Below are 99,083 nucleotides of genomic sequence, written 5' to 3' on the forward strand. Positions count from 1 at the left end.
TTGAATTTATCCAAAGGTGCCAGGGTTCGCATCACCGGCGGTGACTTCGAAGGTCAGGAGGGTATCTTCCTGAAAGTGAAAGGAGCGCGCGACCGCCGTGTTGTCATCGAGATTCAGGGTGTCATTGCCGTTGCCATGGCTACCATCCACCCTGAACTGATAGAAGTCATCAAATAGTTGATAGTAGATAATTTTACAGTTGTCAATTCATAACTCATAATTTATAATTCATTATGTCTCTTTCTGAAGAAACTCTTGCCCTTCAGCGTGCCGCGCACGACCTGATGTATTTGGGTATGGACGGAAGTCCCGTCTACAGCGATGACCTTTCCCGTCGTAACAGTGAGGTTTATCGCCTGACTACAGCTTTGTATAATTCCGGTGTCAAAGGTTCTACCGTCGAAGAACAGGCTAATGTCTGCCTTGCCCTTCTGATGGGTTATAATGCTTCATTTATCGACCACGGTGAAAAGCAGGAACATATTCAGGAGATCTTGAACCGCTGTTGGGATATTCTTGAAGCTCTTCCCGCTTCATTGTTGAAACTCCGTTTGCTTACGGCTTGCTATGGTGAGGTTTACGATGAACCTTTGGCTGAGGAGGCCCGTACTATTATTGCGTCTTGGGATGAAAAAACGCTTACACCTGAAGAACAGGGAGCTATTGATGAGCTCCAGAATGTGGTGGATAATCCCTATCCATGGGAAGTGGTGGAAGAATAGGATCTGGAATTCTATACATATTAGTCGTTAAAGATCTTATATTTTATAGACATGATTATTGGCTACACAACTGGTGTTTATGATATGTTTCATATAGGGCATCTCAATTTGTTAAAGAGAGCAAAAGAAAAATGTGATTATCTTATAGTAGGGGTTAGTACTGATGAATGTTGTGAATCCTATAAGCATAAAAGACCAGTAATACCTTATGAACAAAGAGCCGCCATTGTGGCAGCTATAAAATTTGTTGATGAAGTAGTACCGCAGGAAAATATGAATAAGCTTGCTTTTCTAAAGCAGAGACATTTTGATGTGATGTTCCATGGGGATGAATGGAAAGGTACTGAACTGTATAATCATTATGAAGAAGAGTTCTTGAAATTTGGGGCAAGAATAGAGTATTTTAGTCATACAGATGGAATTTCTTCTTCTTTATTACGTACCATTATAAATAAATAGATTTATGGATATAAAGAGTTTTCTTCAAAAGGTATTACCATATGGCTATATAATCAATCGTTATGATAGAGTTGGAATGGTTGAAAAATATATATCTGAATCAAAAGAATGTGAATTGCCAGACCTAATGAAATCAGTAGAGTCAAAGTTTGATAAAATTGTATCTGTTCAAGGTTTTGGATATTCAGGTTCTGGAGCAGTGGTAGACTTGTTACGTGAGTTCTCAAATTGCAATGTTGTTGGATATGTTTCTGTGGAAGGTAGTAAAACAGCTAGAAATAAATCTATGGCAGAAATTGATTTTATTCGACTTTCTGGAGGACTTTTTGAAATAGAAAAATATGTGGAGTCAAATAATTTATTTCATGAAGATGCCTTGATTAAACGAACCTTTTGTCTTTTTAGTAGTTCATACCTCTTTAGATTACCTGAATTAAGACCATATTTTATAAGTTTTTTAAAGGCTATCATAAAATTTTCTTTTCCAAAGCTTAGTCAGTCTTATTATAATGGATACTTGTATTTGCCAAGAACTCCAGCATCAATATATTTCTTAGAAAAAATGTCCAGAGCGGATTATAGAAGATTGTGTAGTAATTTTTTAAATTCTGTTTTTAATTATTTTCATTCGGAAAATATCAATTATTTTGTAGCTGATCAGTTGTTCTCTGATTTTGAATTTGATACAGACCGTAACAAACAATATTTACCAAATATCAAGACTATTTTTGTTCCTCGAGATCCTAGGGATTTGTATGCTTGGACGAATTACAAGAAAGTCGAGTGGATTCCTCAGAATTTAGAGAGTTTTATCCAATGGTATAAAATTATGTATAGCCCTCTAAATGCCAGTATTGATGATTCTCTAATAGTCAATTATGAGGCAATATGCTTAGACTATGACAACGAGTATAAGAAAATTTTGGAATATCTTGATCTTAATGACAATTTTCATTTAAATAAAAAAAGATGTTTTAATCCTGATATTTCAAAAAAATTTGTTGGTATTTGGAAAGATAGTGCTATGCCTATGAGTGATTTTGAGCTGATAGAAAAGGAATTAGGCAATTTCTGTTGCTCTTTGATTGATTAATTTTCATTGATATGAAAACCCCAAAGATTATTGAACTGTCTAGATATTTTGATCCACGAGGAAATTTGTCTGTTATAGAAGAATACAAAGACATTCCTTTCAAAATCGAACGCTCTTATTGGATTTACGATGTCCCTGGTGGAGAAAGCCGAGGAGGGCATGCGTATCGAAAAAATAACGAGTTTATTGTTGCCCTTTCCGGTAGCTTTGATGTTGTTCTTGACGACGGAAAAGCCAAGAATACTTATCATTTAAACCGTTCTTATTATGGACTATATGTCCCCGAAGGTATATGGCGTGAAATGTGTAATTTTTCGACGAATTCTCTCGCTCTTGTGTTAGCTTCGACGAAGTATGATGAGAATGATTATTTATACGACTATGACACATTTAAAATAATGAGCAATGAATAAGATTTCAGTATATAATTGTTCACTTGTTGAACTTCCCAAAATAGAGGTTGAAGCTCGTAAAGGTAATCTTACGATAGCATATAATAATGAACACTTTCCTTTTGATGTAAAAAGAGTTTTTTACTCTTACGACATCCCCGGAGGAGAAGCACGGGGAGCTCATGCACATAGGGAATGTCATCAGTTTCTTATTGCAGCTAGTGGCAGTTTTGAGGTACTTCTTGATGATGGTAGGAATAAAAGAACTGTATTACTGAATAGACCTTTTTACGGTCTTCATGTACTACCTGGCATTTGGGCTTCAGAGCAAGGATTCTCTTCCGGTTCAATATGCCTTGTTTTAGCCTCCGAAAACTATTTTGAGGAAGATTATATTCGTAGTTATGACGATTATCTGAAGTATATTAAAGATACAAACAATGTTTGAGATTAGAAAATACACACAGGAGAATAAGAATGCATGGGATGTTTTTGTTAGAAATTCCATCAATGCGACTTTTCTTTTTCTTCGTGATTATATGGATTATCATTCTTATAGATTTTATGATTTCTCTTTAATGATTTATCGTAAAGGCAAATTGTTTGCCCTTCTACCCGCTAACATTGACGGTGGTGTCTTATACTCACATCAAGGATTGACTTATGGAGGGCTGCTGATTGATAGGAAGGCGACTACTGTAGAAATTGTTGATCTTTGGAGTTTGATGAATGATTATTTGAAGGATAACGGGATTTCTTGTGTGATATATAAACCGATTCCTTTTATTTTCCAAAATATTCCTGCACAGGAAGACCTTTATGCATTATTTAGAACGACAAATGCTCAACTCATAGGTCGAAATATGTCGGCAACAATTTATCAAGACAATAAGATTAAGTTCATTGAATCTCGTAAGTCTGGAATAAGAAAAGCGATAGCAAATGATATACAGGTTAGACAGTCTGATGATTGGAAAGGTTTTTGGGATATATTAGATGAGAATCTAAAAAATAAGTATGGAGCAGCTCCTGTACATAAGTTGGATGAGATTCTTATTTTAAAAGAAAAATTTCCTAAGAATATAAAACTCTATTTGGCATATAAGGGTGAGAAACCTGTCGGAGGTTCTGTATTGTATATTACTCAGCGAGTTGTTCATACACAATATATATCTGCTAATCTTGAGGGAAAAGAAATGGGTGCGTTGGATTTGCTCTTTGATTATTTGATTAATCAAGAATACTGTAACTATCCAATATTTGATTTTGGAACATCCAATGAGGAGATGGGAAGAGTTCTTAATGAACCTCTTATCTTTCAAAAAGAAGGATTTGGGGGCAGAGGAGTTGCTTGTGATATTTATCAATATACATTATAATGGCTATTGGGAATTTGTATTCAGGTTATGTCATAAATCCAACATGGGAACTTACTCCTCGTATATTTATATCACCTTTTTCGTCATCGGAGATTAGTGCCTTAGATGAGAATCTGTATATTAAAATCTCTACTGGTAAAAGTTATTTAGACGAAAGTTTTGGTAATTATTGCTTAGCCCCTAAAGGTAGGTTGGCAATTGAAAAAGTTTTGAGTAATTATCATTTAGAAAATAATGATGTAGTTACAATATTAACGACTTCGGCTAATTTCTACATCAGCAGTTGTGTCACCAGTGTCATTGAAAGATTTTGCAAATGGTCAAGAAAAATCGAGAAAAACACGAAATTAGTGTTTGTAAACCATGAATTTGGCTATCCATATAAAGGTTTGAAGGCTGTTGCTGATTTAGGGTTTCCTATTGTAGAAGATTGTGCACATACATTTTTTTCTGATGGTTCAAAAGCTGAAATTGGTAAATATAGTGATTTTGTCATTTATAGCTTTCCAAAAGCACTGCCGATGCAATTAGGTGCCGCCATAACATCGAATCGATTTCCTTTAGAGGCTGATGCTAATGAAATGTATGCTAAGTATATATTTAGTAAACTGTCAGATCTGATTCCAAAAATTGAAGATATTAAAGAAAAAAGATTATGTGTTTACAAGAGATTTGAGGAAGGATTACGACCTTTAGGAATTCGTCCATATTTCGAATTAGAAGATGGTGTTATTCCAGGTGTATTTCTTTTTAAATGGAATGATCATATCAATTATCCTAAACTAAAAGAGTTTATGCAGTCAAATGGAATAGAGTCAAGCGTTTTCTATGGACAGCATGCTTTCTATATACCATGCCATCAAAATCTTTCTTATGATCAATGCGGTTATATCATGGCACTATTAAAATATTTTAGTGAATATTATAATGATTAGAATTACCGATAAAAAGAAATGTTGTGGTTGTGGAGGTTGTGCGTTAGCATGCCCCAAACATTGCATAATCATGAAAGAGGATGAGGAAGGATTTCTCTACCCTGTGCTTGATGAGGAAAACTGTATTGATTGTGGGTTATGCGAAAAAGTATGCCCCTGCCTGAATAGCTTAAATATACAGCCTTCGTTAAAGAAAACTTACGCACTAAAAGACTATGATGACAGTCGGGGCAAAAGTTCATCAGGTGGAGCATTTGCATCCATTGCACGTTATGTATTAGAAAATGGCGGAGTTGTATATGGCGCTGCTTTTAATGAACAAAAGCAAGTAGTACATACTGTTGTTGAGAATTTGGAAGATTTAGATAGTCTTCGTGGGTCAAAATACGTGCAAAGTAATTTGAATGATACTTACGTTCAAATTAAGAATCAATTAAAAGAAGGTCGTAAAGTTCTGTTCAGTGGCGTTTCTTGTCAGGTTAAGGGATTGAATTTATTTCTCAAGAAAAGATATGATAATCTATTTTCCGTAGAGATTCTCTGCCATGGAGTTCCATCGCCAAGCATCTTTAAGATGTATCTTGAGGAAGTCTGTAAAAAACATGATATAAGTTTGGATGAGATAAAGAGTATATTCTTTCGAAATCCAAGGAGTTGGAAAGAGTTTATTCTTTCCATTCAAACGAATGATGGGAAACGCATTGAAGGTCCGTTAGATAATTCTTTCATAAGTGGATTTGGAAGTAATCTTATTGTTAGGCCTTCTTGTTTTGACTGCTCCGCAAAGAGTCTTAGGGCAGGATCCGACATCTTGTTAGGAGATTTTTGGGGATTAGAATATTTAGATTCGGATTTTGTTGATGATAAGGGTGTTAGCCTCGTGATTTTAAATACATGTCGTGGTATAGATTTATTCAATCATTTAAGTTCTGATTTTAAAGAATTCAATTATGCCCAAGCTTTACTTGGAAATAAGAATATCGAACATTCTCAAAGAGAACCAGAGGATAGAACGGACTTTTTTAAGTCTTTTGGAATGACAAATGAATATACTAATACGATTAAAGAATTCACAAACAAAAAGTTACCTTTATTATTAGAGATTCGTCATTATGGTGCAACTATATTAAAATATATTGGCCTTCGAAAAGTTGTAGATTATGTTAAAGAGTATCTACAAAGAAGATTATTCTTTTCAGGTAAATTAGATTAAGTATTATATGATTAAATTTTTGGATTTAAAGGTAGTGACTGATAGTCATGCTAAAGAACTGCAGGAGGCTGTTAATCGTGTAGTTGATAGTGGATGGTATCTACAGGGCAATGAGAATAAAAGTTTTGAGATGAATTATGCCAATTTTATAGGAACTTCTTATTGTATAGGTGTAGGTAATGGTCTTGATGCGCTAATCTGGATATATAGAGCATATATGGAACTTGGTATAATGAAACCAGGAGATGAGGTAATTGTTCCGGCAAATACTTATATAGCTTCAATCCTTGCCATAACAGAAAATGATTTGGTACCAGTATTGGTAGAACCAAACATAGATACGCTTGAAATTGACGATGAAAAGATTGAAAAGGCTATTACCTCTAAAACAAAATCAATTCTGATAGTTCATCTTTATGGTCGTTGTGCCTATACGAGTAAAATTAGTGAACTGTGTAAGAAATACAACCTTAAACTTGTAGAGGATAATGCCCAAGCTCATGGTTGTGAGTATGATGGTATTCGAACTGGTGCCTTGGGGGATGCTGCAGGTCACTCATTCTATCCCGGTAAAAATCTTGGTGCTTTTGGTGATGCAGGTGCAGTTACTACTAATGATAAAAACGTTGCAGATTGCATTCGTGCTCTGGCAAACTATGGATCACAGAAAAAATATGTATTTAAATACAAGGGCAAAAACAGTCGTCTTGATGAGATTCAAGCTGCTGTTCTTGATGTAAAATTACGTTATTTGGTTGCTGATAACAAGCATCGTCAAGAAATAGCAAACTATTATTATGAGAATATAGATAATAAAAAGGTGAAATTGCCAGTTCATTTCAAAGATGAAAATAATGTTTATCACATATTTCCAGTTCTATGTTCACAGCGTGATGAGCTACAACATTATCTTTTAGAGAATGGTGTACAGACCCTTATTCATTATCCAATACCACCACATAAGCAAGAATGTTATAAAGAGTGGGGCGACTTTTCTTTTCCTATCTCAGAAAGGATTCACATGGAAGAATTAAGTCTTCCTATTAGTCCCGTTATGAGTATGAAAGATGCAGAAATTGTTGTGTCATTAATTAACTCGTTCAAGTAGAAAAAACAAATAAATGTTATCGTTAGGACAACGACTTAAGCAACTATTGAAGCATGGAGTAATCTTTGGATTAACTTCATCACTTCAGAGTGCTTTGGCGTTTATTTTGTTGCCGCTTTACACTAAGTACTTTAGTTTGAATGAGTTTGGAGGCTATAATATGCTTTTGGTTATAGCAGGAGCATGTAATACTGTATTTTATCTTGGAGCATCAAGTGTATTAGGTAGATTTTATTACGATTATAAGGAAAAGGGAAAAGATCAGGATATCGTTTCGGGAACTTTATGGCTTTCCATATTTGGAGGAATCTTATTAATTGGCTTATCGGTTTTATTAGCACCACTTATATGTACTTATTATTTAAAAGATTCTTCCTTTACAATACCATTTGTATTGTGTATGGCAGGCAATGCTTTGACCTATCCGATAACAACGCTTACTTTGCTCCTTAGATATAAGAAAAAATCCTTTTTTTACCTAATAGTAACTCTAACAGGATTGTGCTTAAATTTTATTATAACGATTTCAGTTTTGATGTTTTCTGAGATTAAGGTTTGTGCTCCCTTTATTGGATTGGTATGCAGTAATACAATACTTTTACTGGCATTGTTGTTTAATAGTAAAAAAGATTTAACCCTAAATGTTTCTAAGGAGACTTATAAAATAGGATTAGTTTTTGGCGCCCAAATAGTCTTAAGTAGTTTATTGGGTTACGCATATGGTAGCCTTGATAAATTTGTTATTAAAGAAACTCTATCTGTTGCTGATGTGGGTATATATTCCTTGGGATATAGAATTGGATGTTTATATCAGATATTAATCTATCTTCCTTTTGTTTTGGTATGGGCACCTTTACGAATGGAATATCGTAAGAGCCCTGATAATGCTTTCTTTATAAAAAAGATAGCTAGTTATTATACGATGGGCTCTGCTTTGTTTATCATCGTTTGCATGGTTTGGGGAAATGATATATTATTAATGCTCTTTCCTCAACAAGAATATATAATATCTTTGCAGATATACCCCCTAATCATGATAGGTTATCTTTTTTACGGGTGGACTGATATTTTCAACTTTGGAATTTATGTAAATAATAAATTTGTATATCAAAGTATAGTGCCTATTGTAGGAGTAGTTATTAATTGTGGCTTGAATGTTCTTCTTTTGCCGAAATATGGTGTAGCGGTATCTGCCTATATTTTTATGTTTACTTATTTTGTTGCAGCTTTGATGTTGTTTGTAATATCGAATAAATATTACAAGTTGCCTTTGGAATGGGGGCGATTAAGTAGTATTATGGTTCTTTGCATTACAGAATTTATCCTGTTAAACTTAGTGAATATCAGTGTCGCTCATAATTTTCTCGGAAAACTGTTTATATCTATTTTTACATTATTATTCATGTGGTTGCTTTTGGTTGATAAAGACGAAAAGAAACATATATATGCATATATTAAAAAGAGACAATGACAAGCGTTTATTTCTATTTCCCTTATATGGATGAATCGGGAGTTCCGATGTTATTTCTTCGAATGTCTCGTTGGCTTGCAGAGCATTATGCTAATGATTATGAGTGTTTCGTAATAGACTATCCTGATGGCGCTATGGCTCGTAATCTTACGGGTGAAGACAAAGTTAAAGTATTACGTTATGACGATAATGAGACCTGTTTTATAGATAATGATGCAATAGTTGTTTTTCAATCATTTAATGCAAGTTTTTGGCCTCAGAATTTGAAGCTATCTTCCGGTACTAAAATAGTATGGTGGACTTTACATGCTCGCTGTTTGTCTCCAATATTGATACCTGTGCCTTTTAACGAACTTACATTTAGATATCATTGGTTGTATAAATTATGTGCTTTACTATATTATCCATTTATGCATGGTTTTGCAAAAATGGTGGATGATATGATAGCTCATGGAGCACTCTATTTTATGGACTATGATACATTATACGAATCCATTAAACATCTTCCTATAAAATCGAGAGAAGTGGATTATTTTCTACCCGTACCGGCCTCGGATTATTATGGAGAATTAAAAGGTAAAAGAAACATTGAGATTTTAAATGTTTGTTGGTTAGGAAGATTATGCGATGAGAAAACACCGGTTTTAAAATATGCTATATCAAAACTTGCTGATTATGCAATGAGAAATAAGCGACAAATAGAAATGCATATTTTGGGATATGGAAATCATCAAGAGGAAATAGATAATTTGGGTCTTGATAATGAATATTATCACCAACGAAAAGCAAGACCTATTCGATTTGTCGAAATAAATAATTTCTTATTAGAGAACATCGATTTAATGTTTGCTCAAGGCACGTCTGCGTTGGAATCAGCAAAATTGGGAATACCTACTGTTGTAACGGATGATTTTTATAAAGACTTACATGGGGATTATGTCTTTAAGATGCTACATGAGAGGAAAAATTATGATATAGGCCATCTTATTACTGAAAAGGATTATAAACCTAATAATTCTTCTTTTGAAGATATTATGGATAAAGTAACTTTAAATTATAATGAGATGTCAATATTAAGCAGAGAGCACTTTGTTCGGTATCATTCGTTAACATCGGTAGGTCAACAATTCGTAAAAGCTCTTAAGAAGTCTGATTACACTTTTGATATGATTGATCCCAATATCATACAACCATTATGGATATGGAAATTATATTCGGGAATAAGAGAAACATTGAAAAAAGCAAAATAATATTACAGCATATGGCATTTAACAGTATTTTTAAGGGGAAGAAAGTCCTAATCACTGGTAATACCGGATTCAAGGGATCTTGGTTATCAACATGGCTTCATTTGATGGGAGCAGATGTTTACGGATATTCTCTGAGTATACCTACAAATCCTTCAATGTTCGAAACTCTTAAACTTGAAGAGAAGATTCACCAACATTATGGTGATATTTGTAACAAGGAGGAATTCAATGATTATGTTCAGGAGGTACAACCTGACTTCTTGATTCATCTTGCAGCTCAGGCTTTGGTGTTAACTTCTTATCGCGAGCCGTTTGAAACAATGACTACAAACATTATTGGAACAGCTGTTGTTTGCGAGGCCATTATGAAGATTGATTGGGAGTGCACATGTGTACTCATTACTTCAGACAAGGCTTATGACAATGTTGAATGGATTTGGGGTTATCGTGAGACAGACAGAGTAGGTGGTAAAGATATATACTCTGGTTCAAAGGGGGCTGCTGAACTTGTTATTAAGAGCTATTGGCACTCATTCATCAATAAGATGCCTAACATAAAGTTCGGTGTAACACGTGCAGGTAATGTAATCGGTGGCGGCGACTGGGCAAAAGATCGTATAATTGTGGATTGCGTAAAGGCGTTTTCTGAAGGTGAGACTGTTGAAATACGTTCTCCTAAAGCGACTCGCCCTTGGCAACACGTTCTCGAACCTCTTTCCGGATACCTTACACTTGCACAATACTTGGCTGAAGGTAAAAGCGAGAATGGTGAACCTTATAATTTTGGTCCTCGGGCAGAACAGACTAAGACTGTCTTTGAGTTGGTTCAAGATTTAGCCTCTCTTTGGGGGCTTGATAGAGATAAGGTGGCTAAACTAACAGGTGATATACCTTTTGAGGAAGCTACTTTGTTGAAATTGAATTGTGATAAGGCATTATCTTATCTCAATTGGCATTCTACTCTCCATTATGAGGAGTGTGTACGTTTTATAGCTGAATGGTATCGCGCATTCTATGTGGAGAAAGACAAAGATATGTATGCTCTCACAGAGAAGCAAATTAAGGAATATATTGACGAAGCTAAAAAACAAAATCTTGAATGGGCTTTCTAAATGTGCAAAGTTATGGTAAATCAGATTGAAGGGGTGCTTTTAACACCTCTTAAGCAAATTAATCATTTAAAAGGTGATGTCTATCATGCAATGAAGTGTGTGGACCCAGGATACATAAGTTTTGGTGAAGCTTATTTTTCAAGTATTCTTTGTGGGCTGGTAAAAGCATGGAAGTGTCATTTGAGAATGACACTGAACCTTGTTTGTATGGTTGGAAAGATACATTTTGTTCTCTATGATGGGCGAGAAAACTCATCTACATACGGAGAATTTATGGAAGTAACCCTGTCTCCTGAAAATCCTAAATTATACAGAAGAATAACTATTCCTCCGGGGATTTGGATGGCATTTGTTGGTATTGATGAAGGAAAAAGTATGTTGTTAAATGTTGCTGATATTCCTCATGACCCAGCAGAACAAGTGAATATTCCTATGGAGGAGAGTAATATAAAATTTGATTTCACAAAAATCAATATAGAGAAATGAAGGTAGTTCTTTTAGCAGGTGGATTTGGTACACGAATCTCAGAAGAGTCTGCATTTAAACCGAAACCTATGATTGAGATAGGAGGTATGCCTATTCTTTGGCATATAATGAAAGAGTATGCCTACTATGGATTTACAGAGTTTATCATATGTGCCGGTTATCGTCAGGAATATATTAAAGAATGGTTTGCTAATTATTTTCTTCATAATTCAGATGTGACTTTTGATTACACTAGAGGAAAGAATGAGATGACAATACATCAAACTCGTTTGGAACCATGGAAAGTTACTATAGTTGATACTGGTTATAATACTTTGACTGGTGGTCGGATTAAACGTATTCAAAAGTACGTTGGTAATGAGACATTTTTTATGACTTATGGTGATGGAGTTTGTGATGTTGATATCAATAGGCTGCTTGATTTTCATAAATCTCATGGTAAACTTGCAACTCTTACTGCTGTGATTCAAGCACAGGAGAAGGGTGTCCTCAATATTGATGAAGATAATTCTGTCCATTCTTTCAGAGAGAAAGAAATGTCGGATGGAGCACCAATTAATGCAGGTTATATGGTTCTTGAACCTAAAGTATTTGATTATATTGAGGGTGATATGACAATCTTTGAAAAAGGTTCATTATCAAAACTTGCGGATGAAGGAGAGTTGATGTCATACAAACATAGAGGATTTTGGCAATGTATGGATAACATTCGTGAAAAAAATCTGCTTGAAACGCTTCTTGCAGAGGATAAAGCCCCATGGAAAAAATGGGAGCGTGAAGTCCCTATTGTTAAATAACTTAAACTCATATAAAGATGAATAATATAAGATTATCAAAGTCATGTATTGGTCAGGAAGAAATAGATGCGGTTACAGATGTACTAAAGCGAGAATACCTTGGTATGGGGCAGGACGTTCATAGGTTCGAGGATGAGCTTCACGAATTTTTTGGTCGTGATGTAACTCTCGTTAATTCTGGTACAGCAGCTCTACATTTGGCCGTTCAGGGTGCAGGCATAAAGGAGGACGACGAGGTTCTTGTTCAATCGCTTACATACGTTGCTTGTTTTCAAGCTATTCGTGCCACTGGTGGTGTACCTGTCGCTTGTGAGGTTGATGATGATACTCTTACTATTGATCTTGTAGATGCTGAGCGTAAACTAACTCCTAAAACCAAAGCTATAATGCCTATCCATTATGCAGGCAATCCTGGCAATCTTGACGAAATTTATGCATTTGCAAAAAAACATAATCTTCGGGTGATTGAAGATGCATCGCATGCATTTGGTACAATTTATGAAGGTCGGAAAATTGGTTCTTTTGGCGATATTATTTGTATTAGTATGGATGGTATTAAAAATATTACTTCAGGAGAAGGTGGTATGATTATTACAGAAGATCCTGTATGTCAGAAAATTGTGAAAGATGCCCGCCTTCTTAGTGTACAGAATGATACCAATAGTCGATTCGCTGGTACCCGAACTTGGATTTTCGATGTAAACCAACCTGGATGGCGTTATCATATGAGTAACATTATGGCAGCTATTGGTTATACTCAATTAAGGAAGTTCCCTAAGTTTAAAGAAATACGCCAACGCCTTGCTAAGATTTATCAGAAAGAGTTATCTAATGTAGATGGTGTGAAAATTATACCGTGTAATTATGATGATGTTGTACCGCATATTTTTGTTGTGCGTATTACTAACGGGAAACGTGATGAAGTTAAACAATTTCTTAATGATAATGGTGTTGCCACAGGTATGCATTATCGTCCCAATCACTTATTATCACTGTTTTCTGGTAATCAAGATAATTCTACACTTAAGCATACTGATTTGGTTTACAAACAGCTAATAACTCTTCCTCTTCATGTTGATATGACAGAAGAAGATGTGATGTATATCTGTAATACTCTTAAAGAGGCGTTATAAAAAGAATTATGAAAGAATTTCAACCCTTGGTGTCAGTTATTATCAATTGCTTTAATGGAGAAACTTATCTTCGTGAAGCAATTGATAGCGTTATTACTCAAACTTATACAAACTGGGAAATTATATTTTGGGATAATCAGTCTACAGATAGTACTAAGGAGATAGTCCATAGATACAATGATACTCGTATTAAGTATTATTATGCGGAATGTCACACGGCTTTGGGAGAAGCTCGTAATTTGGGGGTGGAGAAAGCTACAGGAGAATATATAAATTTTCTTGATGCAGATGACGTTTGGGATAAGAACAAATTAGAAGAACAGGTGAAATTACTGATACCAGGAGAAGTTGAGGTTGTCTATACTCCATTTGACATTATTTGCACTAATCCGACAAGGCGAATGTTGAACTCCTATAAAAGACTTAAACGTAAAGCTTTTAGCGTTAGTGAAGCGACGTATAATCAATTACTCTTAGGTAATTTTATTATATTTTCAAGTATTCTTTTAAATAAGGCTCTTTATCATAGTGTTGGTGGAATAGATACAACGCTCCAACAAAATGAAGATTATCAACTACTTTTGAAGCTTAGTCTTCAAACTAAAATCCGAAGGACGGAAGTTGTTCATACGTTTTATAGGATACATAGTTCTAATGCATCAATTGATTGCAGAGAATTATCGATAAAGGAAAACAGGTTAATATATAGCCAGTTGCCAAATTCTCCTGAACTAAATACCGCGATTGGTATAAATGAGTTGAAATATGTATACGTATATCTGAAGAATAAGCATTACGGAATAGCACTACGTCATCTGTTTAAGGTTTTTGATTTTACGATATTTGTAAAATATTGTAAAAGCAGGTTGTGACTGATAATGTATTTATTAGCATTTTATTGATTCTTTAGACTACCTTACAACGTTTCAATGATTGTCCCTCAAAAGAGTGAGATTTATGTTATTCTCTTTAGATAAAATATCAATTATAGCTTTTACCATTTTTTCGATGGTTATTTCTATCGACCCTACAGGGTCTATTTGGGGGATTAAGGAACTGTTGTTTGTATTTTTATTATTATTATCATTCATTTCGTTTGGTAAAGGAGATACAATCCCGAAAGATGTATTGTTTGCAATATGGGTTTGTTTGTCTTTGCCTATGTGGGGTATTATGATAGCTGTATTAAAGGATAATTTTACAGATTCGTCTTATGCTTTCGGGCATTTGAAATCATTCTTATTTATTCTTATTTTCTTTTTTCTAAGAAATTTGAATTTTGATAAAATAGTTAAAGTGCTGTTTATTAATGGTAGTCTCATCGCATTATTTACTACTTTGATATTTATTATAGCGCAGATTAATCAAGAATTATTTTCATTATTATTTGATCAGAGTTTGGAAAATGATAATATCATTATTTCAGAAAGAGAGTACTATGGGTTTAGTGTGCTGGGTGTTTATTTTAAAACAGGTCCTTTTATGTTTTTTTCGTATATATATTCTTTATACTTTCTTGATATAAAACATTTTAGAGGGGTACTTATTTTACTCAATTTATTTGCATTGTTAGTCGCTGGCTCTCGTACACCTACTTTGATTGCAATATTGATTACTGTTATTTATTTTTATGATCGAATGAAATCTAATAGATTGTTCAAGTATGCAATATTATATGCTTGTGGGTTTGCTCTTGCTTTTTTAACTTATAAACTGGCTACGGAAAAGGGAGAGATTTCGAATGAACTTAAATTTGCAGATTTTCATTCATATATTAGCAATATATTTATGAATACGACTCCCGTTGTTGGTGCTGGATTAGGTAGTGAATTTTATAGTGGAGGAAGAGGGCAGTTAGTTGCAGCGAGCGAGCAAACTTATATGGATATTATCAGAATTTATGGTTTCTTTTTAGGAATTGTTTTGATAATATTGATTTATTATCCTGCATTAGCTTTCTTACGAAGTAAGTATTGGCATATCTTAAAATATCGGCGTTTTATTATGGCTTATATATTGTATATGATTTTAGCTGGAACTAACCCATTGTTGATTAGCTCTACTGGTATGTTGATATGGGCTGTTGGGTTGACTTTTGTTTACAAAATTCATAAACGGCAATTGAAAATGGATTAATTTTTGTTTGAAAAAGCTTAGTTTTCATTATGATTTCAGTATGTATAGCTACCTATAATGGTGGAAAATATATTAAAGAACAACTTGACTCTATTTTACCGCAATTGGGTACGGAGGATGAGATTGTTGTATCGGATGATTCTTCTACTGACAACACATTGGATATTCTATTTTCGTATGCTGACAGCCGTATTAAGGTATATCCTAATCAGCACTTTCATTCTCCTGTTTTTAACTTTGAGTCTGCATTGATTCGCGCTAAGGGTGATTATATATTTTTATCAGATCAGGATGATATATGGGAAAGTAATAAAGTACAGGTGATGTTAGATGCTTTGAAACGTGCTACATTGGTTGTATCAGATTGCTCTGTGATAGATAAGAATATGGAACTTATAAAAGAAACATTTTTCCAGAATAAAGCAAGAAAGAAAGGGGTAATAAGTAATATTATTTGTAATAACTACTTAGGATGTTGTATGGCCTTTCGCCGGGAAGTACTTTATAAAGCATTACCTTTTCCTAAAAATATTGCTATGCATGATATTTGGCTAGGTCTTTGTGCTTCTGCATTTTATTCAGTGGAATTTATTTCTGATAAGTTGATAAAATATCGTCGACATGGAGACAATGCATCGCCTACGGGTGAAACAAGTCATTTGAAAATTTCTTATCGAATAATTTATCGAATTCAGTTTGTAGTAGCTCTTATAAGAAGAATGTTTCCGTTATCTATTTATGGCAAGAATTTGTATGTAAACAAATAATGAAAATTGATTGTAATGGTTAGCACTCATAGTATGGCTCTTAAAATATCTCTCATAACTGTTACGTATAATAGTTCTGAAACTATTCGTGATACAATTCTGTCTGTTCTTTCTCAAACCTATTTTAATATAGAATACATTATTGTTGACGGTGCTTCTACTGATAATACAGTCAATATAGTAATGGAGTATGATTCTAAATTTGATGGAAAACTAAAATGGATAAGTGAGAAAGATAAAGGACTTTATGATGCGATGAATAAGGGTATTTCGATGGCTACCGGTGATATTGTGGGGATTATAAATTCAGATGATTTTTACCATCGGACAGATGTCATAGAGAAAGTTGCAAATGCGTTCAATAGCGGAGAGGTAGAGGCTATATATGGTGATGTACGCTTTGTAAAACCTAAGGACTTAGGTAAGACTATACGCTTTTATTCTTCCCGCAATTTCTCACTGCATCGGTTTCGCTATGGTTTTATGCCAGCCCATCCAACCTTCTTTACTTACCGGAAATATTTTGAAGAGTTTGGTTATTACAAAACGGATTATAAAATAGCAGCGGATTACGAGTTATTAATCCGCTTTTTATATACACACCGATTGAAGACTCAATATATTCCGCTTGACTTTATGAAGATGAGAACAGGCGGTACGAGCACGGCTTCATTAAAAAGTAACATAATATTGAATAAAGAGATTGTCCGTGCATGTAGAGAAAATGGAATATGGACTTGTTTTCCGTTGTTGCTTCTAAAATACTTAGTAAAAGTTTTTGAGTATATATTCACAAGAGAAAAATAATATGAAAAGGATAGCATTAATTACAGGTATTACAGGGCAAGACGGCTCATTTCTTGCTGAGTTTCTTATAGAGAAAGGTTACGAAGTTCATGGTATTATACGCCGCTCTTCTTCATTCAATACGGGGCGTATTGAGCATTTGTATTTGGATGAATGGGTGCGTGATATGAAACAGAGGCGTTTGGTTAATCTTCATTATGGGGATATGACTGACAGTAGTTCTTTAATCCGCATTATTCAACAGGTACAGCCCAATGAAATTTATAATCTTGCGGCACAAAGTCATGTAAAGGTCAGCTTTGATGTTCCTGAATATACGGCTGAAGCTGATGCAGTGGGTACACTACGTCTGTTGGAAGCTGTGCGTATTTTAGGTTTGGAGAAAAAAACTAAAATTTATCAGGCTTCTACTTCTGAATTGTATGGTAAAGTGCAGGAAGTTCCTCAAAAAGAAACTACTCCTTTTTATCCTCGTAGCCCTTATGGGGTAGCCAAGCAATATGGTTTTTGGATAACAAAAAATTATCGGGAAAGTTATGATATGTTTGCTGTGAATGGTATCTTATTTAATCATGAGAGTGAACGTCGGGGAGAAACTTTTGTCACAAGAAAAATAACTCTTGCCGTTGCTCGTATTGCACAAGGTTTCCAAGATAAATTGTATTTAGGAAATTTAGATTCTCTTCGCGACTGGGGCTATGCAAAAGATTATGTGGAGTGCATGTGGTTGATATTGCAACATGATATACCTGAAGATTTTGTTATTGCGACCGGTGAGATGCATACGGTTCGTGAATTTGCAACTTTAGCTTTTAAGGAGGTTGGAATTGAGCTTTGTTGGGAAGGTGAAGGAGTAGCAGAAAAAGGTATTGATGTGAAGAGTGGTAAAGTATTGGTGGAGGTAGATCCTAAGTATTTCCGCCCTTGTGAAGTGGAACAGCTATTAGGTGATCCGACAAAAGCCAAAACTTTGCTTGGCTGGAACCCTACAAAAACCAGTTTTCCCGAATTGATAAAGATAATGATGACTCATGATATGGAGTTTGTTAAGAAGTTATATCTGAGAGCACAGATTATGGAATAAATATTCACATGAATATACTTATTACTGGAATCCACGGTTTTGTGGGCTCCAATCTTGTAACTGCTTTAAAAGAGCATCATGCTCTATATGGCTTGGATATTATTAATCCTGAGAAAGAAGGAGTGATAAAAACTTTCTCTTGGAAAGAAATTAGACCTGTATCTTTTCCGATGAAGAATCTACCAGAATTTGATGTTATTATCCATTTAGCAGGCAAAGCTCACGATGTAAAAAAAGAGTCAGATGCTCAGGTGTATTTTGATATTAATACCGGCCTGACTCAGAAGATATTTGATTTTTTCTTAGAATCATCGGCGAAGAAGTTTGTTTTTTTCAGTTCAGTAAAGGCTGTGGCTGATAGTGTAGTAGGGAATATGTTGACTGAGGAGGCGATACCTACCCCGATAGGACCATATGGAGAAAGTAAGATAGCAGCTGAGAATTATATCCTCAGCAAATTGAAAATGGAAAATGAAAAGGTGAAAGTTTTTTCGTATGATGATAAGCAGGTTTATATTTTACGTCCTTGTATGATTCATGGACCAGGTAATAAAGGAAATCTGAATTTGCTTTATAATGTAGTGAAGAAAGGGATTCCATGGCCTTTGGGTGATTTTGAGAATAGAAGATCGTTTACTTCAATTGATAATCTTTGCTATGTGGTAGATGGATTGTTAACAAAAGAGGTGTGCAGTGGCATCTATCATATAGGCGATGACGAAACTTTGTCTACGAACGAATTGATAACTCTAATGTGCAAAGTATTGGACCGTAAACCTCGTATTTGGAAAATGAATAAACATATTATGGAAGGTTTCGCAGAGATAGGGACATTGTTGCATCTTCCATTAAATACAGAGCGGCTATGTAAATTGACGGAGAACTACGTAGTATGCAATACTAAGATAAAGGCGGCTTTGGGTATTGATAAAATGCCAGTGCGAGCGGAGGAAGGGATAGTGAAAACGATACGTAGTTTTACTACAGAATAACACGCAGTTTAAGCATAGAGAAATATGATGTATTATCTGGTAATGTTGGTTCTGCTCTTCGGAGTGGAACTTTTTTATTTTAAACTTGCTGATAAGTATAATATTATTGATAAACCTAATGAGCGTAGCAGTCATACACGAATAACCCTGCGTGGTGGGGGAGTTATCTTTTATTTTGGAGCATTGGTTTATTTCTTGGCGAGTGGTTTAAATTATCCGTGGTTCATGTTGGCATTGACTTTGATTACTGCTATAAGTTTTATAGATGATATTCGTTCTACCTCGCAGAAATTAAGGTTGTTGTTTCATTTCTCAGCCATGGTGGGTATGTTTTATCAATGGGGACTATTCTCCTTATCTTGGTGGTGGATAATTATAGCTTTGATAGTGTGCACTGGTATCATCAATGCTTATAATTTTATGGATGGCATTAATGGGATAACGGGAGGATATTCGCTAACTGTTTTGTTGGCTTTGGCTTATATCAATACGGAAGTTGTTTCGTTTGTAGAACAAAGCTTGATTAATACAGAGATAATGGCGGTATTTGTTTTTTGTTTTTTCAATTTTCGAAAGAAAGCCCGATGTTTTGCGGGTGATGTGGGGGCGGTGAGCATTGCTTTTATTATATTATTCCTGATAGGAAAACTAATTATTCATACAGAAGATTTTAGTTGGATTATATTGCTATCCGTATATGGAGTAGATAGCGTATTGACAATTATTCACCGGTTGATATTACATGAGAACATTGGCTTGCCGCATCGCAAACATTTATATCAGTTAATGGCGAATGAGTTGGAAATACCGCATATGGTGGTGTCTGCGGTTTATATGATATTACAACTTTTCATAGTAGCAGGTCTATTGTGGTTACCGGTCGATCATTGGGTATATTTCTTTATAGTGATTGGTAGTTTAGTAGTGATTTATATTATCTTTGTGAAAAAGTATTATCCATTGCACGAAGCTTATTTAAAACAAAAGAAATGATAATAGATAACCAATTACTGGATAAAGTATCCAATCAGGCAAAAGAAAGTGAACGGTTGCGTATGAACTTCAACCTGCATGAGGCTCTGGATGCTAAAGCGCAACGGTTGCTTAATGCGCTGGAGGTGGGAACTGTTTTACCTATACACAGGCATCGGCATACGGCAGAGACTTATATTCTGCTGCGTGGACATATCAATGTCCTGTTTTATAATGATAAAGGTGTGGAGGTAGAGTGTTATGAACTTCAACCCAAAGTAGGAAGTTATGGAGTACATATTCCGAAAGGTCAATGGCATACATTAGAAGTATTGGAATCTTCTGTAATTTTTGAGGTAAAGGATGGTCCATATATGCCTTTAAGCGTAGATGATATTTTGAAGTGATTATTTTTATTTGTACAATAGTATTATGAATTGAAAATCAGATTATTATAAACGAAGAAAACAGCCTATCAGGGCTGTTTTCTTCGTTTATGCCCGTGTATATCTCCAGCTTTGCATCGTTGATCAACGAAATGAGAATCTAAAAATGTAATTTAATTTAAATTGTAAAGGAGAAGGATTGTGCCTCTATTTTATTATGCAGGACAGTCGCAGATTGCGACTAAGGAGGGTATAAAGACATGATATCTGAGTTTGAAGAAGGTGGGAAAAACGGTAGGCACACAAGCGTTGGCTGAGAGTATTGCGGAGAGATCTTCATTGACTCCGGGGGATGTGCAGAATGTGATTCGCAACCTGATGTTGATAATGAGAATGTATTTGTTGAATAGCCGTATGGTGCGATTGAATGGTTTGGGTACATTTACCATGAAAGAAGTATTAAATATTAATTAGCTGTGTGCGGACTGATATTGAAAATGCTTAATGTTTTCTTTTTAGGTGTGTTATAAAGAGAATTAATAATTGATGTTTAACAATTAGTATTTAAACAAAATGAGTATAAAAGTTTCTGTGTAGGATAAAATTTTGAAAATGATCATTGCAGTGGCGAGTGCTATTGCAGGTGTGATTGGCGGACAGGTAATAGGTTGATAAGAACTGACCTGAATAAGAAAAAGACTTCCGGTATGCAGTGCGATACATACTTATCGGGAGTCTTTTATTTTGTTGAATAATTGTTTTATTTATGGGACTTTACAATACAAACTTAACCGCTGCCCAACGGTTCTTTTCCTGATGATGCACAAATCGTAGTCCGTTACGTTCAGCTTCCGTTTGTATCACGGGAATGTCATCTACATAAAAGCCACTCATATATAGCTGTGAGCCGGGACGCATACAACGTACATATTGCTTCATGTCGTTCAGTAAGATATTACGGTTGATATTGGCGATGACTACATCAAAAGGTCCTTTGCCTTCCAGTGTGGAGGCATCTCCCTGAAAAACGGAAATAAGATCTACATCATTTAATTCTATATTCTCAAGTGAATTGCGTACACACCATTCGTCTATGTCTATAGCGGTGCAGGGAGCAGCGCCACGCATACGCGCCAGTATGGCAAGAATGGATGTTCCACAACCCATATCGAGTAAGGACTTGCCTTGCAGGTCGTTGTCCAACAGTTCGCCGATGATGAGGCTGGTGGTTTCGTGGTGTCCTGTGCCGAATGCCATTTGAGGGTTGATGACGATGTCATATTCAGCCTGCGGGACATCATGATGAAATGTACTGTGGATGACACAACGGTCGCCAATGATGATGGGCTGGAAGAAATTCTTTTCCCATTCCTCGTTCCAGTCTTTGTCTTCGGCTTCCTGATAAGTATATTTCACTTGCGTATCGGGCAGGGGAAAATCGGCGAGGGCTTCTTTGAGAGAATCCTCATTGTATAAATCCTTTTGGATGTATGCGGCGATACCGTCGGCCTGCTCTACAAAACTTTCGAAACCTACTTCGCCTAATACCGCTGATAAAACGTCGTTGGCCGTTTCGGTGCAGGGAGTGGTATGGAATATAAATTCTAAATATTTCATCGTATATTTGTTTTGAGTACAAAGATAAGATGCATTTAGGGAAATCCCTATAAATCTTTGGGGAAAATCTTCTGTACAGGGCAAATCCCGGCATTATCTTTGTGACGTGAGAAAGTATAGAATTGTAAACCCATAAACCAAACGAATATGAAAAAGATTGTTTTTTTATCGCTTTTTGCATTGTGTCTTCCGTGGACACTCTCCGCTCAAAGTGTAGATGACGACCTTTACTACGTGCCTTCAAAGAAGAAAGAGGAGAAGGCGGAGAAGAAAAAAACTCCGGCAACAGATGCTGTTGTAGTAAAGACGAATGCGCCGACTACGGTTTATGCGTCGCCGGGCAATACGACTATTGTAGTGAAAGACCGTAAAGGAAATATCCGTGATGTGGATGAGTACAACCGTCGATATGACTCCAAGGACTATGAGTTTTCGCAAGAGAATGATACACTCTATGTGGACGAAAAAGAATATGATGGTCTGGACGGGGAATGGGTGAATGGCTTTGACGGTTCGGAAGATGATTATGAATATGCCACGCGCATTATCCGCTTCCGCAATCCTCGCTATGCCATCAGCATCAGCAGCCCGCTTTATTGGGATGTGGTCTATGGCTTGAACTCATGGGATTGGAACGTATATACGGATGGATTGTACGCTTATGCATTCCCTACATTTTCCAACCGCTTATGGTGGGATTGGCGTTATAATTCTTATGGATGGGGCGGCTATCCTTATTATGGTTGGGGTTGGAACAGTTGGTATGGTCCGAGCTGGGGCTTTGGCTGGAGTGTAGGTTGGGGCGGCTGGTATGGCGGCTGGTGGGGACATCACCATCATTATCATCCCGGATATTATCCCGGTGGCGGACATTGGGGTGGAGGATATTGGCCTCGCAACACGTACACTTATCGCCGTTCTTCGGGAACAAGCAGTTATAGGAGTCCCTCTTCTTCGGTTCGCAGGTCAGGTTCAAGTGTTACCCGTGGCGGTTCAACTTCTTCAGTTCGTTCTTCGGGAACTTCATCTTATAGAAGAAGCGGACAAAACGGTACAACAACCAGACGTGTAGTGGGTACGCGTTCATCGGGAACTCGTAGTGGGGTAACTACCCGTACGGATGCTTCTTCTACAAGACGCAGCACGTATACCCGTCCAAGCAGTACGCGTGTAGGTTCGTCTACCTCAACAAACGGATCGCGCAGAAGCAGTAGTGTAAATGCTACAGGCGCAAGACGCTCAACTACAGGAAGCTCCTCCACATATAATCGTGGAAGTTCTACATCGCCAACTCGCAGTTATTCCACCGAAAGTGGTAGCCGCCGTTCTTATACGCCTGTACAAGGTAATTCTTCTACCCGTAGTTATTCTTCGGGTGGCAGTAGCAGTTCACGTAGCTATTCCAGCGGTGGTGGCGGTGGTTCTACCCGTTCGTCCGGCGGTGGCGGCGGTTCCTCAAGAAGAAGGTAGGTATAGTATTAAATAGAAAAAGATTAGTAGGATATGAAGAAAATAATAACTTTAGCTACATTGGGGCTGCTGGCGGCAGCAGTTCCAATGAGTGCACAGACTGTGTACGATGCTGCCAAGATAACAAATAAAGATTTAAACGGTACGGCACGCTTTGTAGGTATGGGCGGTGCTATGGGAGCGCTGGGCGGTGATATTTCTACCATCGGCACGAATCCGGCTGGTATAGGTATTTATCGCAGTAATGATGCAATGGTGTCGTTCGACCTGTCTGCATATGGTACGGAGAGTAACTATATGGGATATAAGATGAATTCTGATAAAACGAGGGCTTCATTTGATAATGTAGGTTTTGTACTCTCTTCAAAGATAGGTAATGCTACGGCTCTGCGTTATGTGAATTTCGGTTTTAATTACCATAAGGCAAAATCTTTTTATAAGAATATGTCAATGAACGGTAATTTGGGAGATTATACGCAGACGGATTATATGGCTGCGCAGGCCGGAGGTATAAGGGATTGGTCGGGTGATATCTATACCGATCCTGAAGTGGGGTGGTTGTCTGCATTGGGATATGACAGTTATCTGATAACCGATCTTATCGCACACGATGGTCAGGGCAGTGTTCCTTCCGGCTATGTTCCTTATATAGTAAATGGCACTCAAGTGAAGAATCTGGATGGTAATTTGGTGTATCGCACTCCCGAAGAATATGGAGGTATGTTTTGGGGAGGAAATGGTAATTTCAGGTCGGAAGAGCGTGGAGGCATCGATCAGTATGATTTCAACATTTCATTCAATATCAACGACCGGGTATATTTGGGAATGACTATAGGAGCCTATGCCATAGATTATAGTAAATATACTTTTTATGATGAGGATTACGGAAATGGTCAGGGGTATAACTTGCAGAGTTGGAATAAGATACATGGGTCCGGATTTGATGTGAAATTTGGAGCCATTGTACGTCCTTTTGAGTATTCTCCTTTGAGAATCGGCTTGGCTATCCATACGCCTACTTACTATAATCTGGACTATAAGACAAATGCCCGCTTGGAGTCGGATGTGCTGAATGATTTGGATATAACCAATGAATCGGGCATTGGGAGCGGTGTAATCGGTCAATACAATGTAGATACTTACGACATTATGAAAGGGGACATGGTACGTCAGTTCCGGCTTCAGACGCCATGGACTTATAATGTGAGTTTAGGATATACTATCGGTACTGCCTTGGCATTGGGTGCAGAGTATGAATATCAGGACTACTCTTCTATGAAGTTTAAAGATCAGGAAGGTTACTCTGAAACTTTTGAATATGAAAGCAGTACTACTCCTATGATGAAGGGGGTGAGCACCATTCGCTTGGGAGCGGAATATAAGGTGATACCTCAGTTTGCTTTGCGTGCAGGATATAATTATACGTCTGCTATCTTTAATAATGATGCCTATAAAGATTTGCCTTATAATTCTATCCAGACCGATACGGACTTTGCCAATACGAAAGCATTGAGCAATTATACGTTAGGTATCGGTTATCGCGGTTCCATGTTCTATGCGGATTTGGCTTATAAGTTCTCTTCTTACAAGGAGGATTTCCATCCGTTCATTAATGCTTATATGGATGGAGACCAGTTAGTGATTGGTTCTCCCGAAGCTACGAAAGTTAAGAATACCCGTAGCCAAGTGTTGCTGACACTGGGGTTACGCTTCTAATTCTCTTTCGGGGAATAAAAAAGGGCTTGCAAAAATCAGCAAGCCCTTTTTTAATGTCTATATCTTGTTTCAGGATTACTTCTTGAAGTAACGGTTGTACAAACCTTCGAAACCTTTACCATGACGAGCTTCGTCTTTAGCCATTTCGTGAACTGTATCATGGATAGCATCCAAGTTCAATGCTTTTGCACGAGTAGCGATACGCTTCTTGTCTTCGCAAGCACCTGATTCAGCGTTCATTCTCTTTTCGAGGTTAGTTTTGGTATCCCATACGCAGTCACCCAGCAATTCTGCAAACTTAGAAGCGTGTTCTGCTTCTTCCCATGCATAACGCTTGAAAGCTTCAGCTACTTCAGGATAACCTTCACGGTCTGCCTGGCGGCTCATTGCAAGATACATACCTACTTCTGTACATTCACCCATAAAGTGATTGTTCAGGTCTTTAATCATTTCGTCGTCACATCCTTTAGCTACGCCGATAACGTGTTCATCAGCAAAAACCAACGGACCACCTGCCTGTGCTTCTTCTACTTCAACGAACTTGCTTGCAGGAGCTTTACACAAAGGACATTTCTCAGGAGCTGCGTCTCCTTCATATACGTAACCGCAGACAGTACATCTAAATTTTTTCATTTTACTTCAGATTTTAATTGTTGAATTAGTTATTCGTTATTTTAGTTAAATGTTCATTTTCTAAACAGTCTTTACAAATACCCTTATAATAGTAGTGGATTTCTTGTACTTCGTGTCCGTTCATATCCATATCTTCTACTTGCTTGATGTTGGCCTTGCATTCCAAATCATATATTCTTCCGCAACGTTTGCATAAGAAATGGGCGTGAGGAGTAGTATCCGCATCATAGCAGGTGTTCCGCTCGTCTATTGTCAATATCTGTGCAGCACCCTGTTCACTGAATAACTTCAGAGTGTTGTAAACAGTTGTTTTGGACAATGTGGGAATGGAAGGAGAAAGCGCAGTATAGATTTCATCCACTGTGGGATGTGTCCTATGCTCCACCAAATAGTTCATAATGGCTATGCGCTGTACTGACGGTTTAATATTATGATTTTGCAATCGCTTTATTACATCCATATCATCTGTAATTCAAACTTGTAACAATTACATTTTTAATTCTCTTGCAAAGATAGATACTTCTTTGATTTATCCAAAAGATTTTCGGATTTTTTTTTATATCGTTTATTAAAGACGTATTTTTGTACCCTAATTTAATCAGATTCTTATGAATTACGGATATGTCAAAGTAGCGGCGGCTGTACCCCGTGTTAAGGTAGCGGATTGCAAGTTCAATGCCGGACAAATTGAAAAAGAGATAATCATTGCCGACGGAAAAGGTGTGCAGATTATAGCCTTTCCTGAGTTGTGCATCACAGGATATACATGCGGAGACCTTTTTGCCCAACAGCTTCTGCTTGAAGAGGCTGAGATGGGGCTTATACAGATTCTGAACAATACGCGCCAGATGGATATTATATCTATTCTTGGTATGCCCGTACCTCTGAACGGCGTCTTGCTGAATACTGCGGTAATCATACAGAAAGGTAAAATATTGGGTGTCGTTCCTAAAACATATCTTCCCAATTATAAGGAGTTTTACGAGAAGCGTTGGTTTACTTCCGCTTGCGAAATATCGGATACGACTGCCCGTTTATGCGGCCAGGTAGTACCTATGGGGCGGAACTTGCTTTTTGAGACTGCGGATACAACTTTCGGCATCGAAATTTGTGAAGATTTATGGGCTCCCATTCCGCCGAGTTCTTCTTTGGCACTGCAGGGGGCGGAAATTCTATTCAATCTCTCGGCAGACAATGAAGGGATAGGCAAGCACGCTTATCTGCGTTCGCTTATCAGCCAACAGTCTGCCCGTTGCATTGCGGGATATGTGTTCAGTTCTTGCGGCTTTGGTGAGTCTACTACAGATGTAGTTTTTGCCGGTAACGGATTGATTTATGAGAATGGTACGTTGTTGGCAGGCAGTGAACGTTTCTCTTTTGAAGAGCAAGTGGTAATTAGTGAGATTGATGTGGAGCATATACGTACGGAACGCCGGGTGAATACGACATTTGCGGCTTGCCGCGCTAATTGTGCACCGGAAGCGCCTGTGCGTATTTCTACGGAATATGTCAATTCCAAGGACTTGAACCTGACACGTAGTTTTGATCCCCATCCGTTTGTGCCTCAAGGAACTGTCCTTGATGAGCGTTGTGAGGAAATATTCTCCATACAGGTGTCCGGATTAGCGCAGCGCTTGGTGCATACCAACGCCAAGAGTGCAGTGGTGGGCATATCCGGCGGACTGGACTCTACGCTGGCATTATTGGTTTGTGTGAAAACCTTTGATAAGCTGGGGTGGGATCGTAAGGGCATTATCGGAGTGACTATGCCCGGATTCGGTACTACCGACCGCACACATACCAATGCTGTCGACTTGATGGCATCATTGGGGGTGACAATGCGTGAAGTTAGCATAAAGGATGCCTGTATACAGCACTTTAAGGATATAGACCATGATATAAATGTACACGATGTAGTATACGAGAATTCGCAGGCACGTGAGCGTACGCAGATATTAATGGATATTGCCAACCAGACTTGGGGAATGGTGATTGGTACGGGTGACCTTTCGGAGCTTGTTTTGGGGTGGGCTACGTATAACGGTGACCATATGTCTATGTACGGTGTAAACGGAAGTATTCCTAAAACTTTGGTGAAGCATTTGGTAAAGTGGGTTGCGGAGAATGATATGGATGAAACGTCGCGGGCTACATTGCTGGATATCGTAGATACTCCTATCAGCCCGGAACTTATACCGGCAGACGAAAATGGAAACATCATGCAGATAACAGAAGATCTTGTAGGTCCGTATGAACTGCACGACTTTTTCCTGTATTATTTTCTTCGCTGCGGTTTCCGTCCTTCCAAGATTTTCTTCCTTGCCGCACGTACTTTCAAAGATGTTTATGATGAGGAAACCATAAAGAAGTGGTTGCAGATTTTCTGCCGTCGTTTCTTTAATCAGCAGTTCAAGCGTTCTTGCCTGCCGGACGGTCCTAAAGTGGGAAGTATCTCCATCAGCCCGCGCGGAGATTGGAGAATGCCGAGTGATGCCTCTTCGGAGATGTGGCTGAGGGAAGTGGAATAGTACTTTTTATATATCCTTTTGTACTCTTTCCCATTCTTGAATTTTTCCAACCAAGTATTCAGGCTGTCCAAGAGTTCAGGAGACTGCTTGCTTACGCCCCATGAGTAGAATTGGGTAAAGCTGATAGCGGTACTTATATCTATTTGTGGCAGGCTGTCGGCAGCGGTGCGGGCAATGCTTTCATCACATACGGCATAATCAATGTCTCCATGTGCTACGAGCGCAATAAGCTGCTCGGAGCCATATTTCTCTATTTCATTAATATATATGGTATCACCGATTTCATTTCCTAAATTGCGGATGCGCAGAATGGAGGGGGAACCTTTTACTACATTCAGGGTTTTTCCCGCTAAATCGAGTTGGCTTTTGATGAACAGGGAATCATCGGGAGAATCCGTTTTGCGCTGAACCAGTACTTGCCTGTTCAAGATAATAGGAGAGGTAAGCAGCAAGGAATCTTTGAGTTCACTGGTTACTAAAATGCCGTAGGCTATTACATCATACTTGCCTTCCGCCAAGCCCTCCAAACGTTCGTTAAAGCTCATTTTGGGAGTGATGGCAACCTTCAAGCCGTGATCGCGGGCAAAAGCTTCTATCAGTTCATAATGGAAACCGGACAACGTATCTCCGTCTACGTAAAAACTAATGGAATTGTATTCTGTAGCCGCACGTAGCGTGCCGTCTGCTATAATATCAGCATAATCGCGAGGATGCCCTTTGCGGATTTCCCTCTTGGGCAATATGAATGTGGCGACGAGCGCAGCTATTGCTCCTAAGATGATATACTTCAATACTTTGGTCTTTTTCATATGGAGGACGGGATTAGTCGTAGAAGTTCCATGAAATGCCTATCTTGAACAAACGCGGGTTGATAGGATAATGCGGTACAAGGAAATAATTGCCTTGTCCCATTCCTGCATTGACGTGGTACATCATAGCAAAAATACGGGTTCGCTTCAAGTGCAGGTTAGCATATACGTTCACAATCGGATAACCGCCGATTTCCACTTGGTCATCAGATGCCTGAAGATGGAATTGCTGGATAGCGGGGGTATAAGCGGGCGCATTATATTTAGTGAAATAGCGTACATCGGCTCCAATTTGTACGGTCAGTACTTTCTTGGCTATTTTGGCAAGCAGATACAGGTTGTGGTATAGTGAGAGTTGCGGCAGGGGCAATACGGTTTCGTTGCTCGACTTCTGCCAAGTCACCTCGTTGTCCAGATGCAGGATGCCTAAACGGAAATCTTGTTTCAAGGTAGCGGAAAGCACTTGTATATTACCGCTTTCTTGTGCAGGCATTGCGCTCTGATTGAAATAAGTATAATTCTTGATATTCTCTACACCGGCACGCAGGTTTGTTTTCCATCGATTGATGTTCAGTTCGCCTTCCACGCGCGTACGGAACTCCTTATCCATATTGTCATGATCCCAGTAGTAATGATTGGAATGGTAATGACGCATATAGAAAGAGGGCAGTGTATTGCTCACGTAACCTCTTGCGTAGAAATTTACGGTGTCTTTCCAAAGACGGAAATTCAAATCCAAATCTGCATTAACACGGAACTGTCCGAGCGCTTTGTCCATGATACCGACTTCACCGTTTACGTTATAGTGCAATGTCTTTCCCTGACGTTTGGCTATTTCACCGCCAACGAAAATTTCTTGTTCGTCAAAGTTGGTGCGCGACAAGGTATCCATTAACTCATAACGGCTGAATTTGTGCGATATGTAGGCTGTCAATCCGGCTTTCGCATATTTATTGAAGCCTTCGAGCAGGGCGATTCCGAACACATTCTTTACACTGAAAGCTGTTGTAGAATCCCGGCTACCGACTTCATTGAAGTAGGTGTTGGGGTATTGTCCTTCCGTCTCTTGCGCAGATGTGAATTGGTGGCGCGTACGCTCTACTTTTATGGTATGGATGAAGCTGGTGACAGGAACAAATTCTTCTGTTATGATTGTGTCTTTGGGCATAGGCACACTGTCACTGTCTGCCGTTATCCGGGGAGATTTTGCATCTTCTATGGCGGTTGTCTCTCGTGTAAATCCCAGCCGGTAACGCTGTGTGGCATATACGTAAAAATCTTTGTTGCGGTTGGCTGTCTGTTCCAATTTTACGGGGATGGTGGTGGACTCGTATTCCTTTTTCCCTTCCGACATATCTTCCGGACGAGTAATGTAACGGTCGTCCTGAATACCGCCGTTTTCGTTCATCTTCATGATAAAATTGTTGTACACGGCCTGCATCTGATATTTGTTGCCGATATAACTGGCGAACACACCGGCGTTGAAATGCGAGGTGGACTGGTTTTGGTAATATCCCCGTCCGTACAGATAGTCTATGTTGAAACCAAATGCCAGTCGTTTGTTGGCATTGACTGAGAAGTAAGATTTAAAACGCTCCTCACCGTTGACTTTATTTCCCGCCTTATAGTATGTCAGATTAGTGAAAGGAATATTGCTGTTAGTAAACTTCACTTCATCGGGGCGGACAAAGAAACTGGAAAAGGGCTGCATGAAGATTGTCGGTTCGGCATCCCTGCGTTCGAAAAAGAGACGTGACATACGGGGGGAACCCAAATTGCCCAAATAGTTATAGTGTCCGTACATACCTTCCACGAGGTTAGTGTTCTGGAAGTTGAGGTTAGCGGTATCGGCGGGGATGATGGTGCGGTTACCCAATGTTTCACTCAGACGCCACATATAAAGTTTTGGGGGGAGACTTTGGATTTCCGTATTGGTACTGTCTTCCAGATTATCCGGAAGCGTGTTGGGGTCTACTTGGTTACCGAACTGGTCGCGGCCCGTTGTAGGATCCATACGGTTGAAAGGGGTCTGTGCCACAGCACCCAAGATACCTATAATAGACAGATATATATATGTCAGTACGATTCGTCTCATAATTAGGCGCAAAGATACAATAAAAAATTATTCGCTTACGGAATTCAGCCTTTTTTGCTTCTTTTTTACATTCTGTGTCCGTACCTGTTCTCTATTCTTTGGGTGATAAAACTGGAATTGGAAGAATGTTTTTTTGTAAATGAAGTGTCGTATGTTTCGAGTTTCTTATATTTGCGCAGAATAATATAAACTACCTTATGCGTATTAACTTATTATAATTAATTGTTAGTTTCATGATAAAATCCATTCGTAATATGAGAACACTGTTTATCCTTTTGGGAGTATTTGCTGTCAGTCCTTTTTTGTATGCCCAAGATGCAGAATTAGAAAAATATCAGGTGAAACTTATCAATGCCGGGAAGTTGAATAACAAAGACAGTATTGCTGCTGTTTACAGTGAGTTAAGCGAATACTATTCGAATCGTTCGGTGGATAGTTGCCGTTATTATGCAGAAAAAGGGTTGGAAGTTCTGCAGACCAAAAATTCCCCATTATACGTGTCACTGCTATGCAATTTAGGTGATGCTTATTTTTCTTCGGGAAATCTGGATAAAGCGTTTCATTATTTTTCGATGGCTCGCAGTGAGGAGGCTTGTCAGAACGATACAGCTCTTTGGGCAACGGTCAGTGCCAATCTTGGAGTAGTCTACCGTCAGAAAGAAAAACTGGACTCCGCGCTTATTTATTATAACGAGGCTTTGGACTTGCTTGAAGGACGTGAGTACTATTCCGAGCAGGCGCAGGTTTTGTGCGGTATTGCTCTTCTGTATGCCAATCAAAGTCGCTTGGATGAGGGAATCGCTTATGGCAAACGTGCTGTTGAAGCGGCGGCAAAAAGCCAAGATTTGGATATGATATTATATGCCAACTACTCCTGTGGCAGTATTTATTTTCTGCAAAGACGTCATGACGAAGGAATAGGTATGTTGCGTGCCGTAGTGACAGAAGGCATCCGGCAGAAGAAGCCCAGATATATGCTGAAAGCCTATACGGTGATGCTTGAAATGTTTAAGGTATTGGGCAATCGTGATTCAGTGGATGTATATATGAAAAAAGCGGAAGCCGTCATACCGCAATTACCTGCAGAGTCGACAGAAGTGTTCGGCTTTTTGGAAGAACAGTTCCTTATTTATATGGATCAGGGCAGGTATCGCGAGAGCCTGAACATCCAGAAGAAACTGCTGAAGTATCGTGGATCCGGATTGCATCTGCCTATAGATAAACTGTATTTGATGATGGCGCGTAACTATCGCGACCTGCAGGAACCCGGAAACTCCATGTATTATTATGATATGGCTTATCGGGTGTGTGACAGCCTGCATTCGGAGCATATCAGCAAGGAATTGTCCGACTTGACCGTGAAATATGACACAAGGGAAAAAGAACTTGAAATAGCCCGTTTGAATCAAGCTCAGCTGGAACAGAAAGCGCAGACCATGCGTTGGATTATGGCAACTGTTGTCGTGGTTTTCATATTGATACTCTTTTTTCTTTATTATGTTTTCCGCCGTAAACGTATTAAGAAAGAGGAAGAATTGAAACTTGCCCAAAGCTATATAGACGGCTTGGAGCGTGAACGTACGCGCCTTGCCAAAGATTTGCACGACGGTGTATGTAACGATCTGCTTGGCATTGGCATGAATATGCAATGTATGCAGCCCACAGACGAGTCGAAACAAGAAATCCTGGTTTTGCTGGAACAGGTACGTAGCGATGTACGTTGTATCTCCCACGAATTGATGCCGCCTAAATTCCGGTTTGCTACTCTTGCCGAGACGATAGAGGATTATGTAGAACGGCTTGTCCTGCCTGCATCCGTACAACTCGCATTCAGTAAAGAAAATGAAGAAACACAGTGGAGCCAAGTACCCGAAGAAGTGTCTTATGAAGTGTATCGTGTTATGCAGGAATTATTGTCCAATATTCTGAAGCATTCTGAGGCTACGGAGATAGATATGATCCTCACATTGAAACGGAAGATACTGACTCTGCAAATCTCAAATAATGGTAAAAACTATTGCGATAGTGAGGCGCGGGAAAAGGGTATCGGGCTTACTACCATCCAAGAACGCGCTAAGACCGTAGGCGGTTTGTTTACTGTAAATATTCAGGACGGGAGCCAAAAGTTCAGGCTTGAAATACCATTGTCCATTTAATAGAAAACCGCTACACCGGAGAGTAAAATCACTATTTTTGATGATGCCGCATATTAATAAATGCTATTTCTTTGCAGCATAATTTAGAACACAAAGATAGGTTGATGAAAGAAAGAGATATACGCATTTTGTTGGTAGATGACCATGATTTGGTGCTTCAAGGTTTGAAGAGGATAGTAGAATGTTCGTTACCGGAAATAAAAAACGTATGTACTGCATCGTCGGGACAAGAGGCTTTGCAGCTTATCACATCTCAACGTTTCAATCTTTTTGTGTTGGATATGGAGTTGCCCGACATGTCAGGAATGGACATCATTGTGCGGATACGGGAGAAAGACCCGCAAGCACGTATCATTGTGAATACCATGCACGAGGAAATTTGGTTTATTAAAAACTTGATACAGTGCTCGGTAGACGGTATTCTGTTTAAATCCATTGATTCTACAAAAATAGCCGAAGCCATTCGTCGTGTGCTGGATGGCGAAACGTACTATTGCCCTTATGCCGAGCATGTGCGAGCACAGATGAAGCGTTCGGACGAAGGGCGGCGTGAAGAGCTGACTTTGCGTGAACTTGATGTGCTGAAACGCATCTCCGAGGGTAAGAATACGCAGGAAATAGCCCAAGAACTCTGTGTCTCTACTAATACGGTTGACACGCATCGCCGCCATCTGATGGATAAACTGGATGCCCGAAACGTGGCGGACCTGATTATGACGGCTATCTCCAAAGGAATTATCCCTATCCGTAAATGTTGACGACATTACTCATTTAAAATAGTTTGATATTATGAAAAAGTTTACGGTTATGGTTTTGTCCGCGATGTGTTGCGGACTGGTTGTGTTGTCGGCATGTGGCGGTGGTGCCGCTTCGGGTTCGGCTGCAAGTAGCGATGCTCCTTTGGGACGAGTGCCCGCCATTTTTGTAGAGGTAGCTGCAAAGAAGAAAGCATTGGATGAGAGCTTGCGTAAAGAAGATGATTTGGACCGTTATCAAAAGAAACTGAAAGAGTTTGATGAATATGCGGCTAAGAGTTATCAGAAGGCGGCGGAAGAGGGCGAGAAGCTCGTGGGACGCGAAATTGTTTGCACCGGAGACGTATATCCCGATTTCCAGGTAACAGGCGCTAAAGTGGCGGAATATCATGCCGGAAGAGAAGCGGGCAGCGTAATTGTACGGGTAACGGTTGTTCCCAAGCGTGATATTGTGGTGCGTGAGACAAAACGTAAATGTGCCGAAGGTGAATACCCGCTGAAAGATACCCGTCTGTATTTCGCCTTGATGAAAGCCAATGACCATTTGATTGAACTCGGACAGTTGAACCCCTTCAACAGCAATTCTTATAACAGCTCTTTAAAGGCCGAATATGCTCCCGGGCAGATGATTCAAGCCGGTGTGCCTTGCCATAGTGAAGGTGCTCCCGTTTACATAAACTGCCATACTTACGACTTTACGGAGTTTGCCAAGATTGTATTCTTGGCAGAGAAAGACTATATGGCTGTACGCAAGCAAGCCTATGGTTTCTGATCTTAACGTATAATTCTCCAATTAAAAAGCAGACAAAATGAATAGGCTTTTCAGATATTACTTATTACGGATAGTAAAATGATAAAGTGAAATGGAAATTATAATTGTGATATTGGCTTTGCTCTCTCAGATATTGGGCTTGTGCGGCTTTGTTTTCTCGTGCTTCTTGTTTCTGAAATTCAGCAGTATCAAAGGTTGGTTCAATAAGAAAGCGGGTACGGAGATTGTATCTTCATTCAGCTTCCGTTCTATCCGTACATTGATTATAACAGGTGGGCTGGGTTTTATAATGATGATAGCAGGTATGCTTTCCTACGCATTACTCTTTATGGACGAGACTCCTGCGGATGCGCAAGCTTGTTGGCTTGCGGGGATATATGTGGCATTGGTTTTGGTCTATCCCGTTTGGCGTGTTGTGCGCCGTATTCGGAATTGCAGTCAGGCGGAAAACAAGAAGGCGGAAACATGGCGTCTGTTTTATGACGTAGCGGTAAATCTTGCTGCACTGTGCGGAGGATTATTGGTACTTGTTGTTTTGTCTTTTGTAGCGGTTATCTTGTCATTCACCAAATGGAGCCATTTTGTACCCGGTCGCTTATACGAAATGGCGGGAGTGGATGTTGTGCCGGAATCGAAGAAATATTATTGGGTTGGTGCTGCATTGGGTATAGTTGCAGTCTTTTCGCAATGGCTTAGTTCGAACAGTCAGGATATAATTGGCGGGGTGGTATGTGTCTCTGCCCTTGCTTTGATTGGTTATGCCTGGTATCAGATACGTAGCGCAGCGCCTGAGAATAAGAAGCGGTTGAGGTGGCAGTGGGGATATATGATATTGACCACTTATGCCGTCTTCACCATTACTTGGATATTGATATTCGTGGCAATCGCGCTCCTTATTCTTTATATCGTGCTTGCAGCTACCGGCAATACGGGTGGCAAGGACAAGTATAAAGTGACCTGCGACAATCTGACGGATGATGTGATAAACGGAAGGGGCATTTGTAAGATTACAAATGCCAGATGCCGGATGCGTGATACCGGAGTTTGCCCATATAATTAATATTAGTTAAGTGAATACACATAATTAGCTTATACTATCTGTCATTCAGAGCGTAGCGAAGAATCTACTCTCTTGATGTATACACAGAAAAGAGATTCTTCGCTTCGCTCTGAATGACAAATGCTCTTGATATAAATTAAATTTCAACACTTACTTACTTACTTAAATAATATACAATATGTTGATAAAGAAATGTTTTTTTGCTTTTTTAGCTGTGGTAGTCCTGTGGGCTTGCAGCGATGGTGAGGATACAACGACAGAAAGCGCGGTTGTTTTGGATAAGACCACCCAGACTACCCAAACCGTATATGCGGACGAAACGCAGAAAAACGAAGGTATCAAGTTTACCGCTACCGAACCCTGGACGGCAACCGTAGACGAAGTGAAAACGAAAGCTGAAGGCAGCAATGTGGATTGGCTGAAACTGAGCGCTTACAGTGGGGGCGCCGGTGAGTTTACTTTGAATCTGACACTGACGCCTAACACTACCGGCAAAAGCCGGAAGGCGGAGATCCGTATCGTTGCGGGTAAAACAGTACTGACTATCACCGTTGAGCAGAAAGCGGAAACAGAGAGCGGGGAAGAGGTGGTAAAAGCAAAGGCGGTAAAGAAGATTGCGTACAAGTTGGTGGATAATGCACTAAAAGCGGAGTATCCGGAATATTCTGATAATTATACGTCAGAGAAACTGTTTACTTTCAGTTATGATGATAAAGGGCGTGTGAAGGAACTTGTAAGAAAGGAAATTGACCGCCGTACGCAAATCAGTACGATGACCTTTGACTACGCAACAGCAGGCAGAATCAAAATGAGTGAGAAATGGGTTGAAGACGGCAATCACTTGTATGATGAAGATTACATTGCCATCCTCAATGAACAGGGAAATGTAATCAATCTGCAAGCCGACGACAAAGAAGCAGGACGGTTTGAAGATTATATCCGCTTCAGCTATACGGACGATAACCGTCTGGCGCAGTGGAAAGATGCGGATGCCGGCAGCGAAACCAGCTATGTGAAATATTCTTATGCTAACGGGCTTTTGTCTAAGTACGAATATGTCAACGGTAAGGCTTCCGACGATGATAGAACCCTTAACATCGATATGGATAAGGCATATGCCAACCGGTACCCCAATAATGCATCGGTAGATGTCATGTGGATTTTGGAGGATGATGACGATTATGATTTCCTTTATCTTATCGGACGTCTGGGCAAGACAAGCGATTATGCACCGGAAGTGCTTCCGGCTAACTCCTTGCGCTATGACGAGTGGAGCAGTGTGTCTCCTGTCTATACAACTCCGAACGTCACTGTCGATGCGTCATATATCTCTATTGAGTGGTCTGATAAGGACTTGGTGATGAGCTATACGTATGATGCGGATAAGTGTCTGACCGGAATAAAGACTGAACGTGCCTTTACCATGAAGAAGACAACGTATAAGGTTCATGTTGGCAATGAGCTGAATAATCCCAACAATCCGGAGGAAGGCTATAAGTATACTACATCGGATAAAAGAACAGTTGATGCGGGTAGCGATAAGAATGTCTATACCTGGACAATGGAGTATTAGACTTACATAAAGATATTGCTTATGAATAAGTTTCAACTATTTCTTTCTTTTCTCTGTATCTGCCTGCTGGGCGGTTGCAGTGAGGAAGACGAAGCGGGTGGCATACGTCTTACTGACGGTACGACCTCCAATCAGACAATTTTTGCAGACGAAACAGCTCCTGATGGCGGCATACATTTCACTACCGACGGGGCTTGGACAGCAGAAGTAACAATGGCTTCCACTAAGGCCGATGGAGACGATGCAAACTGGGTTAGCCTCGATAAGTACAGTGGCAATGCAGCGGGTGACTATACGATAACTGTTTTTACCCGTAAGAACTATACAGGGAAAGACCGTAAAGCCTATATCAAAATTACCTGCGGTTCTACTCTCACTATTACGATAGAGCAGAAGGGTACCACCGAGTCGGGAGATATTCCGGTCAGTTTCGATCAGACCTTCGATGGCAAAGCACCCTATGTGAAGTTGGAAGCGCAAGAACTTCCCTTACCGGCTTTTGTGCACGGTCACTTTGCCGTGAACTTCAAGACAAACCTGATAGAACCGCCTCTGCTGATAATGGAACTGCCGGGCGTGGAAGAGCAAGAAGAAGATATTGCGGTTGTTGAGGACATAATGCTGTCCGGGTCAGATGACGACAGCCGTCTGCTACTGACAGTCTTTCCCAATACGCAAGATAAGGAGCGTGTAGTAACTTTGCGTTTCCTTACGCATGATGAAGAGCAGTTGGCTGCCGTTGTATTAAGACAAGAGCGGGGAGCTGTGTGCCGCTTGCTCGATAAGCAGATGGAAGTAGGTGGACTGGTGTTCCGCTTTCAGGCGAATCCGCAAGTCAGTTCTGTGCTTTACGGGCTTTCGGACAAGCAGTTGCAATCGGATAAACTCATAGAGGAATTCCTTTCCGACCGTACAAAGTCGAAAGAACTTTCGCTTGCCGAAGGTGCGGAAGAATTCACCTTGAACTTCGACGGTTTGCTGCCTGCCACAACTTACTATCTCTATCTGCTTCCTTTTCATAAGTCGGGAGATGGAAAAGCTGATTACGTAAGGGAGGAAGCTACTACCTCAATGCTCGATAGCAAGCATGATTTGGTGTTGGAAGTGAGTGCTAACGCAGTGAACGACTTTACTGTCCGACTTCCTTTCAGTGACCACAACCTCAAAGGGACAATAGATTGGGGAGACGGTACTGTAAATAAGGTAGAAGGATTTAATCCGGAGGGTATCAGCCATAAATATAATGTGCAGAGCGCCACTACCTATGAGGTACATTTTTCAGGAGTATTGACTTCACTCGAATTAGTGCCATATATACGTGAGGCAAAAGAGAATACGTTGCTGGCTGTCAAGCAGTGGGGATATACGGGACTTACCCGGATTGACCTCGGCGGTTTTAGTAGTCTGAAATCCATAGCTGCCGATACAGAGGGCGCTTTTCGCAATGTGGAGCATTTTGGTGTAGAACCTTATGGCGGCAGTTTTACGGATACAAGCATCGAGTCCATCCCGGATGGTTTCTTTAAGTATGCGGTAAATGCCACCAGTTTTGACTATACATTTGGCAGTTGTAAAAACTTGAAAAGCATTCCGGCAGGATTGTTTAAGAATTGTGTGAAAGCAACTTCATTCCAACGGACTTTTATAGAGTGCGGATTGCTCAAGGAGATTCCTGAAGATATATTCAGCGGATGTAAGGCTGCGACAACCTTTTCTACAACATTCGCTATGTGTACTTCGTTGGAGAATATTCCTGCCAATCTCTTTGCTAACAATACAGAGGTGACATCGTTTGAGGGTACTTTCAGTCATTGTACAAGTTTGAAGAGTATTCCCGCAACGCTGTTTGCCAATTGCGGAAAAGTGCTTTATTTGGGTATGAGCAAGCTGCGCGATGATAGTTACAGAGGAGGATTGGGAGTATTTCAAGAATGCGAATCTTTGCAAGCAATTCCTGAGGCATTGTTTGCCGGTTGTCCGCTTGCTCAGGATTTTTCTTACGCGTTTGCCGGATGTAAGTTGCTGACTTCATTACCCGGAAACCTGTTCAAACAGAATACCAAGCTCCAGCAAGTAGAGGGTACTTTTATGAATTGTAAGGCACTGACATCCATTCCTACCGGACTTTTTGATAACAACCGCAAGCTTATGAATGTGGGATGGACTTTTTCACAGTCTCCGAATATAGAGGGTGAGTCTCCTTATACTCTGATAGAAGGCAAAAAGGTGCACTTGTACGAACGCGGGAATTACCCTGCGGAGTTCATAGCCTTGCAGGAATACCAAAGATGTTTTAATCAATGCACAAAACTAACGGACTATGCTGCAATACCCGAATCTTGGTAATCATGAGTCTGTCTGATTCATTGTTTTTACACAGATAACCGGGCAATAAAAAACGGATGATGTATCACTCAAAAATACATCATCCGTTTATAGTAAATACATCATCTGTTGAAGGCAAACACATCATCTGTTTGCCCTGAGCGGATGATGTGTTTTTTTACATTTCTTTAATCAGTTCCATGCCGCGCTTGATAGCCTCTTCATTCATCGGTATCAAGTGGTGGTGACGTTCGGGGAGTGTCTTTTTCAACCCCTTGATGACGTTCTCCAAAGTTACGATGGGAGCAATCTTCAACAGACCGCCCAGTACAATCATGTTGAATGCTTTGGCGTTGTTCATTTCGTTGGCGGCATCCATGGCATCGATACGGTAGACGTGGATATCCTTACGTGTGGGCGGGTTGATAATGCCGTAGCCGTCATAGATAAGCACACCGCCGGGTTTTACCTTACTCTCGAACTTCTCCAGCGAAGGTTGGTTCAGGATGATAGCCGCATCATACTTGCTCAGAATAGGTGAGGAGATTTTCTCGTCACTTACAATGACGGTAACGTTTGCCGTACCGCCGCGTTGTTCCGGTCCGTAAGCCGGCATCCAAGTCACCTCTTTGCCTTCCATCAGTCCGGAGTATGCCAAAATCTTTCCCATGGACAATACACCTTGTCCACCGAAGCCTGCTATAATGATTTCTTCTTTCATTGTTCTTCTGTTTTTAGCATCATTATTTATCTTTCAAGTCACCTAACGGATAGAAGGGGAACATATTCTCCTGCATCCATTTGTTTGATTTCTCCGGAGACATCTTCCAGCCGGAATTACAGGTAGAAACAATCTCTACGAGGTTGGAACCTTTGCCTGCCATGGAGTTCTCGAATGCCTTGCGGATGGCTTTCTTCGCTTTGCGGATGGCGGGAACGGTTTCCACACTCTGGCGGGTGACGTAGGCCGTACCTTCCAGTTGGGCGGCAATGTCGGCAATCTTCAGGGGATAACCGTGCAAGTGCACGTCGCGTCCGTAGGGGCTGGTAGAGGTCTTCATGCCCACAAGGGTAGTAGGAGCCATTTGTCCGCCGGTCATACCGTAGATGGCGTTGTTGATGAAAACAATGGTTATGTTCTCGCCGCGGTTCAGCGCATGGATTGTTTCGGCAGTACCGATACAAGCCAAGTCGCCGTCGCCCTGATAGGTAAATACCAAACGGTCAGGCCACAGGCGCTTGATAGCGGTGGCAAGTGCGGGAGCGCGTCCGTGAGCGGCTTCCTGCCAGTCGATATCTATATAATTGTAGATAAATACGGCGCATCCCACCGGGGAGATACCTACGGCCTTATCTTCCATTCCCATTTCTTCGATTACTTCGGCAATCAGTTTGTGAACCACACCGTGGCTGCATCCCGGGCAGTAGTGCATGGGATTATCGTTCATCAGAGTCGGTTTCTTGGCAACCAGATTCTCAGGTTTGATAATATCTTCTTTTGTCATAATCACTTCTCCTTATCTGTTGGTGAACCGTATGAAAAACTCCATGAGCTTTACGAATATAGCTGCGCCGCAAACGTATATAAATAGTTTGAAGTCGTCTCTTGCCGCAAAGTACACAATGATAGCCGCCAGGGCAAGTACCATGAAGAGGATATTCAGTACGTTTCTTATTTTATCAGGATTCATTTCTTAATCAGTTTTTCTTTCAATGCAATTACAATTTCATCCGGGTCGGGGACGATACCGCCGAGGCGTCCGAAGTGTTCCACATTCACTTTACCGTTTACAGCCAGGCGGACATCTTCAATCATCTGTCCGGCATTCAACTCGGTAACCAGCATACCTTTTACCTTGTCGGCATAGGCGGCAATGGCTTTGCTTGGGAACGGCCACAGGGTGATAGGACGGAGCATACCGACCTTGATACCTTCTTCACGGGCCAGTTCCATAGCTTTCTGACCGATGCGTGCCATAGAACCGAAGGCTACAATCAGGTATTCGGCATCGTCGCAATGAATCTCTTCGAAACGTACTTCGTTTTCTTCGATTTCCTTGTATTTGGCTTGGAAGCGGATGTTGTTCTTCTCCATTTCTTCCGGTTTCAGTTCCAGAGAGGTAATGACGTTGGGCTTGCGGCCGTTGGTTCTTCCGGTAGTGGCCCACGGGCATTGCTCGATAACTTCGGCATCCGTGCGGCGAGGTTTCTGTGCGGGGAGCACCACCTTTTCCATCATCTGGCCGATGACACCGTCGGCAAGGATAATAGCCGGGTTGCGGTACTTGAAAGCCAACTCAAAACCCAAACTTACGAAATCCGCCATTTCCTGTACGGAAGCGGGGGCGAGGGCGATGAGGCGATAGTCACCGTGACCGCCGCCTTTTACGGTCTGGAAGTAGTCGGCCTGGCTTGGCTGAATGGTTCCGAGTCCGGGACCGCCACGCATCACGTTTACAATCAGACACGGCAATTCTGCTCCGGCAATGTAGGAAATACCTTCCTGCTTGAGGCTGACACCGGGGCTGGATGAAGAGGTCATCACCATTTTTCCGCTTCCGGCGCCACCGTATACCATATTAATAGCTGCCACTTCACTTTCTGCCTGGAGCACTACCATGCCGGTGGTTTCCCAGGGTTTCAGTTCGGCAAGTGTTTCCAATACTTCTGATTGGGGAGTAATAGGATAACCGAAGTATCCGTCGGCGCCACAGCGAATGGCTGCATGGGCGATGGCTTCGTTTCCTTTCATTAATACAACTTCTTCTGCCATATTCTTCTTATTTATTCTACTTTTACTTTATAAACCGAGATACATCCGTCCGGACATACAGTTGCACACGAACTACATCCGTTACAGGTATCTTCCAATATCTGGTGGGCATAATTATACCCTTTTACATTCACCTCTTTGGTGAGGGCTATTACATTGAGCGGACAAGCCACGACACACAGGTTGCAGCCTTTGCAACGTTCGGTGTCTACTACGATTGCTCCTTTGATTTTTGCCATAATTACGTTCTTTTATTTATTGATTGTACATATCCTTATGAAAGAAATTCAGAATATCCATCACCATGTTGCGGGCTTGCCGGGCGGGACTGTCCGGATTGAGGTCAATGGCATATTGGTAGTTATTCAGCGCCTGCTGCCAGTTGCTCTGCTTGCGGTAAGCATTCCCCCGGAGGTAATAGGCTTCGTCCTTCTCGGGGAAATCGGTTTGAAGTATTTCGTCAAGCTGAAGGATGGCCTGCTCTATATTTCCCTGATTGATAAGCTCTTTTATGGTATTTAATTGCTCCATATCATTCTGAGTTCCGGATTATTGAAGTACAAAGATAGTTTTTATTTAAAGACAATAGTCAACTTATCTGCTAAAAATAAGAAAATAAGGGGAATAAATAGCCCGGAATCTTTATTGCTTTTTGTCACAATGTAAAGGTTCCGGGCTGAACTATATGAAAATGTGGTTGTCTTACTTTACAAGTTCTCCGTTTATATACAAATTCTTGAACGTAATGTCTTTTGCTCCTTTTATTTGATTACCTCCTTTTTCCACATTGTTAAAGCGGGAGTCTTCCACGCTTACGTTGTAAACGTGCTTGTTATCATCAAGTCCGATGATGAGAACGCCGAATTTGCTCTTTTCGCAAGTAACGTTCTTCAGATGTACGTTGCGTACGGTAGGAGTATAACCGCGGTTGCATTTCTCGCGGTTTTCGTATTGCAGGTTGATACGGAGTACGGCTTCACGACACTGACCGACAGTGACGTTGCGTACGAACACATTTTCTATCAATCCACCCCGGCAGGTACTGGTCTTGATGCGGATTACGCGGTCCAAGTCCGGACTGTCCATACGGCAGTTCTCTACGAATAAGTTTCGGTAACCACCGGATATTTCACTGCCGATAACTACACCTCCATGACCGTTTTTCATAAAACAGCCGCGTACAATGATATTTTCGCTGGGGATATTCCATTTACGACCGTCTTGGTTACGTCCGGATTTGATAGCTATACAGTCATCGCCCGTATCGAAAGTACAGTTCTCTATCAATACGTTTTTGCAGGATTCCGGGTCGCATCCGTCTCCGTTGGGACCGCGGTTGAACACGTGTACGCCGCGTACGATGAGGCTTTCACAGAATAATGGATGGATAACCCAAAACGGTGAGTTCAGCAGGGTGACATCTTCTATTAATACTGTGTTGCAAGAATAAAGGTTGATAAGCTGCGGACGCATACCGTCTTCGGGCTTCATGATACGTTTATAGATGGGAGTAGAGGTTTCACCGTACATTAGCAAACGCTCGCGTCCGCCATTGCGTTGGGCAACCATTCCTTCTTTCCAGCCATAGCGTGGTGCGCCACACATAGACCACCAAGTGTCATTGGAGCCTTGACCGTCAATCGTACCTTTACCGGTAATGGCGATATTGGTTTCGCCGTATGCATATATCAGCGGACGGGCGTTGTAGCAGTCCAAGCCTTCCCAACGGGTAATGACTGCAGGAAAATAAAGGCTTTGGTCGGTGGAGAATTTTAGTACGGCACCTTCCTCCACGTGGAAATTCACGTTGCTTTTTAGGGTGATAGGACCGGTAAAGAAAGTTCCTTTAGGCACTACCACTGTTCCGCCACCGTTCAGGCTGCATATTACAATGGCTTGGTTAATTGCTTCGTGGCAAGGATTGTCCGGAGTATCTGGTTTTGCACCAAAGTCTGTGATGAGATAAGTGCGATTTGGGAAAGAGGTTCTCTTGATTTGTTTTTCAATTTTAGCGCTTTCCTTGAAGGCTTTGTCAAAGTCTATCGGGTTGGCCATTGCCAGAGTTATCGATAGAAGGAGAGAAATGAATCCGATTGCTTTCTTCATGCGTTTTTCTTTTATGTTCTTAAAATGGTACTTAGATTACGTTGACAAAAATAGGAAAACTCTCCAAATGACAGAGATGAGTTTTTGATTGAAAGTGTGTAATAATTGATTGAGTTGAAGGGAAGCCGGCTTTGCGAGATAAAAAATATCCCGTGAGATGAATAAATGAATTCGTCTCACGGGATGAAATAGTTTGCTTTTAGCTGATAGCTATTCTTTTACAGGTATCTTTTCCACTCTCCGCTGGTGGCGTCCGCCTTCGAACGGAGTAGAAAAGAACTTGGTCATGATTTCATTCGCCTCTTGGTTGGTGATGAAACGTCCCGGCATAACAAGTACGTTAGCGTCGTTGTGCTGACGGGCAAGCCCGGCTATTTCTGCTGTCCAGCACAATGCGGCACGAATACCTTGGTGCTTGTTCAGCGTTATGTTGATTCCGTTTCCACTACCGCAGATAGCGATACCCGGATAGCACTCATCAGCTTCCACTGCCAGTGCCAACGGATGTGCAAAGTCGGGATAGTCCACACTTTCGGGAGAGTAAGTGCCGAAGTCTTTATATTCCCAGCCTTTGGCTTCGAGCCATTGCTTTACGTATTGTTTCAATGCGTATCCGGCATGGTCGGAACAGATTCCTATTGTTTTCATAATATAAATGACTCTTTTGTTAGATCATTGCTTTTACTTGCTTATATACATTTTCTGCAGTAAAGCCCAGCTTTTCGTCCAATACTTTGTAAGGAGCGGAGAAACCGAATGATTCCAGTCCCCAAACTTTACCATGAGCACCTACCAGACCTTCCAGTGTAACAGGTAAACCGGCTGTCAGGCCGAATACTTTTGCATTTGCAGGAATAATGCTTTCTTGATAACCCGGAGCTTGGCTGCGGAACAAACCTTCTGACGGAGCAGATACGATACGTAACTTGATACCGTCTTTGCGCAGCAGTTCTGCACCGGCTACCAGTGTAGATACTTCCGAACCGGAAGCTACAAGGATAATATCCGGATTTTCATCTGATCCGGCTACGATATAAGCACCTTTGGCTGTTTGGCTGTAGTCGTTTCCTGCGGGTAGATTGACGATATTCTGACGAGAGAAAATCAAAGCTGTCGGGGTAGATGTATTCTCCATTGCGAGTTTCCATGCTACGGTTGTCTCTTCTGCATCAGCCGGACGAAGTACCAACATTGAGTTGTGCCCCTTGTGGTTCTTCAGTTTTTCCATCAAGCGGATTTGAGCTTCCTGTTCTACCGGTTCGTGAGTAGGACCGTCTTCGCCTACACGGAATGCGTCGTGTGTCCAAATGAATTTAACCGGAACTTCCATTAGAGCGGCCATACGTACAGCAGGCTTCATGTAGTCGGAGAATACGAAGAATGTTCCGCAAGCGGGGATTACGCCGCCATGCAGAGCCATACCGATACAACAGCAAGCCATTGTCAGTTCGGATACGCCTGCTTGGAAGAATGCACCGCTGAAATCACCTTTCTTGAAGGCATGAGTCTTTTTCAAGAAACCGTCTGTCTTGTCAGAGTTGGACAAGTCGGCAGAAGCAACTACCATATTTTCCACTTGAGTGGCAAGAGCGCCAAGTACAGTAGCTGATGCAGCACGTGTAGCCGAATTGGCTTTTTGCTCGATAGCTGCCCAGTTTACTTCAGGAGCTTTACCGGAGAAGAAAAATTCCAGTTTGGCAGCTTTTTCCGGGTTAGCTTTAGCCCATGCGGCTTTGGCTGCATATTTTTCTGCCATGATTTTCTTCAGTTCGGTAGCACGTGTGGCATAAAGCTCGGCTACTTCCGGGAAGATAGTGAACGGGTTTTCAGGGTTGCCACCCAGATTCTTGATAGTATTTACGTAAGCATCACCGCCCAGAGGAGCACCGTGAGTAGCACAGTTGGCTTCATAACTGCTACCGTCTGCCTTGCGTGCGCCTTTACCCATAACGGTATGACCTATAATCAGTGTAGGACGTTCTGTCTCTGCTTTAGCTTCGTTGAGTGCGCCACGAATAGCATCTGCATCGTTACCGTCGATTTTGAGAACTTTCCAGCCCCATGATTCGTATTTCTTTGCAGTATCTTCAATGGTTACATCTTTTGTCTCGGTAGAGAGTTGGATGTCATTTGCATCATAGAACATGATGAGGTTGTCCAGACCCAGTGCACCGGCGATACGGCCTGCACCTTGTGAAATTTCTTCTTGAACGCCACCGTCGGAAATATATGCGTAAATTGTCTGGTTCATTACTTCTTCAAAACGAGCTTTCATGAACTTGGCTGCAATAGCTGCTCCAACGGCAAAAGTATGTCCTTGTCCCAACGGGCCGGAAGTGTTTTCAATGCCGCGTGCCAAGTCACGTTCGGGATGTCCCGGAGTAGGGCTGCCCCATTGGCGGAACTCTTTCAATTCGTCCAATGTGAATTTACCGGCCAGTGCCAATGTAGAATAAAGCATCGGTGACATATGTCCCGGATCGAGGAAGAAGCGGTCACGACCTTCCCAAGCTGGATTCTCAGGATCGTATACTAAGAACTCAGAGAAGAGTACATTCACAAAGTCTGCGCCTCCCATAGCACCGCCTGGGTGTCCGGAGTTCGCTTTTTCGACCATAGAAGCAGCAAGGATACGGATATTGTCCGCTGCGAGGTTCATAAGTTTCTTGTCGTTCATATTATTAAAATATTGTTATAATTTGAATATTCTACAAATGGATTGATTTCTTGCTTGTTAATTTTAACAGGGACAAAGATAACTCTTTATGCGTAATCCGCAACATAGAATGTGTCTCTTTTTTCTTGTCCCTGTTATTCGCTTATCGTTTTAATTACAATAAGCCTTTACCGCTGATTTACTGTAACTCAACAGTAACAATTGATTTGGCGGGAAGTTTTATTTTCATTACCCCTTTATTGATTTTTACCTCTTTGAAAGGAACTAATTTCACTTTGTCAGGGTTTTCAAAAGAATTGTAGTCAGTTATCTGTGCAGAAGTCAGCATTTCTCCCACAGCTTTTTTAGCTTGTACTCCCGGCAGATTTACAATAACTTCCTGCTCGTTATCTACATCAACGTTTGACAAAGAAATATGAATTTTTCCGTTCTTGTCTTTAGATGCTGTAGCGCTGATGAGGGGTAATGTACGGTTATCGCGTACGGTAACCTGCTTACAATTACCTTCAATGGGCAGATAAGTGGCATCCTGATGCACCTTGTACATCTTGAAAACATAATAGGTAGGGGTCAGTACCATATCTTTTCCTTTGGTCAGAATCATGGACTGAAGCACGTTGACAACCTGGGCGATGTTTGCCATTTTCAGACGATCGGTATATTTGTGGAAAATGTCAAGGGACAAGGAAGCAACAAATGCATCGCGCATTGTGTTTTGCTGGTAGAGATGTCCTCTGATAGTGCCGGGTTCTTCATCCCACCATGTTCCCCATTCATCGAGTAGAAGGGCTACATTCTTGTCTTTGTCATACTCGTCCATAATAGCGCAGTGCTTCTTCAGAACATCTTCTATTTCGCGGCATTTGCCCATAGTCCAGTAGTAATCGTCCTTGTTGAACTCTGTGGCAGAACCCTTGCTGCCACTCCAGCCGGTAACGGTGTAATAGTGGAGTGAAAGACCGTTCATACGGCTTCCTACACGGTCCATGAGGACTTTCGTCCAGTTATAATCATAATCGCTGGCGCCACTGGCTATTTTGAACAGGCGATTACTGTCATAGTTACGGCAGTAAGTAGAGTAGCGGCGATAGAGATCGGCATAGTATTCGGGACGCATACTTCCGCCGCAACCCCAGCTTTCGTTACCTACGCCGAGGTATTTCACTTTCCATGCTTTGTCACGACCATTCTTCCGACGCAGGTTTGCCATCGGAGAGTCACCGTCGGAAGTCATATATTCTACCCACTTGGCAAGTTCCTCAACAGTTCCGCTGCCTACGTTTCCGCTAATATACGGTTCACAGTTCAGCATTTCGCAGAGGTTAAGAAATTCGTGTGTCCCGAAGCTGTTGTCTTCGATAGTGCCACCCCAGTTATTGTTTACCATTTTGGGACGGTTTTCTTTGGGACCGATACCGTCCATCCAGTGATATTCATCGGCAAAACAACCGCCCGGCCAGCGAAGAACGGGAACCTGAAGTTCTTTCAAGGCGTTGAATACATCAGTACGGTAACCTTTGATATTAGGTATATCGGAATTCTCTCCTACCCAAAGTCCTCCATAGATACAAGTACCCAAGTGCTCGGCAAACTGGCCGTAGATTTCTTTAGGAATAACTTGTGTGCCTTGGTCGGCATGAAGCGTAATTGTAGCACTCTGTTGTGCAGACAAAGATACAGATGCAGCTAATAAAACACTGCTGAATAATAGTTTGTTTCTCATAACGGTTATAGTTATATGATGTGAGTAAATATATGTATGAATAAATTTAGCACTTATTTAAGTAAACGGATTTCATAGATAGCGGGAGTCCATTCTGTTTCATCCGGACTGAACCGTATCGGATAATTGCCGGCGCTTAATTTCCGAGACAAGGGGTAACAGACTGTTATGAAACCCTCTTTATCAGGTTCGCTGATTGTAGGATTAACGGTCAGTTTCTCATTGTTAAGGAGAATTGAGACTTTCATTTTATCTTCTTTTCGTGTGACAATCATCAGTCGACCGGCTTCTTCTTTTACTTTCAGATTATAACTGAACCAACTTTTGGCACGTCGGAAATGACGGTCTTTGTTTGTTCCTGCCTCCGCTTGCTCGTATTGGATGCCATGATCAGATTCCGGTTGTTGCTCACCGGGGAAAATGATGTCTACCGTTTGATTGGCAAGTTCCATGGCTTTGCGTTCTTTCAGTTCCATTTCTTTACGGATGCTTTCTGCCTCTGTTTGGGTCACCCGATGGAAATAAATCGCATAACGGGAATCGTGCAGGCGGAAGAAAGGTATCAGCTTCAGCGCTTCTTTCTGTGCCGGGTACACACTTCCGGTATAGTTGAATGATAGCTGTTTGTCATCTGTCTTTCGGACTGCTTGGGACAGTGATTCGGAAGAACCTATCAGCATCGGTATTTTCTCCAGAGATACTTGCTTGCCGTGAGCAATGTGTCCGCCACGGCTGTCATCTGCATAGAGTCCGTCCATATTTTCGGTACCGGTAGGGTTGGCAAGTACGACAGGCCCGTACATAAAAGCATAGAACTGTTCTTGGTCGGGTATTTGTTCCAGAGTAACCTGCATCGGTAGGTTCAGGGTGATTTCATCTCCGGCTTTCCATTTACGATGAATTGTCAGATATTCTCCCGGTTGGGCTGTTATATCCTGTACTTTGCCATTAACGGAAACACTTGCTCCTTTTGCCCATGCCGGATAACGGAACTTAAAGCTGAATGCTTTCTTAGTGCTTTTCTCCACCCGGAATCTGATTTGTTCTTCATCGGGGAAACGGCTCTCTTGTGCGAGCACCAGATTTTTCTCCTTCCAAGTCAAGCGGGAGGGGATGAATAGGTTTATATACAAGGTATCCTCGGTATGGGCATAAATGAACTCTCCGTATTTAGTGTGGTTCTCCAGTCCGGAACCTACGCAGCACCACATGGATGTTTCCGGCTGCGAATAAACGCGATAGTGTCCCGAACGCATAGGGGTGAAGTAAACAAAGCCACCTTTTGCCGGCTGCTGGGAGGCAAGGATATGGTTATATAGGGCACGTTCGTAATAATCGGCAAAGCGGCTGTCGGGAGAGCTTTGGAAAAGCATCTTCGTCAAGCGAAGCATATTGTAAGTGTTGCAGGTTTCAGGACCTTGCACATCATTGAGCATGGATGTGAAGTTGTCTGCCGGATGAAAATGCTCACGCACACTGTTACCGCCGATACAGACGGAACGATGCTTGACAACCGTATTCCAGAAGAAATGTGCGGCATGATCCCAATCATGGTCTTGGGTGAGATCGGCGATACGTTTGTAGCCGATGACTTTCGGTATTTGTGTGTTGGCGTGCATACCTGTCAGACAATCTTCGTCTTTGGTGAGAGGTTCGAGAAGCGTCTTATGGGAGAATTTGCGTGCCAGTTCTAAATACTTCTTGTCACCTGTGATGTCGGCAACATCGGCAAATGTTTCATTCAGTCCTCCGTGTTCACTGCGTAGCATATCTTGCATTTGCTCGTCTGTGAGTCCTGACGTAATATCCGCCATCCAGTCTGTGAGGGCAATCAACATTTGACGGGCGAGATCGCTCCCTGCATAAAGGTAAGCATCACGAAGTCCGGCATAAGTCTTGTGTATATTATACAGGGGAACCCATTTGCCGTTAAGGTTGAAACTTCCGGCATGGATGTTCCCTTCTTTTATTTCTTTCCAAAGTTGCAGGCTTCCGGGGGTTCCTCCGATGAATCCTGTGCCTACAGCTTGTTGTGCACGATATAACTCGTCCAGCATATAATTCAGTCTATTGTATACGGTTGTGTCTCCGGTAGCGGCATACATCATGGAGAGTGCGGAAATATAATGTCCGCCGATATGCCCGTCCAGTCCGGTATTTTCCCAATTGGTATAACTTGGCGCTTTAGGGGTGAGCCCGGCTTCGCGCAGAAAAGGGGCGAGTAGTTTGTCCGGATTCATAGCCATTATGTAATGTAAGTCGGTCTGCTGTGCTTGTAAGAAAGGGCTTTCCAACAGCTTGACATCTTGAAGGGGGAAATAGGACACTTCTTGTCTGGTTTGAGCTTTCCCGGTTAAAAGAAAGAAGAAAAGTAGTAGACAGGTGAGTGATGATTTCATTGTATCAGGTATTTATAGTATGAAGAATAACTTTGTGTATGTGAACGAATGTATCGGGAGTTGCTTTGATGCCGACAGCACCCATGTGGCAGTCAAAAGTTTCTCCCGCTACGATTACGTTCATTATTGTTCCTAAGCCTTTACCTTTTATTCGAGAAAGTATTCTTTTAAGGCAGCCGGCTGTTTTATAGGAATTACTTTTTAAATTTAACAGCTGCTTCCTCAACGGGTAAGGCTGCTATGTAGTTTTCTATGTATGTGTTGAAGCCTTCTACATCTTCAGCTGTCGGTGATACCTCAATACCGGCATCGCCTGCAAACACTTTTTCATCCAGAAAATCGGCAAGAGTTTGTTGCTTGTCGTTGTTCACAAGATAAGAGCCAAGTAGAGCAATACCCCAAGCACCACCTTCACCGGCTGTTTCCATAACGGAAATAGGTGAGTTTATGGCTGCGGCGAGGATTTTCTGACCTACACCTTTGGTCTTGAACAAACCGCCATGTCCTGTGATTCTGTCAACTTTGATTTTTTCTTCCTTGAACAAAATGTCATTGCCGATTTTGAGAACTCCTACTGCAGCATGCAGATGGGCTCTCATAAAGTTAGCGAGATTGAACTTGTCGTTTGCCGAGCGTACAAACAGCGGTCGTCCTTCTGCAAGTCCTGTTACCGGTTCGCCGGAAATGTAATTGTAAGAGATAAGACCACCGCAATCCGCATTGCCTGTGAGTGCATGGTTATAGAGTTTGCCGTATACTTCATCCATATCTACGGGAATACCCAGCAACTCTTGATACTCTTTGAATAAGTTAACCCATGCGTTGAGGTCGGAAGTACAGTTATTGCAATGTACCATGGCTACAAGGCTTCCGTCAGGAGTTGTTACCATATCGATCATTTCGTATGGCTTTGACAAGTCTTTCTCTAAAACAATCATAGAGAATGATGATGTACCTGCCGATACGTTCCCAGTACGTTGCTTTACAGCATTGGTTGCAACCATTCCTGTACCTGCGTCCCCTTCGGGCGGGCATACCGGTATTCCGGCTTTCAGATGACCTGATACGTCAAGCCTTTTGGCGCCTTCCGGTGTGAGGAAGCCTGCATTTTTACCTGCCGGCAACACTTTGGGCAGGATGTCCAAGAGTTTCCAGTCATAGCCTTTCGGGGCAACCAGCTTATCAAACTTAGCTACCATTTCTGCGGAATAGTCCTTAGTGGCGGGATCTATGGGAAGCATACCCGATGCATCACCTATACCCAATACCTTTTGGCCGGTTATTTGCCAATGAACGAATCCTGCAAGGGTGGTCAGATAGTCAATGTCTTTAACATGTTCTTCATTATCCAGAACTGCTTGGTACAGATGAGAAATACTCCATCTCAATGGAATATTGTAGACAAACAATTCGGATAAAGCTGCGGCTGCTTGGGCAGTATTGGTGTTTCTCCATGTGCGGAACGGAACGAGAATTTCTTCTTTCCTGTCGAATGCCATATAACCATGCATCATGGCACTGACACCGATTGCAGCCAGAGTCTCTATTTCTGTATCGTATAAGCTCTTTACGTTTGCACGGAGGTTTGCATAGCAATCCTGCAGTCCGTACCAGATAGCTTCGACGCTATATGTCCAAAGTCCGTCAACCAATTGGTTTTCCCAAGTATGGCTTCCCTGAGCAATGGGCTTATTTTCCTGGTCAATCAAAACAGCTTTTATTCGTGTCGAACCGAACTCTATGCCGAGGACGGCTTTGCCTGTTTCGATGGTTGATTTTGCATCTGTTTTCATAAGTAATAATTCAAAGTAAATATAAAGTATGTGTCAAAACATACTGTTTTGACACATACCCGGGATTTTTAGCAAAGCGCTTTATTCAACATATAGTATACCTCATTCATGCGTAATTCTTTCTTGAACTCGCTGATAGTGGTATTCTCGTCGATAACAATCATTTCAATACCTGCCATTTCTGCAAAGTCTTCCCAATATTCTACGGTAAGGTCGTAAGAGAAGCTGGTGTGGTGTGTACCGCCTGCCAGAATCCATGCGGCAGCACCTACTTCGAGGTTAGGCATCGGAATCCACAAGGCACTTGCTACAGGAAGTTTCGGCAACGGTTTGCTCTTGATACATTCCACTTTATTTACGATGAGACGGAAACGGTTACCCAAGTCTACAATAGTTGCAGCTACACCTTCACCTTGTTTGCTGGTGAATACAAGACGGGCTGTTTCGCTGTCGATACCGATGCTTAGACGGTGTACTTCCAATTTCGGCTTCTGCTCAGCTATCAGCGGGCAAACTTCCAACATATGTGCTTGCAGAATGGCGCTCTTGTCACCGTCAAAGTTCAGCGTATAGTCTTCAAGGAAAGAACATCCGTTAGGCATGCCTTGACTCATGAACCAAGTCGTACGGTAGAGGGCGGCTGTTTTCCAGTCACCTTCTGCTCCAAAACCGTAACCTTCTGCCATCAGTCTCTGAGATGCCAGACCGGGGATTTGGTCAAAATCGCCTAAATCGTTGAAGTTGGTTGTGAAACCTTTAGCGCCTGTGTCTTTCAATACACGACGAATAGCGATTTCAGCTTTTGCAGAGTTCCATACTTTGGTATAAGCCTCTGTACCTTCTTTTTCGAGTGCGGCATCGTGGTCGTAAAGTTTGAAGTATTCGGCTACGAGTGCTTTTACATCAGCATCATCAACAGCGTTATAATAAGTCATAACATCGTTGATAGGATAGTAGTCCACGTGGTAGCCCAGTACTTGTTCGGCACTCACCTTATCACCGTCTGTAACGGCTACGTTGTTCATCTGGTCACCGAAGCGGATGATGAGCATATCTTGTGCATCAGCCCATGCGGCAGCTACGCGCATCCATGCAGCAATCTGTTTCTGTGCTTTTTCATCTTGCCAGTGTCCTACAACTACCTTGCGGTTTTTGCGCATACGGGTAACGATATGGCCGAATTCACGGTCACCGTGAGCTGATTGGTTCAGGTTCATGAAGTCCATATCCATTGTCTCCCAAGGAATTTCTTTGTTGAATTGTGTATGGAAATGCAGTAACGGTTTCTTCAATTCCTGTAGACCGTGAATCCACATTTTGGCAGGAGAGAAAGTGTGCATCCAAGTGATGACACCGATACACTTTTCATCGTTGTTGGCGGCTTTGAAGGCTGCGGTTACTTCTTTGGAAGAGTTTACCGTGCCTTTATATACCACTTTTACCGGCAGGCGACCGGAATCATTCAAGCCTTTTACCATTTCGTTACTGTGTGCGTCTACTGCGATAACTGCGTCACCTCCGTAAAGAAGCTGTGCTCCTGTTACGAACCATACTTCATATTGATCAAATGCGTTCATACTGTTTTTAATTTAATTGGTTTTCTTATACTTTTACTTTATCTTTTATACTTATTTCTGTCCATAGTAAGCATTGGGGCCATGTTTACGGCTGAAATGCTTTTCTACCAGTAAAGGATTCATGGTCAGTTGCGGGTTGACAGCATAGGCTATCGAAGCCATTTTGGCAACTTGCTCCATAACTACGGCATTATGTACCGCATCGTGTGCATCTTTTCCCCAAGAAAAAGGACCATGATTTTTTACCAGTACTCCGGGGGTATGAACCGGGTTCAATCCTTCGAAACGTTTTACGATAACATTGCCGGTTTCCTGTTCATAAGCTCCTTTTACTTCCTCTTCCGTCATATCGGCAGTGCAGGGAATGGCATCATGGAAATAGTCAGCGTGGGTAGTTCCTATGTTGGGTATATCACAACCCGCCTGTGCCCAAGCGGTTGCATAGGTAGAATGTGTATGTACCACACCGCCGATTTCCGGAAATGCTTTGTAGAGTACTACGTGGGTAGGGGTGTCAGAAGAAGGTTTCAATTTGCCTTCCACTACGTTTCCGTCGAGGTCGACAACAACCATGTCTTCCGCTTTCATATCATCATAGCTTACTCCACTGGGTTTGATGACGACCAAGCCTGTTGCGCGGTCAATGGCCGATACATTTCCCCATGTGAAGATAACGAGTCCATGCTTCACCAAATCAAGGTTGGCACGAAATACTTTTTCTTTCAGTTCTTCTAACATAATGATTAAATTTTAAACTTCGGTGCCTTGCGGTATGCCTTTTCGTTGAATTTGTATAGGGCGGCACCGCGTTTGGAACTTGTTTTATCAATTTTATCCGTTTTTTCTATATAATCCATTTCGGCTATCCGTTTGCGGAAGTTCCGCTTGTCGATGTCTTCGCCGTAAATGGCTTCGTACAGGCTTTGCAGTTGCGAGAGCGTAAACAACTGAGGCAACAAGTTAAAACCGATAGGTTCGGTAGATGCTTTCTGTTGCATCAATGCACGTGCTTGCTCCACCATTGCAGCATGGTCAAAGATGAGTGGCGGCAGCTCATTGATGTTTACCCAAAAAGCGTTGTGCTGCTGTACTAAGTCCCTGTCGTATTCATTGATATTGACCAGCGCATAGTAGGCAACGGATATAACCCGTTCACCGGGGTCGCGGTCAATAGCGCCGAAAGAACCGACCTGTTCCATATAGACGTTGTCCAGTCCTGTCAGTTCGGCGAGAACCCGTTTGGCTGCATCGTCCACGCTTTCGCTCTCTTGGACAAACCCGCCCATTAATGACCAGTTGCCCATTGCCGGTTCGAAGTTTCTTTTCAGCAACAACAAGTTTAGTTCTCCTTCGTTAAAGCCGAAAATGATGCAGTCGACAGCTATATAGAACTTGGGATTTATATTATAATAATTCGTCATTTTATAATATTTTGATTACCAGAAATACGCATAGAACAGAGCACAAAGAATAACTACGCCCAAAGAAGCGATTACATCCCATTTGTTCCAACTCTGTCTAATCAGCTGCTTATAACTGCCGGTAAAAGTAATAGCTTCTATCTGCTGGGCGGTAGGTTTCGGAGTGAAGAATGACACTACAACCATTAGTGCGATAAGGAAAACAAGCAACCATATTTCGAAGATAAGCCAGTTTGTCTGCCAGAACCAAGTGGTATATTCCCAATACCAACCGGACATAACATCTTTGCCTGTGTTGGTAAGAATATTGGTAAGCAAGCGTACCATACCGATAATAAATCCTATAATCATAGCAGCTTCACCGGCTTTCGGAGTAATTCGTTTAGAGAATATACCCATAGCAAATACAGCTACCATTGCCGGAGCAAGTAATGACTGAATACCTTGCAGGTAATCATAAAGACTGCCGAGACTCATCATTACCGGAATCCATGCCATACCGAGGATGACTACTACTACTGTAGCCACACGACCTACTAACACGTATGTAGCTTCACTCTTTCCCTTGCACATCGGTTTGTAGAAGTCTTCAGTGAAGAGCGTGGCACAAGAGTTGAAAAATGCTGCCAATGATGCGACTAATGCACAAATGAAGCCAATTGTTACAATGCCCTTTACTCCGGCAGGCAGTACGTCTTTTACCATAACAGCGAAAGCTGCATCCGTGTTGGACATATCAAATTCTCCTTTGGCAGCCAAAGCAGCTGCTACCATACCCGGAATGAGGAACATGAATACAGGCAGAATCTTAAAGTAACCGGCTGCAATACTACCTCGGCGGGCACGTTTCATAACCACATCATTGGCTTCTCCTTTACGTTGTCCGAGTACACGTTGCACAATGTGTTGGTCTGTGCACCAATACCAGAATCCGATAATGGAAGCACCAATGAATACCCAAAAACCGGGATATTCCTGATACATCGGGTCAGCTTCGCTCCAATGGAACATATGGTTGGCACCGTAAGCTTGTCCGTCTGTACCTACGTTCATTGCATTGCGTGCGTGATCCATCATTTCTGTCCAGCCGGTAGCGATACTTCCTCCACCCAAAGCGGATAACCCTAAGAAAAGTACAAGGAAAGAACCGATAATCAGGATAGGGGTCTGGATAGCAGAAAGAGTCATAACTCCTTTCATTCCGCTCAATACAGTGAAAATACCAGTAAGAACAATCAAACCGATAGCTCCGTACCAGAAAGGAAGCCCCAAAAGAAATTCCAGGAATATACCCCCTGTATAGGCTGTTACACTGACTTTAGTCAATATATAAGCAATCAGCGTAATAATGGAAAGCCATGAACCTGTACGCGGTGTATAGCGATATTTTAAGAAATCGGGCATTGTAATGATTTTGCCCATTTTGTTATTTAATAATTGATAGAAAGGGACGAAAAGCCATCCTAAGAGCAGGATCATCCAGCCTTGCATTTCCCAGTGGGCCATACCTACTCCTGACTTAGCGCCGGTACCGGCCAATCCTACCAAATGTTCTGAGCCAATGTTGGCTGCAAAAATAGCTGCACCAATGATGTACCAAGGCTCTCCCTTACCAAACAGGTAGTCTTCACTGCTTGCTCCTTGTTGCATACGTTTGTCCTTCTGTACGGCACGCCATACAGCCCATATCACAGCCATAATGCCGACAATGAGAATTGTCCAGTCGAGCCATATAAACTCATTTGAATTCCAGTTCATTTTGTTTTATGTTTTTAGTGTTAAACTTAAAGTTATTTTTCTACTGAGAATTTGAAAATACATTCACTGTTGTAAGTTTGTCCCGGTTCCAGGATTACAGAAGGCCACTGCGGCTTGTTGGGGCTGTCCGGATAATGTTGTGTTTCCAAACATACGGAAGCGCGCTGATTGTAAACGATACCTTTTTTGCCCTTTACGGTTCCGTCCAAGAAGTTACCTGTATATACTTGGATACCCGGTTCGTCAGTATAGACTTCCAAGCTGATACCGCTTTCGGGGGAAGTTAATTTGGCTGCAAGCTGTTTTACGTCTCCGTTGGTGTTCAGTACCCAGTTATGGTCGTATCCGTTACCGTATTTCAATTGTATGAAGTCAAAATTGGTAATATCCTGGCCTACTGCTTTGGGAGTAGTAAAATCCATGGGAGTATCTTTCACCGGCACTATTTCTCCGGTAGTCATGTAAGTGCGGTCTACGGGGGTGTAGCTGTCTGCATTCACATATAAGATATGATCTGTGGCAGCTTTAGAGGGGTCACCGGACAGGTTGAAATAAGAATGGTTTGTCATGTTGATAACCGTTTTCTTGTCTGTAGTGGCACTGTATTTAATATCTATGGCATTATCGTCTGTCAGTTTGAAGAGCACTTTGGCAGTCAGGTTACCCGGGAAGTTTTCGTCTCCGTCCGGAGAAACTCGTGTCAGTTCCAATGTCGTTTCATCAATGGGATTGGCTTCATATACTTGGTATTGCCATCCTTTGGGACCACCATGCAGGCAGTGCCCGAAGTTGTTTTTCGGTAATTGAATCGTATCTCCGTCCAACACAATTTTACCTTGATTGATTCTGTTGGCATAGCGTCCGATGGATGCACCGAAATCGCTTGGAATGTTTATGTAGTCGGCTATACTGTCGAAACCGAGAACAACGTCTTTCATCTCACCGTTTTTGTCAGGAACCATAATAGATACAATACGACCGCCGAAGTTGGTGATACATACTTCCATGCCTGACTTATTCTTTAGGGTATAAAGATTGGTCTGGGCATCGTTCACTACAGTTTGGAATTTTGTCGGGTTAAGACCGGAAAGGGTAAGTTCCGTTTGATTTTTTGGGGCGCAGGCGGCCAACATTAATGTAGCCATTCCGGCAATAAAAATGTGATTCTTCATGGTGTTATTTAATTTGAAAATTAGATTCTTATCTTCTTTCGGGTGTAAAAGTAACACTTTTATTTGGTGTAAGATGTACACTTTAATATGTTATGTAACATAAAAGAAAGAAACAGCCTTGAAAATTGTATATTTCAAAGCTGTTTCAGTGTATCAAAGGATACTTATTTTATTTTCTTGCCCCAATAAGTCTTATTATTTCCATAAGCGGCATAGACAATAGTATGTGTTCTCGGACTGGCTTCCCAATCTACCTCTCGTTGCAGGTAGAGGTCGATACCGTTGACTGTCAGAATTTGATTCTCTGCATCATAGCTCCATGTACTGCCTTTCCATGTTCCTTCAGTTACGGTGTGGTCGGCTGCCAGTGTCATGGTTACTGATTCTTTTTGAACTTCGTAACTGTAGGACAGGTCTATGTGTTCCCAGTTTCCAATCAGTTCTTCTTCTGTGACGGTTGCTTGCGGAACAGCTCCGTAACGTTCGGGCATAACCAGAGGCCAGCCGTCTTTTGTCCAACGTATGCTACGCACATGTCCCATCATAATGGCGTTATCTATACTTTCCGGAAGGCGTGCCTGTGAAGCATAGTACCAGTTGCCGTTACCGTCATCAAAGATAGCGCAGTGCGAAATGCCTACCCAACCGTCGCTGTTTTGGAACTTGTACGGGTGAGTTACTACCGGAAGCATATCAGCTCCTTCAGTTACGTTTGCGCCGTCAATACCGAGGTATGGACCGGTGATGCTTTTGGAACGACATACACGTGTATTGTAAGGTATAGCCAATGCATCATAAGCTACGAACAGATAATAATATCCGGTTTCGGCATTGTAAATGATTTCCGGTCCCTCACTGGCTTGCCAACGGCTGTTGCCGCGGGTTGCTATAATCTGTCCGTATTCTGCCGGAGTATTTCCTTCAGCCCAAGGTACGCCTAAGCTTTGTTTCGGCATTCCTGTTTCGGCATCCAGTTCCATAGCTGCGATACCGCTGTGCCATGAACCGTATATCAACCAATGCGCACCTTCCGGAGTAATGATGTAGGAGGGGTCAATGGCATTCCATTTGAAGTAAGCATTCCAGTCTGTCAATGCAGGACGGGTCCAGTCCATTCCTTTATCGGAAGAGGAACATACTACCATTCCTTTGTCGGTCCATTCATTGCTTGCAGGGTCAGATGTTTCCATCAATCCGATGAAAGCGCGTTCGGTCCATGAATTATCAAAATCGGCTTCCGTATTTTCCGCACCTGTTTTGATATAGTTATTTATTACGATGGAGTAGTACATACGGTACAAGCCGTCTTTTACCTTGCGTACAACAGGAGCCCAATATCCGTAGGATGGTTCGGCAATAGCTTCCAGTCCCATTGTTGCTCTGTATTCATTGAGCTTTTCTTTTACCCATGCAGGAATTTCCAACATAGTTCCACCCAGATATTCCCAGTTCACGAGGTCTTTGGAGCGTCGTGCATGGAAGTGACCTCCGTATTCGTGTACATTACCATAAGAAGCGTCAGTCTGATACATATAATAATATCCGTCTTCGGCAAGCATTACAGAAGGGTCGTGCACATTGGCAAGGTTCCATTGGTTGCGCATTGTCCATGCGGAAATATTCTTATAGTTATCGGCGTATGCCGGTGCTTCATAAGCAGCGAGCGCTTCATCAAGCGTTCCCTCTGCAAGGGTAAGGCTGAATTCAGGTGAGTAAACCACGTCTCCCTGATATACACCGGCAAAGGCACGTACATGGTAAGTGGTCTGCGGAGCCAATCCCTCGAGTGTGGCGGATAATATTCCGTTGGTAACAGAACCTTTTACTGTAGAGTTGTAAATGGTAGGTGTTGCGGTTTTGCTATAACAGAACCCGGCGCTTGTATAGCGCACATCATCGCGGATATTGAATACGGTACTGAGCACAGCACTTGTTGAAGTTATATCGGCAGCTGCGGGTACTTCCATTTTGATGCCGGATGTCCCGTAGTCAACTTCATCGTCGCTGCACGCTCCCCAAAGGAGAGCGGCTGCGAACAGAGTGATTAGATATTTATAATGTTTGGTCATGATTCAAATCTTTAATTATTAGTAATGGCCTTGTTCTTATTGGGCAGCACTTTCTGTAGAGCTTGTAGAGAGCTCCCAGCCTGTATTTTGTTTCAGGTTCGGCAGCTTCTTGATTTCATCGTCCGGAATGGGGATGTAGTAGTTCTTCGGGCTGTTGAAAGTACGGGTTGGGTGAGCATTTGCCGTACCGTAAGTATATACGGTCGGATCGTTTGATGTCCCTTCACCGGTGATGGTGACCCCATACAGATTATATACTTGTTTATAGCGGGGCAGGTTTGTTTCACTGCTTTGTGTTTGTCCTTCAAACAGCTTCCAGCGGCGTTCGTCAAAGAACCGGTGGTCTTCAAATACCAGCTCGATGCGACGTTCGTTGCGAATACGTTCTCTGAACTGTTCTTGCGTCATACCTGAATAAGCCGGCATTCCTACACGTGCACGCAATTCATTTATATATTGGTATGCTTGTGCAGGACCGGATGCTTCATTAATGGCTTCTGCTGCATTCAGCAGGATTTCGCCGTAGCGGAAGATAGGACAAGCATGGGCGTTGGTGGAGATAGACTGTGCTCCGAAAGCAATGTTGTGCAAGTACTTTTTGGTATAGTAGCCGGTCAGTGTACCGCCAAATTGAGTTTCGTAGTCTGCACCGTCGGGATATGATACGTCTATCGCACGGTTTTCTTCATTCTGTTCGTCTCCCCACATTGAGCCATGGTGCAAGATAGTTTGTTCCAGGCGCGGATCGCGATTGGCAAATGGATTCTGCGGGTCGTATTGTGAATTGTCGGCATCAATAGGAAGTCCTTTGATAGTTTCATAGGCATCTACAAGGTTTTGTGTCGGATTGGTACGTCCGTTTGATTGCAGTGTACCTTTGAATCCGCAAGGAGCCAAATACTGCTCAATTAAAGATGTAGTCCATACAGAACGTGATAAGATATATTCGTCGTTGTAATATGGATTTGTCGTGAAGCATTCATAATAGTTCAGATTAGGATCGTCAGTAGCTGTTTTATACAACTTGTACGGCTTGTTCTGAGTATTGTTTTTGGTGATGAACGCAACAGCCGCATCAGCCGCTTCTTGCCACCAAGTCAGGTCGTTGGTGGGATTGTTAAGAGGAGATGCACGATAGAGGAGGGCTCTTGCTTTCAGTGCATAAGCGGAAGCACCGTTGACACGTCCCCAATTTTCACTTTCGTTGCTGTAACGGAAGGGTAATACATCCTTTATCTTGTCACATTCGTCGGCCACCCACTTCATAACTTCCGCACAACTGGTACGTGCCTGATTCATGCGAGGATCGTTTTGCTCGAATACAATAGGATTTCCTTCTTCATCGTCGCCGATGATAGGGGCATCGCCAAACCAGGAGGCGAGCTCAAAGTGCAAGATAGCGCGCAGCATCTTGGCTTCTGCTATGTAGCGGTCGTATAGGTGGTTGTCATCACCGGTTTTGTCATAATTACCTACTACGTCTTCGCGGGCATTTGTCAGAAACAGGTTTGCCATACGGATACCTTTGCAATCACGTCCCCAAAAATAGGAAGAGAGGGGATGAGTGATGGCTGTGTAGCCGTCACTCAAAATGCCGTTATAATAATTACTTGTCCAGAAGCAGACTGCGTTATCGGTCATACAGTCGCGTGGTGCACAGTAATTCCCGTCGTTGAAGCCCCTGAATGCATCGGGCAGATAATCGTATATGCTTGCCAGAAAACCGCGTGTGTTTTCATATTTGCTGAACACTTGTTCATCCGAAAGTGTCAGGTCCACTTCCTTGTCAAGAAAGTCGCTGCAGGCGGAGGTTCCTGCCATCAGCAGGGCCGCAACTATATATGCTTTAATCTTTTTCATTTCAGTTTTGTTTTTTTATCATGGATTAGAAACCTACGTTGATACCGAAGGAGAATGTGCGAGTTTTAGGATACCACCAGCAGTAACTCATCGGTTTTTCAGGGTCCATATTGTCGGGCAGGTGACTCCAGTTGCACAGGTTATAACCGCTGAAGTAAAGGCGGCATTTGGTGATACCGGCTTTTGCGAGCAATCGCTTGGGCAGTGAGTAGCCCACTTCGATGTTGCGCAGTGACAGATAATTGCCGTTTACCACCCAAATGTCGTTTTGGTAGGTTTTGGTGTCACGGTCACTGTCTACCGTGTTGAATCCGGAATAAGAGATACGCGGATACTTGGCATTGATGTTGCGCGGGTCTGTCGGATCGTCTGTATAATATCCCCAAGTATTGACTACCTCGTGGGTACTGTTGTTACCCCAGATGGAGTAAGTCATAGACGGAGAGAGGAATACGGAACGGTTCAGATAGGCGGTCAGGGTGGCGCGTACATCGAATCCTGCATATTCAGCACCGAATGTTACGGACGGAGTGATTTCCGGAATGATGGTATAACCGCTGGGGGTCATATCGTTGCTGTCTATCTGGCGGTCGCCGTTCAAGTCTTTGAATACGGCTGTACCCAGCTTCTGGCCTGTTGTGCCGGCAAATGTATTATACGGATATTTTTCAGGATGGTCAATAGCGTCTTGCTGGCTGGTGGCGACAAGGCTGGCATCGCTGGCCCAGCCTTGGAACTGGTAGATATTCCAACCGCCTACAGTATTGTTAAATACATTTTCATACAATCCCTGTACGGAAGTGCCGTCGAAGATGCGTTTTCCTGTCTTGCGTTGCCATTCCACGTTAGGCTCGGTTTCGTCCATCTCTGTAATTTTATTGGTATTCCAAGTCAGCATACCTTCTACAAAATAGTTCACCTTGCCTACACGGTTCTGATGTCCGATGGTCAGTTCTATACCTTTTGATTCGGCTTTACCGTAAGAGTCTTTGGATACGGTGGCTCCCAGCATGGCAGGGGTATTGCTGCGGGTTACGAGAATATCCGAACGCCATTCCTTGAAAGCGTCGAATGAACCGTATAACTTTCTGTGCCAGAAGTCAAAGTCAAGTCCTACATTCACCATGTCCGAGATTTCCCATTTATTGTTAGGGTTACCGATCAAAGTCTCGGTAATACCTTGAATTGTGGAGCTGGAAGTACCGAAGCTGTAGTCTGTTCCGTCACCGTATGTACTTTGATACTTGTAACGGTCACTGACAACACCTGTAGACGATTGTCCCGCACGGCCGTATGAAGCGCGAAGTTTCAGCAGGTCGATGTTCTTGTTTTTCAGCCAAGATTCTTCAGATGCCACCCAACCGAGAGATGCACCGTAGAATGTTCCCCAACGCTCTTCCGGAGCATAGTCATCAAAACCCATGCGTGACAGGTTGCCTGAAAAGATGTACTTGTTGTCATAAACATAGTTTGCCTGAGCGTTGTAGGAGAGGTAACGTTTGGACGACAGCTTGCTTGGTGTGTGGTCATTGGCGTCGCGCACATTCTCTCTGTTCTGATAGGTGCGGATGAAGGCACGTGCATCAACGCTATGCTTTCCGAATCTTTGGCTGTAGTTCAGTCCGGCATTGAAGTTCAGATTGTAGTAGTTGGCACGTTCGTTGGCATCCGGATTGGTCAATGCTTTGTAAGTATTGGTCTGCGTCAGTGTAAACTGTGACGGATCTACCACATTGGGGTTTGTATAGTCATAACTGTATGTATTGATACTGTTGGTCTGGTAAGACTGGAATACGTCAAAGGCATCGAAGCTCACCATGACATTCGCTTTCAGTCCGGGTACTAATGATGACAAGTCACCGGTTACATTGACAGTAGAGTAGAGGTTACGGCGGCGGTTCTTGTCCTGACCGGATGATGCCAACAGGTAAGCTGGGTTCTTTGCCGTGTCAGAGTAGTAGAGTTCACCGTTAGGTGTGTAGACAGGTTCCAGAGGATTGGCTTCCACAGCGCCGAAAGTAACCAGCGAGAACACACCGGTAGTAGGCTGTGTGATATTGTCGATACGTCCGCCCAAATCCAGTGATACGTTCAAGTACTTGTTTACGTCAATGTCAAGATTGGAACGCAGGTTGTAACGGTTCAGCATATGCTGCGTATTGTAATTTTCGTTGTACTTGGTCCATTGGCTGTTCCACATACCTTCTTGGCGCAAGTATGAGAACGATACATAATAACGTGCACGACTGTTACCGCCGCTAATCTGCACATTGGTCTTGTAGATAGGAGCAGCTTCACGATACAATTGGTCGAACCAGTTCGTATTGAAGTATTTGTACTTATCTATACCTTCCAGTTGTTCTCCGTTGGATACACGACGGTATTTCTCAATCTGTTCTTCGGTAAACAGAGGGTCCGAACCGTCCAAGTAGCGTGCACGGTTACGTGTAAGTGCCGTATTATAGGCATTCTGAGATTCCATTCGGTTACTCAACATCTGGAAGCCTACCTCCTGTGTGAAGTCTATCTTGGTCTTTCCGCTTTCACCGCGTTTGGTGGTTACCAAGATGGCGCCGTTTGCACCGCGCATACCGTAAATGGCAGTGGCTGCGGCATCTTTCAGGACAGTGATGTTTTCAATGGGGAATGCATCAAGGAATGAGAGGTCACGTTCCACGTTGTCCACAATAATCAGCGGGCTGCGTGCATTTTCGTTCATAGTACGGATACCGCGGATATACATGGCGGTTTCCGTCCAACCCGGTTCGCTGGACCATTCATAGGTTTCCATACCCGTTACGCTGGAACTAAACGCATTTTGAAGCACTGTGATAGGGTACTTCTGCAATTGCTCACCCGATACGGTGGAAGTTGATTCGGTCATAAAACGCTTCTGCTTGCGGGTAAAGGGAATCGGCATGGTACGTTCGTATTCATTGATATCCAGTTCCATTGTGATTTTGAAGTCATCGCTAAACTCGGCTATGGCAGTCGTATTCTTGTAACCTACACTGCTTACATTCAGTTCGTCGGCAGGTTTCACGTGTTTCAGACTGAAGTAACCGTCTGCGTCAGAGAGAGCGATGCGGCTCTGTTCGGCAACATTTATCACCGCACCCGGAATGGGATCGCCTTCCTGGTTTACGATGCGGCCCTTTAATGTCTGTTCACCCTGTTGTGCCCGGACAATGCCGCTCACTGTCAACAGGAGTCCCAACAGCAGGAGTCTGCTGATTCCTGCCAGCTTATTTATTATATGTTTTGTCTTTGTATACATAATATATTCGATTAAGGATTACCAACCCGGATTATTCTCAATGTTTGATTTCCAAACTTCCCCTTCAGGTATCGGATAGAGATACATCTTGTCTTCAAATACACGTTTTTGGGCTATTTTACGCATGATGGTTCCGTCTGTATCTACTTCTACTCCGTAGATGTCGCGTGAGAGAGCTTCGGTAGCTACATTCCAGCGGCGTACGTCCCAAGCGCGGTGCTCTTCAAAGGCAAGTTCTATGGTACGTTCCTTGTGGATGAAGTTACGCATCTTGTCTTTGGATGAAGTGAGGTCGGTGCGGTCGGCTACATTTCCTGTGATGCCCGCGCGGTGGCGGATTGCATCCAGTGCATCGTACACTTCCTGACAAGGTCCGTGCACTTCATTCATGGCTTCCGCATAGTTCAACAAGATTTCAGCGTAGCGGATGAAACTCCAGAGGCGATAGGATGTCTGTGAATGTTCCGCGCCCAAAATACTTTCGGGTATGTATTTGCATACATAGTAACCGGTAGGGGTGGAGTTGGCGTTGCCTATCGGATTGTCGCGCTGTCCGAATATCACATTGATAGTACCGTTACCCCATTCTCTGCCTTGATAAAGCACACTGGCTGCCAGACGAGGATCGCGGTTAGCCCAAGGATTGGCATCGTCATATCCGCTGGCTGTATTGATGGTAGGAACAGGGATACCGTACGTTGTATTGCTGTCATATACCGGAGCACCGGTCAAATCGTAGTTGGCAAAAGGAGAAGAACCGTCTGCCATGTCGTACATATCCACCAGATTCTGTGACGGACACAGGCCGCCGTTTCCGCCTTCACCTACAGGAGTATCGTTTTTGATACCGGCCCAGCCAATCATCACATCGTTGCGGAAGAAGATTGTTTCCTTGTTATTACCTGTATAGGTGGTTCTCAGGATAGCGTTGGTGTAATTTTCTCCTTCAGTGGCTCCGCTTGTCTGGAATAAAGTGAAGTTTTCGCCGTAAACATCTTTGAAACTTTGGGCGGCATCAGCGGCATTCTGCCACGTGATACCTGATTCGGATGCGTAGCGCGGACTTGCCATATAGAGTGCGATACGTGAGTACAAGGCTTTAGCCATCGGTTGTGAAACGCGTCCGGCGTAGCTTGTGCCCCATGCGGTAGAGTAATCCAGTAAACTGCTTTCACATTCTTTCAGCTCTTTCATAATGAAGTCTACTACAAATTCCTTTACGGTAGGGCGGGTAGTGTAGTTGCTCAGCAGGTCGCCTTCCGGATCCAGAACTTCCGTAACGATAGGTACAGGACCGTAGCGAAGGAACATTTCCCAGTAGAAGAATGCGCGCAGGAAGCGGGCTTCGGCTACATAAGTCTTTTTATCGGATTGGTATTTAGATTCACTGTCGCTTGCATTCTTAGGCACTTCATCAATGCGGGTGATAACCATGTTGCATTTGCGGATGCCGCGGTAGTAATGTTCCCAAGTGGCAGTCAGTTCGCTTGCACCGGCTGCACTGTAGAAGTTGCCCAGATTGAAAGAGGTCTTTACTCCTTTTCCGTAAGATGTTTCCGCCAAGTCGGTGGCGGCATCCAGCCAAGTGTCGTCAATGCGGTTGGCGCCATGGCGGAAGAAATTGTAAGTATCGGCATGGAACTGTACCAACATATTCCAGTCACTGAACACTTCTTCGCCTGTCAGGTCGTTACTGGGCTGTTTGTCCAGAAAGCCGCCGAACATATCTTCACACGAGGTCAGTGTCGCAGATGCCATGCTCAGGGCAAATATGCTATATAATAATGTCTTCTTCATATTCTATCAGAATTTAATGTTTACACCAAAGTTGATGGTTTTCATAATCGGGTAGCGGTTGGAGCCGTTGCTTTCAGGGTCTGTCAGACCGTCAAGATGATCCCAAGTAATGAGATTGTTGGCGTTGACGTACAGGCGGCAATCACTCATACCCACTTTCTTGGCCCACATGGTGGGTAGGGTATAACTCAGTTCAATATTTTTAAGGCGCATGAATGCACCGTTTTTCAAGAAGAAAGAGTTCTGGCGTTGGTTGTGGTCACCATAACTGTCGTAGTGCAACAGCGGATATTTGGCGTGAGCCAAATTATATTCTTCCGATTGTGCCGGATTCCAACGATCCAGATGATGTTCTTTCACCTTACCGCCGTTGATGAAGGCAAACATGGCTTCAGCATCGTAGTAGCGGCTTACGTGGTTTACACCTTGGAACATGACGCTGAATCCCCAGTTCTTGTAGTTGGCTCCCAAAGTCAGTGCATAAGTATTTTCGGGAATATCGCTGAATCCGATGAATGTTTCGTCCTGTTCGTCGATGTAGCCGTCACCGTTCATGTCGCGGTATTTCAGGTCACCTGCCTGTACATTTCCCAGACGGGATATGGGCAGTTCGCCGCCGTCTATATCGGCTTGGGTGATGAAGCCGTCGCATTGCAATCCGAAATATTGGTTGATAGGATGTCCTTCCCGTTTACGATAGCTCGTTTTGGAGTCGGGTTCGTCCATGTTGATAATTTCGTTGCGTGCATGTGAGTAAGTTAACCCTATGGTATATGTAAAGTCATTGCCGATATGATTGGAGTGTTTCAACTCAATTTCGTAACCGCTGTTCTTGGTTTCACCCAAGTTGCCGGCTGCCATTATCACTCCCACCCATTCAGGACGGGTCAGGTAGTCGGTCAGGATGTTGTTACGCTTTTCGTAGAAGAGGTCTATGTTACCATTCAGCATTCCGTTCCACAGTCCGAATTCCAAACCTACATTATATTTGTGGGCACGTTCCCAAGTTACTCCGTAGTTGGGGTACTGTGCTTCGTAGACGCCGGTTTGTCCGGTTGTTCCGAAGTAATAGTCGTTGCTTATCTGGCTCCATTTCTGTTCATAGAGGAAGCGTTGTTTCACTCCGTTTTTGGTATATACATCGTTACCTACCTGACCGTAGGAAGCACGTATTTTCAGGTTGTTCAACCAGTCTTTGGTTCCTTCCATAAACTGCTCGTTGCTGATGCGCCAGCCTGCGGAGAAAGAGGGGAAGAAGCCGAAGCGCTTGCCCTGCATGAAGTTTTCCGAACCGTTGTAGCCGGCGTTGAATTCAAACAGGTAGCGGTCGTCGTAGCCATAAGTCACACGACCTACCATACCTTGATAGCGGGCAGCCAAGTCTGCTTTGTTGCGATAGTCATTTTGCATATACAGCATCATGGCGGTTACGTCGTGCTTGCCGAATTTGCGGGCATAGTTCACTTGCGCTTCCATATAAAGTTTGTAGATAGAAGTGAACTCGCTGCTATTGGTCATTTCGGTATCTGCGTTGAACTGATTGTACGAGGTGTACAAATCCGGATTGTTTCGGTTGTTCAGTTCGTAAGTGGCAAATTCCTTTGTGTAGTTGTTGCGGTGCAGGTTTTCGTAGTCGAAAGAAAGCATACCTTTCACACTCAGTCCTTCGGTCAGCCAGTCCATGTCATAGTCAACGATGAAGTTGGTTTCGTTGATGGTGTTTACAGAACGGTAGTAACCGCCTTCGGCAAGTGCTGCAACGATATTGTTTTGGTATTGCGAACTACCTCCGTAAAGGCTGCGGGTGCTTTCACCGCTTTTCACTTCATAAGTTACGGGGAATATCCATCCCGGTGTATGGTTCAGTTCGTAGAATGTTTCGCTGTAGTTACTGCTTTCATCGGTATTGGATCCTCTGCGTTCTTCAAAGCGAGTACCGAAGTTTACGGAGAACGTAAGATCTTTGGTCAGGAAGAAGTCGGTATTGGCACGGAAAGCATAGCGGCGGTAGCTGGGGCTTGAACTGTTGCCATATCTGTCGTTGCTAAGGTTTCTTACCAATGAACGCTGGTCGTAGAGTTCGCCGGAAGCGTAATAACGCATACGCTTCGTACCGCCACGGATGCTTACGTTATAGCGTTGGGCGGGTGCTGTACTGCGGAGTACTTCATCGTACCAGTTCACATTAGGATAAAGCATGGCGTCAATGCCGCTTAGTTCACCGTTTGATGATTTACGGAACATCTCGATGTCATTGGTGCTGTATTGCGATCTCAGTCCGTCGTTTTTCAAGGCTTCTTCCAGCAAGGTTACCGACTGGTAAGAGTCGAGGTAAGTATCTGTGCGGGTAGGGCTCTGAATCTGCCAGTTGGCAGTGAGGCTTACTTCCGGTTTCTGTTCCTTACCGCGTTTGGTGGTAATCAGCATAACGCCGTTTGCACCACGCACACCGTATACGGCAGTTGCCGAGGCATCTTTCAATACAGAGATTGTTTCGATATCATCAGGTGCTATTTGGGAGAAAGCACGTTCTACACCATCCACCAAGATAAGCGGCTGTGCATCGCCTGCAAAGGTTGCGCGACCACGGATGTAAATCTGCGCATCGTCAGCACCCGGAGCACCGGAAGTTTGTGAGGTAATCACACCGGAGATTTTACCGGAAATAGCTTGCGATACATTGGCAGCGGGAGTAGAGAGCAGGTCTTTGGAAGACACTTGTGAGATAGCACCTACCACACTCTCTTTCTTCTGCGCACCGTAACCTACTACGACAACTTCTTCCAGCATTTCGGAATCCTCTTTCAGGGTAACGATGATAGAAGTCTTTCCGCTCACGTTGACTTCCTGTGTTTGGTAGCCTACATATGATATTTGCAGAATGGCATTGTTCTTGCTTACAGTCAGCTTGAAGTTACCGTCCAAATCTGTGATTACACCGTTGGTGGTTCCTTTTTCCAATACACTGGCGCCGATAACGGTTTCGCCGGTGGCATCTTTTACGACACCTGTTACTTGCTTGGACTGGGCAAAGAGGGTTTGTCCGGTCAGAAGCAGGGCAAGCATCAACAGCAAGCGGGAAAATGTGCTCCCGCACGCTTTATGATTTGTTTTGTTATTTTTCATATACATATATCAGTTAAAGATTATTCCACATCTATAAATGGATAAGTTACTACCGACTCCATATCAATATAACCACCTTCGATAGTAAGGAAAGCTCCGAGTTCCGCACTTTCTTCTAAGTCTTCAAAATAAATGCTGTAAGTGGGAAGTGCTTTTCCTGCTGCGGTTGTAACATTAGAGATTACATCTACACGCCCATCTGCACGTTTGATTTCCAATACGACTTCTGCACCATTCATGTCTGTTTTAAAAGTAGACCAGTCAAAACCGCTTGTCATGTTGTCTGCATTATAGCGGGCTCCCCAGCCAAAGGCATCGGAACGTAGTACCAGATATTCTTCATAGCCGCTTTCCGGTCTGTCTTTACCATTAGTGAGGATTACAAGCCAGTTTTTGAAGTTTTCGTCTCCCTTAGTGTAGTTCTTGAATTGATATCGAAGAGCAGAGTTTGTGCCTTCTATCTTGGTGTGTTGAGAGAATACAGTCCACCAACCTGCGCTGCAATCTTGCGCACCTATTCTGTAATCTCCGATTGAGTAACTTGCTCCGTAGTAGGTTTCAGCTTTGGACAATTCTATATAGGAATGGTCTACGGTAATGAATGTACCTATGTCAGTAGTACTTACGCCGTCATAGCTAAATGAATAATCTGCCAAAGCCCCACCGGATGCTGTTTTTGTTTTTACTGAGACATTGATTTTAGAACCGTTTCTTGTGATTGTCATATCTACTAAAGCTCCTTGCATATCAGCAACGAAAGTGTCCCAATTAAATCCGTGGATTATATTGGCGGCATTGTAATTAGAATCTCCCCAGCCATAAGCATCGGCACGGAGAACAAAGTATTCCGCATATCCGTCAGCTCCGAATTCTTTTCCGTTTGTAACAGCCAATACCCAGTTATTCCAGTTGTCTCCGGAATTATTGTAGTTGTAGAACTGGTAATGGAAAATACAGTCACCGGAGCGTACAAGCTGTTCTGATTTAGGTTCAAAGAAATTGGAAGTGTAATCTGTGTTACCAATAGTAATGTAAGGTGAACTTTCTTCACCGCCGTCCGGTTTTCTCGGATCTGTCCATTCCTTGCTTGTAATTGTATTGCGATAGAACTTCACATCATCCAGATAGAATTTCTTTGTTTGTGTATCTGACCCGTATCCCATATATATATAAGGTACGGATGCCATGAACTGTACAATCTTGGAGAAATCAAAATCGGTTACATTTTGCTCGATTCTTTTTTTGCCGTCTACATATACAAAGTAGCCTGTGTTGGTTACGGACAATGCAACGTAGTGCCATACATCGGGGGTAAGCAATCCTGTATTGGCAGAATTCGGGTTGTTGGCCTCATACCTGCCGTCTTCACCCTCATAGCTTAGCCAGCCATTGGCTGTGATGAACATACGTTGAGTGCCATTTTGGTTTTCAAAAGAAAAGAGGGCGCCGGTAAGGTCTTGTGTATAGGCGGCGATTTCGTCTTCATCCGTCATTTCTGCCGTTCCGGCTTGCTTGACGTAGAATACGAGTGATACGGCATTTTGTACCTTAACCTTGTTATACGGATTGAATATGCGGGCATATCCGTTGTCAAGGCACAGTACTTGTCCCATCTTTTCATCTGTAACCAGTGAAGGAACATCGCCTCCGGAATAGGCGAAGGTTTGGATTTCTTCGGAGTTTACTCTGTCTCCGTCGAACTTCAGGTTAAGTACCTGTTCAAGTTTAGGATAAACATCGGAACCTGCAGGCGGGTCCATTTGTCCCCAATCTTCACATGAACCGAGCGAAAGGATTGTAAAAGCCGCTATAATCAGCGACGGCCACTTTCTTGCTTTCATAATTTAGATATTAATAGTTTAACAAATAATCCTACTCTCATAGTAGTGCCGCAAAATTAAGTTCAAATGTACGCATAAAGGTGGACAAATGAATTTTAGAGGTGGATAAATGAAAAATAAGTGTAGAAAATACATTATTGCTGTCAATTCATGGTATGTCTATAAAATTTAGTATTTGCTTTTACGCGACCATTAAAACCAGCTTTTTTCTTTTGCCTTAGAACGTTTCCCGGCTTGCTGTGATCGCTTGTTGCGAAGTATGAGCTCAGTCTTTGCCTTATGAAATAAATTAGTTGCAATTGTAGGCGGAAGTTATATTGCTTTCCGGGGTTGTATATAGGGGGGATACAGGTGCAAACTGAAACTCAAGAATATTCCCTATTTTTTATATACATGATAATCCGTTTTGATGTATATCAAAATGAATTATGATATATATCAAAACAAGTCTTGTTAGCTGAATACTTCTTGCACGAGTAGTGATTATTTGAACGCTTACGTTCAAATGTAGCCGTTGAGTATTTAATGCTAAAATAAAATTGTTCAGAGTCAATTTGCATGGAGTGGCTGACTAAGTATGCCGGATTTAATTTTTAGTAGCCATTTAAGAGTGTGTGACATAGTTTTTTGTACCTTTGTCTTTGTAATAATGTAAAGGTCATCATAAAGCGTGAGAATATGAGCAACAAAATCTATCCTATCGGAATACAGAACTTCGAGAAAATCCGTAAAGAGGGATATTTCTACATTGATAAAACGGCTTTGGTTTATCAGTTGGTAAAGACAGGCAGTTACTACTTCCTCAGCCGTCCGCGCCGTTTTGGAAAGAGTTTGCTCATCTCTACCCTCGAGGCTTATTTTCAAGGGAAGAAGGAGCTGTTTACCGGTTTGGCTATTGAGAAGCTGGAGAAAGACTGGATACAATATCCCATATTTCATCTTGACTTGAATATTGGCAAGTATGATGCTCCTGACAGTTTGGACAAAATATTGAATGACCATTTGGAACTGTGGGAATCGCAATATGGAACCCGTCCGTCTGAAGTAACTTCTGCCTTGCGTTTTAAAGGAGTGGTATCGCGTGCCTACGAACAGACGGGACAGCGTGTTGTAATCCTTGTGGATGAATACGACAAACCCATGTTGCAGGCCATCGGCAATCAGGAGTTGCAGAAGGAATACCGCAATGCGCTGAAACCTTTCTACGGAGTACTGAAGACCATGGACGGTTGTATCAAGTTTGCCTTGCTGACGGGTGTCACCAAGTTTGGCAAGGTCAGCGTGTTCAGTGACCTGAACAATCTGAATGACCTTTCAATGTGGAACAAGTACATTGATATTTGCGGAATCAGCGACAAGGAGTTGCAAGAGAATCTTGAAGAGGAAATGCACGAGTTTGCCGAAGCGCAGGGTATGACGTACGAACAGTTCCGGGACAAACTTCGTGAGTATTACGACGGTTACCACTTTACGCAAAACTCCATCGGCATCTATAACCCGTTCAGTTTGCTGAATGCTTTCGACCGCAAAGAGTTCGGCAGCTACTGGTTCGAGACGGGAACGCCTACTTACCTGATAGAGCTGTTGAAACGTTATCATTACGACTTGGAGCATATGGCACACGCCGAAACGTATGCCGATGTGCTGAACAGCATCTATGGTGATGAAGAACCGCTGCCTGTAATCTTCCAGAGCGGTTATCTCACGATAAAGGGGTATAATGAAGAGTTTGGCCTTTACCGTCTCGGTTTTCCTAATCGTGAGGTGGAGGAGGGTTTTGTGAAGTTCCTTATCCCTTATTATACTCGTTTCAATAAGATTGAGGCGCCGATACGCCTTACGAACTGGTGAAGGACTTGGAACTGCACTACCAGAATGTACTTTTCATCGTCTTTAGGCTGGTGGGCTTTTATGTGAAAGCGGAATACCACACTTCGCAGGGCAGAATAGACTTGGTGCTGCAAACCGACAAGTACATCTATGTCATGGAGTTCAAACTGGATGGCACTGCCGAAGAGGCTTTGCATCAAATCAATGATAAGCAGTATGCGTTGCCTTTTGCCGCGGACAGCCGCAAAGTGCTCAAGATAGGGGTGAACTTCAGTAACACCACGCGCAATATTGAACGTTGGGTGGTAGAGGAACTCCAATAACTTATACAGCCTGACGGCGTTTGTTGAAAATTAGAATTCTTCCTCATTGAGCAAGGAACTTGGTGTTGCATTAAAATATTTGGTGAAACATCTGGTGAAGTATTTGGGGTCGTTGAATCCTACTTCATATGCAATTTCCGCAATATTCATGCTTTTGTTCTCCCGGTTTTTCAGCAGCATTTCGCGGGCAATGTTCAGGCGATAGTTTCGTATGAACTGTCCGGCGGATTGTCCGACAAGGCTTTGCAGTTTCTTGTTCAGCAGACTCTTGCTTACACCTGCCGCTTCGCAGAAATCGCTGACCTCGAAATAGGAATTTTTGTAGTTCTCCTTAATGACATCCATGATGCGGTTGAGGAACTTCTTGTCGCCCGACTCTTCTTCCATATTCAAGGCATCTACGTCCATGTCAATGGCAAACTTCTTTTGATAGCGCTTGCGGTTCTCAAGGATATTCTCTATTCGGGCAAGCAGCAGTGTTTCATCAAACGGTTTCAGCAGATATTCGTCTACCCCTATGCGGTAACTTTCCAAACGTGACTCTTGTGATGTTTTGGCGGTCAGCATAAGGAAAGGAATATGGGAGATGGTGAAGTTCTCCTTTACCCGGCGGGACAGTTCGATGCCGTCCATAACGGGCATCATCAGGTCACTGATGATAAAGTCTACCGCATGCGAGTTTAGTATGGACAGGGCTTCTCCTCCGTGGGCGGCTTCGAGTACATTGTATTTGTCCCGCAGGATGGAACGGATATACCCGCGCATATCCGCATTGTCTTCTACAATCAGAATGGACAGGCCCTTTCCGGTACTCTCGGATGTCTGTACCGTATCGGTCACCGTAAGCTGCGGGGTGCTTTCGGCTATTGTCTCCGTTGTGCTGTTTTCCGGAGTTACCGGCAGGAGAATGCGTAGTGAGCAACCGGTTGTGCGGTTGTTTTGTGCATGGATTTCACCGCCGTGCATTTGTACGATGCGTTTGCACAGGTAGAGCCCGATGCCGCTTCCCGCCTGTCCGTACATGGGATATTTGGTTTGTCCTTGCGACTGGTAGAAGCGGTTGAATATCTTGTTTGTATCCTCATCGGGAATGCCGCTTCCGGTGTCGCTGACGCAGATGTAAAGCGTTGACTTGCCTTCTTCGGCAGATGGCAGCAAGGCTATGAACAGAGATACACTTCCTCCGTTGGGGGTGAACTTGATGGCATTGCTCAGCAGATTAGTCAAGACCTTGTGCATCGCTTCCTCGTCATAGGATATTTCAGGCAAAGGCATCCGGTAGTAACGCTTCAGCGTGATACCCCTTTCTTTGGCGAAAACCTCAAAAGGAACTATCAGCTCATTGGCGAATTTCAGGAAATTATTTTTCGTTTTCACTATTTCCAACTTGCCCGATTCCACTTTGCGGAAGTCCATAAGCTGGTTGACGAGCGATAGCAGATATTTGGAGTTGCGTTCTACAAAGTGCAGCTGTTCAATTACCTGCGGATTGTAACTCAGCTTTAGTGCACGCTCTATCGGGCCTATAATCAGAGTAATCGGAGTGCGGAATTCGTGTGTGATATTGGTGAAGAACGCAATTTTATCCAGAGTGAGTTCCTGTATTTTGCGTGTCATCTTGGTGAGTTGCGCCTTCTGCCGGGTAATCTTCTCGTTTTGTTGTTTCAGCATCTGGTTTTGGCGGGATAGCTCTTCGGTCTGTTCCTCCAGCAGTTGTTTTTGTTTTTTCAGTTCATGGGTACGTTGCTCCACTTTCAGGTGCAACCTTTCCTTTTGCTCTTTCAGGCTTCGTATGCGCCATTGGTAGAATTGCCAGACGGCGAGTGCGACCAGTACGATTATAATCAATATAAACCATGCCGTCTTGTAAAAATAGGGCCGGATGGTGATTTGAAGTTCCGTTATGTTCTCTTCTTCGGCTTGGTCGTAGGGCGTATATTTCACTTGCAGCGTATAGTCTCCCGGAGACAAGTTGGTGTAGGTTGCAAAACGCCGGTTGCCGGGTACGTGTATCCACCGGTTGTCAAAACCAAGCAGGCGGTAGCTGTAGGTCGCGGTATTGTCGGACTCGTAGTTGAGTGCGGAAAACTCCAGTGAGAAAGACTTTTCACGTTCGTGAATGCAGATTTCCTTGCTTACGGCAATATCCAGCGGCAGTCGGTCGGTGCCGGGGAAGATTTCCTCGTTGCCTACCTTCAAGCGGGTGAACCGTACTTTTGAAGACTGGGTGGGTACGGTAGGCAGGTTGCAGTCTATGGCAACCAGCCCGGATACTGTGCCGAGGTAGAGCTTACTGTGCCGGGAACGGTAAGCGGCGTTCCAGTAAAACTGGGTGTCGGCAAGACCGTCCTGCCGGTTGTAGCTGACGAAACGGTTTTCTGCAGGCTGAAAACGTGATAGCCCGTTATTGGTAGCTATCCAGATGCATCCTTTGTCGTCTTCCAGAATGCTGCGGATGCTGTTGTTGGGCAGGCCGTGCAGGGAATTGTAGCAGATGAACTGTTCCTCACCGCGTTCGTTTTGCCTGCGTTTGTATATGCCGTAGCCATTGCTTCCCAGCCATAATGTGCCGTCCTGAGCTTCGTAGAAGCAGCATATCTTTTCTATCAGCCCGGAAGACGGATTGTCCAGTTTGTATTTCAGGTGGCGGTACAGGAAAACTCCGTCCGGCGACGAAGCGGGGCAGGAGTGGAGATCGATGATATAGACGCCCTCCAGACAGCCTATCCACAGCTGTCCGTCTTTGTCTATGATAGAACCGATGCAGCCGCGTATGTTTTCGGCTGCGCCATTGGCGAGCGGAGAGCGGAGCCGCTTATGCCGGAGGTCGTAGAAGAATAATCCTTGGTTGGCTCCAATCCACATACCGTTATTGATGGAGTCGTAGGTCAGCACTCCGATAAAGTCGATGGGGTAGTTGTTTTCATTCGCGGCGGTGATTGCTTCTATCCTGCGCTGCGGGTTTTGCGGATTGATAAGGTTGATGCCGCCGCCCCACGTACCAATCCATAATCTGCCCTGTCCGTCGGCGGTGATGGCGCTTACCGAGTTGTGGGTAAGTGCGCCGCTTTCGTGCGTATAGTGGATAAAGTTGTCGCTGCCCGCCGCCTTTTTGTTCAATCCTCCTTCTACCGTACCTACCCATAAGTTGCCGCTATAATCCTCGTAAATGGCGTTCACCGGATTGTGGGAAATTGTTTGGAGGTTTTTGTTATCGTATCGGTAATTCTGTATGGACAGGCGTTTGGCTGTCATTTTGTTGATGCCGCCGCTTTCGGTTCCCACCCAGATATGTTTCCCTTCTACGGTGATGCAGTTGATGAAATTGCTGTTCAGCATTTTGCTGCCGGTATTGGATGCCCGGTCGCTTATGCGCTCAAAGTTATCATTTATAGGATTGTATATATTGATACCTTTCAGGCTGGCAACCAGCAGTTGTTTGTCGTTGGTTACGGCAAGGCAGGTCAGGAAATTCTGTGAGAGGGAATGCGGATTGCCGGCAATATGCACATATTGTTTCACTATGTTCTCATTTTTATTATATCGGTACAGCCCTTTGTCGGTGGTAATCCAAACTTCACTCTCTTTGGCTATGAAGTCCGTAAAATAGAGGTCCGGCGCAAAACTCAGGCAATCGGCAATCAGCGTTTCTTTCAGTGTGCCTTGTGCGGTCATGCCCACTTTGTATAATCGGCCGTTGATGCCTATCCATACTTTTCCCTCGCTTTCAACATCCTTAAAAGTGATGTCGTATCGGTAAGGGTTGGAGACTTCCAGCGAATGGATGCTTTCTATATCTCCGTTGGTGCGGAAAGCGATGCGGTGCAGGCTGTTGCCGCAATACAGCCAGATACATCCGTTGATATCTTGTGTAATCATGGAGGCGGGTTGCTTGACGAGCGTTTCCAACAGCTTGCGGGAGTCATGGGGCAGTACGGATTGCATGGTTGTGAGGTCGATAATATCCGTACCTCCTTCCGAAACAACCCAAAGCCGCCGGAAGTTGTCTTCGTGGACTTTGCGGATAAAGTTGCTTTTGAGTCGGCAATGCGGGGTGGACGGAGTGAAGTTGATGAATTCGTAACCGTCGTATCTGGATAGTCCGCCGCCCGACATGGAAATCCAAAGGAAGCCTTGCCTGTCTTTGTATATATCGTCGACGAAATTACTGGGAAGCCCCTCGTCCATGGTTATATAGATAGTGTTGTACCGGTCGGTAAAAGACTCCTGCGCCCGCAGGAAAGCGGGATTTGCCAAAGCGATATATAATATAATAAGGTGGAAAAACTTATGCATTGTTTTATCAATTGGTATTAGCGAAAGCAAAGTTAATAGATTACTTGTGACAACCCTAATAAGTCTGCGGTCTTTTTTGTAAAGTTGTCGGATTGTCCACCTCAAAAGTTCATATATCCACCTCTTGTGCTTTGGGCATGGCGTACATTTGCAATGTAATTTTTTATTTACTGATATTATGAGAAATTTGTTATGTATGGTTGTCCTGTCTATGGGAGTTTCATTTGCCGGTTGCAATTCTCCGGTTTTTGCTCCTGTGGCTTCATCCAATCCTTGGCAGGATGACTATTCCGCTTTGTCCTCTATGGACAATTACCGCTCGTGGGGAACTTACAATGTACACGATCCGTCGTGCCGCAAACTGGGCGACTATTATTATATGTATTCCACCGATGCCATTTTGGGTGAGAACCGTAAGGAAGCCGAGGAGAAAGATGTTCCGTTAGGCTACATACAAATGCGCCGTTCCAAAGACCTTGTTCAATGGGAATTCATCGGTTGGGCTTTTCCCGAAATACCGCAGGAAGCCATACAATGGGTACACGCTCATACAGGCGGCAAAGGGGCTACCAATATCTGGGCCCCCTATATCATTCCTTTTGGCGATATATACAGGCTCTATTATTGTGTGTCGGCTTTCGGTCGCAACACGTCCTATATAGGTATGGCGGAATCCGCATCACCCGAAGGTCCGTGGACGCAACGCGGTTGTGTGGTCAAGACCGATGAAACTTCGGTCATGAACGCCATTGACCCGAGTATCATTGTTGATTCCGCTACCGGGAAGTGGTGGATGCATTACGGTTCGTTCTTCGGCGGATTGTACTGTGTGGAGTTGAATCCCGAAACGGGACTTCCTGTCAAAGAGGGAAATCAAGGACATCTTACCGCCCGTCGCGCCACTTATTGGAAAGATAACCTGGAGGCTCCCGAAATTATTTATAATTCCGAACTGAAGCAATATTACCTGTTTGTTTCGTACGATCCGCTGATGACCACTTATAACGTGCGGGTAGGACGTTCGGATAAGGCAGAAGGTCCGTTCACCGATTTCTTCGGTGTGGAACTGAAAGATACTACCAACAATTTTCCGATACTGACCGCTCCGTACCGTTTCAATAATCATCCGGGATGGGCGGGTACGGCACACTGTGGCGTATTTACATCGGATGAGGGACAATATTTCATGGCGCATCAGGGGCGTTTGTCTCCGCATAATCAGATGATGGATCTCCATTTGCGTCAAGTATTTTTTACGCCTGACGGTTGGCCGGTGGTATCGCCCGAACGTTATGCCGGTAGCGCTCCCCGTAAATTTTCGGCAGCTGATATGGCAGGCGAGTGGGAGATTGTACGTGTGCAGGAGCCTGCCTATGAGCGTCGTTTGGAGGCAGGGCAGATTTTGTGGGGCGAAGGTCAGCTTAAAGACGAAGAGTGGAACCTTTCGAGCATACTGTCTTTTGAGAAAAATGGATGTTTAGGTAAAAATAAAGGAAACTGGAGTCTCTCGGAAGCAAAGCAATTATTATCTTTGACGCTGGAAGGCGAGTGCGTGGATAATCTGATTGTGTTTGCCGGACATGATTGGGAGAACGAAACGGAAACCGTTCTTTTCACAGGCTTGGACAGTCGTGGCAGGTCTGTATGGGGAAAGAGAATTAAATAATCATATATACATTTTTATACCATGAAGAAATACAAAGGATTATTGGCGGTGTTGGCCCTTGCAGCAGGCTCGGCACTTCAAGCACAAACAAATGAATTGGTGATACAAGCCGGGAAACCCGGTGCGGAAATTCAGCCTACCATGTACGGCTTGTTTTTCGAAGATATCAATTATGCTGCCGACGGCGGTCTGTATGCCGAACTTGTGAAAAACCGCTCGTTTGAGTTTCCACAACCTTTTATGGGGTGGAAGACATTCGGCAAAGTGTCTCTGAAAGACGACGGCCCTTTTGAAAGGAACCCGCATTATGTGCGTCTGGCGTATGCCGGACATCCGCATAAGCAAACGGGATTGGACAATGAAGGCTTTTTCGGTATCGGCGTAAAGAAAGGGGAGGAGTATCGTTTTTCCGTATGGGCACGTGTACCGGAAGGAGATGCAGCAAGCAAGATTCGTGTGGAACTGGCCGATACAAAATCCATGGGCGAGCAACAGGCTTTTGCCACAGCCGAGGTAACGGTGGATTCAAAGGAGTGGAAGAAATATCAAGTGGTCTTAAAGTCGGAAGTGACTAACCCGAAAGCCATTCTCCGTATCTTCCTGGCTTCACCGCAAACAGTGGATTTGGAACATATCTCCCTCTTCCCGGTAGATACTTGGAAAGGACATGAGAACGGACTTCGCAAGGATTTGGCGCAGGCATTGGCAGACATAAAGCCGGGTGTGTTCCGTTTCCCCGGAGGATGTATTGTGGAAGGTACTGATATTGCATCACGCTACGACTGGAAAAAGTCGGTTGGTGCGGTAGAGAACCGTCCGCTGAATGAGAACCGTTGGCACTATACTTTCCCGCATCGTTTCTTCCCCGACTATTACCAAAGTTACGGTTTGGGATTTTATGAGTTCTTCCAACTTTCCGAGGAAATTGGTGCAGAACCGTTGCCGGTACTGAGTTGCGGTTTGGCTTGCCAATTCCAGAACCCGAATGCGGATGCGCATGTGGCTGTTTGCGATTTGGACAGCTATATTCAGGATGCACTCGATTTGATAGAATTTGCGAATGGAGCTGTTGATACGCCGTGGGGAAAAGTACGTGCCGAAATGGGACATCCCGCACCGTTCAATCTGAAGTTTATCGGTATCGGCAACGAACAGTGGGGAAAAGAATATCCCGAACATCTGGAACCGTTTGTCAAGGCTATCCGTAAGGTCTATCCCGACATCAAGATTGTGGGCAGCTCCGGTCCCGATTCCGAAGGAAAACAGTTCGATTATCTTTGGCCGGAGATGAAAAGACTGAAAGCGGATTTGGTAGACGAGCATTTCTATCGCCCCGAATCATGGTTCCTCAGTCAGGGAGCACGCTATGATAACTACGACCGTAAGGGCCCGAAAGTTTTTGCCGGAGAATATGCGTGTCACGGCAAAGGCAAGAAGTGGAATCATTTCCACGCTTCATTACTCGAAGCAGCCTTTATGACCGGATTGGAGCGGAACGCGGATATTGTGCACATGGCTACTTATGCACCGTTGTTTGCCCATGTAGAGGGTTGGCAATGGCGTCCGGACATGATATGGTTCGACAACCTGAACTCCGTACGTACTGTAAGCTACTATGTGCAGCAGCTTTTTGCAACACATAAAGGTACGAATGTTCTCTCTCTGACTATGGATAAGAAGCCTGTAACGGGTGCTGAGGGGCAGAACGGGTTGTTTGCAAGTGCCGTATGCGACAAGAATAAGAAGGAAATAATTGTGAAGGTAGCCAATACTTCGGATAAGGTACAACCTTTGTCACTGAAGTTTAACGGTCTGAAGAAGAAAGATGTTCTGTCGGGAGCCCGCTGCATCAAACTTTCTTCCGCAGACATGGATAAGGATAATACGATTGAGAATCCGATGGCAATCGTACCGCAGGAAACGTCTCTGAATGTTGGCGGACAGGCATTGAACGTGGATTTGGAACCCGCTACATTTGCAGTATATATCTTGAAATATTAAAATAGGAGTTAAAGGTCGATACTCTTCCTTATAATACTTGTTCCATCGGCCTTTGACTTCCTTAAGTATATTCTCTGAATTATTCTATATTATCAGTATCTGTCATTCAGAGCGCAGCGAAGAATCTCTTCCCTTCCCTACGCATACATTCAGAGAGTAGATTCTTCGCTACGCTCTGAATGACAGATAGTATAAGTTAATTATATTGATGAGTTTAACTCTTTAACTCTTTAAATTCTTAAATTCTTAATTCCTTAACTCCCCTTAACTCTTTAAATTTTTAATAAATCAAATTATGAATAACTGGTTTTTGTTTTGGGTTGGTTCTTTGATGCTGACAGTCCCGCAAGGGCTGTCGGCACAAAGTGACACAACCTTTGTTGCTACGGGAAACCCGATAGTAAAGTATAAGTTTATTGGAGATCCGGCGGCAATGGTGCATGACGGAAAAGTGTACATCTATGGCGGTCATGATGAATGTCCTCCTCCGGCAGAGCACTACGACTTGAAAGAGTGGTGTGTATTTTCTTCTCCCGACCTCAAGACCTGGACGGAACATCCCGTACCTTTAAAAGCGAAAGACTTTTCTTGGGCAAAGGGTGAGGCTTGGGCTAGTCAGGTAATAGGGCGCGACGGTAAATTTTATTGGTATGTGACGGTAGAGCATAAAACCGTTCCGGGTAAGTCTATCGGTGTAGCCGTGTCCGATTCGCCGACAGGCCCGTTTGTCGATGCCCGCGGTTCCGCCCTCATCACTAATGATATGACGACCGACCGCAGCAAAAGCTACTGGGATGATATAGATCCCACCGTCTTTATTGATGATGACGGACAGGCTTACTTGTGTTGGGGTAACAGTCAGTGCTATTTTGCCAAACTGAAAAAGAATATGATAGAGTTGGACGGCCCTATTATTCCTCTCGACCTTCCTCGCTTTACGGAAGCTCCCTGGATTCATAAACGCGGTGATTGGTATTATCTCTCCTATGCCGCAGAATTTCCCGAAAAGCTGTGTTATGCCATGAGCCGCAGCATTACAGGCCCTTGGGAATACAAAGGCATTCTGAATGAATTGGCAGGTAACTGCAATACAAATCATCAAGCCATTATCGAGTTTAAAGGCAACTGGTATTTCATATATCACAATGGCAGCATCAATACTGCCGGCGGAAGTTTTCGGCGCTCAGTCTGTATAGAACGTCTGTATTATAATGAAGACGGAACCATGAAACGGATACAGATGACGTCGGAAGGAATTTATTAAAAAGGTGATAGGTTAATTGAAGGTAACAAAAAATAGGGTGATATTGTGGTTTCCCACTTTATCACCCTATTGCTTTACCTAAAAAACATTTTGGTTCAGCTTACCTAAGTGTTAAGATGCTTGGATTAAAAATGTGTGTATATTTGCAGAGTGATACAGAGGATGAGTTTATAGAGGATAATTAAAAATAGAATGGTTATGTTTGAAAGAGAGGTTGAAAGGTAAGACACTTTATTGAAAGAGTATAATGAAATCCTCTTCTCAGCCCATAGTTGCGCGATTGAGGGCACCACTTTCTCTGTAGATGATATAAGAACTTTGAAAGAAAAAGGACTAGGAATGATACCGCAGGGTAAAACTCTCTTTGAAGCATTTGAGATATTGGATCACTTCAATGCGTATGAGTTCCTAAATGGGGCAGACAGACCGGTCATTTGCCGAACAGCTGGTTAAAGATACACACCGGATTCTAACCCAACATACACTGACATACCGGTATAAAGATGCAGTCCCGAGCGAATACACCAATACCGATATGGGACCGGTGATACAATCTTCGGGGATCATGAAGAACTGATAGCACGTGCTCTGCGATTATTGGCTTTGACACAAAAGGCAATAGAGGAATCACTTATACATCCGGTAGAGGTTGCGTCGCAGTTCCATAAGCATTTCTTCATCCTGGTCAAGATGAATCAGCCTATGATACTGATTGAGAAGCAGGATAGGGAAAAATATATTGGTGTGCTTAAAGCCTGTCGGGATGAGCGTAACCTTGCTCCGATAGTTGACTTTTATTTCAAGACGGCTATTAAGAAAATGGAAACCGAAATTGTCTTGAAAAAGGAAATGACTAAAGATAATGGCTTTGATTATTTAATATAAAACATTGTAAAATAGTGTGTTAACTATGTTTTATTTGCTTTTATCAATAATGTTCACTATCTTTATAAAGATAATAAATTGCATTTTAGAACAAACAATATATGAAAAAACAATTATTATTCGGCTTGTTGGTTGCAAGTATGCTTATTGGCTGCGATAAAGAAAACGGCACAGACCTTCCTGACCCCGAACCGATACCTGAACTGGATGAGCCACAGGATAATTCGACATTCCTGAAATTCTCAACCTGTATAAAACTGATGGACGAGGTTATGACGAAAGCTTCGGTTTCCCAGTTTCATAAAGACGACAAAATCGGGAATATCCTAAAACATCAAATGGTATAGGTTATTGCACTCCAATGGTACACCTTTATTGGAAAGCTGAAGGTTCATCACAGTGGGTATTACTTCGTTGTGATTTGGCTGAAATATTAGCCGCAAAAATAAATACGAGTCAGGAAGAAAATAATCTATTTTTGAAACCGTTAAATTATATAAATTTTCAACAAGATCATTGGTGGTAACCTTGACTACAAACTATGAACCGTTCAAGGATGGCGAGACTATCGCTAGAATATGTAATATGACAGAACTGTCAAACTGTTATAAATAGTAGTAGATATGAGTACAACTATATCAGGAACTGATCCCAAAATGATTGCCAACAATCTTACTTCCGCATGCCCAACACATCCATGTGAAATTTTGAAAGATGAAATCGAGTATAGAGGAATATCGCAACGTAAATTGGCTGGGCAGATGGGATTAACTTATTCTGTTTTAAATGATCTATTGAATGCCCGCCGGCCTATTACAGAAAAAACGGCATTACTTTTTGAAGCAGCTTTAGGCATCGAAGCTGAACTGTTAATGCGTCTTCAGCTGAAATCTTAATTATTATTTTACAAATATATGCAAATGTTTATATCACCTCTCCCCATTTTGTTTTTTAACATTTCAATTCTGTTTGCTTTTACACCTTACAGTTTTGTTCTCATTTTTCCCTATTGTTTTCTGTCATCACTGTATATACTAATTGAAAAGTAGTGCACTTTTCAATTAGTATATACATGAATGGAAAGTCCTACCGACAAGGAACAGACCTAAGCCATGAGAAAATATGTCCGTGATGATGTGATGCAGCACTATGCGGAAGGCTCCGGAACAGACTTTCGACTATCTCAATACCATGAAGAACGGAAGCCCGAAAGAAATCTTTCAGAAAAAAGAGTGGGCAGAACGTGTGAACCAGGAAAGTCTGGAGAAGATGAAAACCGAATGGAGCCGGAATCTTCAGGAACCGCACCAGGACAAGGTCGGGAAGAGAGCCAACAACAGGGAAACAGTATTTCCCAGGTGCCGAAATTAACCAGGCACCGCAGCGGAAGAAGCAACAGGAGGAAGAACTTGACCAGCTTAGGAAAAGGAGCCGGGGTTTTGGAATGGGTATGTGATTTTAAATATACTAACTGCTTGCGTTATGGTGGTTTGTCCCCTGTTCTTCTGATACAGGGGTATTAGGCTTTCCTATTATAAAATTGGAAAAATAAAAGCGCCTTGTTTTGATCTCGTGACACAATCAAAACAAGGTCAAAAGAAAAAACTGAAATGAGTTACCTTATATGCTTATAAGAGCAGGAACCAATGGTTATTTCAAGCACCTGTCTGACTTCAAATAGTCCTCAATGAGTTTTGGGTCTAAGCCTTCACACCGTACCTGGATTATGCCTTTGCGGTCAATAATAAAGCAAGTGGGGCGGGATTGGGCGTCGTATATAATGTTCATTGAGTTGCCTTCTGGTTGAAAATCAGAAATTAATGTAAAATCTGGATAGTGTTTTTGAAGTTCCTTTAGATGCTCAAGATTGGAGGTGCAACAGAATACAACGATATCCAGATCTTTTCGGTCAGTTTTGTCCAAAAGTTCTTTAAGGTAATCCCTTCCGTATTTTCCCATGCAGCTCAATCCGTCATACAGCAGAAGTAGGTTTTTATTCTCCATGCTTCTCCAGTCGAATTTTTCTCCTGATGCCGTCTGGGTTTCGAATTTGACATATTGGTCACCCTCGGACAATTGAGGCGTTTCTATATAATTGCGAATGTAATTGGCGTAAGAAGTGTTTTGTAGCGTATCCGGCAGAACATTTAGTATGTTTTTGAGGGTTTTCTTTCCAATCATATTTCTTAACATATATACTCTTTGCAGACCGCTTGGAACAGTAAAATACTTTAAAGCTAAACCAACATTCTCTATGGCAGCCTTTGAATAAAGTAGTGAAAGTATGTTTTCCAGCGAATCGTTTTTCTCTGGGTGTTCCTTCATGAGCCGATAGATAGCATTTGCATTCTCCTCATAACCATACCATAGCAGGCTGTCTTCCTTTAAGTAGTTGGCTTCAGTTATGCGCTTGTCTTGTTCCGCTGTGAACGATGTTAACAGTATGAAAAGTAAGATTGCGATTGTAAATATCTGTTTATTAATAGTGTAAAATATACTACTAAAGTTATTACATACTGTTTTTCTGGCTTGCTTCAGCATCTGTTCCTTTGTACTTGCTCTTGGCAGGAGCATTCCAAATAAATTCTTTGTATTCATATTTACTTTTATTTTGAAATTTATAGTTGTGTATTTACTTTTATTTTCCCCTATCGTTTTCTGTTTATCACGTACACGGCAGAGTTCCCGTTGTGTCTTTTCCTTATACTCCTGAAGAACTTTGATTTCGTTGCGCAGTCTGTTGTTCTCTTCCTGAAAAACCTGAAATTCTTTAGCCTTTTCTGCTGCCAAGCTTTCCGCTTTTGCCTTTGCTTCTGTTGTCTGGACTATAAGTTCTAGAGCTGGAAGCTGTTTCGCTGTCTGTTCCCGGGCAGCCTGTAGTAGTTGGCAAATGGCTTCTGTTCCCTCTGGCTTGCTTTTGGGTTGTATATTTACTTTATCTTTCATTTTTTAATTGATTAAGTATGCTTTTAATATGCTAAATATGCTGATATTAGGCTCTTGTTTTTATTAAATATGCTGTAAATATATCAAATATTCCTGAAATATACTTCTAGTTACTTGTTTTTTCGCTTAAAGTGAATGAGTATTCATAAAGCATTCTCCAAAGCCAGATAAGGCGTCTGGATGCGTGTAAGTGACTGTTATAAGGGCTTGCCCATGAATGTTTTAATCTTGTCTATAACGGCTTCCATTGGCTTTCCTAAACCTGTAGCTTCAGCAGATACCAATATCAAATTTCCTTCTTTTATGCTATTGTCTTTTTTTTGATTGTTTTACAGAATCAAAGTTATTCCTTGTATTTGATAAGGTACAAAACACAAACGGCCTTATTTTTCATTCTGACCAAGGATGGCAATATCAACACTGCAGATATCGGAAAGTGTTGGAAGATCGCGGAATACTTCAGAGTATGTCTCGAAAAGGAAACTGCCTGGACAATGCTATGGCTGAAAATTTCTTCGGAATTATGAAATCGGAACTTCTATATGCTCAAACTTTTGAATCTGCTAAAGAGCTCATAGATGCGTTAGAAGAATATATAGACTATTATAACAATAAAAGAATTAAAATCAGATTAAATGGAAAGAGTCCGGTGCAGTACCGAACTCTTTATCAAAATCTATAGTAGATAACTTGTCCAACTTTTTGGGGGCACTTCAGATATAGTAGGGGGATTGTTGTTTTTGAACGAATAGGGGAGAGGCTATTTTCCGATTTCTTCCTTTAATAGTCTGGTCCTTATTTAACTAAACTTATAGGTTTATATTGGTTTTCTTTTGTATCTTTGTTTATGAAAAGAAAACATTATTTATGAAGTTTGTAAGAGTTGTTGAAGACTATGAGCATTTGTGGGCTGTTAAGGAACCGGACAAAGAATTTGATGAGCTGACTTCTTTGTTTGAGAAATGGAATAATACGGACTATCTGTTAGATTTTTTTTAAGATAACATTGAAGATTTGAAGAATCATTTCCATATAGAGAAGATTTCAGAAGCCATACGAGATACCTTTGAGGATGCAGATGAATTGGAGGAGCTTATTTTAGAGTTTCCATATACCGAAAATCTGGATGGTTTGTTTATCCCTCTTGACATTACAGATACAGGATGTGTGGAATTGACAAGAAGAAAAGCCCGGAATTGGAATTGAGACAAGCACGCCAGTTGGTTGAGAATATACGCCATCCGTCTTGAAGCTAATGTTTATATCGTTACAGGTGGAGCAATAAAGCTCACTCATTTAATGCAGGACAAGGAACATACGGTTCTGGAACTGGAGAAACTGAATAAATGTAAGGCTTTTCTCAAACTTAATGGAGTTTTTGACAAAGAGAGTTTTGTCGATTTAAATAAGGAGGATTAAATATGAGTACAGCTATTGATTTTTTAAAGAAACACGAAAGTGTTTCTCCATCACATTTCGAGGAAAATGCAAAATGGAGAAAGGAAAATAGAGCTTGGCTGGAATGGTCACGCAATATTGCTTTATCTTTAGTAGAATATATGGAGTCTAACGGTTTAAATCGAAATGGATTGGCAGAGCGCTTGGAAGTTTCTCCGCAGTATATTAGTAAAATCTTATCTGGAAAAGTAAACTTTTCTTTTAAAAGTATTGCAGAGATAGAACAAAAACTTGATATTAAATTGTTGAATGTAGTGGAATGGGCGTGATTAGTATGTGCTAGTGAACTACTCATGTCTAAAAGGTATGAACTTCGGATGAAAGCGCCCGCGTCTTTCTTGCCTTGTATGAAGAGGTTGTCATGAACCACCAGTACCAGTAACAAAAAATAGGGTGATATTGTGGTTTCCCACTTTATCACCCTATTGCTTTTATCATGTTTTTATTTATTCCAGTCTACGTGCACCGTCACTGATTACAACATCATAAATCTTCGGGCTTCTGTTGAATTTAGCCTTAAATTCTTCTTTGGCCTTTTCAATGAATGTGCCGTATAATTCTTCTTTTACAAGGTTGATTGTACAACCGCCGAATCCGCCACCCATTACGCGTGAACCGGTTACACCGCAATCAAAGGCAAGGTCATTCAGGAAGTCAAGCTCTTCGCAGCTTACTTCATACAGCTTGCTCATGCCATGATGTGTTTCGTACATCTTTTGGCCTACTGTTTCATAGTCGCCTTTTTCCAATGCATCACAAACATCAAGCACGCGTTGGATTTCTTCGATTACATATTCTGCACGCATAAAGTCTTCCGCACTGATTTCAGCCTTAACTTCCTCGAGCATTTCCATATTGCAGTCGCGCAGGAATTCTACGTGCGGGTGTTTCTTCTGGATGGCTGCAACAGCGGCTTCGCAACTTTGGCGACGCTTGTTGTATGCAGAAGAAGCGAGCTCGTGTTTTACAACGGAGTCTACCAACACCAAGCGGTAACCTTTCGGTTCGAACGGGAAGTATTGGTATTCCAGTGAACGGCAATCCAAACGGATGAGGCTGCCCTTTTTACCGAATACGGAAGCAAACTGGTCCATGATACCGCAATTTACACCACAGTAGTTGTGTTCTGTTGCCTGTCCTACCTTAGCCAGCTCAAACTTATCGATTTTATTGTCGCCGAACAGGTCGTTCAGTGCATATGCATAAGTACTTTCCAATGCGGCGGAAGAGGACATACCTGCACCCAGGGGTACATCACCTGCAAAGGCGGTATTGAATCCTTTCACTTCTACGCCACGCTTAATCATTTCACGGCATACACCGAAAATATATCTTGCCCAGCTGGCGCGGGGAGCATCTTCTTCGTTCAGACCAAATTCCACGTAATCCTTCAAGTCGATGGAATAAGCTTTCACTGTATTTGTGCCATTCGGTTTTATTTCTGCAATCATACCTTTGTCGATTGCTCCGGGGAATACAAAACCACCGTTATAGTCGGTATGTTCACCGATTAGGTTGATGCGACCCGGAGAAGCATATACAGCTCCTGTTGTTCCGTCAAAATGCTTGATGAAACGGTTTCTTACGTATTCTATATCCATGATATTGTTTTTTAAGGTGAATAAATCTATTACCTGTATTATCTATCAATCAACTTTAATGTCTTTGTTTACGTTCTTGCAACCTATCAGTCCGTAGAACAACAGATATGCAAGGGCTGCGATGATTACCCAGTAGCTTGCCATGAAGCCTGCCATGTCGGCAACCAAACCTTGGATAACGGGAAGAATACCGCCACCGCATACCAAAACCATGAACAAGCCGGAAGCGGCTGCCAGATATTTACCCAAACCTTCTACTGCAAGGTTGAAGATACCGCCCCACATGATGGAAGTACACAGTCCGACTAATACCAGATACATGGCATTGATGGGTACTTCTGCAAGTCCGAATGACAAGCCGCCGGTAGCGCTCTGTTGGAGTACCGGTAGGTTTACGAGAGAATCAGTAGATGAGAAGATGGCGAGGAATACCAAAACCAGACCCAAAGCCGAGGTGAACGTAAGCATTGCTTTACTGGAAATCTTAGCGCCCAATGATGCACCTGCCAGACGGCCTATCAGCATCAGGAACCAGTAAGTACCTACTACGAATCCGGAGATGGTAGATGCGATGCCTGCGCCGCCCTTTTCTACAGGGTCGGTCAAGAAGAGGTTCAGTGTACCCGGCACACCCACTTCAATACCTACATATACGAAGATTGCGATAGCTCCCAAGATGAAGTGACGGAACTTTAAAGCGCCGGACATCAACTTGCCGATAGGCTCTGTGGTTGTAGCGGCGTTGGGCTCCGGTATCGGAACGAACAACAGTACAAGGAATGCCAGTGCAAATACCGCCATTGCCGTGTACATCACAGGGAATATCTGAGAAATGGTGGCTTTCTCAATAGAACCTGCAATGAGGATACCCACGAACATCGGAGTGATAGTTGCCATTACAGAGTTGAAAGAGCCGCCGATTTGGATGAGCTGGTTACCTTTATTACCTTCACCGCCTAATTTGTTCAGCATCGGGTTTACAACCGTATTCAGCAAGCACATGGAGAAGCCTGCGATGAATGCGCCAATCAAATATACGGCGAATGCCATTTCCGGACTGGAGTGTCCGGACAAAAACTGGATGCCCACACCTATAAAGCCGATGGCTACCGCGATGAGCGCTGTCTTTTTATATCCTACTTTCTGCAATAAGATACCGCTTGGTATTCCCATTACTGCGTATGCGATGAAGTTACCGAAGTTACCCAGCATACCCAATGCGTTGGATACGGAGAATTGGTTTTTAAGTACAATTCCCATCGGTGCAGCAAGATTAGTAACAAATGAGATCATACCAAAAAGGAAAATCATCGTTATGATTGCGATGAGTTTACCATTCTGTTTTTGTTGTGTCATGGTTTTGAAAAATTTATAAGTTTATAATTAGGTTAGTTAGTTCATTTATTTACTCTTGTACACCGAACTTGTAAATCGTGATTTGTTGGTATTCATCTCCGGGGAGTAATACGGCTGACGGGAAATGAGCTTTGTTGGGGGTATCCGGGAAGCATTGCGCTTCAAAGCATACCGCACTTCTTGCCGGGAAAGTGGCACCATGAGCACCTGCGAATCCGTTCAGCCAGTTTCCTGTATAAAGTTGTACGCCATTTTCAGTAGTATATACTTCCATTGTACGTCCGCTGACGGGATCGGTACAGGTTGCGGCAAGGCTTAACTCTCCGCTTTCCGTCTTGTTCAATACGTAGCAATGGTCATATCCGGAACCGTTTATCAATTGTTGGAATTTGTCATTAATGCGTTCACCGATGCTGTGAGGGGTACGGAAATCCATTGGAGTACCCTCTACTTTCTGAATTTCTCCGGTGGGAATGGACACTTCATCAATAGGGGTATAGAAATCGGCATTGATGGTGATGATGTTATTCAGAACATCGGGGGTAGGATTGGCAATACCCGCAAGATTAAAGAAACCATGATTGGTTAAATTGACGACGGTCGCTTTATCGGTTGTTGCCCGGTATTCTATAACCAGAGCGTTTGTCTCGTCTTCCAGACGATAAGTCATTTCCACTTCCAGAGTACCGGGGAATCCTTCTTCGCCGTCGGCAGATGTGTAGTTGAAAATAACAGTTGATTCGTTGGGCTGAACCGCATCCCATATACGGGTATGGAAACCGGTTGGCCCGCCATGCAATGAGTTAGGTCCGTTGTTAATGGTTAATTGGTGTTCCTCTCCATATAGAGTGAATTTTCCATTGGCAATCCGGTTGCCGTAACGTCCTATCGTTGTACTTAAGAAAGGTTCGGGACTGTTGATTACATGATCTATGCTGTCGTGTCCTAAAACTACATTGGCATATTTCCCGTTTTTATCGGGAACCATAATCGAAAGAAGCGCGCAGCCGTAATTGGTTACGGCAACTTCCATGCCCTGAGCATTTTTGAGGATAAATAGATCTGTTTTTTGATTGTTGATATTCTTCTGAAAGTCTTTTTTGTCCAGACCGGACAAATTACTTTCTGTTGGGGTAGTGTCTATCATAATTCAATGGTATTATTTAATTTTCTTGCAAATAAAGAGAAATTCTTTTGTTCCCCCAAGTAATTGAGAAGAAATGTGGAGAACATTTTATGAAAGTTTAGCGTTTAACAATTGGAATACAAATTGATATTTTTTGTATGTTTGTCGCGTTAATCTAAAAAAGAATTGTAACAATATTGAATTGTACTAATTAAAAACAACGAATGTATCCTCTAAAATTTGAGCCTATCCTGAAACAAACACTTTGGGGTGGCGACAAGATTATCCCATTCAAGCACTTGAATGAAACTCTGCCGAATGTAGGTGAGAGTTGGGAAGTTTCAGCAGTAGAAGATAGTGAATCGGTAGTTGCCAATGGTGTGGACAAAGGGTATACCTTGCCCGAAATGGTTCGTAAATACAAAGACGAATTGGTGGGCGAAGCGAATTACGCACGATTTGGAAACAAATTTCCATTGCTGATAAAGTTTATTGATGCCAAGTTGGATTTGTCTATTCAGGTACATCCGGGTGATGAACTTGCCAAGAAGCGTCATAACAGTTTTGGTAAAAACGAAATGTGGTATGTTATTGCTGCGGACAAAGGCGCGAAATTAATTTCCGGTTTTTCCGAAGAAATAACTCCGAAAGAATATAAAGACAGAGTACATAACGGAACATTTGCCGAAGTCCTCCAGACTTGTGCCATCGAGCCGGGAGATGTATTTTATGTTCCTGCCGGTCGTGTGCATGGCATCGGTGCCGGAGCGTTTGTTGCCGAAATTCAGCAAACATCCGATATCACTTATCGTATCTTCGATTATAATCGTAAGGATAAAGACGGCAAATCCCGCGAACTGCATACCGGCCAAGCCATGGATGCCATTAACTTTGCCGATGTGCAGGATGATTTCCGTACAGAATACGATCGCATACAGAATGAGCCGGTTGAAATGGTAGCAAGCCCTTACTTCACTACGTCCGTGTACGACATGACGGAGGAAATAACTTGCGACTATTCGGAACTGGATTCTTTCGTAATCTTTATTTGTGTGGAAGGTACTTGCCGCCTGACAGATGACAATCGGAACGAAATAACTCTGTGCGCCGGTGAGACTGTACTGTTGCCTGCAGCTATTCAGGAAGTGACAATCGTTCCGGAAGGTGGCAGCGTGAAGTTGCTTGAGACTTACGTATAAGTTAATATCATCGCGGCAATCAAGTTAACTGAATAGAGCGCATTTAGTTAATATCGTTATATCAATGCAGTTAACATCATGTATCCAATGATGTTAACTGCATATTTTTCTTTTTCTCTTTCACCAGCGCCGCAATGAGATATTTTCCTTTGGCGACAATATCGCTCCATCGTGTGCTGTGTATCACTTGCCATACATACCCCTTCAGCCTTCCGTAGTCTGACAGGCGCAGAATCGCGTTGACTTCCTCCGGATTTATGATTCTCATCTGTTGCAGGGTGAACATCAGCCCGTCGTAATTGTGCGTTTGCTTGTTGTAGGCATACCCCGGTACAGGCAGAAGAAAATCCTCTCCGGGACTTCCTTCTTCTGTTTTTGCTTTTATTTGCTTTACTTTACTTTGTTCTGAATTGCTTGCATTTTCGGGTAAAATGTCTGCAAGTTGCGTGCAATTCTCATTGTTTTGCGTACAATCCTCTTCATTTCCCATACAGCTATCCAATAGATAGGGCAGTGCTTTCAAGTCCCTTTTTCTTCGTTTGGTGGCTTCCAGCCATACCTTCTGAAAGGAGGCGGAAGTGAGTACACGCTGTTCTTCATAGGATTTCTTGTCGAAGAATCCCTTATCCAGTAGGATTTGTATAATCTTCTCCATAGATTCCTCTTCAATCCCTGTCTTGTGGGCAAACAGCGTGCATTGCTCTTTGTCCCACAACAGATAATATCCTTTCTCTTTGTACATCTTGCAGAGTAGTTTCATTACTGCGGTAATTCCCGCCAGCCCGCATTTGGCTTCTACGAGTTCTATCGGTGCGTCATCAAAGAAATTCACGTTTAGCGGGAAATACATGATTCCCCCATAATTCATTGCCATAACCTTTTTCTCTTAACTTTCATCTTTCAATTATCAATTTTCAACCGACCACCGCTCTCCATTCCAGGAAATTTTCCATCCGGAAGGTTCTCCACGCTTGCAGTTCTATGTCCCAGTATGCAACGGCGCCTGTAATTTTAGCCATGTCGTATTCTTTCTTGAACGCGTTTTTGTAGGGTAACAGTGTTGCCCTGACAAGTTTGAATGTTCCGTCCTGTTTGTGGTAGGCGATGAGTGCGCATCCGTATTGCATATGGTCTATGAGGCTCTCGATACGTTCTACCATCCATCCGGCGCAGTTTTCCGTGTAGTCTTTTTCCTGCATGATATGGATTTTCCATCGTTTTCTTACCGCTTCCTGTTGTGAAGTGTGCTTTCTTTTTTTCATAATCTTGTTTGATTAATGGATTGATAAATAAGTTATAATACTCTTTAGCTGTCGTTTAAGTTGCATAAAAAAAGATGCCGTCTTTTTCAGAAAAGCGGCATCTTTATTATTAGTGTGGCTCAATCTTTGCTAAAGCGGTTGCAAAGATATGGCCTTTTCATGACAGATTGTCCATTGTTATTTATCGGCTGTGTTTTGTTATTTTATATTACTGTTTTTCTTTTGCTTTTTATCAGTTGTTTGGTATAGTTTTTCTTTCTTTATTTCACTGATGTCTCCTTTTATTGTATTGATTGATAATGGCTTCCCATTCCTTGAATACAGTATGTCCAAATCGGCTATAAATCGGCATAGCGTCGCTGTTCCATACTGTGGGTCGACTCCCATATCCCCTTCAAGAAACATTTCCAATAATACTGTTTCAAGCTTTCTGCGCTCCTTGAAAATCATTATGATTTTCTCTCCTGTTTTTGGCCCTTGATTTCCTTTAACTTTTTGTTTAATAGTTGTTTCACTCTTGTTATAACTGTTGCAGGCAGTTTTTTTTATCTGTCTTTTTACTTGTTTTTTTACTCATATCTAATGTCTTTTTGCCAATACCTAATGAGTGGACACCATGTCATGAAATACGAAGTTAGTGCTAATGATGGAAATATACAAATATCGGAATGTCGTTTTGAAAATTGTCGTTGTAAGTTTCAGAAAATTAAAGGCTTATGGAGTAGGGGGAAAGTGTTTTTTAAACGTTCGTTTAATGTGCACAAAGATACGTGTTGTTTTTGATATGTGCAAAATGTTTGATAAAAATATATTTCATCGCTATTTTATTTCACCTATAAGTGGTTGTATGATAAATGTTTAATTCTATCTAATAGGGTTGATTATTTTTTTTGTTTCATTTAAAATCCTCCGGTTTATGTATTGAACAATTTTGACGTTTTTTAAACGAACGTCTAAAAAACACTTTTTGTTTTTAGCCCTTTCGTTTTCAGCTTTTTATAAGCGAATGACTAACATAACTGTTTTTCTACTTCTTTTTCCGTGATGGTAGGAAGTTTTAAAACAAGATGTATGCTAAATAAACTATTGAAAATAACTGCATTACATAAATTGGCCGGTAGGTACTTCGCTACTCCGGTGTCCCTAAAGAACACCCTTTTCACAAGGTTTTATATCAATTTTGGACTTTACGATTATCATTAAATAATGCCTCGTTCATCTGCAAATTTTCTATCAGATATGAATTGGTTTGCAATTCGTGTTTCTTATAGTCGTGAGTTGGCTTTAAAAGCTATTTTAGATGCTGAGAAAATCGAGAATTTCATCCCGATGCGTTATGAATATATCATAAAGTCCGGTAAACGTCTTCGTAAATTGCTTCCGGCTATTCATAATCTTGTTTTCGTTCATTCTACCCGCAAACGTATAGACGCTTTGAAGGATGAATTGGAATCATCTATGCCCATACGTTTTATTATGAATCGTGAGTATTGCCGGCCGGTAATTATTCCCGATGCGCAAATGCGCAGCTTTATTCTTGTGGCAGGAACTTACGATGAAGCTATTCTTTATGTAGAACCTGCCGAACTGCATTTGGTAAAAGGCCAGAGAGTTCGTATTACAGGCGGTGTATTCGAAGGTGTAATCGGTGAGTTTGTACGTATTCGCCATGACCGTCGTGTAGTGGTTAATATTGAAGGTGTTATGGCTGTTGCTACCACCTTTATCCCCCCTTCCTTAGTAGAACCGGTGAAATAATTACTCTCTTATAATTCATAAAATCATAATTTATAATTCATAAATCGATGGATTCATTATTTTCCTTAGCCCATCGGCTTCTTACCTATGGACTTGACGGGAGTCCTATTTACGTGGACGAGTTTACACGTTTGAATCGTGACGTTTACGAACAAGCCTTGGAACTTTATGGTACTCGTGGTAAGACTGCCGAGGCCGAAGCCGAATTATGCCTTGGTCTTTTGGCAGCTTTTGCCGCTACTATTTACGATAACGGGCAAAAGCAGCAACACATTCAGCAGGTGTTGGATCGTAGTTGGGAAGTTCTTCCCAAACTGTCTGCATCGTTACTCAAAGTCCGGCTTCTTGTCTATTGCTATAGCGAAGTTTATGATGAAGAATTGGCAAGACAAGCTCATGACATTATTGACACTTGGAATAAGGCTGAATTGACCTTGGAGCAAGTGGATATAATAGAAGAACTAAAGAGCTTTGAAGAAAACCAATACCCTTATGAGGTTATAGAATAACACCTTTACCCCCTTATCGCCCTATAGCCTT

80 protein-coding genes and 7 pseudogenes are annotated in these 99,083 nt (G+C 42.5%); 51 read left to right on the forward strand and 36 right to left on the reverse strand.

The window, feature by feature from the left end:
* The 26 genes and pseudogenes from DW121_RS14745 to DW121_RS15745 all read left to right on the forward strand — a co-directional run.
* Nucleotides 1-177 (forward strand): annotated as a pseudogene (locus tag DW121_RS14745) (transcriptional regulator); the annotation flags it as partial.
* Nucleotides 178-233: 56 nt separating this feature from the next.
* Entirely contained in the window at nucleotides 234-722 is a 489-nt protein-coding gene (locus tag DW121_RS14750; RefSeq protein ID WP_118324294.1) for a UpxZ family transcription anti-terminator antagonist, read from the forward strand.
* Nucleotides 723-773: 51 nt separating this feature from the next.
* The gene (locus tag DW121_RS14755) at nucleotides 774-1,181 is read left to right on the forward strand and encodes an adenylyltransferase/cytidyltransferase family protein (RefSeq protein ID WP_118324296.1); all 408 of its coding nucleotides are present in this window, start codon (nucleotides 774-776) and stop codon (nucleotides 1,179-1,181) included.
* Nucleotides 1,182-1,185: 4 nt separating this feature from the next.
* Nucleotides 1,186-2,274, forward strand: coding sequence for a hypothetical protein (locus DW121_RS14760; RefSeq protein WP_118324298.1), 1,089 nt, complete (start codon nucleotides 1,186-1,188; stop codon nucleotides 2,272-2,274).
* A gap of 11 nt (nucleotides 2,275-2,285) precedes the next feature.
* Nucleotides 2,286-2,687, forward strand: a complete 402-nt coding sequence (locus DW121_RS14765) for a sugar 3,4-ketoisomerase (RefSeq protein WP_410492046.1) — start codon at nucleotides 2,286-2,288, stop codon at nucleotides 2,685-2,687.
* Nucleotides 2,680-3,114, forward strand: a complete 435-nt coding sequence (locus tag DW121_RS14770; RefSeq protein ID WP_118324302.1) for a sugar 3,4-ketoisomerase — start codon at nucleotides 2,680-2,682, stop codon at nucleotides 3,112-3,114. Before DW121_RS14765 ends, DW121_RS14770 begins: the two co-directional genes overlap by 8 nt.
* Complete coding sequence (locus tag DW121_RS14775; protein ID WP_118324304.1) at nucleotides 3,107-4,045, forward strand: GNAT family N-acetyltransferase; 939 nt, start codon at nucleotides 3,107-3,109, stop codon at nucleotides 4,043-4,045. The genes DW121_RS14770 and DW121_RS14775 overlap by 8 nt, the downstream gene beginning before the upstream one ends.
* Nucleotides 4,045-4,980 carry a DegT/DnrJ/EryC1/StrS family aminotransferase gene (locus DW121_RS14780; protein ID WP_118324306.1) on the forward strand — a complete coding sequence of 312 codons (936 nt, stop codon included), beginning with the start codon at nucleotides 4,045-4,047 and terminating at the stop codon, nucleotides 4,978-4,980. The genes DW121_RS14775 and DW121_RS14780 overlap by 1 nt, the downstream gene beginning before the upstream one ends.
* Complete coding sequence (locus tag DW121_RS14785; protein ID WP_118324308.1) at nucleotides 4,973-6,193, forward strand: Coenzyme F420 hydrogenase/dehydrogenase, beta subunit C-terminal domain; 1,221 nt, start codon at nucleotides 4,973-4,975, stop codon at nucleotides 6,191-6,193. The genes DW121_RS14780 and DW121_RS14785 overlap by 8 nt, the downstream gene beginning before the upstream one ends.
* A 7-nt stretch (nucleotides 6,194-6,200) precedes the next feature.
* Nucleotides 6,201-7,301, forward strand: a complete 1,101-nt coding sequence (locus DW121_RS14790; protein WP_118324310.1) for a DegT/DnrJ/EryC1/StrS family aminotransferase — start codon at nucleotides 6,201-6,203, stop codon at nucleotides 7,299-7,301.
* A gap of 13 nt (nucleotides 7,302-7,314) precedes the next feature.
* A complete protein-coding gene (locus DW121_RS14795) occupies nucleotides 7,315-8,772 on the forward strand; it encodes a lipopolysaccharide biosynthesis protein (RefSeq protein ID WP_118324312.1) in 1,458 nt (485 codons plus the stop codon).
* The gene (locus DW121_RS14800) at nucleotides 8,769-10,022 is read left to right on the forward strand and encodes a hypothetical protein (protein ID WP_118324314.1); all 1,254 of its coding nucleotides are present in this window, start codon (nucleotides 8,769-8,771) and stop codon (nucleotides 10,020-10,022) included. Before DW121_RS14795 ends, DW121_RS14800 begins: the two co-directional genes overlap by 4 nt.
* 11 nt (nucleotides 10,023-10,033) lie before the next feature.
* On the forward strand, nucleotides 10,034-11,134 hold the full coding sequence (gene rfbG, locus DW121_RS14805; protein ID WP_118324384.1) for a CDP-glucose 4,6-dehydratase: 1,101 nt from the start codon (nucleotides 10,034-10,036) through the stop codon (nucleotides 11,132-11,134).
* 12 nt (nucleotides 11,135-11,146) lie between these two features.
* Complete coding sequence (locus DW121_RS14810) at nucleotides 11,147-11,620, forward strand: dTDP-4-dehydrorhamnose 3,5-epimerase family protein (RefSeq protein WP_118324386.1); 474 nt, start codon at nucleotides 11,147-11,149, stop codon at nucleotides 11,618-11,620.
* Nucleotides 11,617-12,417: a glucose-1-phosphate cytidylyltransferase gene (gene rfbF, locus DW121_RS14815; RefSeq protein ID WP_118324316.1), complete on the forward strand. Its 801-nt coding sequence runs from the start codon at nucleotides 11,617-11,619 to the stop codon at nucleotides 12,415-12,417. The genes DW121_RS14810 and rfbF overlap by 4 nt, the downstream gene beginning before the upstream one ends.
* 17 nt (nucleotides 12,418-12,434) lie before the next feature.
* Nucleotides 12,435-13,550 carry a DegT/DnrJ/EryC1/StrS family aminotransferase gene (locus tag DW121_RS14820; protein ID WP_118324318.1) on the forward strand — a complete coding sequence of 372 codons (1,116 nt, stop codon included), beginning with the start codon at nucleotides 12,435-12,437 and terminating at the stop codon, nucleotides 13,548-13,550.
* 8 nt (nucleotides 13,551-13,558) lie between these two features.
* Nucleotides 13,559-14,422, forward strand: a complete 864-nt coding sequence (locus DW121_RS14825) for a glycosyltransferase family 2 protein (RefSeq protein ID WP_118324320.1) — start codon at nucleotides 13,559-13,561, stop codon at nucleotides 14,420-14,422.
* A gap of 85 nt (nucleotides 14,423-14,507) precedes the next feature.
* Entirely contained in the window at nucleotides 14,508-15,686 is a 1,179-nt protein-coding gene (locus tag DW121_RS14830) for a hypothetical protein (RefSeq protein ID WP_118324322.1), read from the forward strand.
* Between the two features lie 29 nt (nucleotides 15,687-15,715).
* The gene (locus DW121_RS14835; protein ID WP_118324324.1) at nucleotides 15,716-16,453 is read left to right on the forward strand and encodes a glycosyltransferase family 2 protein; all 738 of its coding nucleotides are present in this window, start codon (nucleotides 15,716-15,718) and stop codon (nucleotides 16,451-16,453) included.
* 33 nt (nucleotides 16,454-16,486) lie between these two features.
* Nucleotides 16,487-17,260 (forward strand): glycosyltransferase family 2 protein, encoded by a 774-nt coding sequence (locus tag DW121_RS14840; RefSeq protein ID WP_118324388.1) that lies wholly within the window; start codon nucleotides 16,487-16,489, stop codon nucleotides 17,258-17,260.
* A 1-nt stretch (nucleotide 17,261) separates the two neighbouring features.
* Complete coding sequence (gmd, locus tag DW121_RS14845; protein ID WP_118324326.1) at nucleotides 17,262-18,344, forward strand: GDP-mannose 4,6-dehydratase; 1,083 nt, start codon at nucleotides 17,262-17,264, stop codon at nucleotides 18,342-18,344.
* 8 nt (nucleotides 18,345-18,352) lie between these two features.
* The gene (locus tag DW121_RS14850; RefSeq protein WP_118324328.1) at nucleotides 18,353-19,336 is read left to right on the forward strand and encodes an NAD-dependent epimerase/dehydratase family protein; all 984 of its coding nucleotides are present in this window, start codon (nucleotides 18,353-18,355) and stop codon (nucleotides 19,334-19,336) included.
* A gap of 27 nt (nucleotides 19,337-19,363) precedes the next feature.
* Nucleotides 19,364-20,329, forward strand: coding sequence for an MraY family glycosyltransferase (locus tag DW121_RS14855; RefSeq protein WP_118324390.1), 966 nt, complete (start codon nucleotides 19,364-19,366; stop codon nucleotides 20,327-20,329).
* Nucleotides 20,326-20,715 carry a WbuC family cupin fold metalloprotein gene (locus DW121_RS14860; RefSeq protein ID WP_118324330.1) on the forward strand — a complete coding sequence of 130 codons (390 nt, stop codon included), beginning with the start codon at nucleotides 20,326-20,328 and terminating at the stop codon, nucleotides 20,713-20,715. The genes DW121_RS14855 and DW121_RS14860 overlap by 4 nt, the downstream gene beginning before the upstream one ends.
* Before the next feature lie 180 nt (nucleotides 20,716-20,895).
* Nucleotides 20,896-21,147: pseudogene (locus DW121_RS14865) on the forward strand (HU family DNA-binding protein); the annotation flags it as partial.
* Nucleotides 21,148-21,291: 144 nt separating this feature from the next.
* Nucleotides 21,292-21,366, forward strand: a pseudogene (locus DW121_RS15745) (smalltalk protein); the annotation flags it as partial.
* A gap of 102 nt (nucleotides 21,367-21,468) precedes the next feature.
* On the opposite strand, the gene prmA reads toward DW121_RS15745, so the two are convergent.
* Nucleotides 21,469-22,311 (reverse strand): 50S ribosomal protein L11 methyltransferase, encoded by an 843-nt coding sequence (gene prmA / locus DW121_RS14870; RefSeq protein WP_118324332.1) that lies wholly within the window; start codon nucleotides 22,309-22,311, stop codon nucleotides 21,469-21,471.
* 147 nt (nucleotides 22,312-22,458) lie between these two features.
* Between prmA and DW121_RS14875 the strand changes: the two genes are divergently transcribed.
* Together DW121_RS14875 and DW121_RS14880 are read left to right on the forward strand one after the other, a co-directional pair.
* Nucleotides 22,459-23,781, forward strand: a complete 1,323-nt coding sequence (locus tag DW121_RS14875) for a hypothetical protein (RefSeq protein WP_118324334.1) — start codon at nucleotides 22,459-22,461, stop codon at nucleotides 23,779-23,781.
* Nucleotides 23,782-23,814: 33 nt separating this feature from the next.
* Nucleotides 23,815-25,497: a TonB-dependent receptor gene (locus tag DW121_RS14880; protein WP_118324336.1), complete on the forward strand. Its 1,683-nt coding sequence runs from the start codon at nucleotides 23,815-23,817 to the stop codon at nucleotides 25,495-25,497.
* 75 nt (nucleotides 25,498-25,572) lie between these two features.
* On the opposite strand, the gene DW121_RS14885 is transcribed toward DW121_RS14880, so the two are convergent.
* Nucleotides 25,573-26,130 carry an NADH peroxidase gene (locus DW121_RS14885; protein WP_004289806.1) on the reverse strand — a complete coding sequence of 186 codons (558 nt, stop codon included), beginning with the start codon at nucleotides 26,128-26,130 and terminating at the stop codon, nucleotides 25,573-25,575.
* Nucleotides 26,131-26,155: 25 nt separating this feature from the next.
* A complete protein-coding gene (locus DW121_RS14890; RefSeq protein WP_117713171.1) occupies nucleotides 26,156-26,590 on the reverse strand; it encodes a Fur family transcriptional regulator in 435 nt (144 codons plus the stop codon).
* 148 nt (nucleotides 26,591-26,738) lie between these two features.
* Between DW121_RS14890 and DW121_RS14895 the strand changes: the two genes are divergently transcribed.
* The gene (locus tag DW121_RS14895; protein WP_118324338.1) at nucleotides 26,739-28,658 is read left to right on the forward strand and encodes an NAD(+) synthase; all 1,920 of its coding nucleotides are present in this window, start codon (nucleotides 26,739-26,741) and stop codon (nucleotides 28,656-28,658) included.
* On the opposite strand, the pseudogene DW121_RS14900 reads toward DW121_RS14895, so the two are convergent.
* A pseudogene (locus DW121_RS14900) lies at nucleotides 28,655-29,467 on the reverse strand (transporter substrate-binding domain-containing protein); the annotation flags it as partial. The gene DW121_RS14895 and the pseudogene DW121_RS14900 overlap by 4 nt on opposite strands.
* A 13-nt stretch (nucleotides 29,468-29,480) precedes the next feature.
* On the reverse strand, nucleotides 29,481-31,562 hold the full coding sequence (locus tag DW121_RS14905) for a putative porin (RefSeq protein WP_118324340.1): 2,082 nt from the start codon (nucleotides 31,560-31,562) through the stop codon (nucleotides 29,481-29,483).
* Nucleotides 31,563-31,816: 254 nt separating this feature from the next.
* On the opposite strand from DW121_RS14905, the gene DW121_RS14910 reads away from it, so the two are divergent.
* From DW121_RS14910 to DW121_RS14935, 6 genes are all read left to right on the forward strand, one after another.
* Entirely contained in the window at nucleotides 31,817-33,718 is a 1,902-nt protein-coding gene (locus DW121_RS14910) for a histidine kinase (protein ID WP_118324342.1), read from the forward strand.
* A gap of 104 nt (nucleotides 33,719-33,822) precedes the next feature.
* Nucleotides 33,823-34,476, forward strand: a complete 654-nt coding sequence (locus DW121_RS14915) for a response regulator (RefSeq protein WP_117713167.1) — start codon at nucleotides 33,823-33,825, stop codon at nucleotides 34,474-34,476.
* A 31-nt stretch (nucleotides 34,477-34,507) separates the two neighbouring features.
* Entirely contained in the window at nucleotides 34,508-35,245 is a 738-nt protein-coding gene (locus DW121_RS14920) for a hypothetical protein (protein WP_117713166.1), read from the forward strand.
* A 91-nt stretch (nucleotides 35,246-35,336) separates the two neighbouring features.
* On the forward strand, nucleotides 35,337-36,305 hold the full coding sequence (locus DW121_RS14925) for a hypothetical protein (RefSeq protein ID WP_118324344.1): 969 nt from the start codon (nucleotides 35,337-35,339) through the stop codon (nucleotides 36,303-36,305).
* Between the two features lie 178 nt (nucleotides 36,306-36,483).
* Complete coding sequence (locus DW121_RS14930; RefSeq protein WP_233555823.1) at nucleotides 36,484-37,878, forward strand: BACON domain-containing protein; 1,395 nt, start codon at nucleotides 36,484-36,486, stop codon at nucleotides 37,876-37,878.
* A 21-nt stretch (nucleotides 37,879-37,899) separates the two neighbouring features.
* Nucleotides 37,900-40,224: a BACON domain-containing protein gene (locus DW121_RS14935; RefSeq protein ID WP_118324346.1), complete on the forward strand. Its 2,325-nt coding sequence runs from the start codon at nucleotides 37,900-37,902 to the stop codon at nucleotides 40,222-40,224.
* Nucleotides 40,225-40,381: 157 nt separating this feature from the next.
* On the opposite strand, the gene DW121_RS14940 is transcribed toward DW121_RS14935, so the two are convergent.
* The 23 genes from DW121_RS14940 to DW121_RS15050 all read right to left on the reverse strand — a co-directional run bounded on the left by DW121_RS14940 (nucleotide 40,382) and on the right by DW121_RS15050 (nucleotide 73,572).
* On the reverse strand, nucleotides 40,382-40,924 hold the full coding sequence (locus DW121_RS14940; RefSeq protein WP_117713163.1) for a 2-oxoacid:acceptor oxidoreductase family protein: 543 nt from the start codon (nucleotides 40,922-40,924) through the stop codon (nucleotides 40,382-40,384).
* Nucleotides 40,925-40,946: 22 nt separating this feature from the next.
* Nucleotides 40,947-41,708 (reverse strand): thiamine pyrophosphate-dependent enzyme, encoded by a 762-nt coding sequence (locus tag DW121_RS14945; protein WP_117713162.1) that lies wholly within the window; start codon nucleotides 41,706-41,708, stop codon nucleotides 40,947-40,949.
* 12 nt (nucleotides 41,709-41,720) lie between these two features.
* Nucleotides 41,721-41,894 carry a hypothetical protein gene (locus DW121_RS14950; protein WP_117713161.1) on the reverse strand — a complete coding sequence of 58 codons (174 nt, stop codon included), beginning with the start codon at nucleotides 41,892-41,894 and terminating at the stop codon, nucleotides 41,721-41,723.
* Nucleotides 41,891-42,976, reverse strand: coding sequence for a 3-methyl-2-oxobutanoate dehydrogenase subunit VorB (locus tag DW121_RS14955; protein WP_117713160.1), 1,086 nt, complete (start codon nucleotides 42,974-42,976; stop codon nucleotides 41,891-41,893). Before DW121_RS14955 ends, DW121_RS14950 begins: the two co-directional genes overlap by 4 nt.
* 11 nt (nucleotides 42,977-42,987) lie before the next feature.
* Nucleotides 42,988-43,215: a ferredoxin family protein gene (locus tag DW121_RS14960; protein ID WP_004289820.1), complete on the reverse strand. Its 228-nt coding sequence runs from the start codon at nucleotides 43,213-43,215 to the stop codon at nucleotides 42,988-42,990.
* 16 nt (nucleotides 43,216-43,231) lie between these two features.
* Complete coding sequence (locus DW121_RS14965; RefSeq protein ID WP_117713159.1) at nucleotides 43,232-43,507, reverse strand: tetratricopeptide repeat protein; 276 nt, start codon at nucleotides 43,505-43,507, stop codon at nucleotides 43,232-43,234.
* Between the two features lie 171 nt (nucleotides 43,508-43,678).
* Nucleotides 43,679-45,082, reverse strand: a complete 1,404-nt coding sequence (locus tag DW121_RS14970) for a glycoside hydrolase family 28 protein (RefSeq protein WP_118324348.1) — start codon at nucleotides 45,080-45,082, stop codon at nucleotides 43,679-43,681.
* Between the two features lie 210 nt (nucleotides 45,083-45,292).
* Entirely contained in the window at nucleotides 45,293-45,730 is a 438-nt protein-coding gene (gene rpiB, locus DW121_RS14975) for a ribose 5-phosphate isomerase B (protein ID WP_117713157.1), read from the reverse strand.
* Between the two features lie 19 nt (nucleotides 45,731-45,749).
* Nucleotides 45,750-47,759, reverse strand: coding sequence for a transketolase family protein (locus DW121_RS14980; RefSeq protein ID WP_117713156.1), 2,010 nt, complete (start codon nucleotides 47,757-47,759; stop codon nucleotides 45,750-45,752).
* Between the two features lie 178 nt (nucleotides 47,760-47,937).
* A complete protein-coding gene (locus tag DW121_RS14985) occupies nucleotides 47,938-49,482 on the reverse strand; it encodes an alpha-N-arabinofuranosidase (RefSeq protein WP_117713155.1) in 1,545 nt (514 codons plus the stop codon).
* A gap of 53 nt (nucleotides 49,483-49,535) precedes the next feature.
* Nucleotides 49,536-51,881 carry a glycoside hydrolase family 127 protein gene (locus tag DW121_RS14990; protein WP_118324350.1) on the reverse strand — a complete coding sequence of 782 codons (2,346 nt, stop codon included), beginning with the start codon at nucleotides 51,879-51,881 and terminating at the stop codon, nucleotides 49,536-49,538.
* Between the two features lie 194 nt (nucleotides 51,882-52,075).
* Nucleotides 52,076-53,674 (reverse strand): xylulokinase, encoded by a 1,599-nt coding sequence (locus DW121_RS14995; protein WP_118324352.1) that lies wholly within the window; start codon nucleotides 53,672-53,674, stop codon nucleotides 52,076-52,078.
* 68 nt (nucleotides 53,675-53,742) lie between these two features.
* Complete coding sequence (gene araA / locus DW121_RS15000) at nucleotides 53,743-55,251, reverse strand: L-arabinose isomerase (protein ID WP_117713152.1); 1,509 nt, start codon at nucleotides 55,249-55,251, stop codon at nucleotides 53,743-53,745.
* A gap of 51 nt (nucleotides 55,252-55,302) precedes the next feature.
* The gene (locus tag DW121_RS15005; RefSeq protein WP_117713151.1) at nucleotides 55,303-55,989 is read right to left on the reverse strand and encodes an L-ribulose-5-phosphate 4-epimerase; all 687 of its coding nucleotides are present in this window, start codon (nucleotides 55,987-55,989) and stop codon (nucleotides 55,303-55,305) included.
* Nucleotides 55,990-55,994: 5 nt separating this feature from the next.
* Nucleotides 55,995-56,672, reverse strand: a complete 678-nt coding sequence (locus DW121_RS15010; protein ID WP_117713150.1) for an NUDIX hydrolase — start codon at nucleotides 56,670-56,672, stop codon at nucleotides 55,995-55,997.
* 15 nt (nucleotides 56,673-56,687) lie between these two features.
* Nucleotides 56,688-58,430 (reverse strand): sodium:solute symporter family transporter, encoded by a 1,743-nt coding sequence (locus DW121_RS15015; protein WP_117713149.1) that lies wholly within the window; start codon nucleotides 58,428-58,430, stop codon nucleotides 56,688-56,690.
* A gap of 32 nt (nucleotides 58,431-58,462) precedes the next feature.
* Entirely contained in the window at nucleotides 58,463-59,602 is a 1,140-nt protein-coding gene (locus DW121_RS15020) for an aldose epimerase family protein (protein ID WP_117713148.1), read from the reverse strand.
* Between the two features lie 164 nt (nucleotides 59,603-59,766).
* Entirely contained in the window at nucleotides 59,767-61,671 is a 1,905-nt protein-coding gene (locus DW121_RS15025) for a family 43 glycosylhydrolase (RefSeq protein WP_118324354.1), read from the reverse strand.
* Between the two features lie 36 nt (nucleotides 61,672-61,707).
* Nucleotides 61,708-63,531, reverse strand: coding sequence for a RagB/SusD family nutrient uptake outer membrane protein (locus DW121_RS15030; protein ID WP_118324356.1), 1,824 nt, complete (start codon nucleotides 63,529-63,531; stop codon nucleotides 61,708-61,710).
* Between the two features lie 25 nt (nucleotides 63,532-63,556).
* Nucleotides 63,557-66,808 (reverse strand): SusC/RagA family TonB-linked outer membrane protein, encoded by a 3,252-nt coding sequence (locus tag DW121_RS15035; RefSeq protein WP_117713145.1) that lies wholly within the window; start codon nucleotides 66,806-66,808, stop codon nucleotides 63,557-63,559.
* 18 nt (nucleotides 66,809-66,826) lie between these two features.
* Nucleotides 66,827-68,605: a RagB/SusD family nutrient uptake outer membrane protein gene (locus tag DW121_RS15040; RefSeq protein WP_117713144.1), complete on the reverse strand. Its 1,779-nt coding sequence runs from the start codon at nucleotides 68,603-68,605 to the stop codon at nucleotides 66,827-66,829.
* Nucleotides 68,606-68,611: 6 nt separating this feature from the next.
* The gene (locus DW121_RS15045) at nucleotides 68,612-71,671 is read right to left on the reverse strand and encodes a SusC/RagA family TonB-linked outer membrane protein (protein WP_410492047.1); all 3,060 of its coding nucleotides are present in this window, start codon (nucleotides 71,669-71,671) and stop codon (nucleotides 68,612-68,614) included.
* Nucleotides 71,672-71,751: 80 nt separating this feature from the next.
* Nucleotides 71,752-73,572, reverse strand: coding sequence for a hypothetical protein (locus DW121_RS15050; protein WP_118324358.1), 1,821 nt, complete (start codon nucleotides 73,570-73,572; stop codon nucleotides 71,752-71,754).
* A 678-nt stretch (nucleotides 73,573-74,250) separates the two neighbouring features.
* Between DW121_RS15050 and DW121_RS15055 the strand changes: the two are divergent.
* A pseudogene (locus DW121_RS15055) lies at nucleotides 74,251-75,725 on the forward strand (ATP-binding protein).
* A gap of 30 nt (nucleotides 75,726-75,755) precedes the next feature.
* On the opposite strand, the gene DW121_RS15060 reads toward DW121_RS15055, so the two are convergent.
* Complete coding sequence (locus DW121_RS15060; RefSeq protein ID WP_118324360.1) at nucleotides 75,756-80,021, reverse strand: two-component regulator propeller domain-containing protein; 4,266 nt, start codon at nucleotides 80,019-80,021, stop codon at nucleotides 75,756-75,758.
* A gap of 178 nt (nucleotides 80,022-80,199) precedes the next feature.
* Here DW121_RS15060 and DW121_RS15065 point away from each other — a divergent pair, with 178 nt between their 5' ends.
* From DW121_RS15065 to DW121_RS15885, 7 genes and pseudogenes are all read left to right on the forward strand, one after another.
* Nucleotides 80,200-81,687 carry an arabinan endo-1,5-alpha-L-arabinosidase gene (locus tag DW121_RS15065; protein WP_118324362.1) on the forward strand — a complete coding sequence of 496 codons (1,488 nt, stop codon included), beginning with the start codon at nucleotides 80,200-80,202 and terminating at the stop codon, nucleotides 81,685-81,687.
* A 21-nt stretch (nucleotides 81,688-81,708) separates the two neighbouring features.
* The gene (locus DW121_RS15070) at nucleotides 81,709-83,688 is read left to right on the forward strand and encodes an alpha-L-arabinofuranosidase C-terminal domain-containing protein (protein WP_117712701.1); all 1,980 of its coding nucleotides are present in this window, start codon (nucleotides 81,709-81,711) and stop codon (nucleotides 83,686-83,688) included.
* A 295-nt stretch (nucleotides 83,689-83,983) separates the two neighbouring features.
* Nucleotides 83,984-84,952, forward strand: coding sequence for a glycoside hydrolase family 43 protein (locus tag DW121_RS15075; protein WP_187120050.1), 969 nt, complete (start codon nucleotides 83,984-83,986; stop codon nucleotides 84,950-84,952).
* Between the two features lie 702 nt (nucleotides 84,953-85,654).
* On the forward strand, nucleotides 85,655-85,837 hold the full coding sequence (locus DW121_RS15880) for a hypothetical protein (protein ID WP_233555824.1): 183 nt from the start codon (nucleotides 85,655-85,657) through the stop codon (nucleotides 85,835-85,837).
* Nucleotides 85,838-85,938: 101 nt separating this feature from the next.
* Nucleotides 85,939-86,184 (forward strand): hypothetical protein, encoded by a 246-nt coding sequence (locus tag DW121_RS15085; protein WP_118324364.1) that lies wholly within the window; start codon nucleotides 85,939-85,941, stop codon nucleotides 86,182-86,184.
* Nucleotides 86,185-86,460: 276 nt separating this feature from the next.
* A pseudogene (locus DW121_RS15090) lies at nucleotides 86,461-86,727 on the forward strand (transcriptional regulator); the annotation flags it as partial.
* A gap of 259 nt (nucleotides 86,728-86,986) precedes the next feature.
* Nucleotides 86,987-87,208, forward strand: coding sequence for a hypothetical protein (locus DW121_RS15885; RefSeq protein ID WP_233555825.1), 222 nt, complete (start codon nucleotides 86,987-86,989; stop codon nucleotides 87,206-87,208).
* A 279-nt stretch (nucleotides 87,209-87,487) separates the two neighbouring features.
* Here the strand turns inward: DW121_RS15885 and DW121_RS15100 are convergent, their stop codons facing one another.
* Nucleotides 87,488-88,783 (reverse strand): peroxiredoxin family protein, encoded by a 1,296-nt coding sequence (locus tag DW121_RS15100; protein ID WP_233555826.1) that lies wholly within the window; start codon nucleotides 88,781-88,783, stop codon nucleotides 87,488-87,490.
* A gap of 364 nt (nucleotides 88,784-89,147) precedes the next feature.
* Between DW121_RS15100 and DW121_RS15650 the strand changes: the two are divergent.
* The 5 genes and pseudogenes from DW121_RS15650 to DW121_RS15120 form a co-directional block, all read left to right on the forward strand.
* Nucleotides 89,148-89,465 (forward strand): annotated as a pseudogene (locus DW121_RS15650) (transposase); the annotation flags it as partial.
* A 185-nt stretch (nucleotides 89,466-89,650) separates the two neighbouring features.
* Nucleotides 89,651-89,782, forward strand: a complete 132-nt coding sequence (locus DW121_RS15915) for a hypothetical protein (protein ID WP_255420032.1) — start codon at nucleotides 89,651-89,653, stop codon at nucleotides 89,780-89,782.
* Between the two features lie 15 nt (nucleotides 89,783-89,797).
* The gene (locus tag DW121_RS15890; protein WP_233555827.1) at nucleotides 89,798-89,989 is read left to right on the forward strand and encodes a hypothetical protein; all 192 of its coding nucleotides are present in this window, start codon (nucleotides 89,798-89,800) and stop codon (nucleotides 89,987-89,989) included.
* A gap of 18 nt (nucleotides 89,990-90,007) precedes the next feature.
* Nucleotides 90,008-90,202, forward strand: coding sequence for a hypothetical protein (locus DW121_RS15895; RefSeq protein WP_233555828.1), 195 nt, complete (start codon nucleotides 90,008-90,010; stop codon nucleotides 90,200-90,202).
* Between the two features lie 2 nt (nucleotides 90,203-90,204).
* Nucleotides 90,205-90,510: a multiprotein-bridging factor 1 family protein gene (locus tag DW121_RS15120; protein ID WP_118324372.1), complete on the forward strand. Its 306-nt coding sequence runs from the start codon at nucleotides 90,205-90,207 to the stop codon at nucleotides 90,508-90,510.
* A gap of 177 nt (nucleotides 90,511-90,687) precedes the next feature.
* Here the strand turns inward: DW121_RS15120 and galK are convergent, their stop codons facing one another.
* Genes galK through DW121_RS15135 form a run of 3 tightly spaced genes read right to left on the reverse strand, consistent with a single transcriptional unit; the run spans nucleotide 90,688 to nucleotide 94,345 of the window.
* Complete coding sequence (gene galK, locus DW121_RS15125) at nucleotides 90,688-91,842, reverse strand: galactokinase (protein ID WP_118324374.1); 1,155 nt, start codon at nucleotides 91,840-91,842, stop codon at nucleotides 90,688-90,690.
* 45 nt (nucleotides 91,843-91,887) lie between these two features.
* Nucleotides 91,888-93,198, reverse strand: a complete 1,311-nt coding sequence (locus tag DW121_RS15130) for a sugar MFS transporter (RefSeq protein ID WP_117712688.1) — start codon at nucleotides 93,196-93,198, stop codon at nucleotides 91,888-91,890.
* A 49-nt stretch (nucleotides 93,199-93,247) separates the two neighbouring features.
* Complete coding sequence (locus DW121_RS15135; protein ID WP_118324376.1) at nucleotides 93,248-94,345, reverse strand: aldose epimerase family protein; 1,098 nt, start codon at nucleotides 94,343-94,345, stop codon at nucleotides 93,248-93,250.
* 203 nt (nucleotides 94,346-94,548) lie between these two features.
* Between DW121_RS15135 and DW121_RS15140 the strand changes: the two genes are divergently transcribed.
* Nucleotides 94,549-95,523 (forward strand): type I phosphomannose isomerase catalytic subunit, encoded by a 975-nt coding sequence (locus DW121_RS15140; protein WP_117712686.1) that lies wholly within the window; start codon nucleotides 94,549-94,551, stop codon nucleotides 95,521-95,523.
* Nucleotides 95,524-95,599: 76 nt separating this feature from the next.
* Here DW121_RS15140 and DW121_RS15145 read toward each other — a convergent pair whose 3' ends face one another.
* From DW121_RS15145 to DW121_RS15155, 3 genes are all read right to left on the reverse strand, one after another.
* Nucleotides 95,600-96,397: a DUF4373 domain-containing protein gene (locus tag DW121_RS15145; RefSeq protein ID WP_118324378.1), complete on the reverse strand. Its 798-nt coding sequence runs from the start codon at nucleotides 96,395-96,397 to the stop codon at nucleotides 95,600-95,602.
* A 40-nt stretch (nucleotides 96,398-96,437) separates the two neighbouring features.
* Nucleotides 96,438-96,785, reverse strand: a complete 348-nt coding sequence (locus DW121_RS15150) for an SH3 beta-barrel fold-containing protein (protein ID WP_117712684.1) — start codon at nucleotides 96,783-96,785, stop codon at nucleotides 96,438-96,440.
* 198 nt (nucleotides 96,786-96,983) lie between these two features.
* The gene (locus DW121_RS15155; protein WP_117712683.1) at nucleotides 96,984-97,235 is read right to left on the reverse strand and encodes a hypothetical protein; all 252 of its coding nucleotides are present in this window, start codon (nucleotides 97,233-97,235) and stop codon (nucleotides 96,984-96,986) included.
* Nucleotides 97,236-98,024: 789 nt separating this feature from the next.
* On the opposite strand from DW121_RS15155, the gene DW121_RS15160 reads away from it, so the two are divergent.
* Both DW121_RS15160 and DW121_RS15165 read left to right on the forward strand, forming a co-directional pair.
* The gene (locus tag DW121_RS15160) at nucleotides 98,025-98,543 is read left to right on the forward strand and encodes a UpxY family transcription antiterminator (protein WP_118324380.1); all 519 of its coding nucleotides are present in this window, start codon (nucleotides 98,025-98,027) and stop codon (nucleotides 98,541-98,543) included.
* A 47-nt stretch (nucleotides 98,544-98,590) separates the two neighbouring features.
* Entirely contained in the window at nucleotides 98,591-99,052 is a 462-nt protein-coding gene (locus DW121_RS15165; protein WP_118324382.1) for a UpxZ family transcription anti-terminator antagonist, read from the forward strand.
* Nucleotides 99,053-99,083 lie beyond the last annotated feature (31 nt).

Origin of the sequence: Bacteroides sp. AM10-21B (assembly GCF_003472565.1) — a bacterium.
Lineage (GTDB): Bacteria > Bacteroidota > Bacteroidia > Bacteroidales > Bacteroidaceae > Bacteroides > Bacteroides propionicigenes.

What these genes read in the sequence shown, in the direction of transcription:
- DW121_RS14750 (WP_118324294.1), top strand. Translation starts at nt 234, where the DNA reads ATGTCTCTTTCTGAAGAAACTCTTGCCCTTCAGCGTGCCGCGCACGAC.
- DW121_RS14755 (WP_118324296.1), top strand. Translation starts at nt 774, where the DNA reads ATGATTATTGGCTACACAACTGGTGTTTATGATATGTTTCATATAGGG.
- DW121_RS14760 (WP_118324298.1), top strand. Translation starts at nt 1,186, where the DNA reads ATGGATATAAAGAGTTTTCTTCAAAAGGTATTACCATATGGCTATATA.
- DW121_RS14765 (WP_410492046.1), top strand. Translation starts at nt 2,286, where the DNA reads ATGAAAACCCCAAAGATTATTGAACTGTCTAGATATTTTGATCCACGA.
- DW121_RS14770 (WP_118324302.1), top strand. Translation starts at nt 2,680, where the DNA reads ATGAATAAGATTTCAGTATATAATTGTTCACTTGTTGAACTTCCCAAA.
- DW121_RS14775 (WP_118324304.1), top strand. Translation starts at nt 3,107, where the DNA reads ATGTTTGAGATTAGAAAATACACACAGGAGAATAAGAATGCATGGGAT.
- DW121_RS14780 (WP_118324306.1), top strand. Translation starts at nt 4,045, where the DNA reads ATGGCTATTGGGAATTTGTATTCAGGTTATGTCATAAATCCAACATGG.
- DW121_RS14785 (WP_118324308.1), top strand. Translation starts at nt 4,973, where the DNA reads ATGATTAGAATTACCGATAAAAAGAAATGTTGTGGTTGTGGAGGTTGT.
- DW121_RS14790 (WP_118324310.1), top strand. Translation starts at nt 6,201, where the DNA reads ATGATTAAATTTTTGGATTTAAAGGTAGTGACTGATAGTCATGCTAAA.
- DW121_RS14795 (WP_118324312.1), top strand. Translation starts at nt 7,315, where the DNA reads ATGTTATCGTTAGGACAACGACTTAAGCAACTATTGAAGCATGGAGTA.
- DW121_RS14800 (WP_118324314.1), top strand. Translation starts at nt 8,769, where the DNA reads ATGACAAGCGTTTATTTCTATTTCCCTTATATGGATGAATCGGGAGTT.
- rfbG (WP_118324384.1), top strand. Translation starts at nt 10,034, where the DNA reads ATGGCATTTAACAGTATTTTTAAGGGGAAGAAAGTCCTAATCACTGGT.
- DW121_RS14810 (WP_118324386.1), top strand. Translation starts at nt 11,147, where the DNA reads ATGGTAAATCAGATTGAAGGGGTGCTTTTAACACCTCTTAAGCAAATT.
- rfbF (WP_118324316.1), top strand. Translation starts at nt 11,617, where the DNA reads ATGAAGGTAGTTCTTTTAGCAGGTGGATTTGGTACACGAATCTCAGAA.
- DW121_RS14820 (WP_118324318.1), top strand. Translation starts at nt 12,435, where the DNA reads ATGAATAATATAAGATTATCAAAGTCATGTATTGGTCAGGAAGAAATA.
- DW121_RS14825 (WP_118324320.1), top strand. Translation starts at nt 13,559, where the DNA reads ATGAAAGAATTTCAACCCTTGGTGTCAGTTATTATCAATTGCTTTAAT.
- DW121_RS14830 (WP_118324322.1), top strand. Translation starts at nt 14,508, where the DNA reads ATGTTATTCTCTTTAGATAAAATATCAATTATAGCTTTTACCATTTTT.
- DW121_RS14835 (WP_118324324.1), top strand. Translation starts at nt 15,716, where the DNA reads ATGATTTCAGTATGTATAGCTACCTATAATGGTGGAAAATATATTAAA.
- DW121_RS14840 (WP_118324388.1), top strand. Translation starts at nt 16,487, where the DNA reads ATGGCTCTTAAAATATCTCTCATAACTGTTACGTATAATAGTTCTGAA.
- gmd (WP_118324326.1), top strand. Translation starts at nt 17,262, where the DNA reads ATGAAAAGGATAGCATTAATTACAGGTATTACAGGGCAAGACGGCTCA.
- DW121_RS14850 (WP_118324328.1), top strand. Translation starts at nt 18,353, where the DNA reads ATGAATATACTTATTACTGGAATCCACGGTTTTGTGGGCTCCAATCTT.
- DW121_RS14855 (WP_118324390.1), top strand. Translation starts at nt 19,364, where the DNA reads ATGTATTATCTGGTAATGTTGGTTCTGCTCTTCGGAGTGGAACTTTTT.
- DW121_RS14860 (WP_118324330.1), top strand. Translation starts at nt 20,326, where the DNA reads ATGATAATAGATAACCAATTACTGGATAAAGTATCCAATCAGGCAAAA.
- prmA (WP_118324332.1), bottom strand. Translation starts at nt 22,311, where the DNA reads ATGAAATATTTAGAATTTATATTCCATACCACTCCCTGCACCGAAACG.
- DW121_RS14875 (WP_118324334.1), top strand. Translation starts at nt 22,459, where the DNA reads ATGAAAAAGATTGTTTTTTTATCGCTTTTTGCATTGTGTCTTCCGTGG.
- DW121_RS14880 (WP_118324336.1), top strand. Translation starts at nt 23,815, where the DNA reads ATGAAGAAAATAATAACTTTAGCTACATTGGGGCTGCTGGCGGCAGCA.
- DW121_RS14885 (WP_004289806.1), bottom strand. Translation starts at nt 26,130, where the DNA reads ATGAAAAAATTTAGATGTACTGTCTGCGGTTACGTATATGAAGGAGAC.
- DW121_RS14890 (WP_117713171.1), bottom strand. Translation starts at nt 26,590, where the DNA reads ATGGATGTAATAAAGCGATTGCAAAATCATAATATTAAACCGTCAGTA.
- DW121_RS14895 (WP_118324338.1), top strand. Translation starts at nt 26,739, where the DNA reads ATGAATTACGGATATGTCAAAGTAGCGGCGGCTGTACCCCGTGTTAAG.
- DW121_RS14905 (WP_118324340.1), bottom strand. Translation starts at nt 31,562, where the DNA reads ATGAGACGAATCGTACTGACATATATATATCTGTCTATTATAGGTATC.
- DW121_RS14910 (WP_118324342.1), top strand. Translation starts at nt 31,817, where the DNA reads ATGAGAACACTGTTTATCCTTTTGGGAGTATTTGCTGTCAGTCCTTTT.
- DW121_RS14915 (WP_117713167.1), top strand. Translation starts at nt 33,823, where the DNA reads ATGAAAGAAAGAGATATACGCATTTTGTTGGTAGATGACCATGATTTG.
- DW121_RS14920 (WP_117713166.1), top strand. Translation starts at nt 34,508, where the DNA reads ATGAAAAAGTTTACGGTTATGGTTTTGTCCGCGATGTGTTGCGGACTG.
- DW121_RS14925 (WP_118324344.1), top strand. Translation starts at nt 35,337, where the DNA reads ATGGAAATTATAATTGTGATATTGGCTTTGCTCTCTCAGATATTGGGC.
- DW121_RS14930 (WP_233555823.1), top strand. Translation starts at nt 36,484, where the DNA reads ATGTTGATAAAGAAATGTTTTTTTGCTTTTTTAGCTGTGGTAGTCCTG.
- DW121_RS14935 (WP_118324346.1), top strand. Translation starts at nt 37,900, where the DNA reads ATGAATAAGTTTCAACTATTTCTTTCTTTTCTCTGTATCTGCCTGCTG.
- DW121_RS14940 (WP_117713163.1), bottom strand. Translation starts at nt 40,924, where the DNA reads ATGAAAGAAGAAATCATTATAGCAGGCTTCGGTGGACAAGGTGTATTG.
- DW121_RS14945 (WP_117713162.1), bottom strand. Translation starts at nt 41,708, where the DNA reads ATGACAAAAGAAGATATTATCAAACCTGAGAATCTGGTTGCCAAGAAA.
- DW121_RS14950 (WP_117713161.1), bottom strand. Translation starts at nt 41,894, where the DNA reads ATGAATCCTGATAAAATAAGAAACGTACTGAATATCCTCTTCATGGTA.
- DW121_RS14955 (WP_117713160.1), bottom strand. Translation starts at nt 42,976, where the DNA reads ATGGCAGAAGAAGTTGTATTAATGAAAGGAAACGAAGCCATCGCCCAT.
- DW121_RS14960 (WP_004289820.1), bottom strand. Translation starts at nt 43,215, where the DNA reads ATGGCAAAAATCAAAGGAGCAATCGTAGTAGACACCGAACGTTGCAAA.
- DW121_RS14965 (WP_117713159.1), bottom strand. Translation starts at nt 43,507, where the DNA reads ATGGAGCAATTAAATACCATAAAAGAGCTTATCAATCAGGGAAATATA.
- DW121_RS14970 (WP_118324348.1), bottom strand. Translation starts at nt 45,082, where the DNA reads ATGAAGAAAGCAATCGGATTCATTTCTCTCCTTCTATCGATAACTCTG.
- rpiB (WP_117713157.1), bottom strand. Translation starts at nt 45,730, where the DNA reads ATGAAAACAATAGGAATCTGTTCCGACCATGCCGGATACGCATTGAAA.
- DW121_RS14980 (WP_117713156.1), bottom strand. Translation starts at nt 47,759, where the DNA reads ATGAACGACAAGAAACTTATGAACCTCGCAGCGGACAATATCCGTATC.
- DW121_RS14985 (WP_117713155.1), bottom strand. Translation starts at nt 49,482, where the DNA reads ATGAGAAACAAACTATTATTCAGCAGTGTTTTATTAGCTGCATCTGTA.
- DW121_RS14990 (WP_118324350.1), bottom strand. Translation starts at nt 51,881, where the DNA reads ATGAAATCATCACTCACCTGTCTACTACTTTTCTTCTTTCTTTTAACC.
- DW121_RS14995 (WP_118324352.1), bottom strand. Translation starts at nt 53,674, where the DNA reads ATGAAAACAGATGCAAAATCAACCATCGAAACAGGCAAAGCCGTCCTC.
- araA (WP_117713152.1), bottom strand. Translation starts at nt 55,251, where the DNA reads ATGAACGCATTTGATCAATATGAAGTATGGTTCGTAACAGGAGCACAG.
- DW121_RS15005 (WP_117713151.1), bottom strand. Translation starts at nt 55,989, where the DNA reads ATGTTAGAAGAACTGAAAGAAAAAGTATTTCGTGCCAACCTTGATTTG.
- DW121_RS15010 (WP_117713150.1), bottom strand. Translation starts at nt 56,672, where the DNA reads ATGACGAATTATTATAATATAAATCCCAAGTTCTATATAGCTGTCGAC.
- DW121_RS15015 (WP_117713149.1), bottom strand. Translation starts at nt 58,430, where the DNA reads ATGAACTGGAATTCAAATGAGTTTATATGGCTCGACTGGACAATTCTC.
- DW121_RS15020 (WP_117713148.1), bottom strand. Translation starts at nt 59,602, where the DNA reads ATGAAGAATCACATTTTTATTGCCGGAATGGCTACATTAATGTTGGCC.
- DW121_RS15025 (WP_118324354.1), bottom strand. Translation starts at nt 61,671, where the DNA reads ATGACCAAACATTATAAATATCTAATCACTCTGTTCGCAGCCGCTCTC.
- DW121_RS15030 (WP_118324356.1), bottom strand. Translation starts at nt 63,531, where the DNA reads ATGAAAAAGATTAAAGCATATATAGTTGCGGCCCTGCTGATGGCAGGA.
- DW121_RS15035 (WP_117713145.1), bottom strand. Translation starts at nt 66,808, where the DNA reads ATGTATACAAAGACAAAACATATAATAAATAAGCTGGCAGGAATCAGC.
- DW121_RS15040 (WP_117713144.1), bottom strand. Translation starts at nt 68,605, where the DNA reads ATGAAGAAGACATTATTATATAGCATATTTGCCCTGAGCATGGCATCT.
- DW121_RS15045 (WP_410492047.1), bottom strand. Translation starts at nt 71,671, where the DNA reads ATGCTTGCCCTGCTTCTGACCGGACAAACCCTCTTTGCCCAGTCCAAG.
- DW121_RS15050 (WP_118324358.1), bottom strand. Translation starts at nt 73,572, where the DNA reads ATGAAAGCAAGAAAGTGGCCGTCGCTGATTATAGCGGCTTTTACAATC.
- DW121_RS15060 (WP_118324360.1), bottom strand. Translation starts at nt 80,021, where the DNA reads ATGCATAAGTTTTTCCACCTTATTATATTATATATCGCTTTGGCAAAT.
- DW121_RS15065 (WP_118324362.1), top strand. Translation starts at nt 80,200, where the DNA reads ATGAGAAATTTGTTATGTATGGTTGTCCTGTCTATGGGAGTTTCATTT.
- DW121_RS15070 (WP_117712701.1), top strand. Translation starts at nt 81,709, where the DNA reads ATGAAGAAATACAAAGGATTATTGGCGGTGTTGGCCCTTGCAGCAGGC.
- DW121_RS15075 (WP_187120050.1), top strand. Translation starts at nt 83,984, where the DNA reads ATGAATAACTGGTTTTTGTTTTGGGTTGGTTCTTTGATGCTGACAGTC.
- DW121_RS15880 (WP_233555824.1), top strand. Translation starts at nt 85,655, where the DNA reads ATGATACTGATTGAGAAGCAGGATAGGGAAAAATATATTGGTGTGCTT.
- DW121_RS15085 (WP_118324364.1), top strand. Translation starts at nt 85,939, where the DNA reads ATGAAAAAACAATTATTATTCGGCTTGTTGGTTGCAAGTATGCTTATT.
- DW121_RS15885 (WP_233555825.1), top strand. Translation starts at nt 86,987, where the DNA reads ATGCGGAAGGCTCCGGAACAGACTTTCGACTATCTCAATACCATGAAG.
- DW121_RS15100 (WP_233555826.1), bottom strand. Translation starts at nt 88,783, where the DNA reads ATGAAAGATAAAGTAAATATACAACCCAAAAGCAAGCCAGAGGGAACA.
- DW121_RS15915 (WP_255420032.1), top strand. Translation starts at nt 89,651, where the DNA reads ATGAAGTTTGTAAGAGTTGTTGAAGACTATGAGCATTTGTGGGCTGTT.
- DW121_RS15120 (WP_118324372.1), top strand. Translation starts at nt 90,205, where the DNA reads ATGAGTACAGCTATTGATTTTTTAAAGAAACACGAAAGTGTTTCTCCA.
- galK (WP_118324374.1), bottom strand. Translation starts at nt 91,842, where the DNA reads ATGGATATAGAATACGTAAGAAACCGTTTCATCAAGCATTTTGACGGA.
- DW121_RS15130 (WP_117712688.1), bottom strand. Translation starts at nt 93,198, where the DNA reads ATGACACAACAAAAACAGAATGGTAAACTCATCGCAATCATAACGATG.
- DW121_RS15135 (WP_118324376.1), bottom strand. Translation starts at nt 94,345, where the DNA reads ATGATAGACACTACCCCAACAGAAAGTAATTTGTCCGGTCTGGACAAA.
- DW121_RS15140 (WP_117712686.1), top strand. Translation starts at nt 94,549, where the DNA reads ATGTATCCTCTAAAATTTGAGCCTATCCTGAAACAAACACTTTGGGGT.
- DW121_RS15145 (WP_118324378.1), bottom strand. Translation starts at nt 96,397, where the DNA reads ATGGCAATGAATTATGGGGGAATCATGTATTTCCCGCTAAACGTGAAT.
- DW121_RS15150 (WP_117712684.1), bottom strand. Translation starts at nt 96,785, where the DNA reads ATGAAAAAAAGAAAGCACACTTCACAACAGGAAGCGGTAAGAAAACGA.
- DW121_RS15155 (WP_117712683.1), bottom strand. Translation starts at nt 97,235, where the DNA reads ATGATTTTCAAGGAGCGCAGAAAGCTTGAAACAGTATTATTGGAAATG.
- DW121_RS15160 (WP_118324380.1), top strand. Translation starts at nt 98,025, where the DNA reads ATGAATTGGTTTGCAATTCGTGTTTCTTATAGTCGTGAGTTGGCTTTA.
- DW121_RS15165 (WP_118324382.1), top strand. Translation starts at nt 98,591, where the DNA reads ATGGATTCATTATTTTCCTTAGCCCATCGGCTTCTTACCTATGGACTT.